Genomic DNA, 115,343 nt, shown 5'->3' with positions numbered 1-115,343 from the left:
AGCGCGGCGCGGGAAAAAAAAGTGCGATGCCCGCATCAATAAAAGCGCCGGTATCATCACAAAAGGTCGCAACGTGCGCAGTGCGCGGCGTTAATTGCCGTTGTGTGATTGCTTGCGCAATGATCGGAACTAAAGCACCACTCACCCGCACAATACCAACGCCACCCCTACCGGGCGGCGTTGCAATTGCAGCAATCGTATCAAGAGACATGAGTGAGATGACGCTGCAATTAACGTTTATGTTTTGCAGCCGCTTGTTCAATGTTGCGGGTGATATGCCATTGTTGGGCAATGGAGAGCAAGTTATTCACTGTCCAATACAACACCAAACCGGAAGGGAAAAACGCAAAGAAAACCGTGAATACAAAAGGCAAACTCATCATCACCTTGGCTTGAATAGGATCAGGCGGCGCGGGATTGAGTTTTTGCTGTACAAACATCGACACACCCATAATCAATGGCAGCACAAAGTATTGATCTGGTGCCGATAGATTATTGAGCCACAACATAAAGGGCGCTTGCCGCATTTCTACACTTTCTAAAAGCACCCAATAAAGCGCAATAAACACTGGAATTTGAATCAGAATGGGCAAGCAGCCACCGAGCGGATTGATTTTCTCGGTTTTGTACATTTCCATCATGGCTTGATTCAAGCGTTGTTTATCATCGCCATAGCGATCTTTCAATGCCTGCAAACGCGGCGTCAATTGGCGCATATTGGCCATTGATTTATAACTGGTTTCCGAGAGTTTATAAAACGCCAGTTTAATCAAAATGGTTAGAAAAATAATTGCCCAGCCCCAATTGCCAACTAACGCATGAATGGCATTGAGCACCCAATGAATGGGTTGTGCAATGATCGTTAGCCAACCGTAATCCACAACCAAATCTAAGCCGGGCGCAACATCAGCGAGTGTGTCCGGGAGTTTGGGGCCAATGAATAATTGGTTTTCAAAGGTGTAACTCATTTGCGGCGCAATTGAGACTACCGGCGAGTATTTGCCAATGATATAGCGGGAGTTATTCAAGACGTTGGTATAAAACGTTTCCTGCGTAGCGCGAGGCGGAATCCATGCTGCCATGAAATAATGCTGAATCATGGCAAGCCAGCCATCAGTCACAGCACGATCCAATTTAGCAGTCGTCATTTCTTCAAATGCGATTTTCTTATACTTATCTTCGGGGCTGTAATACACGCCGCCGGTATAGCTATTGACAAAGCGCGATTGATAGGGATCGTTAAATTCGGTGCGCTGTAATTGATTATATTCTCGCGCCGTTAATGCGCTTGCCCCAGAATTAGTCACCACCTGCTGTACGCGAATAAGATAACTGCCGCGAGTAAACAGATAATGTTTTTGTACTTCAATTCCAGAGTCGTGACGCCAAGTAAAGACGACATCTAATTGCTCTTGATTGGATTCAAGACGATAGGAAGGTGCCGCACTTTGAAACACGGCTTCGTGAGTTGGCAACAGTCCCGCATCATTTCCAATCAAGCCGGATTGTGTAATAAACATATTTGGCGGCACTGATTTTAACAGTTGCAAATGTTCATCGGGATGCTCTGGCGTAATCGCATAACCCAATAACCACGCATTCCGAATGGTGCCACCGCGAGGAGAAATTTCTAATTTCAATACGTCAGTTTCTACCGTAATCAGCGTTTCATTCGCTGTTTCCGACATAGCCGCATCAGCAACCAATGCGGTCGTGGCAGTGGTGGGAATTTCCGTTGCTGATGTTTGTGAAATAGCGGATTGCGGTTGCGCTAAAGTAGTGGGCGTTATAACCGGTTGTCCGTAGTCTTGTATCCATGACTCATAAATCAGGAATAGCACTGCGGCTAGTGAAAAAAACAGAATTAAACGCTGATTATCCATGAGTCGGGGTCTGCCTATCGTGGGGAACAGGATCAATACCGCCTTCATGCCAAGGATGACAGCGTGATAAGCGGCGAATTGCTAAATAACTGCCATAGCCAATGCCATGACGCTCAATTGCTTCTATAGCGTATTGGGAACACGAAGGATAAAAGCGACAATGCGGGCCAAGGAGTGGGCTAATCAGATATTGATAGAGTTTAATGGGAACAATCAGGAATTGACGCATGATTGAGTTCCAATAGTTATCCAAGCGCGTGCCAATAACAAAAAAAGCTGTTGATTCGACATTGTCAGCGCCCCTTGCGCACACAAAATCACAATATCAACGCCAGAAATCGAATGCGCATGAAGCCGAAAACTTTCGCGGGCAATACGCTTGAGGCGATTGCGATCAACCGCTCGCCGCGCACACTTTTTTGAAATGGCCAAACCCAAACGTGGGCTGCCAATGTCATTCGCACGAGAAAGAATCACAAAACCGGTTTTTCCGGTGCGCAGCGGTTGTGCAAATACGCGCTTGAATTGCGCTGTATGACGCAAACGCTGCGCCGGCGCAAAAGGCTGGCGGAGTGGAAAACCGGTTAGGTTAATGAGATTCAGGCCGGAGATAAACGAATGCGACCTTTAGCGCGGCGGGCACTTAATACTTTAAGTCCGTTGCGCGTGGCGCTGCGAGCGCGAAAGCCGTGTGTCCGTGCGCGTTTTATGCGGCTGGGTTGAAAAGTACGTTTCATCGAAAGTGACTCCTAACAAAATGAAGGGTTGACGGGTTAAACAATGATGACCAGAAAAAGGTGCGGAAAGATAATCAACTTTTCTCCTAAAGTCAATAAAAAGATTAGACAGTCTTTCGTGCTTGGCGTAAAATGTCACCGTTGGTGCGGCATCATTCACTTTCACATTGTGAATCTGATTGCTGCATGTTGTATTTCATCTCTGCTGTGGAGCAAACAATGGAATTTACCGTTAATCGGGAAATCCTATTACCCGCGTTAGGAAAAGTAACCGGTATTATTGAACGGCGTCAAACCTTGCCTATTCTGAGTAATTTACATCTGGTTGCAAGTGACAATCAGGTGACATTAACCGGAAGTGATCTTGAAATTGAAGTGAAAACTGCGCTTCCGGTGGCATTAGAAACCGCAGGTGAAATTACACTTCCGGCGCGGAAGTTAGTTGATATTTGCCGCAGCCTCACTGAAGGTTCTGAAATTCGTTTGCGCATGAAAGAAGATCGCTGTTTGGTGACTTCGGGGCGCAGTCGTTTCACGCTTGGAGTATTACCTGCAACGGAATTCCCATTAATGGCGGCGGTGCAGGATGGCTTTGAATTTGCGATTACTGAATCCGTATTCAAGCGCCTGTTAGATAAAACTGCTTTTTCTATGGCGCAGCAGGATGTGCGCTATTATCTCAACGGCATTTTACTCGATTTTAATCCGGCAACGTTAACGGTTGTGGCCACTGATGGGCATCGTTTAGCTAAGTTTACCAGCGATGTGGTGGTGAATATGACTGATGCGCGGCAGGTGATTATTCCCAGCAAGACGGTTTTAGAATTGCGGCGGCAATTGAGCAATAGTGATGGCGATGTCACCATTATTTTAGGCGAGAAATCTTGCCACATGGTGATTGGCAACCTGACAATGACGACGAAATTGATTGATGGGCGTTATCCTGAATATGAACGAGTGATTCCTCATAACTTAACTGAGGTTGCTTTTTTGAAGAAGGATGAATTGAAACGGGCTTTGGCGCGTACTGCAATTTTATCCAATGAGAAGTACAAAGGTGTGCGCTTAAATTTTGATCCGGGTACGCTCAAGTTGCAGGCGCAGAATCCAGAGCAAGAGGAAGCGGAAGAAGATATTGAATTGGAATACAACAGCGATTCCATTGCCATTGGCTTTAATGTGTCTTATCTCGTTGATGTGATGAATGTGATTGATGGCAATGAGGTTCAGGTGCAATTTCAAGATGCCAACAGCAGCTCGATTTGGCGCGGTCGCAATGCCGACGATGAGGCTTATGTGGTCATGCCAATGCGCATTTAGTGCGCATCTGTATGAAATAAGCTGATGCAGTAACAATCAGTCACGGCGACGCTTTTTTATACTGGCTGCGTTGGGGCTGATTGCTCTTCTAATAATGAGTGAATTTCGTTAAGTAATTCCAATTCTTGATACGGTTTGCCGAGATAACGATTGACTCCTAGCGCCGTTGCGTATTCACGATGTTTGGCGCTGGTGCGGGAGGTAATCATAATGATCGGTAAATTCACCAAGGCTTCCGAGCGCCGAATGTGTCGCGCCAGTTCATAGCCATCCATACGCGGCATTTCTACATCTAGCAATAATAAATCGGGGCGATTTTCATCTAATAAGGTGAGTGCCTCAACTCCATCTTTTGCCGTCAACACTTCCATATTTTGCCGCCGCAATAAGCGGCTGGTCACGCGCCGCACCGTCAGCGAATCGTCGACAACCATCACGCAAATTTGCGGTTTCGTGGGTGCCGCCAGCGTTGCGTTCGGGCGATAAGTGGCGACTGCGCCCGACCGCAGCAGCGCCAGCGCGTCGAGAATCAGCGCCACGCGCCCATCCGACAAAATGGTGCCGCCGCTCAACCAGCGCACCCGCGCCAATTGCGGGCCGAGCGGTTTGACCAAAATGCGTTGGCTTTCAATCAGGGTGTCAACGTGCAGCGCGACGCGCTGTTCGCCGAGCCGAATCAGTAACACCGGCAGCCAGCGCCGGTCGCCAATGTCGGGCTGTTGCTCAGGATCAAGCACGCCGCCGAGATAGACGACGCGATAGTGCTGCTCGCGCACCGTGAAGCGGTCATTTTCGCCGCGATAAATGGCCAGCAATTCTTCGCGGCTGATGCGGGTCGCGGCCTCCACCGTGCCATGCGGAATGGCGTAAATGTTGTCGCCGGCGGAAACCAAAAACGCTTCGATGATCGCCAGCGTCAGCGGCAGGCGGATGGTGAAGCGAGCGCCTTGGCCGGCGACGGAGCCGAGGGTGATGGAACCGTTGGCGGCTTTGATTTCTGAGGCGACCACGTCTAAACCGACGCCGCGCCCGGAAATCTGCGTGACTTTTTCAGAAGTGGTGAAGCCGGGTTCGAGGATGAATTGGAGCAGGGCATCGTCGGGCAAGACGGTGTCCGCTGCCAGCAAGCCGAGGCTGATCGCTTTGCGGCGAATAGCTTGTAAATTCATGCCTTTACCATCATCGCTGAGGCTGATCACGGCGTCGTTGCCTTCACGATGCAGCGCCAGCGTCACCCGCCCGGTTGCGGATTTGCCAGATTCCAGCCGGGCTTCGGGGTCTTCTAAACCGTGATCGACGGCGTTGCGCAGCAAATGTTCCAGCGGCGCGACGAGGCGATCAAGCACGGTGCGATCTAATTCCACTTCGGGGCCGATGACTTCCAATTGCGCGGATTTGCCGAGACTGTCGGCGGTTTGGCGCACCAGCCGCTGCAAGCGCGGCACGACCTGCACAAATGGCACCAGTCGCGTGCGCAGCAAGCCATCTTGTAAATCGTCGGCGAGCCGCGCTTGTTGGGTCAGCAAATCGGTGAATTCACGTTGATAGCCAGCCAGCATGTCGCGGATGCTGACCAGATCGTTCACGGTTTCCACCAAGCTGCCGGAAAGCTGCTGAATTTTAGAAAAGCGATCCAATTCAAGCGGATCGAAGGCGCTGTCGTAGCCGGACAGCTCGCCGTCACCTTGGCGCTCGAAGCGGTGCATGATCTGGGTTTGGGTTTCGATGTCGAGCTGGCGCAACTGCTCGCTGAGGCGGAAAACGGTCTGATCAAGTTCCCCTAAACTGAAGTTAAACAAGCCGTTGCGTTGGGTCAGGCGACCGCGATAGATGCTGATTTCGCCGGCGGCGTTGACCAGTTGATTGAGCAAATCCGAGCGCACCCGAATTTGGGTGCTGGCGGGCACGGCGCTGGCAGCGGTTTCCAGCGCGTGTTGCACCGCTTGCGGAGTCACGGTGACGGGCGATGCCGCTGCGCTCGGTGCTGGCGCAGTGAGCGGGGCGACTTCCAGACCGGACAGCGCAGCAACTAACTGAGTTAGACACGGAATCGGCTGATGTTGTTCGAGGGCATCGACCTGCACCGACAGCGCATCCACCGCCCGCTGCGCCAGCTCCAACGTCGTGTCATCAATGATGGCGTGATCTTCGGTCGCTGCTTTCAAGCGTGTTTCCAGCGCGTGGCTGAGATCGCCAATTGCCGCCAATCCGGTCAGACGCGCACTGCCTTTGAGCGTGTGGAGCAGGCGATTGATGCCATCAAGGGCGCTGATGTCCTGCGGCGCGAGCTGCCAAGCGCGAAACTGGGTGTCGAGATGATCAAGCAAATCTCGCGCATCTTCGAGAAAAATCCCCGCCATTTCGGGATCGGGGGCGGGCATGAAAAAGTTGTCAGGCGCGGGAGAGTTGTCAGTTGGCAGTTGCCAGTTGTCAATTGTGTGATCGTTTGGCGGTGGTGCGTCGTCAACTACTGCGGACGGCAGCGCAGCGGCAGCGTCGGTTGCCGAATCACTGACAACTGGCAACTGACAACTGCTAACTTCTTCGACAACTTCTTCCGCCAGCCGCCGCTCCAACTCAGCGCCCAATTCCACCAGCAACGCCGCGCCCGTTCCCAACGCTGGCAACTCATCGACCCGCAGCGCGATTGCCTCCACCGCCCGCGCCAGCAGCGCCAACAATGCCGCATCAACGCTGCCGCTTGCCGCCAGCACCGGCTTCAAACACAGCTCCAAACCCTTGCTCACGACCGCAATCGAATCAATCCCCGCCATCCGCGCACTGCCCGTCAAGGTGTGCAACGCCCGCTGCGTCGTTTGATCTGGTTGCGCCGTCCCCGTCGCCGCTTTCTGTAAAAAGTCTGTTAATTCAGCAAGATGGTCGTGCGTCTCGGTCTGGAAAATCCGCAATAACTCTTCATCAGCCAGAAATAAACTGTCGTGATCGGTGACTTGATCGGCGAGTTCCAACGGAGCGGGCAAGCTGTCAGAGACACAGTTGTCAGCGGCGGGATCGGTGAGCAGTGGCGCATCATCAGCCACTGCGGACGGCAGCGCAGCGGCAGCATCGGTTGCCAAATCACTGACAACTTCTTCACTGCCAATGTCTTCACTGACCACTGCGTTCTCTCGCAGCCACGTCGCCCGTTCCACCAACGGCTGAATCTCACACTCCCGCCGCTCCAACTGCGCCGTCAACAACGTCGGCAACAGCGCCACCGCCTCCGCCACCGCCTCCAAAATCGCCGGTGCTGGCGGAATCCGCTCTTCAGTCAAACGGTTGAGCAGCAACTCAAACGCCTGCGCAAAATCCGCAATTTGCAGCGCCCCCACCAATCGCCCGCTGCCTTTGAGCGTGTGGAAACTGCGCCGCAATGACGCCTGCGCTGCCGTATCAGTCGGATCAGCAACCCAACGCGCACATTGCAACTGCGCTGAAGTCGTTTCCTCCTGCGCCTCCTCCATGAAAATCTCAAGAAATTCAGGATCATCAACACCATCGCCCGCTTCAGCCGCCGCACTTGCAACCGGCAGCGTCGGCACATCATCCAGCTCCAGCGCCACTGCTGGCGCGGGAATCTCCGCCGGCGCGATGTCCACTGGCGCAGCTTCCAGCTCCCACGCGAACGCCAACTCACTCTCAGCCGCATCAACCGGTGCTGGCGCGACCTCGTCCGCCGGTTCTGCGAGCGGCAGCTTGACCAGCAACGTGCGCAACGCCGCACTGCCGCGCCCAATCAAACTGTCGCCAAACGGCACCGCGTCCTGCAAATGACCGATGAACAATTCCAACGCCGCCAGCGCATCCGCCAACTGCTCAAATTCATTGCCATCCGGCGCTTGCCCGCGCTGCACATACAGCCGCTCCACCACCTCCGCGAGCGCATCTGCCAACTGCGCTGCCGCCAGCTCGCCCAAAATCATCAACGCGCCCGCCACATTCAGCAAATGCGGCTTGACCGTCGCCAACTCCGCGCCCGCACCCGCGTCATCGTGGCAATTGAGCATCGCCTCCTTGACCCGCAGCAGCTCGTAACCGGCCTCTCGCAGCGTCGCCGCCGTCAATTCCGATAAATCCAGCGCCGGCGTCGCCACTTGCCGCTCGGAGCGCGGATGCAATGCCGCCTCAATTTCCAGCAGCTCCATCGCCACCGTTTCCCAACGCGCCGACTCCGCCCCCGTCACCGGCAATTGCTCCACCTGCGTCGCACACTCGCGCAGACGCGGTGCCACTGCCGCACCTTCCAGCGTGTCCGCCAGCTCACGCAGTTGTCCCGCCATCGCCGCGAGCGCCGCCGGGTCTGGAGCCGTCGCAATCTGATTAAACTCTTGTTTTAGTGCAGAAAAATGACTCAGCGCCGTCAACAGCACTTCCGCCGTTATCTCCTCAACCCCAGCGGCTGCCGTCGTCGCTGGCGCACCGTAGCGAAAATTGAACGGTGCCAACTGCGCACCAGAGACATCCATCCCGTTGAGCAGATTCAAAAATTGTTCAATCAGCGCCAGCGCATCCAGCCCCGCCACCTGCGGCGGCGTTTGCGCCAGCGGTTTCAACACCCGATCCAAATGACCGAGCAGCGACCGCAGCGGCGCATCAATCACCCGCTGCGTCTGCCGCACCGCCTGCGTGAACAGTTGCGCCAGTTGAAACAGATCGCCCACCACGCCCGCATCCGGCACCGCCGCCACTTGTCCAAACAGCTCGCCCAACGTCGTCAACACCCGATGCTCAGGATCACCGCGCAGCCATTCGACCAGATGGCGGTGATAGTGCGGACGCACCTTGCGCACCGCCGTCACCAATCGCGCCAGCGGTTCTGCTGCTAATTCATGGGCTTGTAACGTGATATTGAGCAATTCTGCCGTCGGCAACGGCGCTTCAGATCGCGCCGTGCGCAGCGCGTTGATGATTACCGCCAAGCGCAACGGCGGTTCCGCTGCGCCCGCATCCAACCGATCAAGATGCGTGGTCAACTGCGTCAGCGCCTGTTGCAGCACTTCTAGCGGCAACTCCGCCGGGGACGCAGCCAACAGCGACCGCAGCTCCAACACCAATCGCGCCGCGCTGGGCAATTGCAGCGCCAGCAACACGCCCTGCACTTGGTCAAGCGCCTGCAACACGCTCGGCGTCACCGCGCTGCCGCTGCCGTGCTCAACCAGATCACGCACCGGACGCAGCGTGGCGGCGATCTCGCCCTTGACCCACTTCAGCCCTTCAACCACCTGTTTTTCAGCCATGATTCCGGCGCTCACTGACAACTGACCACTGACAACTCAACCACCTACGGCAGCCGGAATCCCGCCACCGAGCGTTGCAACTCGTTCGACAACTTCGCCAACTCCTCCACCGAATCCGCAGCGCGGCGCGTGCCTTCCGTGTTCTCTTCGGTAATGGCGCGAATCGCCTGCACCGTGTCGTTAATTTCTGCCGACTGCCGCGACTGCCGCTGCGCAGAATCGGCAATCCGCTTGGTCAAATCAGCGATATACGCCGACACATTTTCAATCTCACGCAGCGCCTCGCCCGCGTTTTCGGCCAAATTCGCCCCTTCGACCACGCCGGCGATGCTCACTTCCATCGAACTGACCGCCTCGCTGGTGTCCGCCTGAATCGTGCGCACCAACACCTCAATTTTTTTCGTGGCATCGCGTGAGTTTTCCGCCAGCCGCTGCACCTCATCCGCCACCACCGCAAAACCGCGTCCCGCTTCACCCGCCATCGCCGCCTGCATCGCCGCATTGAGCGCCAAAATGTTGGTCTGATCGGCGATGTCGTCGATCAACTCCACGCTCTTGCCGATCTCCAGCGAGCTATCGCCCAAACGTTTGATCCGTTTCGCAGTTTCCTGAATTTGCTCCCGAATTGCATCCATGCCGGTGATCGTATCGCGCACCGTCTGCGCTCCCCGCCCCGCCACTTCCACCGACCGCGACGCCACCTCCGCCGACTCGCCCGCGTTCCGCGCCACCTCATCAATCTGAATCGTCAGCGACTGCACCGCCGCCGATGCCTGCGTGATCTGCTGCGCCTGCAAACCGCTGGCTTCCGCCAACCGCAGCGCGATGGCGCGACTGTCTTGGGTTGATTTAGACACGCGGCTGGCGGTGACATTGATGGTCGTCACCAAGCTGCGCAGCGCCTCAATCGCATAATTGATCGCGTCCGCAATCGCGCCGGTTTTCTCCTCCGTCACCGTCGCCTCAACGGTCAAATCGCCATTCGCCAAATCGCCCATCTCATCCAGCAGCCGCAAAATCGCGCCTTCATCGCGCACCGTCTGCGCCCGTGATTGCTCCTCGCGCTGCCGCGCTGCTCGCAGCGTCAACAAAATCAGCAATGCAAAACACAGCAGCGCAAAAGCCGAAAACAACAGCACCGCATTCGCACCGAGCGTCATCCCCAACAGCAGCACGAATTGTCCGGCGCTGCGGTAATCGACCACCAACGCCTCCAACGCTGTATCCAACTGGCTGCTGGTCGTGTTCACTTCGGGCGCTTGGTTGATAATTGCTTGTAACGCCTGAGTTTTTTCCAGCACGTCATCGCTGCTGCTGCGCAACATCGTCAGCAAGCGTGCCGTCTCATCCAACGCCGACCGCGCCCGTGATTGATCCGCCAATGTGCCCAACGTCGCCGCAAATTCATCGCGGCTGGTCGTGAAATCAGCAATCGCTTGCTGAGACGCCGCGCCGCCGTCCAGCCAGCGCGTCAGCGCCGCGCTCATCCGTTCCAAACGCGCAGCTTGCAGCCCGGCTTGCAGCGCCAAACTCGCACTCACGCCATCCGCAACGCTGCGCGTGCCCGCCTGTTTCATCGTTTTGTACAGCTCAGACAACAAACCATCGAGCGTGGTCAGGCGCTGGCGCAGCGTGACCAATTCCACGCTGGCGCTGAGAACGCGCTCCACCTTGGCATTGAGCGCCAGCCACGCGGTCTGCGCTTGCGCGGCATGTTCCACCAAGTCCCGCCCGGCGGTCGCATCTGGCGTGATCAAGTCCGCAAAATCCTTATCGAAACGGTCGCGCTGCGTCCGCAGCCGTTCCAATTCTTCCCGCTCACCTTGACCCGCAGCGCGGAGCGCCTGCACCAGCGGTGGAATGTGCGCCCGGCGCGCAGCAGCATCGAGCGCGTGACGGGTGTTGACGGCATCGCGCTCGTTTAATTGCAAATAACTCCACAGCGCCAGCGCCGCTAACAGCAAGCCACCCACCAACAGCGTCATCGCCGTCCACTGCGAGCCTTCCAAAAAGCTACCGGTCGTTTTTCCCGCCATCATCTTGAGTTTTGCCATCTCACGTTCTCTCGCGTTTACACCGTTGCCGCATTGAACAACGGGTCAGTGATTAACTGCCCCAGTTGCAGCACCGGCACCGGCGCATTGTCCACTAAAAAAGAGGCCTCGACGTATGGCTGACTGGCACCCAAACCTTCTGGCACCAGCGGCAGTCGGGTATTGAAGGGCACTGCCCGCATTCCAATCGCTTCCGACACGATCAAGCCACAGGGCAATTCGTCCTGCCTGACGATCAGCACCCGCTCCCGATTGCGTTTCTCGCGGCGGCGGTCAAATTTGGACGCAGGAGCAACTGGCTGCGGCGTGGTTTGCGTCCCTTCGATAAAAGCGGCGAGATGAAAAATCGGCAATAACACCCCGCGATTGTTGGCAATGCCAATCAGCCACGGTTTGGTGCCGGGCACTCGCGTGAGATCACGCGGCAGTTCCAGCACTTCCGAGACCTGCGCCAGCGGCGTCAAAAAGGGTTGGGTTCGCACCAGAAACAACACCGCCATCCAATGATCCAGCGGCGTATTGGGATCAGGCGCGACTGCCAGCCGCGCCCGACAACGCGCATCGAGATCGCGGATCAGTGCCTGAAGTTCGGCGAGTGAGCGGTGACTGCGTGCCATCGCCGTCAGGCACCGAGCAGGAGCCGAATCCGCTCCAGCAGCATCTGACGATCCACTGGTTTGACGAGATAATCATTCGCTCCCTGCCGCAGCCCCCAAGTGCGATCCGTCTGCATATCTTTGGTCGTCACCATGATGATTGGAATCTCGGCGGTGGCGGCATCGCTGCGCAGCATCCGCGTTGCCTGAAATCCATTCAAAATCGGCATGATGACATCCATCAAAATCATATCTGGATGCAAGCGCCGCGCTGCTGCGACGCCTTCTTCGCCGTTGGTAGCGACCTCAACTTGATACCCAGCTTTGGTCAGCAAGGTCGCCAAGATGCGTGTTTCCGTGGGTGAATCGTCAACCACCAACACCGTTTTTGAGGGCGCAGCACCAGCAGGTTGTTCGGATGCTTGCGCATTGGGATGTAACAATTTCATCTTCTGAGTGCCTGCAAACTGATTCAATGAAGAATGGCGCGATGTGGGGAATGATGATGGCGCGTGGAGTATAAAAAAATGGGAATGATGCCAATCACAATCCGGGCGGATAACATCAGCGGTTGGCAATTCAAAGCGACTGCGTGACTGCTCATCATTTTGACTTTTAATGTGCTATTTAAGGCAATATGGGCGCATCCGTTCCCGCGCCGAGTCGATTGCCTTGCACTGCTTGCAGCAATTCTTCACCCGTGAACGGTTTGGATAAATAATGCTGCGCACCGACTAAACGTCCTTTCGCCCGATCAAATAAACCATCTTTACTGGATAACATAATCACTGGCGTATGACGCAGCGCCGGATTACTTTTAATTAAGGCGCACGTTTGATACCCATCCAGACGCGGCATCATAATATCCACGAACACCAATTCCGGCTTAAAGGTCACGATTTTACCCAACGCTTCAAAACCGTCTTCGGCCACGCAGACCTCGCAGCCGGCTTTGAGCAACAGATTTTCTGCCGTGCGCCGGATCGTTTTGCTGTCGTCAATGACCAAAATGCGCACCCCATGCAAGTCAAGCGTCCCCATGATCTCGCGTCACCCTAAGCTGTGTCGTTTTGCCACGACGGTTAGCTAACTGTAGCTGTTTTATTCACATTTGCTGCCAAGTCAGTGTTGTTTGTTCACCGGCATGAATCACTCCAGCGCGTTTAGACGCGCTGGAGTGAGACGCGAGCTGTTTAATACTGACAATCAATTGGTGTTCATTTCTGAACGATCTCCCATTGCTGGGGTCATGTTTGCCTCGGCAACGTTGAAAAGGCTTGTCATGTCAGGAGCACGCGCAGCAGATAACTCATCACTGCGTTCCTTAAATCCTGACGAAAGTGGCAACCGCTGGCGTTCACAGTTGCATTTCTTGACCTTTCCAACGGAGTCCGCGAAGGACTGAGCCTGCACCTGTCGTGAACCATCAACCGCGATGGTTAGGGTTTACGAAAAGGGTTTAAAAACAATCATCTACAACGGCGGTTCAATTGATGAAGATTTGTACCATGCACGTTCGAGAGCGTCGATGTTAATCCGCTACTAAATATCTAACAAAATCTATACAAAAGCGTACAAATCTCGCTTTGATATATTCACACCGTCAACACAAAAGCCATGATGAAACGATGGTCTAACTTTGCTCTGGTGTGCATTTAAGGTCTCGGCTGTAACGTGTCCAGACCATGTCTTTCGATACGAAAATGAAGTTTTACAATCTTGAGCTTGGTTTTCGCTCGACGGTTTGATCCCCTTCACTTTCTTGGTTAAAGCGTAACACGCTTTCACCTAATTTTTTCCATAAGTAGGAGTTACGCAGTTGAAAGTTAAGTTGTTGATTTTTATGGAAGTGCTATTGTGCAGCGCACAAACTTACTTCAATAAAATCAAACATTTAGAAATCCAACTGCGTAACTCCTAATAAGTACAGATTTATGTAGATATGTATAGATTATTGCAAGCTGTTACTTACCCATCCACTATTCCATTCATGGCTGCCCACACTGCGCCGGACTATCAGGGCGGCAGCATCGTCAACCTGATGAGCAGCATTTTGCACGCGCACGGCGGGCAAGCGACCGCGCCGCCCTTGACCGGGCTGGCACCAGAACTGTTGGCGAGCGCGACGAATGTGGTGCTGCTGGTGATTGATGGTCTCGGCGCGGACTGGCTGGCGCAACACGCGCCGACGGGCATCTTGCAGCAGCACTGCGCCCAAGTGATGACTTCCGTCTTTCCGTCGACGACGGCGGCAGCGATCACCACCTATCTCACCGGCGTCGCCCCGCTGCAACATGGCATCACCGGCTGGTTCACTTATTTGCGCGAGCTGGGCTGCGTGATGACGGTGTTGACCGGCAGGCCGCGTTATGGCGGACAGTCGTATCAGGCCGCTGGCGTCGAACCGGCGCTGCTGTTCACAACGCCGCCGGTATTTGACCACTTGACCACGCCGAGCGTGATCGTGACGCCGCAATTCATCGCCACCTCCGATTTCAATCTCGCCCATCGTGGTCGCGCTGACCTCGTTGGTTATGAGGGGCTGGCGGATTTATTTCGCCACTTGCGGCAGGTGCTGCGCCGTCCGCGAGGAAAAAAGCGCCAGTTGGTGTACGCCTATTGGCCATCGCTTGACAGCATCGGGCATAAACACGGCATCAACAGCACTCCGGCAATCGCCCATTTGCACACGCTGGAGCGCGAAATTGCCGACTTGATGACGGCGGCAGCGGGAACCAATACCGTGCTGCTGGTGAGCGCCGATCATGGTCAAATCGACACCACTGCCGCCGATCAGATCATGCTGGCTGATCATCCTGAGCTTGCTGACAGTTTGTTGCTGCCGTTGTGCGGCGAACCCCGCGCTGCGTTTTGTTATGTGCGAGCGGGGCGTGTGCGCCAGTTTGAGGAGTATTGTCAGCAAGTGTTGGGTGAGCAGGTGACGATGGTGGCGAGCCAAACATTGATTGAAGCGGGATATTTCGGTTTGGGCGCGGCGCATCCGCATTTTGATGATCGCGTGGGTGATTATTGCCTGCTGCCACGCGGCACCCGCGTCATCCGCGATCACTTGCTCAGTGAAAAATCCTACACGCAGATTGGCGTTCACGGCGGCCTCAGCGCGGCGGAAATGAAGGTGCCGCTGTGCGTGTTGTCTAGCCGATAATCCTCTCAACGTGCTGGCGCGGGTGCAGCGGTAGGAGCGGCGGCTGGCGGTGGCGTTTTAATAGGCGGGCAAGTGCGCAAACATTCTTGGTGTTGGGTCTTGCAAAGGCTCAAATCCGCACCCAAACAAGCAACCGCTTGTAAACATCCCGGTTGTTGGTTGGCAATACAATCGTTGTGCTGCGTTTGCGTGGGACTAAACTGTTGTTGACATTCGGTTTCACGGAGCTGCTGGCGCTTTTCGCACTGGGTTTGCGCCCGCGCACAACGACTGACGCAGGCAGCATCCAGCGCCGCAATTGGCAGCAGCGCTGGCGGACGTGGCGATAGCTTGGCGAGCAATGGCTCAATCCGTTGTTTCACGGCAGACATTTGACAGCCACTGAGAAAAATGAGCAGGATCATTGCGCTGGGAAAGAGCAAACGCTGCGGGTGTAACATAGTAAAATTCTCCGCTATAAAAAAAGTAGGTTTGAACTGTAGCATAAATGACTGTCATCCTCGCACTTTGAATGACAGTGGCGCTGGTTGTTCACTGCCAATTGAAGTGTTATATCACGCTAAGTCAACTCTGAAAGAAGGAGGAAATTATCGGAATACACAATCGTTTTTTGCTTGAGAGCGTTGGAATTACTGTCAATAGCAACTTGAGGATATGCACATGAGCAAAGGCGAAGATAAAAAGAAAGAAACCAAGAAGCCAGCCGCGAAAACGATGAAGGAAAAAAAGGCAGAGAAGAAGGCAAAAAAATCTGGTTCTTGAACTGCGATTGCGTTCCGGCTTGATGTGATAAGCATTTACCGTCGCTTCTATATTACAGGGCGGCGGTATTTTTTGGCGCGATGTTTGCAAACCACGACTAATTGCAGCAGTTTGTCAGAAAGCGCACGCGATAGTTGTATGACCTGACCATCACTCAGCATATCATCTCGCCCGGTGATTCAGCGCGGCATTGCAATAACAGCGCGGTTTTAGCGCCGCAACGCCAGTACGCAATCACCTTGATTCAAGCGCCAACGGGCGTATATTAAAAACCAAGCAATCAACTCAAGTACAGCGGAGCCACACAGCGCGATGACCTCCACCACAGCCGTCAATGACCTCGTTAAATCTGAATATGAACATGGATTTACGACTGAAATAGCCTCCGATACCTTTCCGCCCGGTTTGGATGAAACAGTGGTGCGGGCGATTTCGCAGCGCAAGGGTGAACCGGAATTTATGACGGCATGGCGTCTAAAAGCCTATCGGCATTGGTTGACTATGACCGAACCGAATTGGGCCGCAGTTGATTATCCCAAAATTGATTTTCAAGCGATTTCTTATTTTTCCGCTCCCAAACGTCCAGAAGATGCGCCAAAAAGTCTCGATGAGATTGATCCCATATTATTAGAAACCTATCAAAAACTCGGTATTCCTTTGGAAGAACAAAAGGTATTGGCGGGAATTGCAGTTGATGCAGTGTTTGATAGCGTTTCCGTTGCCACCACCTTTCGTAAATCGCTGGCAGAAGTTGGCGTTATTTTCTGTTCAATTTCCGAAGCAGTGCATGATTATCCCGATCTCATTCAAAAATATCTCGGTTCTGTCGTCCCCTATACCGATAATTTTTATGCGGGATTGAATGCTGCCGTATTCAGTGATGGCACCTTTGTTTATGTGCCCAAAGGTGTGCGCTGTCCAATGGAATTGAGTACTTATTTTCGGATTAACGCCCGCAATACCGGACAATTTGAACGCACTTTAATTGTTGCCGAAGCGGGCGCTTATGTATCATATCTTGAAGGCTGCACTGCGCCGCAACGCGATGAAAATCAACTACATGCAGCGGTAGTTGAATTGATTGTGTTGGATGATGCGGAAGTGAAATACTCCACCGTGCAGAATTGGTATCCCGGCGATGCACAAGGAAAAGGTGGCATTTATAATTTCGTGACCAAGCGCGGTGATTGTCGGGGCGCTCGCGCTAAAATTTCATGGACGCAAGTGGAAACAGGTTCGGCAATTACTTGGAAATATCCCAGTTGTTTATTGCGCGGTGAGGGTTCGGTGGGTGAATTCTATTCGGTTGCAGTGACAAAAGGACGCCAGCAAGCCGATACCGGCACCAAAATGATTCATATCGGTAAAAATACCCGTTCGACAATTGTCTCTAAAGGTATTTCAGCGGGTGAGGGACAGCAAACTTATCGCGGTTTGGTGCGCATTGGGCAACGCGCTGAAGGCGCACGCAATCATACGCAATGTGATTCGTTGTTAATTGGTGATCGCTGCACTGCGAATACCGTGCCCTATATTGAAGTGAGAACGCCAACGGCGAATATGGAGCACGAAGCGACCACCTCAAAAATCAGTGACGATCAATTGTTTTATTGCCGCTCGCGGGGCTTGACAGAAGAAGATGCGGTTTCCATGATCGTGAATGGATTTTGCAAGGAAGTGTTTAATGAACTGCCAATGGAGTTTGCGGTCGAAGCGCAGAAGCTCCTGAGCATTAGTTTAGAAGGTGCGGTGGGTTAATGCGCATTGCGTGATTCACTGTTGCACCCAGTCTTTTATTCGGAGCATATCAATGTTAGTTGTTAATGGCTTGCGCGCCACCGTTGGTGAAAAAGAGATTTTGCAAGGATTGAATTTGACGGTGAACCCCGGCGAGATTCACGCCATCATGGGGCCCAATGGTTCCGGTAAAAGTACTTTGGCGCATGTGCTTTCCGGGCGCGATGGCTATACGGTCACTGGCGGCAGTGCGACGTTTGCCGGGCAAGATTTATTGGCGCTGGAGCCAGAACAACGGGCGCACTTGGGTTTATTTCTCGCTTTTCAATATCCCGTTGAATTGCCCGGCGTGAACAACACTTATTTTCTTAAAGCCGCTCTCAATAGCATTCGCAAAGCGCGGGGCGAGACGGAGTTGGATGCGGTGTCATTTCTGCGTTTAATTAAAGAAAAGCTCAAGATTTTACATCTCGATGAGTCGTTATTAAAACGTGCGGTCAATGCTGGATTTTCGGGTGGCGAAAAGAAGCGCAATGAGATTTTTCAAATGGCGCTGTTGGAACCAAAATTGGCGATTTTAGATGAAACGGATTCGGGATTAGATATTGATGCGCTGCGCGTTGTGGCCGATGGCGTGAATGCGTTACGCAGCCCCGAACGGTCGATGATTGTGGTGACGCATTATCAACGCTTGCTTGATTATATTCAGCCCGATTTCGTGCATGTTTTAGCAAAAGGGCAAATCATTCGTTCCGGCGGTAAAGAACTCGCTTTGGAATTGGAAACGACGGGATATGGTTGGATTGACGCGGAAGGGCTGGCGGCATGACGGATCACGCATTGATGAGTTGGCTGCCGCAGCTCGCGCCCGCTGCGCCCGCGTGGTTGGCGACGTTGCAGGCTGCCGCCCGCGCTCAGGTGCAGACGCAAATCGCCGCGCCGGATGCGGAAGCTTGGCGCTACACCAGCTTAAATCATCTTTTAGAACAAGGCTTTGTGCCGATTGACGAGACGATCACGGCGCTCCAGCCCGATGATTTGGACGAGGTGTTGATTCCCGGTTTGGCGAGTCGGCGCGTGGTGTTTGTCAATGGGCGCTATGCGCCGGAATTGTCGGCGACTGAGGCGCTGCCGCCGGGCGTTCACCTTGACAGTTTGCGCGATGTGCTGGCGCACGATCCCGACGCGGTGCGGGTATTGCTGACGGCAGAGCCGGCAACGGTGCCGCTGTTTATGGCGCTCAACTTGGCGGGGCTGGATGATGGCTTGGTGCTGCGGCTGGATCGGGCGGCGATTTTGGCACAACCGCTTGAATTGATTCATCTTTCTATCGGTTTAGATCAGCCGAGCGTGGCGCAGCCGCATCATCTCATCGTGCTCGGCGACGGGGCGCAGGCGACGCTGGTTGAGCGGTATGTCAGCCTCGGCGCGGCGGTGTATTGCACCAACGCGGTGATCGAGATTCAGTTGGGACGCGACGCGGTGTTGACGCACGAGCGGCTCCAAACTGAAAGCCAGAATGCTTTTCATCTCAGTGGGTTATCGCTGCGACAAGACGCAAATAGTCGTTATCAGAGCGTCAATCTGGGGCTGGGGTCGCGGTGGTCGCGCACTGAGTTGCTGACCCAGTTTTGTGCCGCTCATGCCGAATGCGATTTGCGGGGGTTGTATCTCGCCGGTGATGACCAACGCATTGATTATCATCTGGATGTGAATCACGCCGTGCCGAATTGCACCAGCCGCGAAACCTTCAAGGGGATTATTTACGGCAAGGGGCGAGCAGTGTTTGATGGGCGGGTGGTGGTCGCCAAGGATGCGCAAAAATCCGATGCGGCGATGTCGAATCAAAATCTGCTGTTGTCGCCGCAGGCCGAGATCGACACCAAGCCGCAGTTGGAAATCAACGCCGACGATGTGCGGTGCAGTCACGGCACGACGGTGGGGCAAATTGAGCCAGAAAAACTGTTTTATCTGCGTTCACGCGGTATTTCGGCCGCGCTGGCGCGACGGATGCTGTGTTTGGGTTTTGCCGACGAGATTATCCACACGTTGCACTCGGAAACGCTCCGCGAGCACCTCTCGGAACAGGTTGGGCAGCGGCTTGAGTCCGCGCCTTGGGATTGAAGCGAGGTTGCAATGAACAGATTGGCGCGTTTTACCCGCTTTTTTGACAAATCCGCCGCTGATGCCGCCGCGTTAGCGACATTAGAACCGGATGATGCGGTGGATCAGGATGTGGCGGTCGCAGTCGAACAGATGACGGCGGAAGAGTTGCGCGAGCCGATTATTGCGGCGTTGCGCGAAGTCTATGATCCTGAAATTCCAGTGAATATCTACGATCTGGGCTTGATTTACACCATCGACATCGCCCCTGATGGCGACGTGGCGGTGCAGATGACCTTGACTGCGCCGGGGTGTCCGGTTGCGGGCATGATGCCGCTGATGGTGCGCGACGCGGTGGCGCGAGTGGACGGCGTGGGCGCGGTGCAGGTCGAATTGGTGTGGAGTCCGCCTTGGAATCAAGACAATATGAGTGACGAAGCGCGATTACAGCTTGGTTTGTTATAACGATTTGTAAAAATCAATTGCTACAAAACGCACGGGCAAAGTGAACTCACTTTGCCCTTTTTTATGCGCTCAAATTCCTAAATGATGCAGCCGCGCATAATAGCCACCCAGCGCCAGCAATTCTGCATGGCGTCCCTGCTCAACAATGCGTCCATCATGCAATACCAGAATGCGGTCGGCGTGTTCAATTGTCGATAACCGATGCGCAATCATTAAGGTCGTGCGCTGCGTCATCAATTCATTCAACGCCGCTTGAATATGGCGCTCGGCCTCAGTATCCAATGCTGAAGTCGCCTCATCCAGAATTAAAATTGGCGCATCTTTTAACATCGCTCGCGCAATCGCTAACCGCTGGCGCTGCCCACCCGATAACATCACCCCGCGATCACCAATCACGGTATCAAATCCTTGTGGCAATGCCTCAATGAATTCCAACGCATGAGCACTGGCAGCGACTTGTTTTAGTGCCGCCAGCGTCGGCGGAATGGCGCAGCCATAGCCGATGTTATTCGCAATGCTATCATTAAATAACACGACTTCTTGACTCACTAATGAAATTTGCGCCCGCAAACTCGCCAGCGTTAATTCTCGAATAGGAATGTTATCTAATAAAATTTCACCCGCACTAGCATCATAAAAGCGCGGCAATAAACTGGCAATCGTGCTTTTACCGCTGCCCGAACGCCCCACCAATGCCACCTTTTCACCGGGCGCAATGTGCAAATTTAAGTCTTGAATTGCTGGCAATTTATCCGTCGCGTAGGAATGACTGACGCCGCGATAGTCAATTTGCCCGGCGGCGCGAGTGAGCACCCGCGTACCGCGATCATCTTCTTCATCCGCATCCAGCAATTCAAATAAACTTTCGGCGGCAATAATACCGCGCTGCAATTGCGCATTGACTGAAGTCAAGCGTTTTACAGGCGGCAATAATAAACCCATCGCCACCACAAATGACATGAAAGTGCCAACGGAGATATTTTCTTTTAAGCCCTGCATCGTTGATAAATACACCACCACCGCAATTGCGGCTGCCGAAATCAATTGCACCAGCGGCACACTCGCGGCTTCGGTGGCGATCATTTTCATTTGCAACACGCGGGTTTTTTCATTGATGGCATTAAAGCGCGTGGCTTCGCGCAATTGCCCACCAAAGGCTTTAACAAGGCGTTGTGCATCAATTGCTTCTTGCGCGACTTGCGTTAAATCACCAATGCGATCTTGAATGCGGCGACTGTGGCGGCGAAACCGTTTGGTGGCGTATTTCACTGCGCCCGCCATCACTGGCCCAATAATTAAAAAGATCACCGATAACCCGGCATTGAGATACAACATAAATGCCATTAAACCGAGTACGGTAAATCCATCGCGCACCAAAGTTGTTACGGCAGATGTCGCAGCATTCGCAACGTTTTCAACGTTATAGGTCAATTTAGCGAGTAAATGTCCCGCACCGTGTTGATCGAAATAACGGGTCGGAGCGCGTAATAAATGCGCAAACATTTGGGCGCGTAAATCGGCAACCACGCGCCGTCCCACCCAACTTAAAAAATAGGTGTTAATAAAACCGGCAATGCCGCGCACTAAAAATAATCCAATGAGCAGCAGCGGCATCATGCGCACCATATCAATATCGCGCTCAACAAAGCTGCCATCAATCAGCGGTTTCATTAGCGCCGCAAATAACGGTTCAGTCGCCGCAAAAATCACCATGCCGCTAATTGAAAACGCAAACATGCGCCAATACGGTTTGATGTGATGCAATAAACGGCGATATACCGCGTGCGCGGCGGCGGGAGTTAAAACGAATTCTGGCGTCATGGTGCCGGATGATCTGGGGCAGTGGCGGCAAAGGCGATGCGGCTCAAACCCGCGTGGCGAGCGGCTTCCAGCGCGGTGATTACCGCTTGATGCGGCGTGCGGGCGTCGGCTTGAATCACCACCGGCGGCGGTGCGGTTGCCGCATTGACGAGTGTCAGCAACGTCTGCGGCAACGCTTGTTGAGAGGTAACGCTTTGATCATTCACAAAAAATTGTCCGTTGTGGTCAATGCTGATCCGAATCACGGTCGGCGGCGTGGTCACGGGATCGCCCGCCGCCGTCGGTAATTGCAATTGCAAGCGCGTTTCTTCTTTGAAAGTTGTGGAAACCATGAAAAAAATCAGCAATAAAAACACCACATCAAGCAATGGCGCAATGTTGATTTCTACTGGCGGACGGCGGCGCTGGCGCAGCGTCATGTCAATTCGTCCTCTAATTCACGCTCGCCATATAGCATTTCAATGAATTGTAATGCCTGCGCTTCCAATTCAATCGCTAATTGTTCCACACGTCCATCAAAATAGCGTTGAAACATCAATGCGGGAATCGCAACGCATAATCCGGCAGCGGTGGTCAATAATGCGACTGAGATGCCGCCGGCTAATAATTCAACATTGCCATTTCCAGCACTTTGAATGACGCGGAAAATTTCAATCATGCCAAACACGGTGCCGAGTAAACCGAGCAGCGGAGTAATCGCAGCAATGGTGCCGAGCGGATTCAAAAAGCGTTCTAAATCAGCGACCACATGACGTCCACTATCAATGATCGCTTCTTTCATAATTGCCCGCGAATGCTGCCGATTCGCTAATGCCGCCGCGAGCATATAACCCAGCGGGGAATTCAAACGAATGGCGTGAATCCGTTCAGCAGTGAGTTGACGGGCGCTGTGCAATTGCCACACTTCCGCCAGCAATTTTGGCGGTACAATCCGCCGGCGCCGTAAACTCCAACTGCGTTCTAATACAATTGCCATCGCAATAATTGAACAGGCGGCAATCGGCCACATCAGCCAGCCGCCAGCAAACATCAATTCAAGCACGCGCATATTCCTGAATACTGTTGATGAGTCATCGCTTGCTTCATTCAATCAACCAACTTTGCAACGCATCAATAATTCCCTGCGCCTGCGCTCGACTGGAAATGTTGAATTTAGACTGCGCCCGATATTCACCGTTGCGCTTTTGATAACGGCGAATGGTGTATTTTTCCGCGCCGTATTCTTCTTTAACGCGATCCCAATCTTGATAGCGAAAAATGATGGTCGTCCAACTCCCTTTTGATAATATGACTTTGCCCAGTTCTTTGGTGGTTTCAATACCGTCTTCAGTATAAGTCACCGTGAGTTCTTCAATCGTTTCAGCCATCTTTGTTCATTCCGTAAAAGTTATTAAAATATCGCAACGTCGGTGCTGGTTATATGCACTTTAACTCGCCGCTGCAAGTGCTTCGGACAAGGTGCGCACCATGACGATCTCCAATCCTTCGACGCCATCTTTGGGCGCATTGCCTTGCGGCACGATGGCACGGCGGATGCCATGTTTGACCGCTTCGCGCAGCCGCTCGGCGCCGTTGGGCACCGGTCGCACCTCGCCAGATAAGCCGAGTTCGCCAAACACGGCCAACTCAAGCGGCAGCGGACGGTCGCGGTAACTCGACAGCACCGCCATGATCAGCGGCAGATCGGCGGCCGTTTCGGTGATACGCACCCCGCCGACGACGTTGACGTACACATCTTGGTTAAATAGCCCGATGCCGCCGTGTCGATGCAGCACCGCCAGCAGCATCGACAGCCGAGTTTGATCCAACCCGAGCGCGACGCGGCGCGGATTTGCCAACGGACTCTCGTCAACCAGCGCCTGCACTTCCACCAACAGCGGGCGCGTCCCTTCTCGCGTCACCATCACCACACTGCCGGCCACTGCGTGCTCATGGCGCGATAAAAAGATCGCCGAGGGATTTTTCACCTCGCGCAGCCCGTGCTCACCCATCGCAAACACGCCCAGCTCGTTGACCGCGCCAAAGCGATTTTTCATCGAGCGCACGATCCGAAACGGGCCGCCGTGCTCGCCTTCAAAATACAACACGGTATCCACCATGTGCTCCAGCACTCGCGGCCCCGCCAGCGAGCCATCTTTGGTGACGTGCCCAACCAGAAATACCACCGTATCCTGTTGTTTTGCAAAGCGAACGAGCTGCGCTGCCGCATCACGCACCTGCGACACCGAGCCGGGCGCAGACTGCAACACTTCGGTAAACAGCGTTTGAATCGAATCGACCACCATGATCTGCGGGCGCTCGGCGGCGGCGTGTTCCAAAATGCGCTCCACGCAGGTTTCCGCCAACAGCCGAATGCCATCGCCCGCCAAGCCGCCGGTCAAACCGAGGCGACGCGCACGGAGACCGATTTGTTGCGGCGATTCCTCACCGCTGACGTACAGCACCGGCAAGGTGGTGGCGAGCGCAGCGCAGGCTTGCAGCAACAACGTCGATTTGCCGATGCCCGGATCGCCGCCCAGCAAGACCACCGAACCGGCGACCAAGCCGCCGCCGAGCACCCGATCTAATTCACCGATGCCGCTGTGAATGCGTGCCCGTTCTTCGGGGCTGACCTCGGCGAGCGTTTCGATGCGCGTGGCGGAAGTGCCGGTGTAGCCGCCCCGCAACACTGGTCGCCGCGCTTCGGCAACCTCCGCCAAACTATTCCACGCGCCACAATCGGCGCATTGCCCCGCCCATTTCGGCTGGCGTGAGCCGCAAGCATTGCACACATAAACTGCGCGAGATTTGACTGCCATTGCGGTGTTTATTCTTTTAACAAGTGACGTTTAGCGGCGTTAATTTGCGCAGCAAGATAATCAGAACCACCGCGATCAGGATGAATGCGCTGCATTAAACGGCGATGCGCAGCGCGAATGGTTGCAACATCCGCATCAATAGCAACGCCGAGAATTGAACGTGCTTCCATATCCGTCATCTGTGACTGCGCTGGCGCGACGCTAGAATGAGAGCGCGTTGACTGCCAAACTTGTTGCAATAACGGCAATAAATGCAACGCTTTTTCTAATCGCGCCAGTGCTAATGCCAGAGCGGGAAGTGCCGCAAATAACGGATTGAGATGTCCGCTCATAATTGCCAACACCAAAAGACCACCGCCGCCCCACAGTGCGGAGCTGCGCCATAATTGCTGCCGTTGCGCGGGAGTTAATTGCCGCAGCCAGTAACGAATACCCAAAACAACGCCAATCAACGCAATCAAAAGCAATAATCGCATCATAACAACCTCAATACTATCGGTGCAGTCGTGGTGTTCCTGTCGCAACTTTTGCACTCATGGCGTGGCTACTCAACAGTTGCTGCGCTCTCAAAAATTAGCGATTGGTTCGGCGCTACCGTCTTGATTATCCTTCAAAATTTTGACGATCTGCGATGAGATTTCTTCAATAGATTGCGTGGTGGTATTTAACACGGGAACCTGCAACCGTTTATAAATGTTCTGCGCTTGCCGAATATCATCCTGACAACGCGCCAATGATGAATATGGGCTATTGGGTCGGCGTTCTTCCCGAATCAATTGCAGCCGTTGCGGATCAATAATCAGCGCGAACAGTTTATGCCGACAATCCCACACCAATTGCGGCACATCGCCGCGCTCGAAATCTTCTTCCGTAATGGGATAATTTGCAGATCGCAAGCCATAGTGCATGGCTAAATATAAACAGGTGGGCGTTTTACCGGAGCGGGATACGCCAGTTAATACCACATCAGCGCGATGAAAATTATCAGGACGAATGCCATCATCATTTGCCATCGCAAAATTGATTGCTTCAATCCGTTTGGTGTAAAAATTAGGTTTTGTAATCGCGTGACTTTGCCCTGCTTTCCGACTCGGTGGCACGCCTAACTCAGCAGAAAGTGGGTCAATGAAACTCTCAAATAACTCCATATAATAGCAATTGCCGCTTTTCAGAATATCGCGGATTTCATTATTCAACATTGTGGCAAATACAATGGGACGTGCGCCATCGCGGTCGGCGGCTTCCTGCATCCGCTGGGTGAGCGCCGTCGCCCGCAAATCGGTGTTGATGTAGGGCATATACACCTGCTCAAAGTCGATGGTGTCAAATTGCGACAACAGGCTGTGGCCAAGGGTTTCGGCGGTGATGCCGGTGCTTTCGGAAACAAAGAAGACGGTGCGAATCATAGGGTGATATGCCAGATAGTGGTGAATAGCGAGATGGTTTATCTTTTATTTCAAATAGTTAAGTTGTTTTTACGCCGCGAGGCGGTGAGCAATTTGGTATTTTGCAGACGCCAGCTCCCTATCAACGCGCTGCTGCTGTAAAAATGAGACAGGCGGTTTTTATGTGTCTTTTTTCCGCCTAACTTGTTGCAAAACGCCATGTGCTTCTCTATAGTTGGATACGCAAAGCATGATTGCGTCCAATTTTTTGCAGTCTAACTGACAAATTCACAACAGCGGAGAACAGCATGAACAAGAAACTTCTTACCCTCGCGGTTGCCGCCGCCCTGACCGCCCCTACGGCTGCAATGGCCGAGGCTGTTTTGTACGGCGACCTTCAAGTCTCTATTGATTACGCCAGTTTTGATAACAACAGCTATGAAGGCTGGGGCGTTAATGGTGGTGGTCCGATGCCCGGCAAAGGCAACCGCGACAACCAGATTGGTCTGAAAGGTTCTGAAGACCTCGGCAACGGCTTAAAAGCAATTTACCACGTTCAGATCAATGTGGAATTGACGGCTGAGAACAGCAATAGCATTCTGACTAATGATAATGCTGCGCGAGGCGGTGATAACCTCGTAACGATGCAAAAAAGCTATGTTGGTTTAACGAGTGATTGGGGTACGTTTGTTGTTGGTCGGAATGATACTCCGTTTTACACTTCAACTGAAAAGCTCGACCTGTTTTCCAATACGATGGCTGACTACAACGACACCGTCGGTTTTAATGACGTGCGTGCGGATAATGCCATTGCTTACGTCAGCCCCAGCATCGCTGGTTTCCAATTAGCCGCAGCAGTTGTGCCGGGCGGCGGCATGAGCGCCGGCTTTGGTGCGAATAACAACGCTGATAGTATTTCTGATGCGTATTCGGTCGCTGGTGTTTATAAGAATGGCCCGCTCTTTGCGTCCTTGGCGTATGAGACCTTGGGCAACGAACTGTATATGAACACCGCTACAAGCAATAATTCACTCAGCGCATCTCATGTTAAAGATGATTACACCAAGTGGCGTGCAGGTTTAGGTTTGATGGATTGGAACGGCTTTACCGTCACGGGTATTTTTGAAGATCAATCCGACAATCCAGTGAATGTTGATCAGCAATTGTGGCAGGTGCAGGCAGCGTATGCTTTTGGCAACAGTGCTGTGAAAGCGATGTATGGTCTTGGTGACAGGGATGAAGTTGCAGGTCAAGACCTTGATTATTCGACTTGGGCAGTTGCGTTTGACCACAACCTCAGCAAGCGTACCAAGGCATATGTGTTGTACAATCAATACACTGATGATGTTGCCGACAGCGATTGGGATGGTTTCTCTGTAGGCATGATGCACCACTTCTAAGTCACAATTTTAGTCATTGTGGTATTAAAAAACGGAACCAGTTGGTTCCGTTTTTTATTGTCCCAATGATTTAGCTAATTAGGCTTTGGTCACTGTTTTTGCGCCAGCAGGAGTGCCTAGAATTAACACATCAGCCGGACGTAACGCAAAAATGCCTACCGTCACGACGCCAGCTAAATTATTGATCTGCTGTTCCATGTGAATAGGATCAGTGATTTCTAAATGCCGCACATCAAGAATGACGTTGCCATTGTCGGTCATAAAGCCTTCGCGCCAAATCGGTGTGCCGCCTAATTTGACCAATTCGCGTGCGACATAACTCCGCGCCATCGGAATGACTTCGACCGGCAACGGAAATGCGCCGAGTACGGATACCAATTTACTTTCATCACCGATGCAGACGAATTGTTGACTCGCTGCCGCCACAATTTTCTCGCGGGTTAATGCGCCACCACCACCTTTAATCAATTGGAATTGCGCGTTGGTTTCATCCGCGCCATCAACATATAACGACAGCTCGCCGACTGCATTCAAATCAAATACCGGAATGCCGTGTTGAATTAAACGCGCAGTTGACGCTTCTGAACTGGATACTGCGCCTTCAATTTGGTGTTTTATCGTCGCCAACGCATCAATAAAATGATTGACGGTTGAGCCGGTACCAACGCCAATAATACCGCCTTTAACATACGCCAGCGCTGCTGCTGCCGCTTGTTTTTTCATTGCATCCTGACTCATTCAAGCGTCCTCGTTTGGTGTGTGAAATGAGCGTTTATCATAGCAGAGGCGATTGAGAGTGAATGGACGATGATAAATCCGCCGTTCGGTGATGACCGCATCCAATGGCACATCCCAAGCGCGGGCGGTGAGATGCGCGACGCGCTGGCACTCGTGCGCGATGCCCAACAAACGTGGGCGGCGTCCGTAGTGGCGTTGGCGCAACGGTGCGAGACTGCGATCATAAAAACCACCACCCATGCCAAGGCGCTGACAGTTCGCATCAAATCCCACCAGCGGCAACACGATGACATCCAATTGCCACACCGGGCACAGCGTGCGATTGACCGGTTCGGGAATGCCGAAGCAATTGGGTTGTAAACGGTCGCCGGGCTGATAGCGCCCAAACCAGAGTTGGCCGCGTCCCCAAGTGGTGTGTTGCGGCTGCACAAACGGGAGATAACAGGTTTTGCCATGACGCTGCGCGTAATGCAGCAGCGGGCGGACATCGACCTCGCCATCTGCCGACCAATACAAAGCAATACGCCGGGCGCGACGTAACCACCGCAGTGACACAAGCCGCCGGATGACCTGAGCTGCATGATGATGGTGTTGAGCGGGAGTGAGCTGGTGGCGCAAGGTGCGCAAGGTACGGCGGAGAGCGTGCGGATTTTCGTGATGGATGGGACACCCCCCATTGGCGTCGTTGCAGACCGTCGTTCCTGAACCAAGCGGTTCAAGTGGGGACAGTCAATCCGGCTTCAGGCGTTCCGCTCGGAGGCGGACATGCACAACAGCGTTCTTATCGTGTCCCGTGGGCAGCAATTAGGCTCAAGAAAATACCCAGGCTGCTATCGAATACTACAGGGGGCGTCTTGGAATAAAAGACTATACCCTTTCATCACCAGCGTCCAGCATTGCCAACGCCGTTGGCACCTCGGGTTCAGGCGGCGGTTCTGAAACCGGTTCTGGCACTGCTGCCGCACGCGCCAGCGCCGTTGTCACCTGCAATTGCAACCGTTCCAAACGTTGCGCCGAAGCGTCATCCAACGTCGGACGCGCCCGCTGCAACTGAATCAGCTCGTGCGCGATGTTGAGCGCCGCCATCACCGCAATACGATCCGTGCCAATTACCCGCCCGTGTTTATGAATCTCCCGCATCCGCTGATCCAATAACCGCGCTGAGGTTTGCAGGTCATCCTGTTGCTGCGGCTGGCAGGCGATGCGGTACTCTTTTTCCAGAATTTTAATGCTGACTTGCAGCAAATCATCATTCACAGCTGCGTCTCCAGCGTCCGCAATCGCACCAGCATCGCTTCAATGCGGCTGCGCGTCAGCGTCGTTTTATCGAGCAGGTCATCGCGCTCCACCGCCAGCGCATCGTGTCGTGTGCGCAAGGTGTTATTTTCGTCCCGGAGCCGTTGATTTAATTCAATCAAAGCGTTCACCTGCTGCTCCAGTTCGTCGAGGTCAAAGTTAGCCAAAGTCCGCGACTCCGTTAAGATTTTACGCACTATAGAAGCGGCATTGCAGGCGGTCAATCGCACTCGGACGCATGTTATGATTCGCCGCAAATTGCCCATTTTAAGCCCTTATGGCGCATGACGGAGGCGGTCACGAACACCGACCACGACGTATTTTCTGAGGTGCTCACCCTCAGCCCGCTGGACCCAACGCCGAGTGAAGCGCAGGGAATGTTATGCGGATTTATCTGCACCGGCACTCCAGAACCGCTGACGCAGTGGCTCGCGCAACTGCTCCCACACAGCGACACCGGCGAAGCATTGCCAGCAGAGCTGCTGGCAGCGTTACATCCGCAGCTCCAGCAGTTGCAAGACGGTCTGCGCGATCCTGAAATGCAATTTGAACTGCACCTGCCGCCAGACGAGCGCCCGCTGGTGGAACGCGCCACGGCGGTGTATGACTGGGTGCGCGGCTTTCTGTTTGCGATTGGCGTCAGCGGCGTTACCACGCGGCATCATTCCCCGCAAATTGATGAAATCATTCAAGATTTCACGCTGTTGACCCGACTTGATCTCGACGCGCTCGAAGATCAAGAGGAAAACGAGCTGGCGCTGGCAGAAATCGTCGAATTCATCCGCGTCGCCGCGATGTTGATTTATGACGATTGCGTCCCCGTATTGGACGACGCGCAGCCATGATTCCCGCTGCCGATTATCAACGGCGACGCCGCGCCTTGCTGCACCGCATCGGAGCCACCGGCTTGGCAATTCTGCCGGCCGCCCACGCCACCACCCGCAACCGCGACGTGCAGCACCCCTTTCGGCAACACAGCGATTTCAGTTATCTCACTGGATTTCCAGAGCCAGATGCGCTCGCAGTATTGATACCAAAACGCAAAGAGGGTGAATTCGTTTTATTTTGTCAGCCCCGCGATCCTGAGCGGGAACAATGGGATGGTAGCCGCTGCGGTATTGAAGGCGCAATGACACATTTTGGTGCCGATCAAGCGCATCCGCTCAGTGAAATAGACACGATTTTACCGACGCTTATTGACGGAAAAACGCAATTATATTTTCCAATTGGCAATGATTCATTATTTGATCAGCGCGTCTTTTTTTGGGTCAATCAAGTGCGGGACAAAGTGCGCACTGGCGCGGTGGCTCCCAACACCTTTATTCATCTTGATTCAATTCTGCATGAACAGCGGTTGCATAAAACAAAAGCAGAAATTGCGTTAATGCGCCGCGCTGCGCAGATTTCAGCACAAGCGCATTGCCACGTCATGCGCTGCTGTAAACCGGGCATGACCGAATTGGCATTGGAAACGGAATTTCATCACACTTGCGCCAATGCAGGCGCTCGCTTCAATGCGTATCCAACCATTGTTGGCGGCGGTAAAAATGCCTGCATTTTGCATTACACCGCAAATTCAGCACTGCTGCATGATGGCGATTTAGTGTTAATTGATGCTGGCTGTGAATTACAGGATTACGCCTCCGACATTACCCGCACCTTTCCCGTTAATGGACGCTTTACTCCCGCGCAGCGTGAGCTGTATTTATTGGTATTGCGGGCGCAACTCGCAGCGATTGATTGTGCGCAACCGGGCAAGCGTTGGAATGAACCGCATGATGCAGCGGTGCGGGTATTAACCAAAGGGTTAATCCGACTCGGCATTTTAAGCGGCAAAGTGAATACGTTAATTAAAGAAGAAGCCTATAAACCCTATTATATGCACCGCACGGGACATTGGTTAGGCATGGATGTACACGATGTTGGCGCGTATAAACAAGACGGCGAATGGCGGATATTAGAACCGGGAATGGTATTAACGATTGAGCCGGGATTATATTTGCCCAACACCGATGCCGTGCCAGAACCGTATCGCCAGCTTGGAATTCGGATTGAAGACGATATTTTAATCACGAAACATGGCAATGAAATGTTATCGGCTGCGGTTCCCAAACATCCCGATGCCATTGAAGCCTTGATGACAAATCACTCTTTGAGAACTGCGCCGTGAAAGCAATTCCTGATTTCACTGAAACTGAACACTGGCTATTGAAAACGACCTTGCGCGAGCGATACGGGCGCGAAATAAACGTTGAATTGGCTGATGCCGAAATTCGTTTAGCACCAACGGATCGGTCATTAACAACTTGTCCGATATTTTATTGGCAAGCTGAAGATGGCTGCAATTTTGTGATCTTCAAAACTGGCGCTGATACCTATCGCTGCCAATTCTTTTATCAACCCTATAAACAAATGGGTACCGGAGTGCGGCAATACACCGAGCTTGCAGAATGTGCAGTAGCGTTATTGCAAGCGCAAGCAAATTTTATCGTCGATCAACGCAATACATAATGGCAGCAACTGGTTGTCAGCGATTGACTGACAACTGAAAACCGACAACTGAAACTCACTTATTTCAACCAAAGGAAATCGCGTGTTATGTCTGTAAAAAATGCGTTTTATGCTCAATCCGGTGGCGTCACTTCTGTGATTAACGCTTCTGCTTGTGGAGTAATTGAAGCTGCGCGGCGTCATCCCGATCAAATCGCCAACGTATATGCCGGACGCAATGGCATTATTGGCGCGTTGACTGAAGATTTAATTGATACCAGTCAAGAATCTGATGCGGATATTGCGGCGCTGCGTTATACGCCGTCTGGTGCATTCGGTTCATGCCGCTATAAACTCAAGAGTTTGGAAGCAAATCGCCGTGAATATGAGCGCCTGATTGAAGTATTCAAAGCGCACAACATCGGTTATTTCTTTTATAACGGTGGCGGTGATTCGGCGGATACCTGCTATAAGGTGTCGCAATTGTCGGAAGCATTGGGTTATCCGGTGCAGGCAATTCATGTTCCCAAAACTGTCGATAATGATTTGCCAATTACCGATAATTGCCCCGGCTTTGGTTCTGTTGCGAAATATATTGCAACCTCGGCATTGGAAGCGTCATTTGATGTGCGTTCAATGGCGCGGACTTCGACGAAAATTTTCGTTTTAGAAGTGATGGGACGCCATGCGGGTTGGATTGCGGCGGCGGGTGGTTTAATTGAAGATCACAATTTGCCCGTATTGATTTTATTCCCAGAAATTGAATTCAATCAGGAGCAATTTATCGCCGCTGCAAAAGCGAAAGTGGCGCAGCATGATTTTTGCACCATCATTGTTTCCGAAGGGGCGAAATATCCTGATGGGCGTTTTCTCGCTGAACAGGGCACCCGCGATGCGTTCGGTCATGCCCAGCTCGGCGGTGCCGCGCCGGTGGTTGCCAACATGGTGAAAGAGGCGACGGGCTACAAATTTCACTGGGCGGTTGCCGATTATCTCCAGCGGGCGGCGCGGCATCTGGCGTCAAAAACGGATGTGGAACAGGCGTATGCGATGGGACGCGCTGGCGTGGAATTTGCGCTCGCCGGTCACAACGCGGTGATGCCAACGGTGAAGCGGTTGAATCATGCGCCGTATGCGTGGGAAGTGGGCATGGCGGCGCTGGCGGATGTGGCGAATGTGGAGAAATTTATGCCGCGTGAGTTCATCACTGCCGACGGGTTTGGGATCACGGCGAGCTGCAAGGAATATCTCATCCCGTTGATTCAGGGCGAAGATTACCCGCCGTTTGCTGCCGGTTTGCCAAAATACGTCACGTTAAAAAATGCGCCAGTGGCGAAAAAACTGGCGGCGTTTGAGATTTGAGTCGGAGTCGCTGCGATGATCCTGCGCCAGCATTTTGTTGTCACCGTCACTGTCGGGCTGTTGACCAGCCTTGTGACGCTGCCGGTGCTGGCGCAGCGGGCACCAGATACTGGTACGTTATTGCGTGAAATTGAACGTTCCACCGGCAAAACGCAGGTCGCGCCCGCGCCGTTGTTGCCCGTCAAGCCCGACCCCGCGGGAGTGCCGTTGCCAGAAAAAGCTGGTGAAGCGGTGCTGGTGCAGGGATTCCGCATTGAAGCTGAGCGGTTTCCCGCTGCTGAATTGCAAGCGTTGCTGAAAGACGACATCCAGCGCGAGCTGACGCTGGTGCAGTTGCAAGCCGCTGCTCGCAAAATCAGCGAGTACTACCGCCAACACGATTATCTCGCGTATGCCTATCTGCCGCCGCAAACGGTGCGCGACGGCATCGTCACTATCAAAGTCGTCGAAGCCAAACTCGGTCAGGTCAAGCGCGATGCCAGCGTTCCCAGTCGGATGCGCGATGCCATCGTGCTCGGCACGGTCACGCATCGCGCCGTGCCGGGGCAGCCGCTGCGTCCGGGACAATTAGATCAAGCCATCGCCGCGCTCAATGAATTGCCCGGCGTCGGACGCGCTGACAGCGTGCTCCAGCCCGGTGCCAATCTGGGGGAATCTGACGCGGTGGTGCGGCTGACGGATGCGCCGCTGGCGCAGGGCAATTTGACGCTCAATAACGCCGGTTCAGAAGCCACCGGGCTGTGGCAAGGCTCGCTGGCGGGTTCACTCGATAGTCCGCTGGGGCGCGGTGAGCAGTTCCAGCTCAGTTTGTTGAAATCTGAAGGCAGCCGTTATGTGCGGCTGGGCGCGTCCTATCCGCTGGGCGTCAGCGGGCGGCGCGTGGCGATCAGCGCCTCAGCGTTGGAATACGAGATCAAACCGACCATCAGCCCGCTCGAACTCAACGGCACGTCCACTACTGCGGGCATTGAACTGACGCAACCGCTGCGGCGCAGTGCCAAGCTGTCAGTCACGGCGACGGCGGGATTGGATGCCAAGCGGATGGTGGATCGCATGGACAGCGTGACGCTGGGAGATAAACAGGTGCGCGTTGCTTATGTCGGTCTCAGCGCGACACGGCGCGATGACTGGCTGGGTGGCGGCGTGAACACTGTTGATCTCACCGTCAATCTCGGCGATCTCGATTTGACGCGGCGACCGGAACAATTTGAGGGCGATCAACACACGGCGCAGACGCACGGCAATTACGGCAAGCTCCATGTCACGTTGTCTCGCGAGCAGCCGGTGACGACGCGGGTGACGCTGGTGCCGACGCTGGCAGCGCAGTGGGCTGCGTCGAATCTGGACAGTTCGGAAAAGTTCTCGCTCGGCGGTGTATATGGCATTCGCGCCTATCCGACCGGCGAGGCGAGCGGCGATCACGGTTGGTTATTCAATCTGGAAGCGCGGTGGCAAGTGCGGGAGAGTTGGCGGGTGAGCGGGTTTTACGACTGCGGCTGGATTCAGCAACATGCTGATCCTTGGTTGAATTGGCAAACTGTCGCCGGTCAACCCAACAGCTATTATTTACAAGGTGTGGCAGTTGGGCTGCTGTGGACGCCAGCACCGCTGTTTCAAGCGCAGGCGCTCGTGGCGTCAGTGCTCGGCGACAATCCCGGACAAGATGCGGCAGGTCATAACAGTGACGGCGGCGATGACCAATTCCGCGCTTGGGTGCAGATCAATTTCCGGTTTTAAGCCCGCCATTCCGTTTGGCACCTCAATTCGCCTCCCCAAACCGTTCCGCAATCAACGCCGCCAGCGCCGCCACCGCCTCCACCTCATCTGCGCCGACCGCCTCCACCGTGATCCAGGTGCCCTGACTGGCCGCCAACATCATCACGCCCATGATGCTTTTTCCGTTCACCCGCTGATCTTGGCGTTCGACTTCAATGTGACTTTGAAAGCGCCCCGCGCACTGCACCAGCTTGGCAGAAGCGCGTCCGTGTAATCCCAACCGATTGATAATCTGGCACTCTTGGCGAACCATCAGCACTTATCCTCGACAAGATACGGGAGACGGCGTTGCTGCCGCACAGAGCCGCACGCCCTCGCGTCCACCGGCGCACGCCTTTTCCGTCACTGCATCCAGCTCCAAATGCGCGTAATTCAGCGCCCGCAGCAACATCGGCAGATTTAATCCCGTCAGCACTCGCGCTTGCGGATGCTGCGCTAACAACTCTTTGGCGACATTCGCCGGCGTGGCACCAAATAAATCAGTCAAAATCAACACTCCCTCGCCTTGATCGACCTCGGCAAGGCAGCGCAATCCTTCCGTGATCAAGATGTCGCACGGCGTATCGTTGACGACCTCTAAAATTTCCACGCCGTCGGGATAGCTGCCGAGCAAATCAGCCGCCACCCGCAGCAGCCCGCCCGCTAACGGACAATGCGTCAGCAATACAATCCCAACTGTCATGGCAATTCCCGGTGACGGACGATGACGCGATGTCCGTCTGCTTCAAAGCTGCGGCGCAGCGTTTCCGTCATATACACCGAACGATGTTGACCGCCGGTGCAGCCGATGGCGATGGTGAGATAACTGCGCCCATCGGTTTCAAACGATGGAATCCATTGACGAAAAAACGTTTGTAAATCAAGACTCATCTGCCGCACTGCCGCGCTGGCCTCCAAAAATGCAATCACCGGCGCATCGCGTCCGGTCAAGGGTTTGAGTTCCGCTTGCCAGTGCGGATTGGGTAAACAACGGACATCAAACACAAAATCAACCTCTTGCGGCACTCCGTGCTTAAACCCAAACGATTGCAGCACAATCGAGGCTTTCGGCGAGGCGCTGCCCACCAGCCACCCGCGCACCTGATCCCGCAGCTCATGCACGTTGGTGAGCGTGGTATCAAGGCATAAATCCGCACAGGCACGAATCGGTGCCAACAGCTCCCGCTCCAACGCGACCGCTTCACTCAGCGCCCGATCACCCCGCGTCAACGGATGGCGACGGCGCGTCTCGCTAAAACGCCGCATCAGCGTATCCGGGTGCGTCTCAAGAAAAATCACCCGACATTCCACGCCGTGCTCCTGCGCGGTGCGGATCAATTCCGGCAACAGGCGCAATTGATCCGCGCTGGTGCGGGCGTCAATGCCGACTGCGGTATGCGTCAACAGCTCAGTCAGCGCCGCCTTGCCCAGCCCGTGTACCAAATCATGCAATAAAAACAACGGCAAATTGTCGATGCAGTAATAGCCCAAATCTTCCAGCGTGTGCAGCGCCACGCTTTTACCGGAACCGGACAAACCGCTGAGAATGACTAATTTCATGGCGTTTTAACTCTCACTCCGAAAGTCAGCGCCGCACCAACTGCGGCGGTGGGCGATCAAGGCTGATTGCCCGCGCTTGGCGATTGGTGAAATCGTCACTCGCGTCATAACCGCGAATCCGCAAAATCTGATGGCGCACTGCCGCTTCCACCAAAATCGCTAAATTGCGCCCCGGCGCGACCGGCATCAAAATTTTCGGGATCGTGACATCAAGAATCGTCAGCGCCGTCAAGCTCCCCGTGAGGCGATCAATGGATTCCAATTGTTGTAAATCCAGCGGCTGTAAGTCGATGATGAGATTGAGTGTTTTGTTGCGCAGCACCGCACTTTCTCCAAACATGGCGCGGATGTTGAGAATCCCCAGCCCGCGCACTTCGAGAAAATCGCGCAACAATTCCGGGCAGGTGCCTTCGAGCACATCCGGCGCAATCCGCGCAAAACGGGGCGCGTCATCTGCGATCAAGCGATGTCCGCGAGTAATCAGCTCCAGCGCCAGCTCACTTTTGCCGACCGCCGGATTGCCGATTAACAACACGCCCATGCCCAACACTTCAATAAAAACGCCGTGCAGCGTTTTGCGCTCCGCCAGCGCGTGGGTCAGAAAATAGCGCAGATGGTTAATCAAATCTTGATCGCCGAGCGTGGACGCTAACAACGGCGTCTGCGTCGCTTCGGCGGCTTCACATAACGCCTTATCGGGCACCACGCTATCGGTAAAAATCACCGCCGCTGGTGCGCCAGCAAAGAGCGCATCCACCGTTTCGGCAAAGGCGCTGGCGCTCAAAGTCGCTAAATAGGTTTGCTCCTGCTGCCCAATCACCTGCAAGCGATTGGGATGAATGCAGTTGAGCGAGCCAATCAAGGATTGGCGCAGTTGGCTGGGATCGGTCGTGCGCAAGGGACGGGCGGTGCGTGGTTTAGGCGTCAACCAATGCAGCTTGAGCTGGGGGCCGGTTTGCGCAATCAATGCTTGCAAGCTGTCGATCATCGCGGCGACAAAGAATCAGCGGGTATTGAGGACTTGCAACAGCGCAGCAGCAGACTCTGCACCGCGCAATTGCTCGCGGATGGTGGGATCGCTGAACAGACCAGCGAGTTGGGCGAGCAGACGTAAATGTTCGTCATTGGCTTCATCCGGCACCAGCAAGGCAAACGCCAAATCAACCACTTGCCCGTCGGTCGCATCATAATCAACACCTTGATTTAACTGCACAAAAGCGCCAATCACGCTGCTGACATCCTTGGTGCGGGCGTGCGGCAGCCCGATGCCGTGCCCCAAGCCCGTGCTGCCCAAGCGTTCGCGTTCAACCAACCGCTCAAACACGGTGGCGACCTCAAGGCGCGGCTGGGCGCTGGCCAACAACTGCGCCAAAGTTTCCAACAGCCGCTTCTTGCTGGTGAGTTCCAGCCCGCATTGAATTCGGGTTTCGTTAATTAAATCTGTACTGAACATGATGCAAAATCCGAGTCTTGCCACGCACCACAGCGGCGCAAATGAATCATGCGCCCATTCCAAATTTCAATAAAAAACACCTCGAACGGAGTGAAAATCCGTTCAAGGTGTATTGCGCTAAAAGTCAAGATGCGCTGCATTGAATCAGTGCGCGAACGCCACCATCACTATTCATCCATCTCATTGAGTTTGACCGCGTTACCGCGATGGTTGCCCTTCTTTTCTTTGAGGCGCAACACCTGCCGGTCGAGCTTATCAACCAGCGCATCAATTGCGGCATACATATCTTCGTGTACCGCATCAGCAAAGACCGGGCCGCCGTTCACATGCAGCGTGGCCTCGGCTTTCTGATCAAGTTTTTCCACACTGAGCACAACGTGCGCAGTGATGACGTGGTCGAAATGACGCGCCATGCGCTCGAATTTGTCCTCGACATAACTTCTCAGCGCGTCAGTAATATCGATGTGATGACCCGTCAGATTAATCTGCATTTTTTATAGCTCCAGTAGTATTCAAACAGCCTGTTAATTCAGACGTTTGCGCTCATTCGAGGGAGGGATACCCATCGCCTCGCGGTATTTGGCAACGGTTCGCCGCGCAACTTGAATCCCCTGATCTGCCAAATCCTTGGCAATTTTATCGTCACTCAAGGGTTTCTTGGTGGATTCTGCCGCAATTAATTTGCGAATCAGCGCCCGAATTGCGGTAGACGAACATTCGCCGCCAGAAGCAGTGGTGACATGCGATGAAAAAAAGTATTTGAATTCAAATGTGCCACGCGGCGTATTCATATATTTCTGCGTCGTCACCCGCGACACGGTGGATTCATGTAAATCCAACGCTTCAGCGATGTCACGCAAAATCAATGGCCGCATTCCTTCATCACCGCGCTCAAAAAAATCCTGCTGCAATTCAACAATTTTTGCACCAACGCGCAGCACTGTTTCATTGCGACTGGCGAGGCTTTTAATCAACCACCGCGCTTCTTGCAAATGGTTTTTTAACAGCGCCCCGCTCGGACTTTGATCGGAACGACGAATGAGATTGAGATATTCCGCATTCACGCGCAGCTTGGGCGCGATCTCGCTATTCAACTCCACGCGCCAGCGTCCTTCAATTTTATGGACAAAAATATCCGGCACGATGTATTCCGGCGCCGGACTCGCAATCACCGCACCCGGACGCGGCTGGAGCGAGCGAATCAGCGCCAGCGCCGCGTGAATCTCGCTTTCCGCCACCCCGCCGCACAATTTCAATAACGCCGGAATATCTTTGCGCGGCAGCGCCTCAAAACCCGTGCGGCAAATGGTCAGCGCCAACTGACAGTGCGGCGTCTCCGGCGGCAATTGGCGCAACTGAATCAGCAAACATTCCTGCAAATGCCGCGCTCCCACGCCCGCCGGATCAAGCGCCTGCACCCGATACAACAGCGTTTGCACCTCGTCTGCGCCAATGCTCGGATCACCCAGCGTCGCCACCAATTCCTCTATCTCGCAGCGCAGATAACCATCGGCATCAATCGCATCAATGATGACCTGCGCAATCATCAGATCGCGCTCGCTCAAATGACTCAATTGCAACTGCCACAGCAAATGATCGTACAGCGTCAGCGGGCGACTTTGCTGGGTGAGCGGATCAAACTCATCATCACCAGACCCGCTGCCGCTGCTGGACGCATAGCTGTCAAACACATCATCCCACTGCGTATCAACCGGCAACTCATCTGGCATCTCGCTGGATTCTGCCGGCACTTCCCGCTCCGCCAGCGCCTCTTGCTGCGCATACGACGGCTCTGGATCGGGCTGCGGCGCGAGCCGCATATCATCGGCCTCTGCCGCGAGAAAGCGTTCTGCCTCGTCGCCTTCCTCCAGCATCAGATTGGTATCCAGCGCCTCTTGAATCTCTTTTTGCAGCTCGAGCGTTGACAATTGCAGCAGCTTGATCGCCTGTTGCAACTGCGGCGTCATCGTGAGGTGTTGACCGAGGCGGAGCTGGATTGAAACCTTCATAAAATCGCGTGGGCGCCTTAGTCCTAGTTCGCGTGCCAAAGTAGGCAATTGAGAATTGTGGCAACAGCGCAACTGTCACCGGCAATGTGGGTTGAATCGTAACATCAAACACCGCGTCGGGTTGACCGCTGCTGGATCGCTTCACATCGCAAAATCCGCGCCGAGATACACCTCACGGACGTGCTGATCGGCCAGCAACACGCTCGGCACCCCGGCAGCAATCACCTTCCCATCGCTGATGATGTAACCCCGGTCGCAAATCGCCAGCGTTTCGCGGACGTTATGATCGGTAATCAGCACGCCGATGTTGCGCTCGCGCAGATGCGTCACGATTGCCTTGATGTCGCCCACCGCAATCGGATCGACGCCCGCAAATGGCTCATCAAGCAGCAACACCTCCGGCGCTGTCACCAGAGCGCGGGCAATTTCCAACCGCCGCCGCTCGCCACCAGACAAACTCAGCGCCAGCGATGCGCCAACGTGCGCAATGCCCAATTCATCCAACAATTCATCGCAGCGGTGCTCGCGTTCGGCCGGCGTCAGATCGCGGCGCAGTTCGAGAATGGCCAAGATATTGGCGCGAGCAGTGAGCTTGCGGAATACCGACGGCTCCTGCGCCAAATAGCTCAATCCCGCCCGCGCCCGGCGGTGCATCGGCTGATGGGTGATGTCCTGACCGTTGAGCAAAATCCGCCCCTGATCGGCAGCCAGCAGCCCGACGATGAGATAAAAGCAGGTTGTTTTGCCCGCACCGTTGGGGCCGAGCAGCCCGACCACTTCACCCGCATTCACCGCCACGCTGACGCCGCGCAACACCTCGCGCCCGCGATAACTTTTATGCAACTGCTCCACTTGCAACACGCTCATCGCTGACTGCCGCTCCGTCCGGCAGGTGCAGCGGTTTCTGGCGTGATCGTGATCTTCACCCGCCCGCTGCCGCCAGCGCGAAACTGCGCGTGGGCGCGGTCATAAATAATCCGCTCGCTCGCCAACCGATCTGTGCCCTGCACCAGCAGCCCATCGCCGATCAAAATCAATTCCTCTTTCACCGCGTCATATTCCATCCGCAGCGCCGACGCCTGCACCATGCTGGCCTTGGCGTCCAATTGCTGCTGATAGCGCACCGGCTTACCCAGCGCGATGATGAAGCGCGGCTGGCGATTTTCTTGATGATAAACAGTGACATGATCGGCAGTGAGCCGCAAACTACCCTGCGTCACAACCACCTGTCCGACATACACGCTGGTGCCGTCCGCCTCGCGCACTTCCACATCATTGGCTTCAATCAACAGCGGTTGCTGCGCATCCGCTTGCAGCGCCCACGCCGCTGGCTGCCCCAGCAGCGCCAGCACAACACCCAGCACCAGTTGACGATTCATCACAACAGCGATTCTCCAGACGGCGGCGCTGGCGCGGCAGCAGGCGTGATTTGAAGCTGGGTGCGCCCGTGAAACGTCAGACGCGCTGGGTGCGCGTACCACAGTTGCATCGTCGGAGCCGTCAGCGTGTCAGCGCCGCTGATGATGCGCACCGGCTGCTCGGTCGCCGCCAGCGCCTGCTCGCGCCACAAATCAAGCTGCGTGGTGAACAGTTGCAGCGGACGCTGGTGCGCAACGGCGGCGCGATTGATTTCGACATTACCCAGCAAGCGTATCTGCGCCCCGCTTTGAAAAATCAGCCCTTGATCCGCTCGCGCCGTCCAATTGCCGTCGGTCGCGTGTAGCAGCGCAACGCGGGGCTGCGTCAATTCGGAGAGATTTTCGGCAACAAAATGCTGCACCTGACTGGCAGAGAGCTGGCGCAGCGGCTGCCCGTTGGCGTCGGTTTCCACTGCCGTGAGTTGCCAGACTTGATGATCGGGCAGACGCGGGCGCGGCGGCGCAGTGATGGTTGATGGTGCGGTGTGCAGATGCCACCACGCCCAGCCGCCAGTAATGGCAAAACTCATTGCCAACAGGAGCTGGCGCGAGTTGACGCTCGGCAGATGAAAGTGGGAAAAATGCAACATGCGCTGCTGGCGCTGATTCAACCAAATCGCCCCATCACTCGCTCTAAATTGCCCTGCGCCGACAAAATCAACTCGCACACCTCCCGCGCTGCGCCGCGCCCACCGGCGGCTTTGGTACGCAGATGCGCCTGTTCCTGCACTCGCGGATGGGCATCGCTCACCGCAATTGCCAGCCCGACCAGCCGCATGATCGGCAAATCCACCACGTCATCGCCAACGTAGGCAATCGCCGCATCGGTCAGCGCCAGCTTCTGCTTCAATTCCGCATACGCCGGCAATTTGTCTTGATAGCCCTGATACACCTCAGCAATGCCAAGGCTCGCCATCCGCCGCTGCACCACCTGCGAGGTGCGCCCGGTAATCACCGCCAGCCGCACGCCGGTACTTTGCAACAGCGTCATGCCCAGCCCGTCGCGGGAATTGAAGGCCTTGTATTCCTGACCATCGTCACCGAGAAACAGGCTGCCGTCAGTCAGCACCCCGTCAACATCAAAGATCACCAAACGAATGTGGGCAGCGCGTTCGAGCAAAGTAGCCATACCGTGATAACCTAAAATTTGATGATGAAAGTGTGGTTAAACTGTTGATTGCGTTATCTGTTTTCAGAAGACGCCCGCCCGCAGCAGATCGTGCATATTCAGCGCCCCCACCAGCCGCCGCTCCGCATCGACGACCAATAACCCGTTGATTGCTTTCGCTTCCATGAGTTGCAGCGCCTCCACCGCCAGCGCCTCCGCAGCGATGGTGGCACCGGGGCGCGTCATCACCGCATCAATCACCGTCTCCTGCACCGGCAGCCCGCGATCCAGCGTCCGCCGTAAATCGCCATCCGTGAACACGCCAATCACTACGCCACTGCCATCAATCACCGCGCTCATGCCCAGCCCTTGGCGCGACATTTCCAGCAACGTCGGCAACAGCGCCGTGCCGCTCGTCACCACCGGCACCCGCTCATCGCGGTGCATCACGTCGCTGACGTGCAGCAATAAACGGCGACCGAGGCTGCCGGCCGGATGCGAACGGGCGAAATCATCAGCGGTGAAGCCGCGCCGTTCCAGCACCGCAATCGCCAACGCATCGCCCATCGCCAGCGCCGCCGTCGTGCTCGCAGTTGGCGCGAGTCCCAGCGGGCAGGCTTCGCTGGTGACGCTGATGTCGAGCGTGGCGGCAGCTTCGCGGGCGAGCGTGGAGTCCGGGCGACCGGTCAGCGTGATCAGCGGGACGCCGAGCCGTTTTAAGCGCGGTAACAGCATGAGCAGTTCAGCGGTTTCGCCAGAATTGGAAATGGCAAGCACCACGTCGCGGGGCGTGATCATGCCGAGATCGCCGTGACTGGCTTCGCCGGGGTGAACGAAAAAAGCGGGAGTGCCGGTGCTCGCCAAGGTCGCCGCGATCTTGCCGCCGATGTGCCCGGATTTGCCCATGCCTAACACGACGATCCGCCCGTCACATGCCAGCAAATAGCAGCAGGCAGCGACAAAGGCGGCATCAATCCGGTCAGCGAGCGCGGCGACGGCGGCAGCTTCAGTTGTAATCACCGCTCGCCCCAGCGTTTGCAATTGCGCGGCGTCGTCCGGGGTGAGCGTGGCGGGTGGAATGCCGAGCTGGCGCGGGGTGGCGGAGGTCAGCACGGTTTTTTGTACCCGCACAGCAACGCCCATTCCTCCCGCTCTCGCACCGGCGCGAGTGCAATTTGTGCGGCATACGCGGCACTCACCTGCGCCACCTGCGTGGTGAGAATGCCGGACAACGCGAGCTGACCGGCGGGGCGCAATAAACCGCTGAGACGCGGGGCGAGCGTGACCAATGGCTCGGCGAGAATGTTGGCGCACACAAAATCCACCGGCGGCGTGGTCAGCTCTTCGGGTGTACAGACCGTCAACTGCGCCGCCACGCCGTTGGCCTGCGCGTTATCTCGCGTGGCCGTCAACGCCTGCGGATCGTGATCGACTGCGATAGCCCGCGCCGCGCCGAGTTTTAAGGCAGCAATCGCCAAAATGCCCGAGCCGCAGCCGTAATCCAGCACCGTCGCGCCCGCCAATGCCGCCCCGTCCAGCCACTCCAAACACAGCGCCGTCGTCGCGTGATGACCGGTGCCAAACGCCAAGCCGGGGTCTAACGCCACGATGATCGCATCCGGCTCCGCTGGCGCTTGCCCGTGCGGACATACCCACAGCCGCTGCCCAAAGCGCGTCGGCTTAAACGTATCGAGCCACACCCGCTCCCACACCTGATCTTCAATCCGCGCAATGTTCGGCGCAGCACCGGGCTGCGCCGCCAACGCCAGCGCCAACCGCTCCACCACCGCTTGCGACTCTGGATCGCAATCAAACAACGCCAACAGCGTCACTTGTGACCACAGCGGCGTTGCGCCCGGCGCAGGTTCGAGCTGCGGCTCATCGCCCGCATCGCTCAAAGTGACGGACAATGCGCCCGCCAATTCCAAATTGAGCGCATTCGCTTCCGCTTGTTCACGCGGCACCGTAAATGACAGTTGTAACCAAGGCATGAGCGACAATTACATCCCTAATTTCTTTTCGAGATAGTGAATGTTAGCACCGCCAGCGAGAAATGCTCCATCGCGTAAAATAGCGCGTTGCAATTTAATGTTGGTATTGATGCCTTCAATCACCGTTTCCCGCAGAGCATTATTCATTCGCGCAATTGCGGATTGACGATCTTCACCGTGTGTAATTAACTTTCCAATCATCGAATCATAATAACGCGGCACGGTATAACCAGAATAAATGTGCGTTTCTAACCGCACACCGGGCCCGCCGGGCGCATGAAAATCGGTGATCTTACCCGGACACGGCATAAAGGTTTCCGAATCCTCCGCGTTAATACGGCATTCAATTGCATGACCCCGCCACACAATATCTTTTTGTGCATAACGCAATGGCTCACCGGCAGCAATTAAAATCTGCTCTTTCACAATATCAACTCCAGTCACCATTTCCGTCACCGGATGCTCAACCTGCACCCGCGTATTCATCTCAATGAAATAAAACTGGCCGTTTTCATACAAAAACTCAAAGGTACCCGCGCCGCGATAACCGATGCTGCGACACGCCTCCGCGCAACGTTCACCAATTGTGGCACGTTGCTCCGCCGTGAGACCGGGTGCTGGCGCTTCTTCAACTACCTTTTGATGACGGCGCTGCATAGAACAATCGCGTTCACCGAGATGAATTGCGTTTCCCATTTGATCGGCAAGAATTTGAAACTCAATATGGCGTGGATTCTCCAAATACTTTTCCATATACACCATATCATTATTAAATGCCGCTGCTGCTTCCGCTTTGGTTAAGGAAATCGCATTGAGCAACGTCGCTTCTGAATGCACCACGCGCATTCCCCGTCCGCCACCGCCACCGGACGATTTAATAATAATGGGATACCCAATATCCCGCGCTAATTCCAGCGTGCGTTTCTTATTCTCATCAATCGGGCCATCTGAGCCGGGAACGCACGGCACTCCTGCTGCTTTCATCGCCGCAATCGCGGAAACTTTATCGCCCATTAAGCGAATGGTCTCCGGACGCGGGCCAATGAAAATAAAGCCAGAGCGTTCCACGCGCTCCGCAAAATCTGCGTTTTCCGATAAAAACCCATAGCCGGGATGAATGGCAACCGTATCAGTGACCTCGGCGGCACTAATCAATGCCGGCACATTGAGATAACTGTGCAGCGAAGATGCCGGACCAATACACACTGATTCATCCGCTAATAAAACGTGCTTCAAATCACGATCCGCTTCGGAATGAACCGCGACCGTTTTGATGCCAAGTTCGCGGCAGGCGCGTAAAATGCGCAGCGCAATTTCACCGCGATTGGCAATTAGAATCTTCTCAATCATTGCAGCCATGAGGAGGACATCTTTAGTAAAAGGAAGGAGCGTTTGCAGCAAGTGCAAACGCCAAGAAAGTGTGCTTTTTTATTCAATCACAAACAGCGGTTGATTGTATTCAACTGGCTGTCCGTTTTCGACCAAAATGCGTTTTACAGTGCCGGCTTGCTCGCATTCGATTTGATTGAGAATTTTCATTGCCTCAATAATGCACAGCGTGTCGCCAGCCTTGACTGTTAAACCTTCCTCAATAAAAGGTTTTGCGCCCGGTGATGGAGCGCGATAAAAGGTGCCAACCATTGGCGAACGCACAATTTCCCGATCTAATCCGGCTAATGGATCGTCATCAGTGGGTATTGGCACGGCTGGAGTCGCGGCGCCAGATGGCGCTTGCGGCGGCATAGACGCGCCTTGTGGCATGTAATACGCTGGCGGCGTCGCGGAATAGCGACTAATACGCACTGATTCTTCACCTTCGTGAATTTCGATCTCTGCTACATCGGATTGCTCCAAGAGTTCAATCAGTTTTTTGACCTTGCGGATGTCCATAATCATGGGTTCTCGTTCGTATCAATATGCGCTAAACGCGAGAGCGCAGCGCGTAACGCCAGCGCGTAACCTTCAGCACCGAGTCCGCTAATAACACCCACTGCAATATCTGAAAAATAAGAGTGAGTGCGAAATGACTCGCGAGCGTACACATTCGATAAATGTACTTCAATGAAGGGTAACGCGACGGCAAGCAAAGCATCGCGGAGAGCGATGCTGGTGTGGGTGAAAGCGGCGGGATTAAACAGAATGAACTGCACTCCATCAGCGCGAGCGCGATGAATAGTCTCAATGAGAACATATTCAGCATTACTTTGAATAAACGCGAGTGAAAAACCGGCGGCTTGTGCCATCTGCGTCAATTCGTGGTGAATATCGGCCAGCGTGGTGTGCCCATAGTGTCCCGGTTCGCGGGTGCCGAGCAGATTTAAATTCGGCCCATTCAAAACCAAGATTGTGGCCATCACGGTTTGCCTATCCAAAGGGGTTGCGGGTGGGAGGTGGGCGCTGGTTCACAAGGAACAGCGGCAAATCGCGGCGAATTGTGCGGATATTGCACAATCTTGTCTAGTGATTGGCGTCCCAGAATGTCCCGAACGGGGCTGGATGGCGTGGGATCAATGCGGAGCGGCGGCGATGGTGCGGCGAATTATGCTAAATTGACTCTATTGAGCGGGAAATGTCCACAAAAATAAAATTAGGAATAAAAACAATGCGCAAACGACTGTTAGCTATTTTATTCGGCGGATGTGTGTGTTGCAATTTATATGGCTGCACTTCCCGCAATTGGTTTGAGGGTATCAAGGGAATGCAAAAACAGGATTGTTATAAACTTGAAAGCTCCAGCGCAAGACAAAGCTGTTTAGGTTCGGTTGAGGAACAAAATTATGATCGTTATCAAGCAGACCGAGAAACGATTATTAGAGACCGCTGAATCAATCATTGGCGCAAGCGGTTATTGCACTGTGGCATAACTTTTAACGCTTGCATACGTTTCACCCGGTTGTATAGTTCGGATTCTTTGCAGCATTCAGCGCAATAAAACACATAAAAAACCCGCTCACCAAGTGAATTGGAAGCGGGTTTTTCATTGCGCCGGTGCGTTATTGCGGGTTGGTAGTCAGCAGCGCGTGGTCAGCAATAAATGCCTCCAGCCGCTGCAATAATTCTGGAAAACGATCCACAAAAAACAACGGTTGCGTCTCGCGGGGATTATTCGGGCTGGTTTCATTGCGCCCGTATTGCAAACCCTCAGCAGTGAGATTCCAAAATCGCTTAATCTCATTGCCGCGCCCTTTGCGTGAAAGATGCTCCAGAATACCCAATTTCTCAAGTGTTGGATTCACAACTCTGGCGACATGATGACCGAGTGGATGATCCATTTCTTTCAATAGCGTAGTAATGGCTTTCACCAATGGTTCATCAACATAAGCAGGCAGGAAATTCGGATTGATGCCTTTAGCATCACACAAAGAACTGAGCATCCGAATCTTGCTGGTATCTGACATGCGCAGAATTCTTGCGGCAGATTCTGCAATTTGAATCTCAAATGCCGGTGCATACGGCAATGCGGAAGTGATGTATTGAGAAGGAGCTTGCGATGGAGTTGATAATGCGGCTTCGAGTTCCTGCCAGCGTTGTATTACTTTGAATCGCGCCTTGGCGTCGTAACCAGTCAATAAAGTCAGGGTGTGATCTTTGTCAAGACTGATTGATGCGATGCGCTTTGTCTGGGCGTCTAATTCAAGCGTAACACCTTGAATTCCTTGATAACTCAAAACTGAGTTATCTTGTAAATCATAGACTTGCGTGATCATGGCACGGATATCCCGCAACACATTGTCGTGACGCTTGCCTGTCAATTCCGCAATCTCGCGGGATGTCATCGTGACAGATGACGGAAGGGAATTATTTTGCGAGACCATAAAAGGCTCTCCTAGTCGATTTTCTCAAGCCTAAAAGTTAGGCATCCCGTAGGGGCTTGAGACCGCGACTAGACGGCGGGTTTATTCGTGGGATTGACCCCTTATTTCACCGCACCCCCACGATATGCTTTGAATCGTGGCGTTGTATTGCGCAATCAAAATTAGTATAAAACCGCTATACTTTCGTGTACGGGTAACGCTAGTCGGTGTGTCTCAAGCACCTGAGACATAGAAGACCACAATCATTAAAAACTGTCAACTGCAATCAACAAAAATCTGATTAAACCCGTTTCCGGCGTTGTCGCTTTTACGGAGCAACGGATGCGGTGAGTTGTTGATACCGCTCGAATAGAAAAGCCACGCGCTCGGTGTCGCCATTAAACTTCTGTTTAGAATAGACCGCATCAACGGCTGCATCTAATTGACGATGCGCGGTGACTAATTCCGGCGACATGATATTTGGATCGTAAAGAGTAGCAAGTGACGTGTTTGGGAATTGCTTGCGAATGTCCAGCACTGTTTGCGCTGCGGTTTCAATGCGCTGTTGCTGTTGCTGAGTGATTGATGCTGGCCACGGAAAGTTATTGTAAACGATATTGATTGAATAATTGTAACTGCTACCAAGGCGACCGCAAACAGTGCGCACCCAAGCCATGTGCATCATTGACGTTAAAATGCCAAAGTGATAATTCGACGCATTGGGAATCATCTCAAGTTTATTCCCCGCGATATGATGTGCTGGAAGAAATTGAATTGGAATATACACGCGGCGCTCGGATGACACACAAGGAATCGCAAGATAGCGCGTTGTAGGCTGGCGTATTTCGCCAAATAAATGTGAAGAATTCGCCAACGCATTGGTCGTTACCCGCTGACTATTGCAACGATGCTGGCGTACTTTTTCAATCCGCGCCATCACCGCAGACATTTGTTTGATTTCGCTTAACGGACAATCAACTAACCATAAACAATAACGCGGAATTGCGTTAATCAAATCATCGCCCATTGAAAAAGGACGTATCCATGCTGCCGCTTGTGGTTCCAGCGTTAAAAACTGCTCCTTTTCATCTTCAGAAAACAGCAGATGCCCACCATCGTTTGGCATTGATCCAAACACGATGCGCGGCGCAGCAGATAATGGAGTGCGCCGATGAGTTAAAACAACATCTGGCGCATCAACTAAATAAGGATTGATACGATTGACAGCAACTTTGTATGGCGCAGATCGCACTGTTTTATAATCAAAGAGTTGTTTTTCTTTTATATCACACAATGCAAAACCAACGATCACGCATTCCACCGTTGCATTGCTTTTTGCTTCATTTGACCAGTGAAACGTGCGATGGGCAAAATGAATTTTAACGCCGCGCTTTAATAAATCAGACCACAACAGCCCAACTTGTTCACCTTGACTTATTGAATTTGTTGCAACAAATGCGGTTTTTACGGCGCTGTTGTCCGCCATATAATCAACGGCTTTGCGAAACCACGCGGCAACAAAATCTAAAACGCCCGCGCCTTTAATATCATGGAAAACCTGCGCTAAATCCTGTTTTTGCGCAGGTGTTTGATAGGCTTTACCAATAAACGGCGGATTCCCTAAAATGTAATTTAATTCCGTTAGCGGCACCACCTCACGCCAATCAATTTGTAGCGCATTGCCGTGACGAATTGTCGCGGAATGCGTGAGCGGAATGCGTAAATAGTATTGCCCGAATTCCTGAGAAGCCACTTGATTCATTTGATGATCGGTGAGCCACAGCGCCGTTTGGGCAATTTGCGCTGGAAATTCCTCAATTTCAATGCCATAAAACTGATTGACGTTGCACAGAATGTTAAACTCGCCCACGCCAATTGACAAATTTTTAGACGCCCAAAATAGCGCCCGCAACACCTCCAATTCAAGCAAGCGCAATTCCCGATAGACAATGACCAGAAAATTGCCGCAACCGCAAGCTGGATCAAGGAATTTTAAGCTGGCGAGCTGTTCTTGAAACGCAAATAAATTGCTTTTGCTCTGCCGTTTGACGCGCTCAAATTCGGCTCGCAGTTCATCTAAAAATAACGGTTTAATCAGTTTTAAGATATTCGTTTCTGAGGTGTAATGTGCGCCCAGATGACGGCGATTTTTAGCGTCCATCACCGCTTGTAATAAAGCGCCAAAGATCGCAGGTGAAATCCGCTCCCAATCCAAAGCGCAACCTTCCAATAAAAGCTCGCGCATTTCCCGATCAAAGGCAGCAGTGGGCAATTGTTCGGCAAACAATTGACCGTTAATATAACGAAACGCGGCAAGCTGCGGATCAAGACGGGTTAAACGGTTTTCGTGCGGAGTATTCAATACTTCAAAACAATTTGCCAGCCATTGCGCTAAATCTTGTCCATCTTCAGCAGTGCGTTGTTCAATTAAATCTTGAAATTGATTCACTGCAAAAATGCCGGTATGTTCGGCAAATAAACAAAACACCAGCCGCACTAAATACACTTCCAACGCATGACCGTCATAACCGATTGTTTTTAATTTGTCATGCAATAAACCCATGCACTCGGCAGCTTTCAGATTGATTGGCTCTTGCTCCGCTAATTCCCACGATATGCAAATTTTTGAACGCATAGATTTAACCGATATTCAAGCGAATGTCAGCGCGGCATTGCCGCTTCAATACTAAAACAATCCTCATTATTTCCATTTTTACCGAATGCTTCAATACAGCGATAGATGAAGCGATGCCATTCAATAATAAACGTTAAATTAACTGGAAGATGTGAGCTTTTTCCGGCGTTTCGGTGGTTGCGGATCAAACGGTGCAGTGAGTTGTTGATACCGCTCGAATAGAAAAGCGACGCGATCCGTATCACCACTGAACTTCTGTTTGGAATACGCTGCATCGACCGCACGATCTAATTGACGATGCGCTTTAACCAATTCGGCAGGCATCGTTATAGTTGTCCGCAAAACTAACCATACAGCACCCAAGGCACGAACTGTTCTATCCAGCCCTTGGCATAGCTTGATGATTTGCTGAATACAGCCCAAGAATCAGAGATGACTGACTTTAAGTACTCATTAGAATAGATAAATTCTACAGAAACTTCCCGCTTAATAGATTTCCATATTTGTTCAATTGGGTTGAGATCAGGACAATAAGGAGGAAGAAATAAGAGTGATATACCAAGTGTGTCTGCTGTATTTTTAACTTCGTATGAAGTGTGACTACTGTAATTGTCCAAAACAACAATAATAGCGTCATAGTCCATGTTAGCTTGCTTAATTTTTGTTAAAAAATTAGCAATTGACTCTTTCTTTGAGTTTTGGAGAAAATCTATTGTGTTTATTCCAACTGCTGCATAAAATCCAATGGTATTAGATTGGTATTTTGAGGTATTTTTTACTATATAGTCGATCCAACATAAAATGATTACAAATGACAGGCAAACAAAGCATCAACTGAGCAATGGTTCCTTTTACGAATCGCTTTTGCTTTTGCCCAATAGTTTTCAATCGGATTTAAGTCAGGTGAATATGGTGGCAAGTATTCTAAAATATGCCCGCTTTCTTTAATCTTTTGCTGAATATCTTGTCTTTTATGAAAAGCGGCATTATCCATAACAAGNACTATATCACCACAACCAACGTGCCAAAACCTAACGGTGTTAGCTGTTGTTTGTGGACTCGCTTCATCTAAGTAGCCAATTGCTATTCTTTCACGAGAAAATCCCTTTTCTTCCAAAGTGTTATATGTATCTTCTACTCTTGACATCAGCGTCTCTTCTGCATCTACTGGACGCCTATAATCATGCGGATAAGGTTTTGAAAAGTGCAGATTCAGTTTTTTTTTAGAATCCTTGCCACCTGTGACAGAGAGAGTTTAACATGCCACACTTGTTCAATTAGATTAGAGACTTCTTCTGTTAACCAGTTAGGCTTTTTTGAAAGCATGGTTTTTAGTTTTTCTAAGTCATCATCACTTAGTTTAGGAGGACGTCCAGAAGGTTTATCAGATTTGTGGAAGGGAGATACAATTCCTTCATAACCATGTTCGTTCCACATCCGAATCCAGACGTAAGCGGTCGATTTTGCAACTGCAAAAAGAACGCACGCTTTATCTAAATCATAAGATAAGTTTTTTAAGTTATTCAGAAAAGCAAGTCTATACTGAACTGTCTTCTTCACGTCTTAAGAAATTCAAAAGTTGGTCTTCGTTGCACAGTTTCACTGTCGTAAGCTCCTACATTTTCTCTTAAGTATAGTATGTTTTGCGGATAACTATAATTGCCTGACTGACCATTCATACCATTACGGAGTTTGTTTTGATGACCAACAGTTTTAACGCTAAAACCACGCTCACCGTCGCCGGTTTGCATTATGAGTTTTTCAACCTTGATGCCGTACCGAATAGCGCCCGGCTGCCGTATTCATTAAAAATTCTGCTCGAAAACTTATTGCGTCATGAAGACGGAATCACCGTCACTGCGGATGACATTGCGTATTTCAGCACTTGGAATGCGCAGGCCGAACCGGATAAAGAAATCCAATACCGCCCGGCGCGAGTGTTAATGCAAGATTTTACTGGTGTTCCCGCAGTCGTTGATTTAGCTGCGATGCGCGATGCCATGCGTGAACTCGGCGGCGATCCGTCACAAATCAATCCGTTGCAACCCGCAGAATTGGTGATTGATCATTCGGTGCAGGTGGATTATTTCGGCAGTGATGATGCCTTTGCATTGAATGCAGAACGCGAATTCGAGCGCAATCAAGAACGCTATAACTTTTTGAAATGGGGTCAGAATGCGTTTGCCGGTTTTAAGGTCGTTCCACCCGATACCGGTATCGTGCATCAAATCAATGTTGAATACCTCGCACGGGTGATTTTTACGAATACGTTGAATAATACTACGCAGGTTTATTTTGATACCTGCGTTGGTACTGATTCGCATACGACAATGGTCAATGGAATTGGCGTATTAGGTTGGGGCGTCGGCGGTATTGAAGCCGAGGCGTCGATGTTGGGGCAACCGGTGTCGATGCTGGTGCCCAAGGTCGTCGGCTGCAAACTCACCGGCACGTTGCGCGACGGCGTGACCGCGACCGATTTGGTGTTGACCATCGTCGAACGGCTGCGCAAACACGGCGTGGTCGGCAAGTTTGTTGAATTTTATGGTAGTGCAATCAGCAGCTTACCGATGGGAGAGCGCACCACGATTGCCAACATGGGGCCGGAATATGGCGCGACCTGCGGCCTGTTTCCGATTGACCAGATCACGCTCGATTATCTGCGCCAAACCGGACGCGATGCCGCGCAGCTCGCGCTCATTGAGGCGTATTGCAAGGCGCAGGGCGTCTGGTACACGGCGGACGCGGCGGACGCGGCGGAAGCCGATTATTCGGAAACGCTGGAAATCGACCTCGGCGCGGTGGTGCCGTCGCTGGCGGGGCCGAAACGGCCGCAGGATCGCGTTGCGTTGAGCGATATGGCAACGCATTTTCCTAACGCATTGGCGGCGTTGAAAAAAGAGCGCAATTTGCCTGACAAAGGCGCGGCGACCGCCGTCATCAACGGGCAGCCGGTGGAATTGCGCGACGGCTCAATTGTGATCGCCGCGATCACTTCCTGCACCAACACCTCCAATCCGAGCGTGATGTTAGCGGCCGGTTTGGTGGCACAAAAAGCGGCAGCAATCGGTTTGAAATCAGCGCCTTGGGTGAAAACTGCGTTTGGCCCCGGCTCGCTAGCGGTGACGCGCTATCTTGACCGCGCTGGCTTGACTGAACCGTTAAAAGCGTTGGGATTTCATAACGTTGGCTACGGCTGCACGGTCTGCATCGGCAATTCCGGCCCGCTGCCTGCGCCGGTTTCGCAAGCCATCGCTGACCACGAGCTGTGCGCGGTGTCGATTTTGTCGGGCAATCGCAATTTTGAGGGGCGCGTTCACGCGGAAGTGCGGATGAATTACCTCGCCAGCCCGCCGCTGGTGGTCGCGTATGCCATCGCCGGGCGGATTGATTTTGATCCTGAGCGCGAACCGCTGACGCAGGATGCCAACGGGCAGCCGGTCTATTTGCGCGACATTTGGCCGACACAAACTGAAGTGAATCAAGCAGTTGCGGCACATGTCACCGCCGCTGAATTCACCGCTGCGTATGCCAACATTTACGCCGGCGATGCGCGTTGGCAATCGCTCGCTGCGCCGACCAGCCAGACCTATGAATGGCCAGCGGCGTCAACTTATATCCGCAAACCGCCGTATTTTGACGGCATGACGCGGGAAATTGCGCCGATTGCCGACCTCAGTGGAGCGCGATGTTTAGCGGTGCTCGGCGATTCAATTACTACCGATCACATTTCGCCAGCCGGATCAATTAAAGCGAATTCACCGGCGGGACAATATCTGCTGGCGCAAGGGGTGGAAGTCAAGGATTTCAACAGCTTAGGGGCACGACGCGGCAATCACGAGGTAATGATGCGCGGCACCTTTGCCAATTTACGACTGCGCAATTTAATGGCACCCGGTACAGAAGGCGGCGTCACAGTGCATCATCCGAGTGGTGAACAATTGTCGATTTATGATGCCGCAATGCGTTATCAATCCGAATTAACGCCGGTGATTCTTTTAGCGGGTAAAGAATACGGTTCTGGCTCGTCACGCGATTGGGCAGCAAAAGGCCCACGTTTATTGGGAGTGCGGGCAGTAATTGCGGAAAGTTATGAACGGATTCATCGTTCTAATTTAGTTGGCATGGGCATTTTACCATTAGAATTTATGAATGGCGAGAATGCACAATCATTGGGTTTAACTGGCGCAGAAACCTTTGCGATTATCGGCTTAAATAATGGCGAGGCAAAACAGGTGACGGTGCAGGCAATTGCTGCAACGGGCGCGATGATTGAATTCAACGCCAAGGTGCGGATTGATACGCCGAACGAAGTAGATTATTACCGCCACGGCGGTATTTTGCCGTATGTGCTGCGGCGGTTGGTGGGTTAATTGCGTCATGGCATCGCAGCATTTAATCATTGCTGCGATGCTGTTATTTTTCAGTGCGATGTGAATATAGGAGAAATAATGCCGCTTTCTTGGAATGAAATAAAAACGCGGGCGGTGGCTTTTGCGCAACGTTGGCACGATGCCGCGAGTGAAAACAGCGAAGCCAAGCCATTTTTAATTGATTTTTTTGAAGTGTTCGGGATTACTAATAAGCGGCTGGCAACGTTTGAATATGCCGTGAAAAAATATGGCGGTAAAGCGGGCTTTATTGATTTATTCTGGCCGGGCGTGTTAATCGTAGAAATGAAAAGTCGCGGCAAAAACTTGGCGCTGGCTTATCAGCAAGCAATGGAGTACTGCGCCGGAATTAAAGAACACGATTTACCGCGTTATGTGTTGGTATCGGATTTTGCAACGCTGCAACTCACCGATTTAGAAACGAATCATACGCTGACTTTTCCTTTAGCCGATTTCGTCACGCATATCAGCGCCTTTGGTTTTATTGCGGGTTATACGACGCAGGTGATTCAACCGCAAGACCCGATTAACATGAAAGCCGCTGAACGGATGGGAAAGCTGCACGATCAATTAAAAGCGATTGGTTATTTAGGGCATCCGCTGGAAGTATATTTAGTGCGGCTATTGTTTTGTTTATTTGCAGAAGATACCGGCATTTTTGAAAAGCGCCAATTTCAGGAGTTTATCGAAAACAAAACGCGTAGCGACGGTAGCGATTTAGCGGCACAAATCAGTCAGTTATTTTATGTGCTCAATACACCGTTGGCGCAGCGATTAACCAATTTAGACGAAGAACTCGCCGCATTTCCATATATCAACGGCAAATTATTTGCTGAACTATTACCGCCTGCGAGTTTTGATCGCACGATGCGCGAGACGTTATTGAGCGTCTGCGCGTTGGATTGGAGTCGGATTAGTCCGGCGATCTTTGGCAGTATTTTTCAAAGCATTATGAGTGAAACAGAACGACGCAATCTGGGAGCGCATTACACCAGTGAGGAGAATATCTTAAAGTTAATTAAGCCACTTTTTTTAGATGCGTTATGGACAGAATTTCATAAATTAGGCAACAATAAAGCCAAGCTCAACGCTTTTCATCATCGCTTGGCGCAATTGACTTTTTTTGATCCCGCCTGCGGCTGCGGTAATTTTCTGGTGATTGCTTATCGAGAACTGCGGCAATTAGAGTTAGCAATTCTCGAAAAGGTGCATAAAAAGGCGCAGTTATTAGAAATCGACACGTTGATAAAGTTAGATGTCAATCAATGTTATGGGATTGAGTTAGAAGAGTTTCCAGCACAAATCGCTCAGGTTGCGTTATGGTTGACTGACCATCAAATGAATCAACAAGTGAGCGCCATGTTTGGCGTTTATTTTGTGCGCATTCCGTTGAAAACATCGGCAACTATCGTTCACGCGAATGCCTTACAAACCGATTGGCGCAACGTGTGTCCGAATGCCAGTTTTATTATCGGCAATCCGCCTTTTATTGGTCATCAATGGCGCTCTCCGGCGCAACAAGCCGATGTAGAGTTAGTCTTTCCGAAAGATAAAAAGTTTGGCAAAGTTGATTTTGTGGGTGCGTGGTTTGTGAAAGCAGCGCAATATCTGCTCAATCAACGACAAACCGCCTGCGCGTTTGTGGCAACCAATAGCATTACGCAAGGTGAACAAGTTGGCATTTTATGGAGTTGGATGTTAGCGCAAGGAGTGCAAATTCACTTTGCGCATCGCACGTTTAGCTGGACAAATGAAGCGAAAGGTAATGCAGCCGTGCATGTCGTCATTATTGGTTTTGCGCTATTTGCGGCACCAGTGAAAACGCTGTTTATTTATGCAGATGTGAAAGGAAAACCGCAAGCACTCCCCGCGACTCAGATCAATCCTTATTTGTTAGATGCGCCTAACGTGTTATTGCCGTCGCGTTCGCAACCACCGCAAGGAATGCCGGCGATGACTAAAGGAAGTCAACCCACAGACGGCGGACATTTAATTTTAGATGCTGCACAAAAATTTGAACTCTTGGCAAAATATCCTGACTTAACCGCGTTTATTAAACCGTTTATTGGTGGTTATGAATTGATCAACGGCGTGGAACGCTATTGTTTGTGGTTTGCAGAAGCTACACCTGCGCAATTAAAAATCATTGGACAGTATCCTGAAATTAAAGCGCGGATTGAAGGCGTAAAAAAAGCAAGATTAGATAGCAAAACTGAAAGTGTGCGGCTAATGGCTACTCAACCTTATTTATTTACGCAAATAAGACAACCTAAAAAAACATGTTTAGCGGTGCCAGAAGTTTCTTCGGAACGTAGATACTATATTCCTATTGGGTTTTTAACCGCAGATAATATAATAAGCAACAAAGTTTACATCATTCCTGATGTTGGTTTATACGAATTTGGCATATTGACCAGTGCATTGCATAATGCGTGGATGCGTACCGTTGCTGGTCGTTTGGGAGGCAGTTATAGCTATGCACCAAATGTTTATCAGCTATTTCCTTGGATGACTGTGAATGCAGCACATCAATTGATGATTGAACAAGCTGCCAAAGCGGTACTTAACGCACGAGATCAAGCTGTTGCGCTGGATGCTAATAATACGTTAGCGACGCTTTATGATCCAGATTTAATGCCCAAGTGTTTACGCATAGCGCATACCAAACTCGATAAAGCAGTAGATACTGCTTATTGCTATCAAGGCAGCAATGAAGACAGTGAACGGGTTAGTTTTTTATTCAAACTCTATGAAAGTAGGCGTTAAGAGACGCCGATGATGCAGCCACAAGACTTAATCAACATTAAAGCTGTTGAATGTATGGGAAAGCTGCATGATCAATTAAAAGCGATTGGTTATTTAGGGCATCCTCTGGAAGTGTATTTAGTGCGGCTATTGTTTTGTTTATTTGCAGAAGATACCGGTGTTTTTGCAAAGCGCCAATTTCAAGAATTTATTGAAAATAAAACGCGCAGCGACGGTAGCGATTTAGCGGCACAAACCAGTCAGTTATTTTATGTGCTCAATACGCCGTTGGCGCAGCGATTAACAAATTTAGACGAAGAACTTGCCGCATTTCCATATATCAACGGCAAATTATTTGCTGAATTATTACCAACTGCGCGTTTTGATCGCACGATGCGCGAGACGTTATTGAGCGTCTGCGCGTTGGATTGGAGTCGGATTAGTCCGGCGATCTTTGGCAGTATTTTTCAAAGCATTATGAGTGAAACAGAACGGCGTAATCTGGGAGCGCATTACACCAGTGAGGAGAATATCTTAAAGTTAATTAAGCCGCTGTTTTTAGATGCGTTATGGACAGAATTTCATAAACTCGGCAACAACAAAGCCAAGCTCAACACTTTTCATCATCGTTTGGCGCAATTGACTTTTTTTGATCCAGCCTGTGGCTGCGGTAATTTTCTGGTGATTGCTTATCGAGAATTGCGGCAATTAGAGTTAGCAATTCTCGAAAAGGTGCATAAAAAGGCGCAGTTATTAGAAATCGACACGCTGATAAAGTTAGATGTCAATCAATGTTATGGGATTGAGTTAGAAGAGTTCCCAGCACAAATCGCTCAGGTTGCGTTATGGTTAACTGACCATCAAATGAATCAACAAGTGAGCGCCATGTTTGGCGTTTATTTTGTGCGCATTCCGTTGAAAACATCGGCAACTATCGTTCACGCGAATGCCTTACAAACCGATTGGCGCAACGTGTGTCCTCATGCCAGTTTTATTATCGGCAATCCGCCTTTTATTGGCAAAAATTTTCGCAATTTACAACAAAATGCAGATTTAGCAAAAGTGTTTACACATACACCACAATTGCCAGCCGTTAAATTATACAAAAGTCTTGATTTCGTGTGTGCATGGCATTACACCGCAACTGCATATATGAAAACCCACCCAGCAACGCAAACAGCGTTCGTGAGTACTAATAGCATCGTGCAAGGTGAACAAGTTGCTATTTTATGGCAGCCGTTATTAGATGCTGGAGTGTACATTAACTTTGCACATCGCACGTTTAGCTGGTCAAATGAGGCTAAAAACAATGCTGCTGTGCATGTAGTGATTATTGGTTTTTCCCTATTTTCTGTGCCATCCAAAACGCTGTTTATTTACGCAGATATTAAAGAAAAGCCCCAAGCATTATCAGCAACCAATATCAATCCTTATTTATTCGATGCGCCTAATGTGATAGTAAATGCACGAAAAAACCCGCTGTGTTTAGCGGCACCTATAATGACAAGAGGCAGTCAAGCGACAGACGGCGGTTATTTATTACTTAACCAACAAGAAAAAGATGATTTAGTCAAGAGCGAACCACAAGCAGAACAGTATATTCAACCATTTTTAATGGGTGATGAGTTTATCAACAACATTCCACGTTACTGTTTATGGCTTGTTGATTGTTTACCTAGTGAACTGAAGAAAATGCCAGAAGTGTTGAAGCGTATTGAAGCTGTTAAATCTGTGCGACTAGCAAGTAGTAAAGCTGCAACAAGAGAATGGGCTAATAAGCCAATGCTTTTTACAGAAACACGTCAACCAACTCAAGGGCATTATTTAGCTTTACCGCGTGTTTCTTCTGAACATCGTCAATATGTACCTGTTGGGTTTTTGCCTTATACGCATATTGTCGGTGATAAGTTGCAAATTATTCCAGATGCTACAGTTTATCATTTTGGCGTGATGACCAGTATTATGCACAATGCTTGGATGCGTGTTACTTGTCGAAGATTAGGTGGTAGCTATAGTTATTCTGCAAAAATTGTTTACAACAACTTTCCTTGGCCAACACCAACACCCAAACAAACTGCCATTATTGAAACTGCTGCTCAATCGGTGTTGAATGCTCGCGCCCAGTTTCCCAATGCGTCATTAGCAGATTTATACGATCCACGCACGATGCCGCTTATTTTAACAAAAGGGCATATTAAATTAGATAAAGCGGTTGATGCCGCTTACTGCTATCAAGGCGGCAATGAAGACAGCGAACGGGTTACTTTTTTATTCAAGTGCTATGACAGTTGGCGTTAAGAGACGCTGATGTATCAAAACCAGTGCGGGTGTCAAAGCGGTTATTTGAATTATTTTTGCACACTACAAATTGCTGGCAACGTTGTAGCAGCAAATGTTCGATTCAATTGCGTAAATGCTTGATATAAAAAACTGGGCTGTCCAGTAACATCATATAGCCCGCCAATTTGCACATGATCGAATAGCCACACGCCACGCAATGTTAATGCAGTGGCATCATTCGCAGTGATACTGAGCGTTAATTGTTCGGCGCTTGGTAATGCCACAATTGCATCGCATTCTAATGAATCACGATCATTGGCAAAATATAATTGCGTCGCGGGTGCTGCATTCCCTGCCGTCACCGTCACGCTGCCGTGACGATTACCGCTGACTTCAATACAAATGTGATCGGGATAAGAATCGGCTTTCGTGGGTAAGCGCCCGGCGCTGGCAGAGATCGTTTGTGTTAATACCGCGCCGGTGGTGAATGTTAATTCAAAATCACCACTTGGCAATTGTTGTAATGCGGTATTTGCATTTGAAGAATGTAATTGCCAACCGTCTAATCCCAAACTAAATGCGGGGTTATACAATAGGCTTTCACGGTAATCTTGCGTCGTCCAATATCCATAACCGATCACGCCATGCTGTTTCAAACTACATGCCGCTTGTGTTAAAAAGTTGTTAAGCTCTGCCGGATTAATCACTGCATTGTGTTCGTAACCGGGAGTATTATCAATGACATTTAATTGATCAATAAAAATATCGCGTTGACCAGATAATTCCCGCGTTTCTTGCAATAGCGCCGTTAATAATTTATGTGCTCGCGTCGCCGTTAATTGTTCACCCCTATTTTCTGCCCCCCAAAATGGTGCCCAATAAATCGTCACAGGTGCCGTGCCCGCTTGACGGTACATGGCTTGATGTGTCAACCAATTGATAGATAAAGAATTTGCTGCAATAGGGTCTTTATCAACGCGAATTTCATAACTCAATTGTGGTAAAAATTCCCGCGCTGGCTCATATAATTGCGTCATCACCAGCCAATCCCAATAACCATGAAATAATGCGGCATCTTGCCCTGTTGGTGTCGGTAATGGCGCTGCTGTCGTTATTTGGCGCTCACTGGGCAAAGTGCGATTAAATTTCGCAAAAGTCGCTCGCGCACTGGGATCAATTTTATGCAACCATTGATCTTCCCAGCTCATTAACGTCATGGTGACATGCGGCGCAGTTTTTAATAATTGCCCCAATCGTTGTATAAAGGTAAAAAACGCAAGTTTGGTTACATCTGTATTTAATAACTGATGAATGCGTTGCAATGCTGATCCAGCGCGAGGATGTAAACTCCAGCCGTATCCAACGCGCAAAATAACCTGCAAATTGGCTTTTTTAGCTTCATCTAATAAAAATTGTAACCGTGTCAAAGCGCGTTCATCCCATTCACAGCACGGATCAATGACCGGCTGAAAATCGCCCCAACTCACTAAAAAAATGACGGTATTAAAGCCGTCGTTACGGAGTCGCATAAAGTCATTCGCAACGACATCACGGCGAAATGCTGACAGGAAATTTTTAGGCCAATGCTGACCAAAATAGTGCGCAGCAATGATTGGTTGCTTGATTGCTGCGGGTAGAGCAGCACATAAAAGACTGGGAATCAACAAGCAGCATCCGGCAATGAGATGGCGCATAGATTAACCGTGATCTGTGACAAGTGAGGATAGCGCAGACGGGTTGATCAGCGGCTGTATATTACGCCGCTGACCAATCACTGAGAGTTAAGCAACCGATTGATAATACAGATTTTGTGGATGTTTGGCTTCAGCAAAAAATGACCAGCGTTCTGCCATTAAACCCACATATTGAATCACAAAAGCGAGAATCGGCAGCGTCGGTGAAGAGGTAATATAAGCCGCGCCAATCAGCAGAATAGGAATGGGGAATACCAACACCATAAAGAGCAAGCGCACGGTTTCAATGGTCGTTTGTTTTTGCCCGTGAAAGAATTCGCGGGTATTAAAACTGCCACCGGTTGCGCCCTGTGCTTTTTGTGCAATAACGGTATGGCGCACGCCAATTGCTGTTTGCACCGTGCTTTTATATTTCAGTTGCGCATTGCGTACTAAATGCGCACTGCGTGAAGCTAATCCGGTTAAAGTCAGAATCACTGCCCAGGTGCCAAAAAAAGTGACAAGCGGATTGCTAATATAAGCAGAATAGGCTGCTGCTAACATGAACCCGGATGCAGCACCTAAAAAGAGAAAGTTGGTGACAGTTAATGGCGTGTGCCATTCTTGAATAAACCGCACGCCTCCATAAATCATCGCCGTGCAAACGAATAACGCAAAACTGGCCATTGTGCCGAATAATCCCAATAATAGCGTTGCGTCAACTTGTAATGATTCACCCACGCGAAACAGCGGCATCGTTAATCCCAACCAATGCGCAGCGCCATACGCAAACACTAAAAACATCACAATGGGTAATACAATCACTTCGCGGGATAACCATGACGTGCGCCATTTTGCTGCTGCTCGCCAAGCGCGTTCGGGGTGCCCAAGATGAAAGAAAGATGCCAATAAGCCGGTAATGAGTAATACCAACGCGACCAGACTGCCAATTGCATAAAATTGATCGGTTTGTGCGGGCAAAAACCGCGCAATTGCATACAGTTGACCAGTGACCATTGCTAAAAATAAGCCCTGACCGGCACCAATGAGCGTTGTTAAGAAGATAACGGAAAAAGCAGGGTGCATAAATTCAATTCCGCGAATGAGTTGTCAGTGAAAAGTTGCCAGTTGTCAGTGTGCGTTCAATTTGAAAACGCGCAACTAACAACTGATCACTTGCTCTACCACGCCACGTCGTCTAACGTTTCCTCACCGGTATATGTTGTGAGGTCTTCTTTACGCAGCGGATTATCAACCCGCGTCAATTCATCTTGACCAATGTGCATCACCGTTTTCCGGCGCGGTAAATAATGATTGGAGGGTTTGGTGCTCCATTCTGGCATCAATTGATAACCGCCGCGTTCACGAATGGCAATCGACACTTCAGAATCAGGATCATGCACATCGCCAAACAATCGCGCACTCGCCGGACACGCTAATACGCACGACGGTTTGCGATCCCGATCTGACAATTTAGCATCGGTAATGCGATCAATACACAGCGTGCATTTTTTCATTACCTGCTGCAATTCATCCAATTCACGCGCACCATACGGACACGCCCAAGAACAGTATTTGCAGCCAATACATTTGTCATAATCAACCAATACGATGCCATTATCCGGGCGCTTATACGAAGCCCCCGTCGGGCACACCGGCACACAGGGCGGCTCTTCGCAATGCAGGCAGCTTTTCGGAAAATGCACCGTTTCCGTACGCGGAAATTTGCCCACTTCAAAGGTCTGCACCCGATTAAAAAAGGTGCCAGTCGGCGAGCCGTCGTAGGGATTTTGATCCGCTAACGGTCCCGCCCAACCAGAAGTATTCCATTCTTTACAAGAGGTTACGCAGGCATGGCAGCCAACGCAGACGTTCAGATCGATGACGAGTGCCAGTTGAGTCATGATTTTTTCCCGAAAATGCCAGCGACAAAAGCCTGCCATTGACCACGTTGTTTTTCCTGTCCCGGCAAGCGCGGCATCGGCGCAAATTGCGGCGACGTCACCGCTTCCTCACCATCCGCCGCTTTATAAACGCGCACCCGCACGTCAAACCACGCCGCCTGCCCCGTCACCGGATCGGAATTGGACAGGTGAGCGCCCGCCGCACTCGGCGGCAATTCTTCCGTAATTGCATGATTTAACAAGAAACCTTTGCGCGATTCATCCGCATTTGGCCCCAGTCCCCACGCGCCCGCCGCCTTGCCAATCGCGTTCCACGTCCACACCGTGCCCGGCTCGACCGCCTCCGAAAACCGGCACATGCAGCGCACCCGCCCGTGCGGCGACTCAACCCAAATCCAATCGCCATCGCCAAAACCGTTCGCCAGCCCCACGCCGGGGTTTACAAACAAATAGTTATGGCTGTGAATCTGGCGCAACCACGCGTTTTGACTATCCCAACTGTGATACATCGCCATCGGGCGCTGCGTCAGCGCATTGAGCGGATAACGCCGTAAATCAGTGACTTGCGCTTCCAGCGGATCGTAAAAAAACGGCAGCGGATCAAAATACGTCGCCACGCGCTCCCGCAAACGTTCCGGCGGTTGGCGACCGGGGCGCTTGCCTTCCGCCGCTAAACGGAATTTTTGCAATACTTCCGAATACAAATGCAGCGTAATGGGTTCCGCATAACGCACCATGCCATGTGCGCGTGCCCAATGTAAATAACCCTTATTCCAATTGCGCATATACTGATAACTATGCGGCAATTCATAATGAAATACGCAGTTATTCTGAACGTACATCTCCCATTGACGCGGATTGGGTTCACCTTTCAAAAACTGATCGCCACTCTTACCGCGCCAACCTGCTAGAAAACCAATTCCCGAACCGGGTGAAGTTTCATAATTCACGATTAAATCAGGATAATCGCGGTATTTACGACTGCCATCAGCATTGGTAAACGCAGGCAATTGTAAGCGTGATCCCAATTCCACTAACACATCTTGAAATGGCTTGCACTCACCCTTGGGTTTTAAGACCGGAACCCGCACTGCATCCACTGGGCCATCGTATTCAGAAATCGGGCGATCGAGCATTGATAACGCATCATGCCGTTCTAAATATGTCGTATCCGGCAAGACCAAATCTGCAAAAGCAACCGTTTCCGATGAAAAAGCATCGCACACCACAATAAACGGGATTTTATATTCACCATCTGGATGTTTATCCACCAACATCTTGCGGATTTCACCGGTATTCATTGACGAATTCCACGCCATATTCGCCATGAATAACAACAGCGTATCAATTGGATAGGGATCGCCGCGCCACGCATTCGTAATGACATTGTGCATCAAACCATGCACTGAGAGTGGATATTCCCATGAAAACGCTTTATCAATCCGAATTGCTTCGCCCTCACCATCGACAAATAAATCTTCTGGTTTGGATGGCCAACCTAATGGCATTCCATCCAGCGGTGTATTAGGTTGCACCGCTTCTGGTCCATTCGGTGGCTTTGGACACGGTGGAATTGGACGCGGATACGGCGCTTTATGACGAAAGCCGCCGGGACGATCAATGGTGCCGAGAACCGTCATTAACACGCCGAGCGCCCGAATGGTTTGAAAGCCATTAGAATGCGCCGCCATACCGCGCATGGCATGGAAAGCAACCGGATTACCAGTGACGGAATTGTGTTCATTGTCCCAACAATCCGTCCATGGAATAGGAAGTTCAATTTTTTGATCGCGGGCAGTCACACCCATTTCATGCGCTAAACGGCGAATGGTCTCTGCAGGAATACCGGTAATTGGTGACGCCCATTCTGGCGTATATTGCTCAACCCGTTCTTTTAATAACTGAAATGAAGGTTTCACTGGCGTGCCATCTTCCAGCACATAATTGCCCATTAAACGCGGATCAACGCCCGGCGTATGCGTACTAATGGCAATGTTTAATTCTCGATCCCACCATAACTTATTCTGCGGATCAAAACAGCCTTCTTCAACGTGCATTTCTGCCCGATAAAATAACCCGTGATCGGCGCGTTCGGGATCATCAATGACCAATTCAGCCGCATTGGTGTATTGCGTTAAAAACTCACGGTCGTACAATCCTAACTTAATAATTTCATGCGTGATCGCTAATAATAAAGCGCCATCAGTACCCGGTTTAATTGGCACCCACTCATCCGCAATCGCAGAATAGCCGGTGCGAATGGGATTCACCGAAATAAAGCGCCCGCCGCGCCGTTTGAATGCCGCCAGATCAATTTTAAGCGGATTAGAATGATGATCTTCTGCCGTGCCAATCATCACAAATAACTTGGCGCGTTCTAAATCGGGGCCGCCGAATTCCCAAAACGAGCCGCCAATGGTATAAATCAAACCGGCTGCCATATTCACAGAACAAAAACCGCCGTGTGCTGCATAATTCGGAGTGCCGAATTGTTTCGCAAACATGCCAGTCAATGCCTGCATTTGATCCCGACCAGTAAATAATGCAAACTTTTTAGGGTCTTCGGCACGGAGTTTTGCTAAACGCTCAGTTAATAATGCAAACGCTTCTTCCCATGAAATCACTTCAAATTCACTGGTGCCGCGTTCCGCATTCTTTTTACGTCGCAATGGTTGTGTGATTCGCGCTGGCGAGTATTGCTTCATAATGCCCGAACTACCCTTGGCGCAAATGACTCCTTTATTCAATGGATGTTTCGGATTACCGTCGATATAACGCACTTCACCATCACGCAAATGCACACGAATACCACAGCGGCAAGCGCACATATAACAAGTGGTTTCCTTCACCTCGACACGACCGACCAGACCGTCCGAGTAAGCAACTGGGTCTTGCATGGGAATACCACCTTTAGCAGAAGTTTGACGAAAAAGTTGACCTATTCTAAACGTGAAGCAACGCAAGTTTCAAATGCTGCGACGCATAATAATGCGCTTCTGAGTACAAAATACACCACCCCGCTGCGGGTTGATCGTCTTTTTGTAGCGTGATTTAGTTTTGGTGCTGGTGATTGTTGTGCGGTTCAAATGACAAAGGAGAGCGACATTTTGCAATGAAAAACACCATCATTGGTTATACAACAACCATGATGCAATCAATCCCCGCACTTGTCAGCATATTGGCAAATGCACAATAACAAGGTATCTTGTCTAACCTTATGGAAACACTCTTACGCATCACCAATCTTGGACGTTCATTCGGTAGCTATTCGGCGCTATCGGAAGTTAATTTGTCGTTAGGACGCGGTGAAGTATTAGGGTTGCTTGGACCGAATGGAGCCGGTAAAACGACCTGTCTTCGCCTTCTCAGCGGCGTATTAGCACCAACTACCGGGCGCATTGAATTACACGGAATTGATCTCGCTAAACACCCATTAAAAGCGAAACGTCAACTCGGTTATTTACCCGAACAACCGCCACTGTATCCCGAATTGTGCGTTGATGAATATCTCAAATTTTGCGCCCAATTACATCAATTGTCACGCCGCCAGCTTGCGTCCGCGATTGCTGAAGTGAAACAACGCTGCGGCTTAGAAGACAGCGGGCAACGTTTAATTGGTACTTTGTCCAAAGGCTTTCGCCAACGCCTCGGTATTGCGCAAGCAATCATCCATCGTCCGCAATTGCTCATTCTGGATGAACCCACTGAAGGGCTTGATCCTTTACAAATGCGCACTTTGCGCAAACTCATTCGTGAATTAGCGCGAGAATGCAGCATTATTTTAGCCAGCCATTTATTGCCAGAAGTCCAAGCTGTGTGTGATCGCGTTGCTATTTTATATCAAGGGCGCATCTGTTTTAATGATTATTTAACCACCGATCAACCGATTTATGGTTGGCGAGTGCGCTTGGGCGATGGTTCCACGCTCATGCAATTGACCGCGCTCTCTGGAATTACGGGCGCAGTCGCTATTGGCGAAGATCGTTATCGCGTGTTATTAGATGATGATGTGGATTCGGCGCAATTCGCCCAGCGCGTGATGCGTGCTGGCTTGCAATTGCGGGAATTGGTGCCAGAACGCACCGATTTAGAACGCGCCTTTTTTGATTTAATTGGGGTGGAGAGTGAGCGATGATCGGCATCATGGTTGGACGCGAAGTCCGCAGTGCATTTGTCACTTCATTACCTTGGATTTTACTCACTGGCGGGCAGATAATTTTAGCGTGGATATTCTTACAAGTGATTGAACGCTTTAGTGGTTTAGAGGCTGCCGGGCGCACCGTCACGCTGACCCAAGAATTGACGCTCAATGTATTCGGATTTGCCGCTATTCTCATCATGTTTGCTGCGCCTTTATTGGCGATGCGCTTATTAAGCAGTGAATTCCAAGATGGACGCTTTGATCTCATCAGTGCGGCACCCGTGCGAATGGTCACGGTGGTGCTGGGTAAATTTATCGGTTTACTCATTTTAATCACGCCGTTATGTCTGTTGCCGCTGGTGAATGTGTTGTTATTGGCATATAGCGCCGAATTAGATTATGAGCAACTCGCGGCGGCGACCTTGGGATTGTGGTTAGCGGCTGCATTATTTGCGGCGGTTGGTTTATATGCGTCGAGTTTAACGGCGCAGCCGGGCACGGCAGTCTTTATTGCGTTGAGCATGTTGTTATTATTATCTATTATTGGACGCGCTGAACAATTCACGGCGACGACGCTGTCTTTATTCGAGTGGCTGACGTGGAATGAACATCTGTTTTGGTGTTTAATCGGCACCATTCGCCTCAGTGATCTGGCTTATTTTGGCTTTTTTATTCTGTTTTTTTTACTGCTAACGCAGCGCCGACTCACCAATCGTTATCTACAATAAGTTATGAGCAACTTGGCATCTCGTTTGCGCTCGCAATTGCGCCGTGTTCATCGTCCCAGCGTTGATGCGGTATTCGTGATTTTATTATTCACGACGGTGATTTGTGGCGGCTGGTTGGTGGCTCGCCATGATCGCGCTTGGGATGTGACGCTGGCTGCGCACAATAGCCTGAGCCGCGAAAGTGTGGCGATTTTACAGCGCCTTGATGCGCCGCTGCGGTTGACGGTTTTTGCGGCAACTGATAGCGCAATTGCCAATCAAATCAAACGCTTCTTGGCGCGTTATGTCCAAGCAGTGCCGACTTTGGAGATTTATTATCTTGATCCGCAGCGCTTCCCCGAACAGGCGCGGGATGCCGAGGTCGCGTTGGTGGGGCAATTGTTGCTCGAATATCGCGGGCGGCGCGAAACGCTCAAAGAGCTCAGTGAGCGGGCGCTGAGTGGCGCGATTGCGCGGCTGACGGAAAGCCGCTCGCCGTGGCTGGCGGTCATCGAAGGGCATGGCGAGCGGGCGCTGACGGGCACTGCGCCGACTGATTTCGGACGGCTGGGGCGCGAGCTTAAAGCGCAGGGTTATCTGGCGCGGCCGCTCGATTTCACGCTCATCAAAGAGGTGCCAGACAACACGCGGCTGGTGCTGTTATCTACGCCGCAAGTTGCCTTTTTTCCCAATGAAATCGAGAGTTTAAGTCGTTATTTAGATCGCGGCGGTAACTTGCTGTGGCTGCTGGATCCGGGCGATCTCAACGGTTTAGAACCGCTGGCAGCGCAGCTCGGGTTGACGCTGTTGCCGGGCGTGGTGGTCGATCCCGCTGCCGCGCAGCTCCATCTCGATACGCCGACGGTGGCGGTGATTGCTGATTATCCGCCCGACGCGCTCGGCAGCGAGCTGACCGCGCCAGCACTGTTGCCCGGCTGCGTGGCATTTGAGGCGACGGTTGCGCCGAGCTGGACCTTGACCAGCTTTTTGGCGACGGGGAACCAGAGTTGGAACGAAACCGGGCGCATCGTCGCGCAGATTGACCGCGATGAGTTGATTGGCGAGATGCGCGGGCCGTTGCCGGTGGTGCTGGCGCTGACGCGCACTTTGCCGAGCGTGGGCACGACGGCGGCGCGAGAACAGCGGGTGGTGATCGTCGGTGACGGCGATTTTCTCGGCAATGCGTCTCTCAACCAACACGGCAATCGGGCGCTGGGGCTGCGGCTGCTGCGCTGGCTCAGTCAAGAAGACGCTTTGCTGGAGCTGCCAGCGCCAGCAGCGGCGGTCGCGCCGTTGGCGTTGTCGGACATTGAGCGGACGCTGCTGGGCGCGGGAACGTTGGTGATTTTGCCGGTGCTATTTCTCAGCATCGGCGTGATGGTGCGCTGGCGACGGGGGCGGAGACGCTAAATGATCATACGCTGGATAATCAATCTGTTACTGCTGGCGCTGGTGGTCGTGCTGATCGCGGCGATTCAGCGCGATCTCACCGCTGCCCGCACGCCGCCGACGTTGTCGGATTTGGTCGCAGCGGATTTGCTGTTGATTGAGATCGAGCGCGAGGGCGAGCCGACGATCACGCTGGGACGGACGCCGAGCGGGTGGCAAATGGAAGCGCCATATCAACTCGCAGCGGAGGCGCAACAGGTCAAGCGTCTGCTGGCTATTTTAGACACGCCGGTGCTGCGCACCTTGCCGGAACCGGCGACCTCCCGCGATCAGCTTGGTTTGACTGCGCCCAAAATTCGCTTGCGACTCAATACGTTAGAATTCGCTTTCGGTGGCATTGATCCCATCGCGCATCATCGCTACGTCGCCAGCGAGGGTTTGGTGCATCTCATTGATGATCGGGTGTATCCGGCGTTGATTGCGCCGCCGCTGGCGTATTTGTCGCGCCAATTGTTGCCGCCGGAGTTCGCGCCGGTCTTCGGGCGTCTCAACGATGTGCCGCTGGCGACTGAGGCGCTGACGGCATTGACGGGCATGACTGCGGAACGTTTGGAGTTGGCGACGGAGGCACCACCGGAATTGACGCCGGTGATGGTGCGCGGTGCCGACGGAACGCAGTTGCAATTTGCCGTGTCCGCAGATCGACGGCGCTGGTGGCTGGCGCTGCCGCTAAATCCGGCAGTGCAGCTTGCGGCTGCGCCGGGGACATCCACGCCAATGTTGCTGTATGTGCTCACGACTGCGCCGATGTTGACGGTCGATCCGACGGCGCTTGATCCCAATCCTGCGCCAGCAGCAGATGCGCCAGACCCAACTGCGGTGCCAGATGCAGCAGATGCGCCAGACCCAACTGCGGTGCCAGATGATGAGGCACCTCCGGCGGTGCGGGTGACGGCAGACGGGGTGGAACATCCGCTGCAGCCAGCGCCGCGCAGCTTGCCCGGTGAACCGGATAAAGAAGTGCCGGCTGGTTTTGGCGCTGATCCGTTTGCGCCAGCGCCCGAATGAGCACCCGCAGCTCCCGCTGCGCCTTTTCGTTAATTACCCGGTCACGCCGATGCCTGAATTACCCGAAGTTGAAACGACGCTGCGCGGAGTGCGCCCGCATTTAGAGGGGCAGCGCATCGTGCAGGTGACGGTGCGCAATCCGCAGTTGCGCCAGCCGATTCCGCCAGAGTTTGCGGCGCAGGTCAGCGGTCAAACCATCGGCGCGTTAAGTCGTCGCGCCAAATACCTGTTGCTGGCGCTGGAACGCGGGTGCCTGTTGGTGCATTTGGGCATGACCGGCAGTTTGCGCATTACCACCGCCGCCACGCCGCTGCGTCCGCACGATCATCTGGAGCTGGCGCTCGGCAGCGGGCAACGGCTGCGTTTTCACGATCCGCGCCGCTTCGGGCTGGTGCTGTGGCTGGCGCTGACGCCGGAGGAGGCGCTGATCAGCCATCCGTTGCTGTGTCATCTCGGCGTGGAGCCATTTGCTGCCGAGTTCAGCGGCGAGCATCTGCACGCGCTGAGTCAGCGGCGACGGGTGCCGATCAAAACATTTCTCATGGATGGTGCGGCGGTGGTCGGCGTCGGCAACATTTACGCCAGCGAGTCGCTGTTTTTAGCGGGCATTCATCCAGCGCGTCCGTGTAACCGTTTGAATGCAGAAGAGTATCAGCGGCTGGCAGCGGTGATTCCGCCGTTGTTGCAGGCGTCGATTGCGCAGGGCGGGACGACGGTGAAGGATTTTGTGCGGGAAGACGGTCAGCCCGGCTATTTCGCCCAAACGTTGCGGGTTTATGGGCGCTGCGGGCAGCCGTGTCGGGTGTGCGGGACGCTGGTGCAGGAGCTGCCAATTGGGCAGCGGGCGAGCTTTTTTTGTCCGCAGTGTCAGCCGGTTTGAGACGGCGCTGCCGGTGCCAGCGGCAGCAACGGCAGCAGATTGGACATCGCCGCTAACCGCGCCAGCGGTGCGGGCAAATGGTGATAAGTCAAACGGATGCTGCGCTCGCGGGCGAGTTCCGCGCATTCCAACAGCAGCGCCAGCACCGCACTGGTGGTCGCCGTCAGCCCTGACAAATCCACCTCCGCCACGCCCGCGCCGCGCTGTGCCTGCGCACGAAAGAGGACGGCAGCGTCAGTTGCCAAGCGCGTGATGGCGTTGAGACCAATCGCGCCAGTCAACTGATAACAGCCGGGGCTGACGACGGTGAACGCAGCTTGCGGTGCTGTCATGGCTCAATCCCGCCCTTGCCGGTTCATATCGCCCAACTTCGCAATCAACCCATCAATCCCGCTTTTACGAATTTCATCCGCAAAGCTGGTGCGGTAATTGCCGACCAAGCTGGCATCGCTAATCACCACGTCATAAACCTGCCACGCGCCGCTGGTGTTGTGCATCCGATAATTGACCGGAATGGGTGCCGCGCCCGGCTGCTGCACTTCAGTTGCAACGGTGACGGTGGAGGATTTGCTGCCGGGTTTGGCGGGCAAATAGCGGATTTCCTCACCGGAATAACTCAACAGTGAGCGGGCGTAGGTGCGGATGAGCACTTGCTTAAAACCGTTCACCAGTTGGCGCTGCTGCTCCGCCGATGCCTGCCGCCACGCTTGTCCCAATGCGCCCTGCGTGATGCGCTCAAAATCAAAATGCGGGGCGACGATGTCATCAATCATCGCGTAAATCAGCGCCGGCTGGCGCTGCACTTCGGCACGGCGGGCTTCGAGCGTTTTGATGATTTTTTCCGCAGTGCGCTGCACCAACACAGTGGCATCACTGGCAGCATCACCCGCCCAACCCGCGCTGCTCCACAGCAGCGGCAGCAGTAAACATCCCATTAAAAACCCACGTCGTTGTTGCAACATTCAACTACCTGCTTCGGCTTTTTTGAAAAGAAATTGACCAATCATTTGTTCTAACACCAGTGCTGACTGCGTATTGGCGATGGTGTCGCCGTCGCGCAGATATTCAGGACTGCCGCCCGGCGCGAGTGCCAGATATTGCTCGCCCAACAAGCCGGAGGTGAAGATGTTGGCGAAGGTGTCATCAGGAATGGTATCGACCCCGGCGTCAATGCGCAGCGTGACGATGGCCTCATAACTGGCTTTGTCAAACCGCACCGCTTCCACTCGTCCCACCCGCACTCCCGCCATTGTCACCGGCGAACGGACTTTGATGCTGCCGACGTTGCTAAAGCGGGCGGTGAGGCGATAACCCTCGGCGGTGGCGTTGAGATTGAGATTGCTCACGCGCATCGCCAAGAAAAACAGCGCCAGCACGCCAATCACCATAAACAGGCCAACCATGACCTCAATTCCATAACGTTTATTCATAAGCGTTTCATTTGATGTGGTTTAGGAGTGATTTTGATTGAATTGTCAGTTTGATTGCGTTGTCAGTTTTCAGTTATCAGTAACAACCGTGCTTTTTACTGACAACCGCTAACTGACAACTGAAAACTTCTTTTTAAGCCCGAAAGCGTCCGACGCTGTTTTGCAATTCCACCGCCAATCGCGCCAGCGCCTCGCTCGCCTGCACGACATGCAGCGAGCTGGAAGCCGTTTGCGTGGTGGAGCTGGAGATGATGTGGATATTGCGATTGATTTCCTCAGCAACGGCGGTTTGTTGTTCAGCGGCGCTGGCGATTTGTGTATTGAGATCATTCACTTCCATGATGGCGGTGCTGATCGTTTTGAATGACACGCTGGCTTGCCGCGCTTGATCGACGCTGACACCGGCTTGCGTTTGACTGCGGGCAATCGTTGCCACCGCGCCATTTGCGCCAGCTTGCACCCGCTCAATTTTATCGCGGATGTCTTCAATGGAAGCGCGGGTGCGACTCGCCAAGGTGCGTACTTCCGCCGCCACCACCGCAAACCCGCGTCCCTGCTCACCAGCGCGAGCGGCTTCAATCGCGGCATTGAGCGCCAGCAAGTTGGTTTGTTCGGCGATGCCACGAATCACATCTAACACCGCACCGATTTGGTGACTGTTGCCGGCTAATTGGGTGATGACCGCGCCTGCTTGTTCAATTTCAGCGGCGAGCGCCTCAATCGCCACCACCGTTTGCTGGGCGAGCTGGTCGCCAGCGTCCGCTTCCTGCGCAGTATTTCTGACTTTTTGCGCGGCAGCGGCGGTGTAACGCGCCACTTCCTCAACGGTCGCAGTCATCTGGTTGATGGCGGTCGCCACCTGATCGGTTTCGTTTTGCTCTTGAATGATTTGGCGATTGGTTTCAACGCTGTTGAGGGCGAGTTCCTCAGCAGCCGCGCCGACTTGCGTCGCAGCGCCGGTGGTTTGGCGCACGAGGTCTTGGATGCGATCCACAAATTGATTGAATGCCAAAGCAAAATCGCTCAGTTCGTTGCGCCCGTCGAGCGGAAGGCGGCGGGTTAAATCGCCGTCACCGTGCGCGATGGCTTGCAGATTGAGCAGGCTGGCGTGGAGTGGATGGGTAATGCTGCGAGCGGTGATGCCGGCGAAGATCAAGCCAAGTAGCAGCAAGCCGCTGCCGATGCCCAAAATCGCCAACAAGGTGTCGTGATAGACCTCGGCGGCGGCGCTGCGATCAATCAACAGTTCCAAGATGCCGACGGGTTGCCCGGAAAAATCGTTGATAACGCGCCCGTAAGCAACCGCTGGATGCCCTTGATACTCGAACTGGCGCAGCAAGATGTCGCCGTTCATGCCGCGCTGTAACTGTTCCGGGGTGAAGGCGCTGCCGCCGGCGATGGTGCCAGCAAAGGTTTTGAAACCATTTTGATCAGGCAGTTGCAGGGCGACATCAGCGTTAAAACTGCGCTGAAAAGCGGTGAAAAAGGCTTGATCGAATGACAGCCCAAACTCCACCACGCCGAGATGACGCCCTTGATAAAACACGGGTTCCACGCCGCGCACGCCCAGCCCGGCGACGCCGTTTTCCAGCCCGTGTACCGGTTTTTGCGTGCGATTCGCTTCAATGATGGTGCGGCGGATGGCGGTCAGATCGTCGCCGAATTTGTTGAGCAGGTGAACGCGCAGAAATGAGGTTGCTGGCGCAGTGAGGAATTGAAATTGCCGCACATCGTGTTTCTCACGCAGGTGGGTGAAGATGGGCACAGTGAGTTCAGTCAGTGCGGCGCGATCTCCGGCAGCGAAGGCTTGCTGCACTGCCGGCATACTTGCAATTGCGGCGCTCAATCCTAAAGCACGTTCGCCTTGTTCGGTAATTGCATGACTTAAAGAAAAGTATAAATCGTCAAGATGATTCCGTTCCGCACTGTTGGTTAAAGTAGTGAGTTGCGATAAAACCAACGGTAAATTCACGCCGATAGTAAACAGCAAAACAAGGGTAAAGCCAATTAAAATCCGTGAGCGAATTTTTAAGTTATTCATCAATCGAGAGTCCTCTATTTATTTTGTCAATTGTCAGTACAGTGGAAAAATTTGGTAAACAACGTTTTTCTGTATTCGTTGTCACCACTTCAAGTGTCCGCATCAATTGCTGAATGCTGAAGGGTTTGCGCAATACAAATGGGCAATACGCATGATGATGTTCACAATCAATGTGGCAATCCGGGCGCAAATCCTGTCCGCTCATTAAAATCACCGGCAAATCTGGATGTTCTCGCGCTAACGTTTCAAATAAACTAAAGCCGTCCATAATTGGCATCGCAATATCTGACAATACCCAATCAACATCAGGATGAGACGCCAAAACCGCTAACGCCTCATTGCCGTGCGTGGCTAAGGTGCAAGAAAAACCATGCGTTGTTAATAATCGCGCCAGCGCCTCGCGGACTAAAGAATCATCCTCCACCAGCAACACGCGCTCCATTTTAGGCAGTGGCTCCAGCAGCGCACAGTCCAGCGCCTCCGCTGCACCGATTTCCACCGCGCCATCTGCCTCCAGCTCCGACTCCGCTGCCATGCTCGGCAGCAGCACACAAAACGTGGTGCCCTCGCCGACTTCGGAATCCACCGTCAACCCAGCTCCGCTGCGCAGCACAAATTCCTGCACCATAAACAGCCCTAACCCGTGCCCGCGCTGTTTGGCTTTGGTGGAAAACAGCGGCTCAAAAATTCGCGCCAACGTGTCCGGGCGAATGCCGTGCCCGGTGTCGGTCACGCGAATCGCAACGTGCGCTCCCGCCGGTGCCGTGCCCAAGCGCGGCGGTGGCGGCGCATCTGCGACCGGCACTGCCACCACAGACAACTGCCCACCGTCCGGCATCGCATCACGGGCATTGAGCACCAGATTGAGCAGCGCCGCCTGCAAAAAAGCGGCGTTGCTAAATGCCGTCACCGTCTCAGCAACGTCAAAGTGCGCCTCAACGCTGCGCGGCAGCAGGTGCCGCAAAATGGCGATCAATTCGTCAAAGACTTGCTTTAATTCAATGATTTCGCACGGCATCCCGCCAGCGCGACTCAGTGACAGCATTCCCGCCGTGATGACCTTGGCGTGACCCAAGGCGCTTTGGGTTTCATCCAACACTTCCGCCACTTCTGGATCATTGTTTTCCCGCAGAGATTCGCCGAGATAACTGAGATTGGCATCCATCACGCCCAGCAAGTTGTTGAAATCGTGCGCAATGCCGCTGGCAAGATGACCGATGGTGGCGCGTTCGCGGGTCGCCTCCAGCTCCCGCTGAAGCTGTTGATTGTGTTCCTGCGCGGCGAGGCGCTCGGTGATGTCCTCCACCATCGCCACCGGCAACGGCGCGTTGTCGGCTAAATTCGGAATCAACGTCACCCGCACATCGCCCCACACCACGTCACCATTCGGGCGCAAATAGCGGCGATTGAGCTGATAACTGTCGCGGACGCCGCTGGTGAGTTCAGCAAAATGCTGCGCGATGGCGGGACGGTCGTCGGGGTGAATCATGTCGTCAACGCACCGACCAATCAGCGTCTCGCGCTCCCGTCCGAGCAGGCGAGCGTAGGCGTGATTGACGTAGATAAAACGCCGCTGCGGATCAGGAATCCCAATCCCCAGCGGCGCGTGGTCAAACACGACGCGGAACCGCGCTTCACTCTCTTCCAATCGCGCCAGCGCCGTTTGGCGAATTGTGATGTCTTGATCCGCGCCGCGATAACCCAGCAAGGTGCCGGCAGCGTCAAAGAATGGTTGCCCGTGCGTCAGCAGCCACACGCGGCGACCGTCGCGGTGCCGGGCGGGATTGACCAAATCATGAAACAGACCGTGCCGCGCAAAAATCTCCAGCGCCTGCGCTTTTAACGCCTCGCGCTCCGGTTCTGGTGTCAGATCGTAAAAATGATGGCTGCCAACCAATTCTTCGGGGCGATACCCCAGCACCGACTCAATCAGCGGGCTGAGATAAGTAAAGATGCCGTTGGCGTCCACTTCCCACGCCACCGAGCGCGTTTGCTGCGCCAGCAAGTCATAGCGCGCCAAGCTGTCATTGAGCGAGCGAAAGGCTTGTCCGCGTTGCATGGCGCTGGCCAACAGGTTGGCATACACCCGCAGAAACTCGGTTTTGTTAGTGCTCCAGCGCTGCGGCACCCGCACGGCTTCTAAACCAATCACGCCCAACAGCCGCGTCGCCAACACCGGCACCACCAGCAGCGATTGCGCGTTGGGCAACGCGATCTGCGCACATTCCAGCGCCAGCGGCGGTGGGAGTTGGTCGCACTGAGGAACAATCAACGGCGCATTGCGATACAACAATTTGCGCAGCTCGTGCAACTGCCGGAGATCAAGCTGATGACCCAAGGTGCTGGGGAGCTGCGCTGCCGGTGCCAGCCATTCCTGTGTTTTGGTCAACAGGTTGCCGTCAGCATCCGCCTGATAAAAATAGACGCGATCCAGATGCCGCCCCAACCGCCGCAACGCTTGTGCAATCACCGCGTCAAGATTGACAGCATTTGCTGGCGCGTTGACCAGCTCCGTCGCCAGCTCCACCAACAGACGATCCAAAGCCTCGCGCCGCCGCAAATCAAGTTCACCGCGTTTGCGTTCGCTGATGTCCGTGTGGGTACCCGCCATCACCAACGGTTTACCCTCCGCATCGCGCACCACCACGCTGCCTTCTGCCAACACCCACACCCAATGCCCGTGCTTGTGGCGCATCCGCAATTCACAGGTGTAGCGAGCGCCCTCCACGAAATGCTCCTGCAACCGCTGTTCACATTTCGCCAGATCATCGGGATGCGACAACCGCTGCCAAGTAGCAAAACTGATCGGCACCAATTCCGCCAGCGTATAGCCGCAAATGTCCGCCCAATACTGGTTAATGCTCAACTGTCCCGTCTCAATGTTCCATTCCCATGTTCCCAACCGGGTGCCGTCAATCACATTGAGCAAGCGTTGGCGTTCACGGGTTAATGCCAACTGCGTTTCTTTCAAATGGCTTTGATCTAATAAATACCCACGAATTTCTTTGACCGCACCGTGCTCGTTGCGCACAACTTTAGTGAAATCATAAAACCAGCGATATTCACCTGAGAACAAGCGCAGCCGATAGGATTGTTCAAACGTATCGCGGCGATATTTCAAATACCACTGTATTTCATCAAATACACCCTGCATATCGTCGGGATGAATTAAATCAGCATAACGAAAATCCGCGTGCATCATTTCGGCGGGCGTATAGCCAAGCAAATTGGTGACATTAGCGGAGATATTTTGAATGGGCCAGCCGTCAGTCATCGCCCAAGTGATGGTTAAAATTGGGCCAGAAGCAAACAGTTCGCGCTCTTGGCGCATCGCTTCTCGTGCCGCAAACTCAGCACTTAAATCTTTGCTGATACTAAAAAAACACTCTTTCCCATTCCATTGCCCGCGCCACACTCGCGCCAGCGCCGGAATCTGTACCCCGGCTTTGGTGACCAACGGCAACGTGCAGCCTTCAGAAGTGCCGTTGCACAATTGCACGACGTTTTGTTCTGCTTCTTGCCGAAAAATAGCGGGATGTAATTCTAAAATCGAAGTGCCCAATAATTCATACGACGCATAACCTAATTTGCGCGTGACCTCTGGATTGAAATCGAGAATATATCCCTCTAAAGTGGTGATAAACACCATATCATTGAGCGAATCAAAAAAAGCGCGGAAATTGGTGCGTTGCGTTTCTACCAGTTGAAAATTCGTTTTTAATGCCGCGCCAATTAATTCCAACGTGCTGGCTAATTGATCCATTTCCGTAAAGGGACTTGGCGGCGGCGCAATCCACACTACTTGATCCCGAATCGCCACCGGCAGCGCCCGGGCGCTGGTTGTGAGCTGGCGCAATAACAAGCCCAAATGACGGCTGCCGAGATGCGCAATCAGCAGCGCCAGCCCGGTCAACACGCCCAACAGCTTCAGCGATGCCAGCGCATCCTCTTGTGCTTTTTTCACGAGCGGGGCGGCGCTGACTGAAATGTGTACTGCGCGCTCGTCGGAATAGGGCACGGCGAGTTCATAGCGGGCGCCGAAATAGCGTTTCATCTGTGCCGTGCGAAAGAGGGATTCATCCGGCACGCGCAGCCGCAACTTGCCATCCGCTGGCTCGTCAAGCGCCATCTGCAACACCGAACGGATTTGCAGCGCCTCGTCACCCAACAGCAGCTCGCTGAAGCGGGCGATGTCAGCGGGAGTTGCCAACGGTGCGGGGCGGTTGGCAGCGGCACTCGCTGCGACCCAATCCTGCACCGTGAAACGGGCGACGAGTTGCAGGCGCTGCGCCAGCCGCATTTCCATGTATTGCGTGTGCTGACGATTGTCCCAAGCGGTCAGCAACAGCCCGGGTAATAAGGTCGCCATCAACAGCGTGGCAAAATGCAGCTCGTCGATCCGAATGCTGCCGCGAGGACGGTGCAGCAACGCCATCGCTAACAACACGATGCTGGCAAGTGTGCTGTTGAGCACGCCGTTGAGCGTTTGTTTAAGCGCCACAAGCGCGACTTGTGACCAGTCCATGCCCAGCCCGAAGTGATAAATGACGATCACCAACGGAATGCCGAGACCGAGCCAATAGAGCACGTCGAGCAGTGCGAGTGGCGGGAAAGGACGCCCGCGCCGGCGGGCGAATTCACGTCCGGCGCTGACGGCGAGGAGTTCGGCGATGAAGATCAGTATTGCGTAGGGATGATTCCACAAGATGAAGGTATAGGCACTTCCCGCTGCTGCCACAAATAATCCAGATAATGGGCCGAGCCAGACGAGCGCCAAAAAGCTGGCAATGGAACCAAAAATGAGATCAAAGCCGAAGAATAGTGGCAGATGAAACGCATTGCCGGCGAGTGCCAATCCCGCCAGCAAAAGTGTGAATAGAAAATGCTGTACGGGATTAAAATGCACGATGATGTCCGCATGAATAAAGTGGCATAAAAAGTCAGTTGCCGAGAGTAGCCAGTTGGTGTGCAGATCATTTGATCTTCATTTCAATAGACTGACCTGTTGCTTAAAATGCGAACAGGTTTTCAGCAAGAACTATAACGTGTGATGCGACATCGTGTTGAATTCTTCACAGTTTTGTGACCGTTTGCACACTTTCTCGAAGGTGTCGAAATCGCAGGGTATTCCAAATAGATGTCCCTGCGCTAAATCTAACCCGGCGCGAAATAAGAGATCGCGTTGTGCCTCGGTTTCCACGCCTTCCGCAATCAGTTTTAGACCGAGCCGTTGCCCAAAACCAATCACCGCCATCAATACGGTCATCGCTTTCATCGAATCAAACATCTCGGATACAAAACTCAAATCAATCTTCAAAAAGTTGAAGGGTAATTCTGCCAAATTGCGCAGTGAAGCGTAGCCAGTACCAAAATCATCAATCGCTAAAAATGCGCCCATCAATTGCACACGGGCGGCAAAATCGCGCAAGACGTGGCGATCATGGCGCATCCATGTTTCTGTGATTTCAATCTGTACCCGACAATAGCCGTGCAATCCCGTGACCAATAATTGCACCAATTCAATTGCGCTGGGTTGTTCAATCGTGAATTGCGATAAATTCACCGATAAAAAACTGAGTTCAAGCGGGGCTAACTGCTCGCGCTGGGCGATGATTTTTTGAAATAAATCAAGCGTTAGCGTATCAATCAGATTTGCCGTTTCTGCCAAGGGAATGAATTCCCGCGCTTCCAAAATATGGTCATCTGTCAAGTGCAGCCGCGCCAGCACTTCCACGCCACAGGGACGCCCGTCAACCAATGAAATAATCGGTTGATAATACGGTTCCAACGCGCCAGCTCGCAGCCGTTCCGCCAACAGTGCGGCATCTAACGCCGGCGTGGGCGCAGATACGGGCGGGAGCGGGAGCGCGGGCGGCGTGAGTTCAGGGCTGGGCGCGGTCAATTGCGGGTTGAGAAGTGGTTGCAGATCGCTGGTGAGTAACGCTTTCGAGACCAGCCCGCGCACCGTAATCCCGCGAGCTTTGGCGATGCGCTGGGCGGTGTCTAACATGTCGTCGCCGTAACCAGATAAGAAGGCGACCGGCACCTGCGGCGCGGCAGCAGCGAGCCATTCGATCAAATCGAGTCCGTTGTCTTGCCCCAATCCGAGGTCGAGTAACAGCAAATCTGGCGGCGCGACCGTGACTGCTGTTTTGCAGGTTTGGAGCGAGGTGCAAAAGGTGAACGCATGACCATAACGACGCACGATGCGTCGTAAAGTCGATTCCATACGCGGATCATCATCGAGATAAAGGATGTGCATCAAAAGCAACTCCTGAACGTGGCAGAATAAAGTATGTGATTCAGTTTAAGCGTATCGCCGCAGATTTAGGATTTCTCAATGTCGTTTACTTCCCTATCCATATTTAGTGACCATGAATTGCATCAATTGTTGGCTGAAGATGTGCCGTTTGGCGATCTCACCACTGATTCACTTGGCATCACTGCTGTGCCCGCGCAGATGCGCTTTTATGCCCGCGATCCAATGGTGGTTTGCGGCGCAGAAGAAGCGGCGCGGTTATTACAACTGTGCGGCGCGACAGTGCAGTACTGGCTGCCCTCCGGGACGCCCGCGCCGGCGGAAACATTGATGCTGGAGGTGAGCGGTTCCACCGGGGCGCTGCATCGCGGCTGGAAAACCGCGCAGACCTTGCTGGAATGGTGCGGCGGCATGGCGAGCAGCGCGGCCGGAATTGTGGCAGCAGCGCGGCGGGGACATCCGGCAGCGCTGGTGGCCGGCACCCGCAAAAATGTCCCCGGGCAGCGGCGTTTGGCGAGCAAAGCCTTTCGCGCTGGCGGGGCGATCATGCACCGTAACGGCTTGTCGGAAACGCTCTTGATCTTTGCCGAACATCGGCAATTTTTAGCTGGTGAAGCGCCCGCAGCGACCTTGGCACGGCTGCGCCAGCAGTGCCCGGAAAAACGGGTGGTGGTTGAAGTCGCCACTCCGGACGAGGCGCTGCGCTGGGCGGCGGCTGATGTGTTGCAACTGGAGAAATTTTCCGTCGCCGCCGTTGCCGAGACCGTGACGGCGTTGGCGAGCTGCGGATCAGCAGCGGTGGTGGCGGCAGCGGGCGGTATCACGGTACACAACGCGGAGGAATATGCCCGCGCTGGCGCGAAGTTATTGGTGACGACTGCGCCGCATCTGGCTCCACCGCGTGATGTGCAGGTGCGGTTTGCGGTCGCTGCGGCGGTTTGACGGCAACGACAATTTTGTCGAAGCCGCTCGCCAGTTGTCGAAGCAACGGGGGCATAAATACAGTTAAGCATTTGATTGTACAGCAAGAAAAACTTGGCACCGTCTGTGCAATATGGAAAGCGAGACCGAAATTTTTCCTACTTTATTAAAGGATTGTGCCATGACCACTTCTCGCGGATTGACCCTTGCATTGACGGCGCTGTTGACAGCAACCCCAGCATTTGCCGCTGGACAACGCGGCGCACCACCGACGCAACCAGTGGCGGCAGTGCAGCCGGTGACGGTGGCGCTGACTGCGACAGAAACTGCCACACTGTTGTTTATGCGTGAAGAGGAGCGCGTGGCGCGGGATGTCTATTTACAAGCAGCGGAATTGTGGGCTGATGCGCCGCCATTTGCAGGGATTGCGCGTTCAGAACAGCAACACATGGACGCCATCGCGCAGTTAATGACGCGCTATGCGCTGACAGAACCGTCGGATCCGACCGTCAACGGCGTCTTTGCAGATGCGACTTTACAACAGTTGTACGATAGCCTCATGTTGAAGGTTGAGGTCTCGCTGGTGGAGGCGCTGAAGGTTGGCGCGTTGATTGAAGAGGTCGATATTGACGATTTAGAAAAGGCGCTGGCAGCGACTGAAAATGCTGATTTAATCAGAACTTATGAGAATTTGTTGCGCGGATCACGCAATCATCTGCGGGCATTTGTGGCAGAAATTGAACGGCAAGGCGGCGATGCTTACTTGGCGCAACATCTGACGCAGGAAGCGGTGGACGCGATTGTCTCCGAACCGATGGAGCGCGGTGGTCCTGGAATGGGTGGCGCAGGAACGGGTGCGGGTGGTGCAGAAAAAGGTGGCGCTGGTGCGGGCGGTCGCGGCGCAGGTGGTGGTCGTCAGAGCCAAGTTGATGTGCCCTCGTCGTCACGGTTGGCAGCGGTAATGCTGGCGCGGGGCGGCAAAGGCGGTGGCCAAGGTGGCGGCACGGGTACCGGTACCGGAACAGGAACGGGCACTCGCGGCGGCACCGGAACCGGCACGGGCACCCGCAGCGGTACGGGCGGCGCACAACACGTTTAATTGATGCAATAAAAAACGCCGTCAGTCATTGCGACTGGCGGCGTTTTTTTATTGCCTGCTCGTATTAAGAAGTTGCTTGCATTGTCATCTTTAATAACTGATTGACGGCGACACTTAATCCAAAAATGATCCAAAAAATGGGTGCGACGGAAACGACGCTATCATAAAACACTGCCGCAATGAGATAAGCAACCCAACTTGCATATAATCCCAGCGATAGTGGATACAAATCGGTATTGTGTGGCGCAGTCGTTAGCAATAAAAACGTGCGTTTCGCATGGGTAAACAACAACACAAATAACGCCAACGTCGCCCCGCCCCCCAGATTTAACCACGTCTGCAAATAGCTATTGTGCGGCTTATCAATAAAGGCTTCTGGTTGATTAAAGAAGCGTTTATATTCATCTTGATTCGGAAAATATAGCGCAAAGGTATCGGGCCCGCGTCCAATTAACAGCGTGTCATCCATTTGTTCGAGTGAACGCAACCAAATATACATCCGTCCAGAACCTAACGTGCCATAGTGACGGATGAGCGTTTCTAAAAAAGTCTCGTGAAAAGATATGCTAGTTTGATTCAATTGTGGATTGTGCGCAGTAAATACTTGATGGTGATTGAGGTTCCAAGCCAACCAGAAAACGCCCATCACCACGAATACCAGCGCGAATTGTTTAATCTGTCGCCAATAGCGCCGAATGGCGGGTTGAAATACAATCATCAGAACTAACAACGCTGCGCTTAAAATGGCAACCCAACCGCCACGCGCATGAGTTCCCGCCAATACAATTAACAATAGCCCGGTTAATAGCGCAAAGCTAAAACGACTTCGTTTTGTGGGTGCGCACAATATGGCGGTGGTCGTGATTGGTAATGCTAACGCCATCATGTGCGCAACGTTATTGGGATTGTACAGCGTTGCATACACCCAATGCGGCGGGAAATGAAACTCTAAATATGCGGCGAGCGATTCATAGCGTTGCGGAATAATCAATAAGCGTCCGCTCTCAGTTTGAAATGGATCAAACCCAATAAATTGCGATACGCCAATCCCCGCCATGATTGCCAGCGCAATTGCCCACACCTGCACCACTAACCACACTTGGCGCACCGTTGTAATCAATACGGCACTGGCAAGCAACAATATCAAATAAGATAATAATACCCACATGCCTTCATAGCGTTCAAAAAATCCATGCAAGGCAATACTAGAATGCGCAGATAACAGGGCGCTACAGATCAGCAATAACGCATAACTCAATAGCGGAATAACGTAGGGAATTGGTTGAGGCGGTAGTTGTTTTCGCACATACAGGAACAAGATATTTAATAGTAGCACTGCCGCACAAACAATAATAAGCTGCGCTTTGTAATACGAAAAGAAATCAAAGACTTGCTCAGTAATCCAAAAGGGTTGATATGCTGTTGGAATAGGAGTGATATGAAGCAATACCAGCAGCGGCACAATACCAACCGTTATTAACAGCGGTAACAATTGCCAATGATTGCGCCACAGGTGAAGAACTAATGCGCGGTGCGACCGCTCATTGTGGCGTGATTGCGGTATGTGATGACGCATCACTGACCTGCATCAGGAGCTGCTGTTTCGTTGAATAACTCACTGAAATCATCGTTATTTAACAGCGACGACGGCGTTGCTTCTGGTACCGTGATGTTAGTCGGGGTGGTGATGATTGCGTTGGTGTCTAAATTCCAATTGACCAACTGTGGAAAGCTAATAATCAATCCTACCATCAACACTTGCACCAATAAAAAAGGCACCGCTCCCCAATAAATATCAGCAGTGCGAATTTGTGGTGGTGCCACTGAGCGCAGATAAAATAACGCAAATCCAAATGGCGGGTGCATAAAGCTGGTTTGCATATTGACGCCAATTAACACGCCAAACCACACTAAATCAATGCCCAATTTAGCAGCGACCGGTGCTAACAACGGCAATACAATGAACGCAATTTCAAAGAAATCGAGAAAGAATGCCAACAAAAAAATAAGCAGATTAACGATAATTAAAAATCCAATCACGCCACCGGGCAAACCCACTAACAATTGCTCAACCCATAAATCGCCGTTAATACCGCGAAACGTTAAACTAAACACGCTAGAACCAATTAAAATAAACACCACAAAACTGGTGATTTTTGCTGTAGTTGTCATCGCTTGTATTAGCAAGGCTTGCGAAAAACGGCGTTTACTCAATGCTAATAATAATGCGCCGACCGCTCCCATTGCGCCCCCTTCAGTGGGAGTTGCCCAGCCAATAAAAATTGTGCCGAGCACTAAAAAAATCAGCGCCAACGGCGGTAATAATGCCACCATAGCGCGAGCGAATAACGCTCGTCCGTGTATAGTACGCGCTGCAAGTGGTAATGGCGGGGCGTATTCCGGTCGCCATTGCGTAATGAAAAATACCAATAATAGATAAAGCGCCGTTAAAAGCAGTCCCGGTAATAAAGCACCGCGATACATTTCTCCAACTGAACGCCCTAATACGTCCGCCATGACAATTAATACCAGCGATGGCGGAATGATTTGCGCGAGGGTGCCGCTGGCTGCGATTACGCCGGCAGCGAGGGGGCGGTGGTAGCCATAGCGCAGCATAATTGGCAATGAAATCAATCCCATCGCAATCACAGAGGCGGCAACAACGCCGGTGGTGGCCGCCAATAATGCGCCCACCAAGATCACTGCATACGCCAAACCACCGCGAATACCGCCAAAAATTTGCCCGACAGTGTCGAGTAATTCTTCAGCCATGCCGCTGCGTTCAAGGATTAAACCCATGAAGGTAAAAAATGGAATTGCTAACAGAATTTCATTGCGCATGATGCCGAATACGCGATCTGGCAATGCTTGTAATAATGAGGGAGTCAACAAACCGAGTTCAATGCCAATAAACCCGAATAGCATTCCAACTGCGGCGAGTGAAAAAGCGACGGGATAACCGATCAATAAAATCAGTACCAATGCCGCAAACATGAGTGGTGCGAGATGAGCGATTAACCACGTTTCCATCTGATTCAATCTCGTTGGTCAATATGCAGACATGAACCGCAGAAGTCACGCAGTTGGAAGTCAAACCGTTGCTTTATTGATTGAACATTTAATTAAAGCAACGATTACCAATAACCGCGTGCGGTGAATACGCTAGACATCTTCCGCAATGATCCCTGATGATTTTGGCGCATTCAGCTCTTCAGTACTGAGTGCTACTGGAGGTGTTGTCAAAGCCAATTTCAATACTTCATCAATCCAGCGCACCGGATAAATCTTCAAATGCTGTTTGATGTTTTTGGGAATCTCAGTTAAATCGCGTTCATTCTCACGCGGAATAATCACAGTTTCAATTCCACCACGATGCGCCGCCAATAGCTTTTCTTTCAAGCCCCCAATCGGTAAAACTTCACCGCGCAAAGTGATTTCACCGGTCATTGCGACACTGGAACGCACTGGAATTTTTGTCAGCGCCGATACCAACGCGGTACACATCGCCACCCCAGCACTAGGGCCATCTTTTGGCGTCGCGCCTTCTGGAACGTGAATATGTACATCGAAATTGCTATGAAAATCAGGAGGAACGCCCAAACTTTCTGCGCGTGCTCGCACCACCGTCATTGCCGCTTGAATAGATTCCTGCATTACCTCGCCGAGTTGACCGGTATAAGTAAACTTACCTTTACCCGGAATAAGCGCCGATTCAATCCGCAATAATTCGCCACCCACTTCTGTCCACGCTAATCCAGTCACCTGACCAACTTGATCGTGTTCATCCGCACGCCCATAACGAAACCGTTGTACGCCAAGGTATTTTTCCAATGCTTTCGCATTAACAACCGTCGGAGTATCACGTTTTTTCAATAGCACCTCTTTCACAACCTTGCGGCAAATTTTAGAAATCTCACGTTCTAAATTGCGCACGCCAGCTTCACGGGTGTAATGACGAATAATATCACGCAGAGCGCCTTCTCGAATCACTAATTCATCATCTTTCAAACCATTATTTTTAGTTTGTTTTGGAATCAAATAGCGTTCAGCAATCGCAACCTTTTCGTCTTCGGTATAACCAGACAGCCGGATGACTTCCATACGATCTAATAGCGCCGGCGGGATGTTCAATGTATTCGCAGTGGCAACAAACATCACTTCGGAGAGATCAAAGTCAACTTCTAAATAATGATCGACGAAGGTGTGATTTTGTTCTGGATCAAGCACTTCCAATAGCGCCGACGCCGGATCACCGCGAAAATCCATTGCCATCTTGTCAATTTCATCAAGCAAGAAAAAGGCATTGCGTGAACCGGCTTTGGAAAGGTTCTGAATAATTTTGCCGGGCAAAGCGCCAATATAGGTGCGGCGATGACCACGAATTTCTGCTTCATCGCGCACTCCACCCAACGACATCCGCACGAATTTGCGATTCGTTGCCCGCGCAATAGATTGTCCCAATGAAGTTTTCCCGACTCCCGGCGGCCCAACTAAACAAAGAATCGGTCCCTTGAGTTTCCGTACGCGCTGCTGTACTGCGAGATATTCCAAAATGCGCTCTTTGACGCGCTCCAATCCATAATGATCTTTATCTAAAACGGTCTCAGCAACTTGGAGATCATTGTGAATACGGGTGCGCTTTTTCCAAGGCACTCCTACCAGCGTATCAATATAATTGCGTACCACCGTCGCTTCCGCAGACATAGGCGACATCAATTTGAGTTTATTTAACTCATTCTGCGCCTTCGTTTTCACTTCTGCTGGCATTCCAGCGGCCTGAATCCGCTTGGCAAGGTCTTCAATTTCATTGGGAGCATCTTCTAATTCACCCAATTCTTTTTGAATCGCCTTCATTTGCTCATTCAAATAATACTCGCGCTGGTTCTTCTCCATTTGGCGCTTGACGCGCCCGCGAATGCGCTTCTCCATTTGCAGGATGTCACTTTCCGCTTCCATCAATCCCATTAAATGTTCAAGCCGCGCTTGCACTTCAATAATTTCCAATACCCGCTGCTTTTCATCCAATTTGAGTGACATGTGGGCAGCAATGGTATCGGCTAATCGTCCGGCATCGTCGATATTTGCTAAAGAAGTGAGTACCTCTGGCGGCACTTTTTTATTGAGTTTGACGTATTGATCAAAAAGATTCATCGCTGAACGCATCAGCACTTCTTGCTCGCGTTCATCGCTATTGGAAATTTCATCCAATGGTGTCACTAAGGCGGAAAAGCTGTTGTCTGTAGTAATAAAGCGTTGAATTGCTGCCCGTTGATGACCTTCTACCAAAACCTTTACCGTGCCATCTGGCAATTTTAATAATTGCAAGATATTCGCCAAGGTGCCGATGTCATATAAATCCTTGACGCCAGGTTCATCAATATCAGCACTTTTTTGCGCAACTAAAAGAATTTGTTTATCAGTCGTCATTGCGCCATCAAGCGCATGAATTGACTTTTGCCGCCCCACAAATAAGGGAATGACCATGTGGGGATAGACCACGACATCGCGCAATGGCAATACGGGAACATCTTGGGCGGTAGGAGTAACAGTAACGGGAGTATGTAGCGCCATGAAAACTCAAATCTCGCTTAAACGACGATGCGTCACGATGGCGCTGCGAGTGGCGCAATGACTACCGCCGTATTCGGTGGGTGAATTAAAAAAGGTGGGAAAAGCTGTGAACACAAGTGAAAAGATACGGGGCAGCGTTTGAATTCATCTGCCCCGTGTGGCGGTGAATTACTCCCCGCCCGCTGCGACCTGTTTATCCATAGTGAGGCCGTCGTAAATTAAAAACGGCTTGTTATCGCCAGCAATGACTGAGGCATCAATCACTACTTTGCTCACATGATCCATTGAGGGCAAATCATACATGGTATCGAGCAATACTTGCTCCATAATGGTACGCAAACCGCGTGCGCCAGTTTTGCGTTCCATTGCCTTTCGTGCAATACCACCGAGCGCATCTTCGCGCAATTCCATTTGCACACCTTCCATTTCAAACAAGCGGGCGTATTGCTTCACCAGCGCGTGTTTTGGCTCCGTTAAAATGCGCACCAATGCCGCTTCATCTAATTCCTCCAACGTCGCCATGACCGGCAAACGTCCCACAAATTCAGGAATTAAACCATAGCGAATTAAATCCTCCGGCTCTACCGCATTCAATAACTCAGTAATCTGGCGGCTGTCATCTTTGCTATGCACTTCTGCCGAAAACCCAATACCCGTTTTGCGCGAACGGTTCTGAATAACTTTGTCGAGACCAGCAAATGCACCGCCGACAATGAATAGAATGTTGGAGGTATCCACTTGGAGAAATTCTTGCTGCGGATGCTTGCGCCCACCTTGTGGCGGTACGGAAGCAATGGTGCCCTCAATCAGTTTTAATAGCGCCTGTTGCACACCTTCGCCAGAGACATCGCGGGTAATCGATGGGTTATCTGATTTGCGAGAGATTTTATCAATCTCATCAATGTAGACGATGCCCGTTTGGGCTTTTTCTACATCATAATCGCATTTCTGCAATAACTTTTGAATGATGTTTTCAACATCCTCACCGACATAACCTGCTTCTGTTAAGGTCGTTGCATCCGCAATGGTAAATGGCACATTGAGCAACCGTGCCAAGGTCTCCGCCAATAGCGTTTTACCCGAGCCAGTAGGACCAATTAACATGATATTGCTTTTCGCAATTTCAATGTCTTCTTTCGCTTCAGCAACTTCCAAACGCTTGTAATGATTGTATACCGCAACCGAAAGCACTTTTTTCGCTTTCTCTTGCCCAATCACGAATTCATCCAACCGCGCTTTAATCTCGCGGGGTTTCGGTAAATGACTGGTGTTTTCTGTCACACTGTCCTGCATTTCCTCACGGATAATGTCATTACAGAGTTCAACGCACTCATCGCAAATAAACACTGAAGGGCCGGCAATTAACTTGCGCACTTCGTGTTGACTTTTACCGCAAAACGAACAGTACAACAGTTTACCGTCGTCGCCTCTATGATTATTTCCACTCATCGATGAAGGGTCTCCCGTGAGTCGTTAAAGGACGCAATATCAGCAGTCCCGGTCGATGCTAAAGTGAAACGCTCGGCGCATTACGTTTTACCCGGCGCGGGGCCGCGTTCACTAATGACTTGATCAATTAAACCATACGTTTGCGCGGCGTCACCATTCATAAAGCGGTCACGTTCGGTATCTTCAGCAATTTTTTCAATTGGCTGTCCCGTATGTTCCGACAGAATACGATTTAACGTATCACGAATCGTGAGGATTTCGCGGGCATGAATATCAATATCAGTTGCTTGCCCTTGAAAACCACCCAAAGGTTGATGAATCATCATCCGTGAATGGGGCAAACAATAGCGTTTTCCTTTTGCGCCACCCGCTAACAGCAACGCCCCCATACTGGCAGCTTGTCCAATGCACATCGTACTGACATCGGGGCGCACAAAACGCATGGTGTCATAGATGGCCATTCCCGCCGTTACTGAACCGCCGGGCGAATTGATATACAAATGAATATCTTTATCCGGGTTTTCAGATTCTAAAAACAGCAATTGCGCGACGACTAAATTTGACATGTGATCTTCAACGGGTCCAACTAAAAAGATCACCCGTTCTTTCAATAGCCGCGAATAAATGTCAAATGAACGTTCACCGCGAGCCGTTTGCTCAACAACGATGGGCACCAGCATTCCCTGTGGCTGCCAGTCAATGCGGCTCTGAGGAGTGGTCATCATGGAAATATCACCTGTCTCATTAAAGAGAAAATTCTGTGCCTATCCAATACCGATACACACAGAATGATTAACAATCAGCGACTTGCAGCAGTTAAGTCGGCAAAACAAATTGCCTCATCTTCAACCTGAGCCTGTTCAAGCACCAATGCCACAATAGCATCTTCTAATAGGACTGATTCAACTGTCCGCAAATACTTGCGATCACCATAATAATGATCAATCACTGCTTGTGGGTGTTCATAGGTCGATGCAATCTGCTCAACCTTTTCTCGAATCTGTGCAGGACTGATTTTGAGTTCGTATTGCGTCACAAACTTGCTAAAAATCAATCCCAACGCGACGCGCCGCTGCGCTTCGTCTTCAAATAAACTCGTGGGAAATTTCACGGCAAAACCGAGGTCTTTCGACAACTTTTCGCGGATTTCTTCGATTTCCTCATTCACCAGTGCGCGAGGGAGCGCAATTGGATTCGCGTCAAATAATAACGTCATCACGGCAGTTTTCAATCGACTGGCAAGCCGCTGCGTTAATTCCCGTTCCATATTGGTACGCACATCAGCACGGAAGCGTTCAATATCACCATCATCAATACCAAAAGCAGCGACGAATTCAGCATCAATTTCAGGAGTAAATAGTTCTTCAATTGCCTTGACAGTCACTGTATAGGTCACAGCGCGTCCAGCAATTTCAACGTCATCATCGTCGGAATAATTCAAATCAAGTTGACGTTGTTCACCGACGCTGGCACCAATCAAACCATCATCAAATCCAGCCATGATGGTATTCGCACCCAACTCAAGTTTAAAGTCGGTTTCCGTTTCATCTTTCTCTTCATTACTAACGCGGCTAATGAAATCAATCGTCAGCCGATCACCCATTTGGCAAGGACGCTCAACTGCATTCCAAGTGCCGCGCTGTTTGCGCAATTGCGCCAGCATCGTTTCTAAATCAGCATCAGTGAGTTCACAGACCGGACGCTTGAGCGTTTTATCAGCAAGTGATACCAATTCAAATTCCGGCATGATTTCTAAAGTTGCCGTATAGCCAATACGCTCGGCAGCGAAATCAATGTCTGGTTCAATACTTGGTAAACCGGCTGGAATCAGTGCTTCTTGTTTTAATGCTTCCCCATAACTGGATTGCACTAAATCACCAAACGCATCCATGCGCGCCCGCTCTAAAAACCGCTTTCGCAGCAGTTTCATCGGTACCCGCCCAGCGCGGAAACCGGGCAGCGTTGCTGTACGCGCAAGCTGTTGTAATTGCTTGTCAACCTCGGCTGTGAGCTGCGCAAATGGCAGTTCAACTTTCAGCCGTCGTTCCAGTCCTTCACCTACTTCCACCGACACTTGCATTCATCTTCTCCCGTCAATACCAAACGATATTTTGGCTGACGCTTCATGACATTGGTTAGCGCAAATATCGCTATTCGCGCCATCAGAAAGTTGTTGAGTATAGCTTGCGGGCACCAATTGCTCTACAGTTAAATCACTTTGGAAAAACCAATTGGGCCGGTTTTATTCTCTAAATAGGCATCAAATGCCATGCAGATATTGCGCACCAATAAGCGCCCTCGCGCCAAAATGCGAATATGCGTGGGCGTGATTTCGACTAAACCATCGTCCGCCATACCCTGCAATTTCTTTAGCGCCGTTGCAAAATAATCAGCAAATTCAATTCCCCAAGTGACTTCAGCAGTGCGCATATCCAATTGGAAATGACAAATCAGTTTGGTAATCATATCGCGGCGAATCAAATCATCACGATTCAATTCAATCCCACGAAAGACTGCCAAGCGCCCAGCATCAATGTCGGCATAGTATTCGTCGAGTTCGCGGCGATTTTGCCCATAGGTATTGTCTACCTTGCCAATAGATGTGACGCCAATTCCTAGCAAATCACAATCCGCATGAGTGGAATAGCCTTGGAAATTGCGATAGAGCGTTCCGGCTTGTTGCGCTAACGCTAATTCATCATCCGGGCGGGCAAAATGATCCATGCCAATATACACATAACCAACTTCGGTTAAACGTGCAATGGTCGCTTGCAAAATATCTAACTTCACTTCTGGCGCGGGTAAATCCGCGTCATTGATGCGGCGCTGCGGTTTGAAGCGTTCGGGTAAATGCGCGTAATTGAAAATCGACAAGCGTTGCGGATTGACTTCAATAATGCGCTCTAATGTCTGGCTAAAGCTGGCTACCGTTTGGAAGGGCAAGCCGTAAATCAAATCAATGCTGGTGGAGCGAAATCCTTCGGCAATTGCTGCTTCTAAAACCGCCATCGTTTCGGCTTCAGTTTGAATGCGATTGACCGCAGTTTGCACTTTAAGATCAAAATCTTGCACGCCCAAACTCATGCGGTTAAAACCGAGTTGGCGCAGCAATTTAATCGTGGCGGCGTTGGCTTCTCGCGGATCAATTTCAATCGAAAATTCGCCAACCGTATCATCTGCCAAGGTGAAATGACGGCGCGTGACGTCCATCAATTCGGTCATCTGCGCATGACTGAGAAAAGTGGGGGTGCCGCCGCCCCAATGCAATTGCTCTACGCGCCGCGAGCGATCAAAAAGTGCCGCTTGCATCTCCAGTTCTTTATACACGCGCTCTAAATAAGGCGGCGCTAAAGAGCGATCCTTGGTGGCAATTTTATTGCAAGCGCAATAAAAGCACACGGTGTCACAAAAAGGAATATGAAAATACAATGATAACGGGCGTCCGCTGTCATTACTACGCAAACAGGCTGCTTGATAAGCGGCAGCATCAAAGGCTTCAGAGAATTCAACTGCGGTTGGATATGAGGTGTAGCGCGGCCCGCTTTGGTCATAGCGCCGAATTAATTCAAGATCAAAGGAAACGCCTTGTTCCACTATTTTTCTCCCGCCAACGGTTGCGCAATTATGCTGCCGTTCGGCATTGCTCGTAAAAATTGAATTTAAGCTGAATCCCCGCTGCCAGCAATATCAAGCCCCAATTGATGGGTGGCGTTGATTTGGTTGAGCAGGGTATGAAAAGGGATGGCGTCGGCATATTGCGCGGCAAGTTCAATAAAGGGTAAATCATCGCGCCCGAAGCAATAACGCCCTTCTTGCATCGCCGTGTACAGTGCTTTAATACCGGCGTCGAGGGGATCAAGAAATACGGGGAATTGCGCTAACTCCTCGCTGTCGTATTCTAAACAAGCGCGTAAGTCGTCTATTTCAAACACTGCTTGTTTTACCCATTCAATGTATTCTTCAACGCTGCGCGCCCGTTGCAGGCTCATTGCTTTAACGCCTCATCAATGTGCATCTGCTGTTCTAATAACTGTTGCTGCGTTAATAAAAATACACCTTCGCCGCCGCGCTCAAATTCAAGCCAAGTAAAGGGCACGGTGGGTAAACGTATTTCTAAAGTGGGGGCGGCATTGCCAACTTCGACAATTAAAATACCACCGTCAGTTAAATAGTTGGCGGCGGTGGCGAGAATACGCAAGACCACGTCTAAACCATCTTCACCGCCCAACAATCCCAGCGCCGGTTCATTGCGATATTCGGCCGGCAAGGTGTCCATTTCCGCCCGCGAGACATACGGCGGATTGGAAACGATCACGTCGTAGTGGCGGCCGCTGAGTGCTGCAAAGAGGTCGGATTCCACCGTTTGCACGCGGTCGGCAAGGTCGTGGCGAACAATGTTGCGGTGCGCAACTTCCAACGCTGTGGGTGAAATGTCAACCAAATCAACGTCAACTTCTGGCAAATACACCGCCGCTGCAATGCCGATGCAGCCGCTGCCGGTACATAAATCGAGAACGTGGGTGATATTTTCGCTGTCGATCCAAGGATCAAATCCCGCTTCAACCAGCTCGGCAATCGGTGAACGCGGCACCAGCACCTGCGCATTGACGGCAAATTCCAAGCCGGCAAACCATGCCCGTCCAGATAAATAAGACGCGGGAATGCGCTCAACGATGCGGCGCTCAATCAGATCGCACACTGCTACCCGTTCGGCGGGCGTGAGGCGGCAGTCACGAAATCCGCTCGGCAAGCCGGGTTCCAAATGCAAGGCACTGAGCACTAAATGCACCGCCTCATCAATGGCGTTATCGGTGCCGTGCCCAAAAAATAATCCGGCAGCGTTGAAGCGGCTTGCACCCCAGCGCACAAAATCTTGAATGGTGATTAACCCGTCCGGCTGTTCTGCCATAGTGAAAAGGTGGTCGCTTGGTCCTGGGCCGTCAAAGAAAATCGCGGGTTGACCGCGACAAAGAACGTGTAAGCATACCACCGCCCGGCGGATGTTTTCAGCCCAAACGGTGTTAAAACGCCATTTTTTCCGCATTAACGCGGGTACAGCGCCCATTTTTCCGCGCCAACGCGCTCATTTTGAGCAGTGACCATGTCTTATTACTCTTCACATCGCTTGCGTCTTGCCATCCGCACCCTGCGTCAGGGCGGCGTCATCGCCTATCCCACCGAAGCCGTCTACGGCTTGGGCTGCGATCCTTGGAATGCTGCCGCAGTGCAACGGCTGCTGGCGCTCAAAAATCGCTCGGTGCGCAAAGGATTGATCGTGATTGCGGCCGAGATCGCGCAATTAACGCCTTTCCTGCGCCAGCTCGCGGACGCACAAGATGCCGAGATGCTCGCCAGTTGGCCCGGACCGCACACTTGGTTACTGCCGGTGCGAGCGACGACGCCGCGCTGGTTGACCGGCGACTTTGAGACGCTGGCGGTGCGCGTGACCGCTCATCCGCTGGCAGCCGCACTCTGTCGTCACTACGGCGGCGCGATTGTCTCCACCAGCGCCAATCGCGCCCAGCGCCGTCCCGCCCGCACCGCGCTGCAATTACGGCGGGCGCTGGGTCAACAACCGGATTACTGTTTGATTGGTCAGTGCGGCTCCTCGCGCCAGCCGTCCACCATCCGCGACGGGCGCAGCGGGCAGCTCGTGCGCGGCGCGTGAGTGACGGATTCACTGCGCCAACGGCTATACTGCGTCACACCAAATAACCGTTTTCAGACGTGCTTAATAAGACGAGGAACACATGCACAACGGAACCAGCATCACCCAGTTCATTATCGAAGAACAGCGCCACATGACCGGCGCGACCGGCGATTTCACCTCCTTGCTCAATGACGTGGTCACGGCGTGTAAAGTCATCAGCAATCTGGTGAATCACGGCGCACTCGTCGGCGTGCTCGGCAGCGCGGGCAGCGAAAATGTGCAGGGCGAAACCCAGAAAAAAATGGACATCTTGTCCAATGACGTGTTTCTGAAATCGAACGAATGGGCAGGACATCTCGCGGCGATGGCGTCAGAAGAAATGGATGATATTTATCCAATTCCTGAGAAATACCCACGCGGCAAGTATTTATTGACCTTTGATCCGCTCGACGGCTCCTCCAACATGGATGTCAACGTCTCCGTCGGCACCATTTTCTCGATTCTGCGCTGCCCGGGCGGTGGTCAAGCGCCGACCGAGCGCGATTTCCTCCAAGCGGGCACCCAGCAAGTTGCCGCCGGTTATGCGCTCTATGGCCCGTCCACGATGATGGTTTTAACCACCGGCAACGGTGTCAACGGCTTCACGCTTGACCAGAACATCGGCGAATTCATCCTCACCCATCCCAACATGACGATCCCCGCTGACACCCGCGAATTCGCCATCAACGCCTCCAACATGCGCTTTTGGGAGCCGCCAGTGCAGCGGTATGTGCAGGAATGTTTGGATGGCACAGACGGCGCTCGCGGCAGTGATTTCAATATGCGCTGGATCGCGTCGATGGTCGCAGAGGTGCATCGCATCCTCACTCGCGGCGGGATTTTCATGTATCCCGTTGATTCTAAAATGAAAGAGAAGGGCGCGACAGGCAAACTGCGGCTGCTGTACGAAGCCAACCCGATGTCATTCATCGTCGAACAAGCCGGCGGCAGTTCCATCACCGGCACGCAGCGGATTTTGGATTTGCAACCGGAATCGCTGCATCAGCGCGTCCCGGTCATTCTCGGCTCGAAAAACGAAGTTGAGCGCGTGTTGAGTTATCACACTCAGGATTAACCGGCGCTGCTGGCGCTCGAAAAAAAGCCCCAAGCTGAACCGTTCAGCTTGGGGCTTTTTTCATTCCGCTGGATACCAGCGCGGCGTGTACACCCAAGTCGCGCCATCCCAGCGCGGAAATTGGCGCGTTTGTGATGAGCCGATAATCACGATGGTGCGCATATCCACCTGTTCCGGCTCGATTTCCGCCAACGTCGTCACCGTCACCCGCTCGGCAGTGCGCCCCACGTCATGCCCCAAAATCACCGGCGTGGTCGGCGCTCGCTGCTGGCGCAGCACCTCCAGCGCCTGCGCCAACTGCCAAGGTCGCGCTTTCGAGCTGGGGTTATACAGCGCAATCACGAAATCAGCCTGCGCTGCCAGTTCCAACCGCCGCACAATCAACGCCCAAGGTTTGAGATTATCCGACAGCGAGATCACGCAGAAATCGTGACCGAGCGGCGCACCGACTCGCGCTGCCGTCGCATGAGCTGCCGAAATCCCCGGCTCAATCGTTAATTCCACCTCATGCCACGTCGGATCAGCGGCTTGCTCCAACGCCTCCAGCACGGCGGCTGCCATCGCAAACACGCCCGGATCACCGGAAGACACCACCACCACGCGCCGTCCCTGCGCTGCGAGTTCCAGCGCCAGCCGCGCCCGCTCCAACTCGCAGCGATTGTCGGAATCCAACAGCCGCTGCTCGGGACGAAACGGCCCGGCGAGCGTGACGTAGGTCGTATAGCCGACGATGTCCTGCGCCAGCTCCAGCGCCAGCTTCACCGCCGGCGTCATCCAATCAGTCGCACCCGGGCCGAGACCAATCACCGTCAACTGTCCCACTTGCGGCGCGGCACTGCTCATGGCTGCCACCGTTCGCCGGGAATCAAAATCATCGAAAAATACGGCACCTGCTCAGGATCAACTTCCGCCAGCGGCACCGTCCGCTCGCCACTCATCGTCGCCCGCTCCACATAACGCGCCCGATCTTCCAAACCGAGCTTGACAATCACGCGCCGGACTTTCTCGAAATTGCTGCCCAATTTCATAATCGCCGCCGCTTCCACCTCCACCAGCCGCTCCGTCAAAGTCGGTTCTGGCAAGGTGCCAGCGAGCACTTGCAGCCGTTGATCGCGGTACACCAGCGGAGTGCGCAACACTGCCGCGCTGGCGACCACTGAACACACGCCCGGCACGACTTCGGTGGCAAATCGTGCGCCCAGCCGGTCATATAAGTACATGAATGAACCGTAAAAAAACGGATCGCCCTCGCACAGCACCGCCACATCCTGTCCAGCATCGAGATGGGCTGCGACTTGCGCTGCGGCGTCGTCATAAAACGCCTGCATCACGCCCTCGTAATCAAACGGCGGTGGCGGTTTTTTGCCCGTCACCGGATACAGCAGCGGCAAACGGAGCTGCGCGGGACTGAGATGGGCTTCGACGCTCGCCAGCGCGTTGCCGGTTTTGCCGACGCCGACGTAATACGCCACCACCGGCGCTGCCCGCAGATACCGCAGCGCCTTCACCGTGATGAGTTCGGGATCGCCCGGACCGACGCCTAAACCGTATAAACATCCTGTGGTCATGGCGCTCAAGCGTGTTCCCGTCCCAGCGCATTCACCGCTGCTGCTGCCATCGCGCTGCCGCCGCGCCGACCGCGCACGGTGAGAAAAGGAATGCCGCGTGAATCCGCCGCTAATGCCGCTTTGGATTCCGCTGCGCCGACAAATCCCACCGGTAAACCGAGAATCAGCGCCGGACGCGGTGCGCCTGCGTCGAGCAGTTCGAGTAAGCGAAACAGCGCCGTCGGCGCGTTGCCAATCACGACCACTGCGCCAGCGAGATGTTGTTGCCATAATTCCAACGCGGCAGCACTGCGGGTGGTGCCGAGTTGTTTTGCCAGCTCCGGCACGCTCGGATCGCTCAAGGTACAAATCACGGCGTTATTGGCGGGCAGCCGTGAGCGGGTGATGCCTTCTGCGACCATCTGGCTATCACATAAAATCGCCGCTCCAGCCGCTAATGCCGTGCGTCCGACGGCGCCAGCGTCGGGAGAAAATTGCAGATCGTCCACGATGTCGGGCATTCCGCAGGAGTGAACAATCCGCACGGCGAGCGGTTCGACATCAGCGGGTAAATGGTCAAGGCGGGTTTCAGCACGAATGATGGCGAAAGAGTGGCGATAAATGTCGTGCGCATCGCGGTTGTAATCGATCATGGACGGGTCTCAATCAAGTGAAGGCAGCCAAGGATGAGGACAATGGCTGAGATTTGAATCAATGCGAGCCAGCGGCGCTGGATACCGTTGAAAGTATACGGTAGAAAACTATCGGAATTAACGCACCCAGATTGAGCCAGATAACGATGAATTCCTCCGCAATTGATACTCCAGCGTGGTTGACGGTCGTCGGCATGGGCGCTGACGGCTGGCGCGGCTTGACTGATGACGCTCGCCACGCGCTGACGACAGCGGCGCTCATTTTCGGCGGCGAGCGGCATTTGACGCTGCTGGCAGAGCACTTGCCAGCCCGTCCCGGACAACAGCGCCGCGCTTGGCTGTGCCCGTTTCAATTGGCAGTTGAGAAGCTGTTGACGTATCGCGGGCAGCCAGTGTGCGTGTTGGCGAGCGGCGATCCGCTGTGGTTTGGCGTCGCCGGCACGTTGCTGAATCATCTGCCGCTGCACGAGCTGCGCATTGTGCCTGCGCCTTCCGCACTGACGCTGGCCGCAGCGCGAATGGGTTGGGCACTGCAAACGGTGACGGTGATTGCGGCGCACGGGCGACCGCTGACGAAGGTCAATCTCCATCTCGCTGCCGGAGCGCGGCTGCTGGTGTTGGCAGCCGATGCGCAGACTGCCGCGCAGCTCGCCGCGCAGGTGACGGAGCGCGAGTTTGGCGCGAGTCGGCTAACGGTGTTGGAAGAATTGGGCGGGAGTGCCGAGTGCCGTGTGGACGGAATCGCCGCGACTTGGGCGCAGCCGCCGGGTGCGGCGTTAAACGTGATCGCGCTGGACTGCGTGGCGGATGCGACGGCGCTGCGCTTATCCCGTCGCGCCGGGCTGCCGGATGCGGCTTTTCAACACGACGGGCAATTGACCAAACGCGATGTTCGCGCCGTGACGCTGGCGCGATTGGCACCGCAGCCGGGGCAATTGCTGTGGGATGTTGGCGCTGGCTGCGGGTCGATTGGCATTGAATGGCTGCGAGCTGCCGACAATTGCCGCGCCATTGCGATTGAAGCCGACGCAGCGCGGCTGGCGCTAATTGCGGCGAATGCGCAGGCGCTTGGCGTGCCGGAATTGCAGATCGTCGCTGGACGCGCACCAGAAGCGTTAATTGATTTAACTGCGCCTGATGCGATTTTTATTGGCGGCGGATTAACAACGGCGGGCGTTTTTGATTCCTGTTGGGCGGCATTAAAAGTGGGCGGATGTTTGATTGCAAATGCAGTAACATTACAAACGGAAGCGGAATTGGTACGCTTGCATGGCGAATACGGCGGCGAATTAACGCGCTTGTCAATTGCTCACGCTGCGCCGTTGGGAAAATTCACCGGCTGGCGCTCGGCAATGCCAATTACGCTGTATGAAGTTTGGAAATCGGCGTGATTATTTTTTTAATTACTGCTAACATTGCGCCATGCTGCATGAGTCGTTGACCGCCGTAATGATTCGGTATTTTCAATATCTCACAGTTCTAGTTTTTTAATCGCTGGTCGGGAGTGTGGCAAATGCAATACCGATGCAAATCGGAAATAGCCACGCGGTCTCACATAGCCGTTCGACCCTCCCGACCGGCATCTTCATTACAGCTTTTATAACGCAGATCATTGTCCTCTCAATTCACTGTCTCGTCGCCATCAGCAATCACACTTGACACCGCAGCATCATTCGTGTTTTTATTCGCTTTAAGAGGAGTGATAACCTCATCAAGGCGGAAACGCCCACGATAGATAGGCGGTTTTTTAGTACCCACCAGTTTTGAGTTTTTTGATTGCTGGTCGGGAGTGTGGCAAATACAATACTGGTGCAAACTGGAAATAGCCACGCGGTACCTTGAGCCGTTATCACCCTCCCGACCGGCGCAGTTTTGCGTCAAGTGATAAGAAATTAAGGTGAATAAAATGGAATCCCGCAACACCCTTACCCTCACGCCCGTCAACGGCGAACTCCGCATTCGTGACATTGATTTAGCTGAAAGACTGGGGTTCGCTGATCCCCGCATGATTCGCAAGCTCATCAAGAGCAACAGCGAAAAACTCAATGAATTCAGTATTCTGTACGCTGTGGAAAAAAAGCACGGCGGCGTTGGTCGCCCTGCAACCGAATACTACCTTGACCGCAAGCAGTCGATTTTCATCTGCATGAAATCCGAGACAGCTAACGCTTTTGAGGTTCAGTTTGAGATTGTCGAAGTTTATGACGCGCATTTAACCAACAGAGCAGCTCAACCCGCCGTTGCCGATCCAGTTCTTGCAGCATTGGTGCATGGTTTGGTTGAAATTGACCGATTGAAACAACAGCAGGTTTTGATCACGCGCAAAACCGAACAACTTGAATCCCGCGTTGAACACGTTGAATTGCAACATCGCAATGGCGTTCCGAAGGGTTATTTATCTCGCTCGCAGGCGCATGTTTTATACGGGATAGGCTTATCAGCAGAAGTGTTTCATCTCGCTTTACATCGCCTTGAAGTGCCAACCACGCCCTACATTCATCATGCTGAAGATGGCAATGAAGTCGCTACCTATGGTTATCTTGAGAGCGACATTGCCGCCGCAGTACAGACATTTCTGGATGATGCTATTCAAGCCACGCGCTATATGTGTGAATCACCGTTATTGGAAGGCAAACGCTTTCGTTATAACAAATCTACAGTAACGCGCCCGAACCCACCGCAGCAGTAATTCAATCCGCCGTAATACTTGCGCTGTTATAAACTAGCAGCGCAATTTTTCTGTCAGATCAAGTGAATAAATGCCAATGACGCTGTATGAAGTTTGGAAATCGGCGTGATTATTTTTTAATCACGCATTGCATCAAATCACACCAGAGCATCACATCATGCCATTACTCGATTGGATTAACAAAGAACACGCTAAAACCTCGGTGCGCGAAGTGCCGTTTCATTTACTTAATGAAGTGGCGACTTATGGCGCAGCCGCTGACAATTTGTTAATTCAAGGCGACAATTTGCTGGCGCTCAAAGCGTTGATTCCTTTTTATGCCGGGCGCGTAAAGTGCATTTTTATTGATCCGCCTTACAACACGCAAAGCGCCTTTGAACATTATGATGACAAGCTCGAACATAGCGCGTGGCTGTCAATGATTTACCCGCGTTTGGTTTTATTGCGCGATTTGCTGAGTGAAGACGGCTCAATCTGGGTGTCGATTGATGACAATGAAGCGCACTATTTGAAAGTGCTGATGGATGAAATTTTTGGACGGCGGAATTTTGTAACCAGCTTTATATGGAAAAAAAGCTATGGCGGCGGCGCTAAGTCAAAGCATTTTGTGGGATTGCATGAATATCTCATTTGTTACACCAAACAGATTGATTTATTTCCTGAAATGTGGCTGCCGCCCGATCCAGATGCAGTTAAAAAATACTACAAATACTCAGATGAAAATTATTTAGTGCGCGGGCCATATCGGTTACAACCACTTGCCACTACGAGCATGGATGATCGTCCCAACCTTAAATATCCAGTTATTCATCCAGATGGGAGAGAAATCTGGCCAGAAAAACAGTGGCAGTGGTCACGCGAGAGAGTGATTCAAGCGCAGTTGAATAACGAAATTTTAATTACCGAAAAAGCAGGAAAGTTTACTGTTTCTTATAAACAGTATTTGCGAGATCAAGAAGGAAAAGAACGCCACAGAAAACCACAATCAATAATAGAAGGGCATTACACTCAGCACGGCACTTTTGAGAGTACAGAGTTGTTTGGTTTAGCAAACAAGTTTTCTTTTCCAAAACCAGAAGGTTTGGTTAATACAATTCTTGAGGCGTGTACAAATGTACAAGATATTGTATTAGATTCTTTTCTAGGTTCTGGCACGACTGCTGCGGTGGCGCATAAAATGAATCGGCGCTGGATTGGCATTGAATTAGGCGATCATGCTCGCAGCCATTGTATTCCGCGTTTAGAAAAAGTCATTGCTGGAGAAGCGGGTGGAATTAGCGGCGCTGTGAATTGGACGGGCGGCGGCGGATTTCGCTTTTGTACTTTAGGCGCAGCCGTATTTCATTCCCAAGGCGAATTAAATCCAGCGGTCGATTTCGCCACGCTCGCCGCCTACATCTGGCATCTCGAAACCGGCACACCTGCACCTGCGTCCTTCACAAATCCGCTGCTGGGCATTCACAACGGCGTTGCTTACTACTTGCTTTATAAAGACATTCTCGGCGCGTTGCGCTCGGCAGAAGGCAATTTATTGACTGCCGCCGTGCTTGACTGGCTCAAATCGCTGGCAACGCACGATGGCGCTTGCGTCATTTATGGCGACCTGACGCGCTTGGGCGCAACGCGGCTGGCGGCAGAACGGATTGTTTTCAAACAACTTCCCTACGATGTCACGGGACGATAAACGCAATGCTGCAACTCAAAACCTATCAACAACAAGCACTTGACGTATTGGAGCAGTTTTTACTTGCCAGCCGCGAGCAACCGCTGCCCGTCGCCTTTCGCGCCAGTTTGAACGCCCAACAGCGCGACGAAATCGACTATCAACCGCTGTTTGGCGCGACGCCGTGCGTGTGTTTGCGGATTCCGACCGGCGGCGGCAAAACGCTGTTGGCGGCGCATCTCATCGCGCTGGCGAGCGCCGCCCGCAGTGACAATCCCGCGCCGGTTGCGCTGTGGCTGACGCCATCGGACACGATCCGCCGCCAAACGCTCGAAGCGTTGAGCGATGTGCGCCATCCGTATCGACAAGCCTTAGCGCAGCATTTTGGCGCGGAATTGCGCATTTGTGATTTAGATGAATTGGCAACAATCAATACGCACGATGTTGGAAAAAGTGCAATTATCATTGTCGCCACCATTCAAGCATTTAATATCACCGACACCAAACAGCGCAACGTATATGCGTTTGATGAAAACCTCGCCGCACACTTCGCGCAATTACCGACGCACGGCGCGACTGCTTTAGAATGCGTCACTGCTGCCGATTTAACCGCGCAGCCATTTTTAACTGCCAATGATATAGGGCGCATCAAGTATTCAATTGCCAACTGGCTCCATTTGCAACAGCCGTTAATTATTGTAGACGAAGCGCATATAGTCGATCCACCACAAAATGATTGTTAAAATCGGCGCAGCACCTTCAATCCTACTGTTGTGCCGCAATCAATTTATTCTGGCTTGGCTATAACAATCGCACAGCGCGATTTTTTAATTCGCTGCAACGCCTCAATCCCAGCGCCGTGATTGAACTCACCGCAACGCCAGTCGCTGGTAATAACGTGCTGTATTCGGTCTCCGCGCAAGAATTAAAAGCCGAACAGATGATTAAATTGCCCATCGTATTATTAGAACATCCCGACGGCTGGCAGGCATGTTTAAGCGATGCGGTCTTAAATCGCAACCAATTAGAATTAACGGCGCAAAAAGAAACGGATCACATCCGCCCGATTTTATTAGTGCAAGCTGCGTCCAAAGGCGGAGAGGCGACGGTAGACGTGGTGCGGCAATATCTCATTGAGCATGAACAGATTCCAGAGCAGCACATTGCTATTGCCACCGGCACCCAAAAAGAACTTGACGGCATCAATTTATTCGAGCGCAGTTGCCAGATTCGCGTTGTCATTACGATTGAAGCCTTAAAAGAAGGTTGGGATTGTTCATTTGCTTATGTATTGGCGTCATTGCAAAACATAAAATCTGCCAAAGATATTGAGCAATTATTAGGGCGCGTATTGCGGATGCCCTACGCAAAAATGCGCGAACAAGCGGCATTGAATTGCGCTTATGCACATGTGATCGCAGAGAGTTTTGCCAGCGCCGCTGCGACTTTAACGGATCGGCTGGTGCAAAATATGGGATTTGAACGGTTAGAATTGGCGGCAGTACTGATTCCGCAAACGGTATCACCTTTGACTGGTGGCGCAAATAACGCCGTTACCATTCCCGCTTATTCTATTGAAGTGCCGCAATTACCAGACACGCGCCATTGGCCGGCAAGTATTAAAGCAGCGATTGATATTCGCCCCACCACGCAAGGTGCAACGTTATTGATTAGCAGCGCCCTTGATGCTGGAACTTTAGCGCAAGTTGAAAGTTTAATTAGTGCAGCGCAGCCTGCAAAAGCGCGTGCTGCAATTCAAGAACAATTCGCCGCACATCGCGCTTTACAACAGGCGCTGCGTGCTCCGGCGCATTTAGGTATTCAATTTGCACCAGTGCCGCATTTATGTTTACGTTTAGACGATCATTTAGAAGTTGTCGAACCAGAAACGTTGGCAGCAGTTGGGCAATGGAATTTACTCGATCATCCCGTGCAATTGGCGGGTTTTGCCCCGACTGAAAGCGTGAATACTTTTGAAATTGATCTGAATGAACAGCAGGTGAATTATCGTTATTTAGACGGGCTGGCTTTGCAACTCAACGAAGCGCCCAGTCAAGTCACAGAAGACGGTTTATTGCGGGAATTAGATCGACATCTGCGGCGTCCTTCATTATCGCAACTGCATTTACAACGCTATCTCATCAAATTAATAGCGCATTTAATCCATGATCGCGGATTTACGCTAACCGCATTAGTGCGCTGGCGGGTGCAATTAGTGCGAGCGATTAACAAAGAAATTGAACGCTTACAGCACCTCGCCATGCAAAAAGGCTTTCAACAACATTTACCCAAAATGGTGCCGCCTTCATTTCAGGAACTTGCCCAATATAGTTTTCAATTTGACCCCGGCAAATATCCAGCGCGGAATTGCTATCAAGGGCGTTATCAATTTAGCAAACATTTTTATCCCACGATTCACGATTTACGCGAAACCACCGCCAGCGGTTTAATCAGCGAAGAATTTCGCTGTGCGCAAATGATTGATATGCAGGCTAAAGTAAAACACTGGGTGCGCAATATCGAACGCCAAGCGCAGTGTTCATTTTGGCTACCAACTGCCAGTGATCGTTTTTATCCTGATTTTGTTGCGGAATTGAATGATGGCAGGGTGTTTACGGTTGAATACAAGGGCGAGTTTTATAAAAGCAATGATGATTCGCGTGAAAAAAAGCAAGTTGGGCAACAGTGGGAAACCAGCAGCAATGGACGTTGCCTTTTTTTGTTTGCGGTATCTGAAGATGAAGCGGGACGTTCTATTGGTCAGCAAATTAAAGAAAAGCTGGTGTAATGACGCCAACCGCTCGGAATTGCCAATCACGTTATACGACATGTGGCACAGCGCGATGCTGTGTTAATGGATATTGCGCAAATGACGAATAGCAGCTTTGGCATTTTCTTGAATTGGATATTTCTAGGAACAGCGATGAATAGCAACTTCACTCCCGATCAAGCCACGCTCGCTTCCTTTTGTAAACACCATCACATTTGCCGTTTATCGTTGTTTGGTTCGCATCTAAAAGGAACCGCTCGGGCAGATAGCGATGTGGATTTGTTAGTTGAATTTGAGCTGGAACATATTCCGGGTTTGCTAAAAATTGCCAGCATGGAAATCGAGTTATCGGAAATGCTGGGAAAGCAAGTTGATCTGCGTACAGCAAACGATCTCTCGCACTATTTTCGAGATGAAGTATTGCGCACGGCTGAGGTGCAATATGCACAATAACGATGAAATTCGTCTGCGTCATATGATCGAAGCAGCGGAAGATGTGCAACAGTTTATTGCCGGGCGTCACCGCACGGAACTGAATAGCGATCGGATGCTGCTGTTTGCGCTGGTTCGGGCGATTGAAATTATTGGTGAAGCAGCTAATAAAGTGTCAGATGAAACCCAAAGTGTTACAAGGGATATTCCTTGGAAAGCTATCGTTGGAATGCGCAATCGTTTGATACACGCCTATTTTGATATTAACGCGGATACAGTGTGGATGACGGCAACGGTAGAAATCCCAGCAGTGCTGGTACAATTGAAAGCATTCATGTCTAAAATGTCATCCGCATAATGTTGCAGATAATAAATGTGTTTTCGCACTCCGCGCCCGCTCACTCGCAATAAACAAATAAATGTGCTGGATGCAGCGTTTTGTGCTGACCAGCAACGGGAATAAAGTAAACGTATTGTTTTAGATAAAACAGCGGGACGCTGAATGATTCAGCGCCCCGCTGTTTGATTGCATTGCAACCATTATTTGCGTATTACATCCGCAGCGGTTCGGTTAAAAATGGCGTGATAAGTTCCAACATGGCGCGATGCACACGCGCATTGCCTGCAATCATGTTGCCGGTGTCGAGATAACGATTGCCGCCTGCAAAATCAGTAATCATACCGCCAGCTTCTAAAATCAAAATCGCGCCAGCCGCGCAATCCCAAGGCGATAAGCCAATTTCCCAAAATCCATCAGTGCGACCAGCAGCGACATAAGCTAAATCTAATGCCGCTGAACCGGGGCGGCGAATTCCCGCAGTGGCTAATGTCATTGCTTTGAACATGCCCAAATAGGCGTCGATATGGCGCTGATCGCGGAATGGAAAGCCGGTGCCAATCAATGCGCCTTCTAATGACAGACGATTGGCAACCCGCAATTTACGATCATTTAATTTTGCGCCTTGCCCGCGTGCGGCAGTAAATAATTCTTCGCGCAGCGGATCATAAACAACGCCACATTCCAAAACGCCTTTATAACGCAGCGCAATGGATACGGAGAATTGCGGGAAGCCGTGTAAATAATTGGTGGTGCCGTCAAGCGGATCAATAATCCATTGAAAGTCGCTGTTGCCACCTTGTTCGCCGCTTTCTTCTGCCATGATGGCGTGATCGGGAAAGCGGCTGCGCAATTCTTGAATAATGGTGGCTTCCGCAGCGCGATCCATTTCGCTGACAAAATCATTGCGGCTTTTGGTTTCTACTTGAATTTGATCGAGCCGATCTGAATAGCGCAGCAATAATTTACCGGCGCTGCGAGCGGCGCGAATGGCGATGTTCAAACTTGGGTGCATGTGACGGAGATTCCGAGGCAATCGCGGTATTATGGGCAGATACCGCATAGTTTTTGATGATGTGACGACGCATGATAGACGAAATGACCTCGGCGCTGACGCGCATCCGCATCGTGTTGGTGGAAACCACCCATCCCGGCAATATCGGTGCGGTGGCGCGGGCGATGAAAACGATGGGGTTGTCGCGGCTGGATTTGGTGGCACCAAAACCGCCGATTGATGCGGAAACGCTGGCGCGAGCATCGGGCGCAGATGATGTGCTCGAGCACGCCGGTCGTCATGCGACGCTGCCGGAGGCGTTGGTGAATTGTCGGCTGGTGATCGGTGCCAGCGCCCGCTTGCGGACGATTGACTGGCCGTTATTGGAGCCGCCGGAAGCTGCGCAACGCTTGTTGGCGGAAGCTGCGCATGGCGAGGTGGCGCTGGTGTTTGGGCGCGAAAGTTCGGGCTTGTCGAATGTGGAGCTGGCGCGATGTCAGGCGCTGGTTCACATCCCGACCAATCCTGAGTTTAGTTCGTTGAATTTAGCCGCTGCGGTGCAGGTGTTGGCGTATGAACTCCGCCGGGCGGCTCGCGCTGCGCACGGTGAGCAATTGCTTGATCCGCCGCGAGATGTGGCGACGGCGGATGAGATGGAAAGTTTTCACGCGCATCTCGCGCAGGCGCTGCGCGTGATTCAGTTTGGCGATCCGGCGCAGTCGCACAAATTGATGCGGCGGCTGCGGCGGTTGTTTCATCGCGCCAGCCCAGATCGCACTGAAATCAATATCTTGCGCGGGATTTTGACGGCTGCACAACGGCACCATCTGCCCAGCGCCAGCGCGTCCGATACGACGGTGCTGCCATGACTGCGCCATTGCTCGCCGTCAAGGAGTTGACTGTTGACTTGGGTAGCGCCACTGCGCCGTTGCGGGTCATTGACGGGGTGACGTTGGAATTGGCGGCTGGCGCGACGCTGGCGCTGGTGGGTGAATCTGGCTGCGGTAAGTCGTTGACAGCATTGGCGTTAATGCGGCTGTTGCCACCGGCAGCGCGGATTGTCAGCGGTGCGGTGCGGCTGGGTGACAGCGAATTGCTGCGACTGACCGAGGCGGAGATGCGGCAGGTGCGCGGGCGGCGCATGGCGATGATTTTTCAGGAGCCGCAGACGGCGCTCAATCCGGTGTTGACGGTGGGAGTGCAGATTGCCGAGGCGCTGCGAGCGTCCGATCTCACAGACTTCGACCGCGTGATTGCGCTGTTGGAGGCGGTTGGGATTCCTGATCCGGCGCTGCGTTGCTCCGATTATCCGCATCAACTCTCCGGTGGCATGAAACAGCGGGTGATGATCGCGCTGGCGCTGGCGGGCAAGCCGCAACTGCTCATTGCGGACGAGCCAACGACGGCGTTGGATGTGACGATTCAGGCGCAGGTGTTGCAATTGTTGAAAGATTTGCAGCGCGAGACGGGCATGGCGCTGCTGTTGATTACCCACGATTTGGGCGTGGTGGCGGAAACGGCGGAGCGACTGGCGGTGATGTATGCCGGCCAGATCGTGGAGACCGCCAGCGTGGCGGAGTTTTTCGCCGCTCCCGCGCATCCTTACAGCCGTCAATTGTTGGCGAGCCTGCCGAGTGCGGCGCAACGCGGCGGACGGTTGGCGACGATTCCCGGACGGGTGCCGCCGCTGGAGACGCAATTTCGCGGCTGCCGTTTTGCCGACCGCTGCGCGGAAGTGCTGGACATCTGCCGCTCTGAACCACCGCGCTGGCAAGTGAGCGCGGATGGGCGCGGAGTGCGGTGTTGGCGGGTTGAGGGGGAAGTTGGCAGTTGTCAGTTGGCAGTTGTCAGTGCGGGTGCAGATTCACCGCCAACTGACAACCGCCAACCGCCAACGCTGCTGCAACTCGTTGACTTACAAGTTCATTTCCCAATTCAGCGCGGGTTATTTCGCCGCACCGTCGGTCACATCAAAGCAGTGGACGGCGTGACGCTCGATCTGCTCGCTGGACAAACGCTGGCGCTGGTCGGCGAATCTGGCTGCGGCAAAACCACCGTCGGCAAAGCCATCGTCAAATTGCTGCCCGCCACCGGCGGTGCGATGCGTTACCGCCTCCACACCGCCACTGCGTCAGCGCCCACCATGCTTGATCTGCGCCGCGCTACCTCGCGCCAGCGCCACCTGCTGCACCAACAAGTGCAGATCATTTTTCAAGACCCCTTTGCGGCGATGAATCCGCGCCTGCTGGTCGGCGACATCATCGGCGAAGGCTTGCACGCGCTCGGACTCGCCCCGCGTCGCGCCGAGCGAATGCGCCGCGTGGCGGAATTATTGGAATTAGTCGGACTTGATCCCAGCGCCAGCACCCGCTATCCGCACGAATTCTCTGGCGGGCAACGGCAGCGGATTTGCATCGCTCGGGCGCTGGCAGTGGAGCCGCGCTTGCTGATTTGCGATGAACCCACCAGTGCGCTGGATGTGTCGGTGCAAGCGCAAATCCTCAATCTTTTGAAAGAATTACAAGAGCGGCTGGGGCTGACGTATCTGTTTATCACCCACAATTTAGCGGTGGTCGAATATCTCGCGCACCAAGTGGCGGTGATGTATCTGGGGCGGATCGTCGAACAGGGCGCAGTCGCCGCTCTCCTCGCTGATCCGCGTCATCCCTACACGCAGGCGCTGTTGTCTGCTGCGCCGGTGATTGATCCGGCAGCGCGGCGTCCGCTCATCCGTTTAGAAGGCGAGCTGCCTTCGCCGCGCCAGCCGCCGTCGGGCTGTCATTTTCATCCGCGTTGCCCCGTCGCCAGCGCGATCTGCGCCAGCAGTTATCCCGCCGTCAGCCAGTTTGGAGACGGGCGACTGGTGCGCTGCCACCACGCCAACTTATCGCCATAATCAGCCAGCCCATCGCGCTACCTGACAACTGCCAACTGCTTTCACCAACAGGAACTTCCCGCTTTGTTGACACATCAAGCCAATCCACCCGTCGCCAGTCTCGTGCTGTATAAAAATCGTCCGGCGCGAGTGGTAAGCATCGGCGAAAAAATCGAAATCGAATTGAGCGGCGGCTGCAAGCGCGTCCGTCCCAAAGATGTTGAATTGCTCCATCCCGGCCCCGTCGCCAGCCTCGCCGATCTCACCGCCCCTGACGGCGAATTGATGGCGGCATGGGAGTTGCTGGAAGGGAGCGAGACCACTTTGCAGGATTTGGCGGAATTGGCATTTGACATCTTCACCCCAGCGACGGCGTGGGCGACATGGCAACAGGTCGCCGCCGGGCTGCATTTCAGCGGTCGCCCGCAGGTGATTGCTGTACGCACCAGCGCCGCCGTTGCGCAGGAAATCGCCGAGCGTGAGGCGAAAGCTGCTGCCGAGCGCGAGTGGCAAGCCTTTTTGCTGCGGATGAAAGCCGCGCAACCAGCGGCTGAAGATGCCGCTCGTCTCGCCGAAGTGGAGCGGCTGGCGCTCGGTCAAGCCGAGCACAGCAAGGTGCTCACTGCGCTGGGTCATCCGCAAACGCCCAGCAGTGCGCAGCGCCTGTTGACGCAGGTCGGTTATTGGCAGCCGCAGCACAATCCGCATCCGCAGCGCTGCGGTGCGCCGTTGACCGATCCCGCGCTGACGCTGCCGCCGTTGCCCGACGAGGAGCGCGTTGATCTCACGCATCTTGCCGCTTACGCCATTGATGACGAAGGCAATCAAGACCCGGATGATGCGGTGAGTCTCGACGGTGAGCGGTTGTGGGTTCACGTCGCCGACGTTGCTGCGCTGGTCGCGCCAGACAGCGAGTTGGATCAAGAAGCGCGGTCGCGGGGCGCAAATCTGTATCTGCCCGACCGCATCATCAACATGCTGCCGCTGGCGCTCACCGCACAGTTGGGCTTGGGTTTGCAGCCGATTTCACCGGCGCTGTCATTTGGATTTCACTGCGCGGCAGACGGCACTCTCAGCAACATTGACATCTGCCGCAGTTGGGTGCGGGTTGAGCGCCTGAGTTATGAGGCAGTTGAGCTGCGGCTGCACGAAGCGCCGTTTGCCGAGATCGCCGCGATCACCACTCGGTTTCGTGCTCGCCGCGTCGCCGCAGGTGCCACGCATTTAGAACTGCCAGATGTCAGCATTCGCGTGGCAGACGGCGTGATCAGCATCCGCCCGCTGCTCAAGCTCGCCAGTCGCGGGCTGGTGATGGACGCGATGGTGATGGCGGGTGAAGCGGTGGCGACGACCTGTTTGGCGCACGGCATACCCATTCCGTTTGCGACGCAGATGCCGCCGGACGGGGGCGAGGAACCGACTGATTTAGCGGGCATGTTTGCGCGGCGGCGCTGCTTCAAACCGACGCGCCTGTCAGTGACGGCGGAGCCGCACGCGGGGCTGGGGTTGGCGCTGTACACCCGCGCCACCAGTCCGCTGCGGCGCTATTCCGATTTGCTGGTGCATCAACAACTCCGCGCTTGGCTCGCCGGGCGGGAGCCGTTGACCGCGCAGCAAATTATGGAACGCTGCGGCGAGGCCGACACGGCAACCATCGCCATTCGGCGCGGTGAACGTTTCTCTAATTTGCACTGGAAGATATTGTTTTTACAGGCGCATTCCGACTGGCGCGGTGAGGGCATCGTGGTCGGACGTGAGGAACGCAAGGCGGTGGTGTTGGTGCCGGAGCTGGCGCTGGAAACGCGAGTCCGGCTGCGGGAAGAGGTGGAACTCAATCAGGTGCTGCGGTTGGCGGTCGCCGAGCTGGACGTGCCAGATTTGACGGTGACGCTGCGGGTGCTGAGTTGAATCGCAAAAGCGTTGCGATTCAACGCTTTATTCCCGAATTACGCCCCCCAATGCCGCACGGTGCCGGTGTCGAGATGAACGAAATCGGAACGCGGGTAATACCCGACGCCGCCGCGTCCGAGTTCGAGAGCGGCATCGCGCAGGTGTCGCAGGGATAAATCTGGGAAGCGCACATCCATCGCTTGCCCGCGCAGATGCAGGCTGTTGCGAGCGACGCCGTTGGAGGTTTTGCGCAGCAGCGCGTTGGTTTGCGGCGAGCGATAGGCGCTCACCACCTCAAAACGGGCATCAGGATCGCCGAGCGAATCTTTCACGTCGTAGAGCAGGTCATATAACTGCGGGTCCATCGGCGCGGCGTCGCCGGTGCGGACATCCCGAAAAAACTGATTGAGCTGTCCCAATGCTGCCCGCTGATAACGGTCGCCGATGCGATACACCACGCTCAACCGCTCGTCGGTGCGCAAGTTGTGAAAGGACAGTTGGCGAGGACGTTCACGAGTAGAACTTGCCAGCACCGGCGTTGCCGCTGCCGCCAACAATGCGCCTAAAAAATAACGTCGATTCATTAAATTCTCCGCACCAAACCCCGTCAGCGCGGGATCGTTGCTTATTGACATTGCCTCAAATTTAAGGGCGCGATTATAAGTGAGGAAGCGGAGAAAGCAATCACAGCAGCGCGGCTGTTGATTCAACAAGGTTGTTGAGACGTGACAAAAGCTGAGAATTGTAACTCTTTCATCTGCATATCTTTGTTTATGAATGCTTCATTGCCATTCGTATTGGCTTTTAATACCGATTAAGCCTAAACGAAGTGCAAGCAGTAATCGCATAGAATGATCACAAAACATCAAGCGTTGTATTGAGGGCGACAATGATGCGCAACATGATTTTGGCAGTGGTGGCGAGCGTGGGCGCGATGAGTTGGATGCCGGCGGCGGCCGATATTTTTAAGTACGTCGATAGCGCGGGCAACGTTTATTTCACCGATACGCCGTTGAAAAATCAGCGGTATCGTTTGGAATGGCAACGCTCGTCGGTGCAGGAAAAGAGTGCGTCGCTCCCGCAAATCAGCCGCAGCAGTGGTGAGCGGGTGCGCCCAGCGCGGGCAAAACCGTTGTCTGGCTCGCAAACCCAACGGCGGGCGACGGTGCATCAGCTCGTGCTGGCGAATGCGCGGCGTTATCGGTTGTCGCCGGGGCTGCTGCACGCGGTGATTCGCGCCGAATCCAGTTACAACCCGGCGGCGGTGTCGCCAGCGGGCGCACAAGGTTTGATGCAATTGATGCCCGGCACGGCAGCGCGGTATGGCGTGTCGGATAGCTTTGATCCAATGGAAAATGTGCGCGGCGGGGCGGCGTATTTGCGCGACTTATTGGATATGTTTAATCAAGATTTGCGCCTCGCGCTGGCGGGGTATAACGCTGGCGAAGGCGCAGTATTGAAACACGGACGGCAAATTCCGCCGTATGCCGAAACGCAGGATTATGTGCGCAAGGTGTTGGATTATTTCCGCGCTGAACAGCCGTTGCTAAACACCTATAAAAATCTATGATTTTTAGTATCTAGGAGTTACGCAGTTGCGAACAAGCCATACAATGGTGCTGATAAATAAAATCGCACGGCACTGCGCACGATCTTATTTTTTGCTTCCATAATGCTTATTCCAGTTCGATAGAAGTAGCGTTCCAAA

The 115,343-nt window shown here is 52.7% G+C and carries 105 protein-coding genes, 1 other RNA gene and 2 pseudogenes (1 of these 108 running past the window's edge); 38 read left to right on the top strand and 70 right to left on the bottom strand.

Features of this window, described 5'->3' with window-relative positions; genetic code table 11:
- The 5 genes in view from mnmE to rpmH are tightly spaced (at most 19 nt apart) and all read right to left on the bottom strand, a layout consistent with a single transcriptional unit that may run on beyond the window.
- Window positions 1-211, bottom strand: partial view of a tRNA uridine-5-carboxymethylaminomethyl(34) synthesis GTPase MnmE gene (gene mnmE / locus CKO12_RS05625; RefSeq protein ID WP_200153756.1) — the start only. It extends 1,127 nt beyond the left edge of the window; the window shows 211 of its 1,338 coding nt (coding positions 1-211); it begins with the start codon at window positions 209-211; its stop codon lies off the left edge, out of view.
- A 19-nt stretch (window positions 212-230) separates the two neighbouring features.
- Window positions 231-1,883, bottom strand: a complete 1,653-nt coding sequence (gene yidC, locus CKO12_RS05620) for a membrane protein insertase YidC (protein ID WP_200153755.1) — start codon at window positions 1,881-1,883, stop codon at window positions 231-233.
- Window positions 1,876-2,112: a membrane protein insertion efficiency factor YidD gene (gene yidD, locus CKO12_RS05615; protein ID WP_207146277.1), complete on the bottom strand. Its 237-nt coding sequence runs from the start codon at window positions 2,110-2,112 to the stop codon at window positions 1,876-1,878. Before yidD ends, yidC begins: the two co-directional genes overlap by 8 nt.
- Window positions 2,097-2,477 (bottom strand): ribonuclease P protein component, encoded by a 381-nt coding sequence (gene rnpA, locus CKO12_RS05610; RefSeq protein ID WP_338032703.1) that lies wholly within the window; start codon window positions 2,475-2,477, stop codon window positions 2,097-2,099. Before rnpA ends, yidD begins: the two co-directional genes overlap by 16 nt.
- Window positions 2,478-2,482: 5 nt before the next feature.
- Window positions 2,483-2,620 carry a 50S ribosomal protein L34 gene (gene rpmH / locus CKO12_RS05605; protein WP_200153754.1) on the bottom strand — a complete coding sequence of 46 codons (138 nt, stop codon included), beginning with the start codon at window positions 2,618-2,620 and terminating at the stop codon, window positions 2,483-2,485.
- Window positions 2,621-2,839: 219 nt separating this feature from the next.
- Here rpmH and dnaN point away from each other — a divergent pair, with 219 nt between their 5' ends.
- Window positions 2,840-3,940 carry a DNA polymerase III subunit beta gene (dnaN, locus tag CKO12_RS05600; protein ID WP_200153752.1) on the top strand — a complete coding sequence of 367 codons (1,101 nt, stop codon included), beginning with the start codon at window positions 2,840-2,842 and terminating at the stop codon, window positions 3,938-3,940.
- Between the two features lie 56 nt (window positions 3,941-3,996).
- On the opposite strand, the gene CKO12_RS05595 is transcribed toward dnaN, so the two are convergent.
- From CKO12_RS05595 to CKO12_RS05575, 5 genes are all read right to left on the bottom strand, one after another.
- Window positions 3,997-9,177 (bottom strand): Hpt domain-containing protein, encoded by a 5,181-nt coding sequence (locus CKO12_RS05595; protein WP_200153751.1) that lies wholly within the window; start codon window positions 9,175-9,177, stop codon window positions 3,997-3,999.
- Between the two features lie 44 nt (window positions 9,178-9,221).
- On the bottom strand, window positions 9,222-11,231 hold the full coding sequence (locus CKO12_RS05590) for a methyl-accepting chemotaxis protein (protein WP_200153749.1): 2,010 nt from the start codon (window positions 11,229-11,231) through the stop codon (window positions 9,222-9,224).
- 17 nt (window positions 11,232-11,248) lie between these two features.
- Window positions 11,249-11,848: a chemotaxis protein CheW gene (locus CKO12_RS05585; RefSeq protein WP_200153747.1), complete on the bottom strand. Its 600-nt coding sequence runs from the start codon at window positions 11,846-11,848 to the stop codon at window positions 11,249-11,251.
- A 5-nt stretch (window positions 11,849-11,853) separates the two neighbouring features.
- Window positions 11,854-12,276, bottom strand: a complete 423-nt coding sequence (locus tag CKO12_RS05580) for a response regulator (RefSeq protein ID WP_200153746.1) — start codon at window positions 12,274-12,276, stop codon at window positions 11,854-11,856.
- 178 nt (window positions 12,277-12,454) lie between these two features.
- A complete protein-coding gene (locus CKO12_RS05575) occupies window positions 12,455-12,868 on the bottom strand; it encodes a response regulator (protein ID WP_200153745.1) in 414 nt (137 codons plus the stop codon).
- 103 nt (window positions 12,869-12,971) lie between these two features.
- On the opposite strand from CKO12_RS05575, the gene CKO12_RS14650 reads away from it, so the two are divergent.
- On the top strand, window positions 12,972-13,232 hold the full coding sequence (locus tag CKO12_RS14650) for a hypothetical protein (RefSeq protein WP_207146276.1): 261 nt from the start codon (window positions 12,972-12,974) through the stop codon (window positions 13,230-13,232).
- 585 nt (window positions 13,233-13,817) lie between these two features.
- The gene (locus tag CKO12_RS05570; protein WP_200153805.1) at window positions 13,818-14,993 is read left to right on the top strand and encodes an alkaline phosphatase family protein; all 1,176 of its coding nucleotides are present in this window, start codon (window positions 13,818-13,820) and stop codon (window positions 14,991-14,993) included.
- 5 nt (window positions 14,994-14,998) lie between these two features.
- Here CKO12_RS05570 and CKO12_RS05565 read toward each other — a convergent pair whose 3' ends face one another.
- On the bottom strand, window positions 14,999-15,364 hold the full coding sequence (locus CKO12_RS05565) for a hypothetical protein (RefSeq protein WP_207146275.1): 366 nt from the start codon (window positions 15,362-15,364) through the stop codon (window positions 14,999-15,001).
- A 703-nt stretch (window positions 15,365-16,067) separates the two neighbouring features.
- Between CKO12_RS05565 and sufB the strand changes: the two genes are divergently transcribed.
- From sufB to CKO12_RS05545, 4 genes are read left to right on the top strand one after another with little or no spacing between them, the layout of a single operon-like run.
- On the top strand, window positions 16,068-17,513 hold the full coding sequence (gene sufB / locus CKO12_RS05560; RefSeq protein WP_200153742.1) for a Fe-S cluster assembly protein SufB: 1,446 nt from the start codon (window positions 16,068-16,070) through the stop codon (window positions 17,511-17,513).
- 52 nt (window positions 17,514-17,565) lie between these two features.
- Window positions 17,566-18,321, top strand: coding sequence for a Fe-S cluster assembly ATPase SufC (gene sufC / locus CKO12_RS05555; RefSeq protein WP_200153741.1), 756 nt, complete (start codon window positions 17,566-17,568; stop codon window positions 18,319-18,321).
- The gene (gene sufD / locus CKO12_RS05550; protein ID WP_200153740.1) at window positions 18,318-19,616 is read left to right on the top strand and encodes a Fe-S cluster assembly protein SufD; all 1,299 of its coding nucleotides are present in this window, start codon (window positions 18,318-18,320) and stop codon (window positions 19,614-19,616) included. The genes sufC and sufD overlap by 4 nt, the downstream gene beginning before the upstream one ends.
- Before the next feature lie 12 nt (window positions 19,617-19,628).
- On the top strand, window positions 19,629-20,060 hold the full coding sequence (locus CKO12_RS05545) for an SUF system Fe-S cluster assembly protein (RefSeq protein WP_200153738.1): 432 nt from the start codon (window positions 19,629-19,631) through the stop codon (window positions 20,058-20,060).
- 69 nt (window positions 20,061-20,129) lie between these two features.
- Here CKO12_RS05545 and msbA read toward each other — a convergent pair whose 3' ends face one another.
- The 7 genes from msbA to CKO12_RS05510 all read right to left on the bottom strand — a co-directional run bounded on the left by msbA (window position 20,130) and on the right by CKO12_RS05510 (window position 26,085).
- Window positions 20,130-21,881: a lipid A export permease/ATP-binding protein MsbA gene (msbA, locus tag CKO12_RS05540; RefSeq protein WP_200153736.1), complete on the bottom strand. Its 1,752-nt coding sequence runs from the start codon at window positions 21,879-21,881 to the stop codon at window positions 20,130-20,132.
- The gene (locus tag CKO12_RS05535) at window positions 21,878-22,300 is read right to left on the bottom strand and encodes an ExbD/TolR family protein (protein ID WP_200153734.1); all 423 of its coding nucleotides are present in this window, start codon (window positions 22,298-22,300) and stop codon (window positions 21,878-21,880) included. The genes msbA and CKO12_RS05535 overlap by 4 nt, the downstream gene beginning before the upstream one ends.
- Window positions 22,297-22,923, bottom strand: a complete 627-nt coding sequence (locus tag CKO12_RS05530) for a MotA/TolQ/ExbB proton channel family protein (protein ID WP_200153733.1) — start codon at window positions 22,921-22,923, stop codon at window positions 22,297-22,299. Before CKO12_RS05530 ends, CKO12_RS05535 begins: the two co-directional genes overlap by 4 nt.
- Before the next feature lie 40 nt (window positions 22,924-22,963).
- Window positions 22,964-23,248: a hypothetical protein gene (locus CKO12_RS05525; RefSeq protein WP_200153731.1), complete on the bottom strand. Its 285-nt coding sequence runs from the start codon at window positions 23,246-23,248 to the stop codon at window positions 22,964-22,966.
- A gap of 60 nt (window positions 23,249-23,308) precedes the next feature.
- Window positions 23,309-24,679 carry a DNA repair protein RadA gene (gene radA, locus CKO12_RS05520; protein WP_200153730.1) on the bottom strand — a complete coding sequence of 457 codons (1,371 nt, stop codon included), beginning with the start codon at window positions 24,677-24,679 and terminating at the stop codon, window positions 23,309-23,311.
- Between the two features lie 8 nt (window positions 24,680-24,687).
- Window positions 24,688-25,158: a J domain-containing protein gene (locus CKO12_RS05515; protein ID WP_200153729.1), complete on the bottom strand. Its 471-nt coding sequence runs from the start codon at window positions 25,156-25,158 to the stop codon at window positions 24,688-24,690.
- Between the two features lie 87 nt (window positions 25,159-25,245).
- Entirely contained in the window at window positions 25,246-26,085 is an 840-nt protein-coding gene (locus CKO12_RS05510) for a pyruvate, water dikinase regulatory protein (protein ID WP_200153728.1), read from the bottom strand.
- Between the two features lie 287 nt (window positions 26,086-26,372).
- Here CKO12_RS05510 and CKO12_RS05505 point away from each other — a divergent pair, with 287 nt between their 5' ends.
- Window positions 26,373-27,464, top strand: a complete 1,092-nt coding sequence (locus CKO12_RS05505; protein WP_200153804.1) for a porin — start codon at window positions 26,373-26,375, stop codon at window positions 27,462-27,464.
- Between the two features lie 78 nt (window positions 27,465-27,542).
- On the opposite strand, the gene rpiA is transcribed toward CKO12_RS05505, so the two are convergent.
- The 5 genes from rpiA to CKO12_RS05480 all read right to left on the bottom strand — a co-directional run bounded on the left by rpiA (window position 27,543) and on the right by CKO12_RS05480 (window position 29,665).
- Window positions 27,543-28,202, bottom strand: coding sequence for a ribose-5-phosphate isomerase RpiA (gene rpiA, locus CKO12_RS05500; protein ID WP_200153727.1), 660 nt, complete (start codon window positions 28,200-28,202; stop codon window positions 27,543-27,545).
- Entirely contained in the window at window positions 28,203-28,865 is a 663-nt protein-coding gene (locus CKO12_RS05495; RefSeq protein ID WP_338032702.1) for a 5-formyltetrahydrofolate cyclo-ligase, read from the bottom strand.
- Window positions 28,866-28,868: 3 nt separating this feature from the next.
- Window positions 28,869-29,054: non-coding RNA, 6S RNA (gene ssrS / locus CKO12_RS05490), on the bottom strand.
- A 15-nt stretch (window positions 29,055-29,069) separates the two neighbouring features.
- Entirely contained in the window at window positions 29,070-29,459 is a 390-nt protein-coding gene (locus tag CKO12_RS05485; RefSeq protein ID WP_200153725.1) for a cell division protein ZapA, read from the bottom strand.
- Entirely contained in the window at window positions 29,456-29,665 is a 210-nt protein-coding gene (locus CKO12_RS05480) for a TIGR02449 family protein (protein ID WP_242466220.1), read from the bottom strand. Before CKO12_RS05480 ends, CKO12_RS05485 begins: the two co-directional genes overlap by 4 nt.
- 117 nt (window positions 29,666-29,782) lie before the next feature.
- Here CKO12_RS05480 and CKO12_RS05475 point away from each other — a divergent pair, with 117 nt between their 5' ends.
- The 5 genes from CKO12_RS05475 (at window position 29,783) to CKO12_RS05455 (ending at window position 35,087) form a co-directional block, all read left to right on the top strand.
- Window positions 29,783-30,343 carry a UPF0149 family protein gene (locus tag CKO12_RS05475; RefSeq protein WP_207146274.1) on the top strand — a complete coding sequence of 187 codons (561 nt, stop codon included), beginning with the start codon at window positions 29,783-29,785 and terminating at the stop codon, window positions 30,341-30,343.
- A complete protein-coding gene (pepP, locus tag CKO12_RS05470) occupies window positions 30,340-31,668 on the top strand; it encodes a Xaa-Pro aminopeptidase (protein ID WP_200153802.1) in 1,329 nt (442 codons plus the stop codon). Before CKO12_RS05475 ends, pepP begins: the two co-directional genes overlap by 4 nt.
- Window positions 31,665-32,009 carry a hypothetical protein gene (locus CKO12_RS05465; protein WP_200153723.1) on the top strand — a complete coding sequence of 115 codons (345 nt, stop codon included), beginning with the start codon at window positions 31,665-31,667 and terminating at the stop codon, window positions 32,007-32,009. Before pepP ends, CKO12_RS05465 begins: the two co-directional genes overlap by 4 nt.
- An 87-nt stretch (window positions 32,010-32,096) precedes the next feature.
- Entirely contained in the window at window positions 32,097-33,350 is a 1,254-nt protein-coding gene (locus tag CKO12_RS05460) for a 6-phosphofructokinase (RefSeq protein ID WP_200153722.1), read from the top strand.
- A gap of 15 nt (window positions 33,351-33,365) precedes the next feature.
- On the top strand, window positions 33,366-35,087 hold the full coding sequence (locus CKO12_RS05455; RefSeq protein WP_200153721.1) for a ShlB/FhaC/HecB family hemolysin secretion/activation protein: 1,722 nt from the start codon (window positions 33,366-33,368) through the stop codon (window positions 35,085-35,087).
- Between the two features lie 22 nt (window positions 35,088-35,109).
- On the opposite strand, the gene CKO12_RS05450 is transcribed toward CKO12_RS05455, so the two are convergent.
- The 16 genes from CKO12_RS05450 to aroQ all read right to left on the bottom strand — a co-directional run bounded on the left by CKO12_RS05450 (window position 35,110) and on the right by aroQ (window position 46,998).
- A complete protein-coding gene (locus CKO12_RS05450) occupies window positions 35,110-35,379 on the bottom strand; it encodes an HPr family phosphocarrier protein (protein WP_200153720.1) in 270 nt (89 codons plus the stop codon).
- Window positions 35,380-35,385: 6 nt separating this feature from the next.
- The gene (locus CKO12_RS05445) at window positions 35,386-35,808 is read right to left on the bottom strand and encodes a PTS sugar transporter subunit IIA (protein WP_200153719.1); all 423 of its coding nucleotides are present in this window, start codon (window positions 35,806-35,808) and stop codon (window positions 35,386-35,388) included.
- Window positions 35,805-36,665, bottom strand: coding sequence for an RNase adapter RapZ (gene rapZ, locus CKO12_RS05440; protein WP_200153718.1), 861 nt, complete (start codon window positions 36,663-36,665; stop codon window positions 35,805-35,807). The genes CKO12_RS05445 and rapZ overlap by 4 nt, the downstream gene beginning before the upstream one ends.
- A 25-nt stretch (window positions 36,666-36,690) precedes the next feature.
- Window positions 36,691-37,653 (bottom strand): HPr(Ser) kinase/phosphatase, encoded by a 963-nt coding sequence (hprK, locus tag CKO12_RS05435; protein WP_200153717.1) that lies wholly within the window; start codon window positions 37,651-37,653, stop codon window positions 36,691-36,693.
- A gap of 15 nt (window positions 37,654-37,668) precedes the next feature.
- Window positions 37,669-38,118 (bottom strand): PTS sugar transporter subunit IIA, encoded by a 450-nt coding sequence (locus CKO12_RS05430; protein WP_200153716.1) that lies wholly within the window; start codon window positions 38,116-38,118, stop codon window positions 37,669-37,671.
- A 167-nt stretch (window positions 38,119-38,285) separates the two neighbouring features.
- Window positions 38,286-38,609 carry a ribosome hibernation-promoting factor, HPF/YfiA family gene (gene hpf, locus CKO12_RS05425; protein ID WP_200153715.1) on the bottom strand — a complete coding sequence of 108 codons (324 nt, stop codon included), beginning with the start codon at window positions 38,607-38,609 and terminating at the stop codon, window positions 38,286-38,288.
- 33 nt (window positions 38,610-38,642) lie between these two features.
- Window positions 38,643-40,127, bottom strand: coding sequence for an RNA polymerase factor sigma-54 (locus CKO12_RS05420; protein WP_200153714.1), 1,485 nt, complete (start codon window positions 40,125-40,127; stop codon window positions 38,643-38,645).
- Window positions 40,128-40,268: 141 nt separating this feature from the next.
- Window positions 40,269-40,994 (bottom strand): LPS export ABC transporter ATP-binding protein, encoded by a 726-nt coding sequence (gene lptB, locus CKO12_RS05415; protein ID WP_200153713.1) that lies wholly within the window; start codon window positions 40,992-40,994, stop codon window positions 40,269-40,271.
- Window positions 40,991-41,506 (bottom strand): lipopolysaccharide transport periplasmic protein LptA, encoded by a 516-nt coding sequence (lptA, locus tag CKO12_RS05410; RefSeq protein ID WP_200153801.1) that lies wholly within the window; start codon window positions 41,504-41,506, stop codon window positions 40,991-40,993. The genes lptB and lptA overlap by 4 nt, the downstream gene beginning before the upstream one ends.
- The gene (gene lptC / locus CKO12_RS05405) at window positions 41,506-42,135 is read right to left on the bottom strand and encodes an LPS export ABC transporter periplasmic protein LptC (protein WP_200153712.1); all 630 of its coding nucleotides are present in this window, start codon (window positions 42,133-42,135) and stop codon (window positions 41,506-41,508) included. Before lptC ends, lptA begins: the two co-directional genes overlap by 1 nt.
- A 17-nt stretch (window positions 42,136-42,152) precedes the next feature.
- Window positions 42,153-42,674 carry a 3-deoxy-manno-octulosonate-8-phosphatase KdsC gene (kdsC, locus tag CKO12_RS05400; protein WP_200153711.1) on the bottom strand — a complete coding sequence of 174 codons (522 nt, stop codon included), beginning with the start codon at window positions 42,672-42,674 and terminating at the stop codon, window positions 42,153-42,155.
- 63 nt (window positions 42,675-42,737) lie between these two features.
- Window positions 42,738-43,733 carry a KpsF/GutQ family sugar-phosphate isomerase gene (locus CKO12_RS05395; protein ID WP_338032701.1) on the bottom strand — a complete coding sequence of 332 codons (996 nt, stop codon included), beginning with the start codon at window positions 43,731-43,733 and terminating at the stop codon, window positions 42,738-42,740.
- 26 nt (window positions 43,734-43,759) lie between these two features.
- Window positions 43,760-44,644, bottom strand: a complete 885-nt coding sequence (prmA, locus tag CKO12_RS05390; protein WP_200153709.1) for a 50S ribosomal protein L11 methyltransferase — start codon at window positions 44,642-44,644, stop codon at window positions 43,760-43,762.
- A 9-nt stretch (window positions 44,645-44,653) separates the two neighbouring features.
- The gene (accC, locus tag CKO12_RS05385) at window positions 44,654-45,994 is read right to left on the bottom strand and encodes an acetyl-CoA carboxylase biotin carboxylase subunit (protein ID WP_200153800.1); all 1,341 of its coding nucleotides are present in this window, start codon (window positions 45,992-45,994) and stop codon (window positions 44,654-44,656) included.
- A gap of 78 nt (window positions 45,995-46,072) precedes the next feature.
- Window positions 46,073-46,534, bottom strand: a complete 462-nt coding sequence (accB, locus tag CKO12_RS05380) for an acetyl-CoA carboxylase biotin carboxyl carrier protein (protein WP_200153799.1) — start codon at window positions 46,532-46,534, stop codon at window positions 46,073-46,075.
- Between the two features lie 2 nt (window positions 46,535-46,536).
- Window positions 46,537-46,998, bottom strand: a complete 462-nt coding sequence (aroQ, locus tag CKO12_RS05375) for a type II 3-dehydroquinate dehydratase (RefSeq protein WP_200153708.1) — start codon at window positions 46,996-46,998, stop codon at window positions 46,537-46,539.
- Between the two features lie 215 nt (window positions 46,999-47,213).
- On the opposite strand from aroQ, the gene CKO12_RS05370 reads away from it, so the two are divergent.
- Entirely contained in the window at window positions 47,214-47,468 is a 255-nt protein-coding gene (locus CKO12_RS05370) for a hypothetical protein (protein ID WP_200153707.1), read from the top strand.
- A 169-nt stretch (window positions 47,469-47,637) separates the two neighbouring features.
- Here CKO12_RS05370 and CKO12_RS05365 read toward each other — a convergent pair whose 3' ends face one another.
- The 6 genes and pseudogenes from CKO12_RS05365 to CKO12_RS14875 form a co-directional block, all read right to left on the bottom strand.
- Complete coding sequence (locus CKO12_RS05365; RefSeq protein WP_242466219.1) at window positions 47,638-48,459, bottom strand: Rha family transcriptional regulator; 822 nt, start codon at window positions 48,457-48,459, stop codon at window positions 47,638-47,640.
- A gap of 307 nt (window positions 48,460-48,766) precedes the next feature.
- Complete coding sequence (locus tag CKO12_RS05360; protein WP_200153706.1) at window positions 48,767-51,073, bottom strand: class I SAM-dependent DNA methyltransferase; 2,307 nt, start codon at window positions 51,071-51,073, stop codon at window positions 48,767-48,769.
- Window positions 51,074-51,211: 138 nt separating this feature from the next.
- Window positions 51,212-51,397, bottom strand: a complete 186-nt coding sequence (locus CKO12_RS05355) for a type IIL restriction-modification enzyme MmeI (protein WP_200153705.1) — start codon at window positions 51,395-51,397, stop codon at window positions 51,212-51,214.
- Window positions 51,398-51,417: 20 nt separating this feature from the next.
- On the bottom strand, window positions 51,418-51,786 hold the full coding sequence (locus CKO12_RS05350; protein ID WP_338032700.1) for a transposase: 369 nt from the start codon (window positions 51,784-51,786) through the stop codon (window positions 51,418-51,420).
- Between the two features lie 92 nt (window positions 51,787-51,878).
- Window positions 51,879-52,073, bottom strand: a pseudogene (locus CKO12_RS15355) (transposase); the annotation flags it as partial.
- Between the two features lie 212 nt (window positions 52,074-52,285).
- The gene (locus CKO12_RS14875; protein WP_200153703.1) at window positions 52,286-52,633 is read right to left on the bottom strand and encodes a helix-turn-helix domain-containing protein; all 348 of its coding nucleotides are present in this window, start codon (window positions 52,631-52,633) and stop codon (window positions 52,286-52,288) included.
- A 140-nt stretch (window positions 52,634-52,773) separates the two neighbouring features.
- Between CKO12_RS14875 and acnA the strand changes: the two genes are divergently transcribed.
- The 4 genes and pseudogenes from acnA to CKO12_RS05325 all read left to right on the top strand — a co-directional run bounded on the left by acnA (window position 52,774) and on the right by CKO12_RS05325 (window position 60,507).
- The gene (acnA, locus tag CKO12_RS05335; protein WP_200153702.1) at window positions 52,774-55,446 is read left to right on the top strand and encodes an aconitate hydratase AcnA; all 2,673 of its coding nucleotides are present in this window, start codon (window positions 52,774-52,776) and stop codon (window positions 55,444-55,446) included.
- Window positions 55,447-55,524: 78 nt separating this feature from the next.
- On the top strand, window positions 55,525-58,230 hold the full coding sequence (locus tag CKO12_RS05330) for a DNA methyltransferase (RefSeq protein WP_200153701.1): 2,706 nt from the start codon (window positions 55,525-55,527) through the stop codon (window positions 58,228-58,230).
- Window positions 58,231-58,239: 9 nt separating this feature from the next.
- Window positions 58,240-58,554, top strand: a pseudogene (locus CKO12_RS15350) (type IIL restriction-modification enzyme MmeI); the annotation flags it as partial.
- Between the two features lie 132 nt (window positions 58,555-58,686).
- On the top strand, window positions 58,687-60,507 hold the full coding sequence (locus CKO12_RS05325) for a class I SAM-dependent DNA methyltransferase (RefSeq protein ID WP_207146273.1): 1,821 nt from the start codon (window positions 58,687-58,689) through the stop codon (window positions 60,505-60,507).
- Between the two features lie 50 nt (window positions 60,508-60,557).
- On the opposite strand, the gene CKO12_RS05320 is transcribed toward CKO12_RS05325, so the two are convergent.
- The 4 genes from CKO12_RS05320 to soeA all read right to left on the bottom strand — a co-directional run bounded on the left by CKO12_RS05320 (window position 60,558) and on the right by soeA (window position 66,963).
- Window positions 60,558-62,018, bottom strand: coding sequence for a hypothetical protein (locus CKO12_RS05320; protein WP_200153699.1), 1,461 nt, complete (start codon window positions 62,016-62,018; stop codon window positions 60,558-60,560).
- Window positions 62,019-62,270: 252 nt separating this feature from the next.
- Entirely contained in the window at window positions 62,271-63,248 is a 978-nt protein-coding gene (gene soeC, locus CKO12_RS05315; RefSeq protein ID WP_200153698.1) for a sulfite dehydrogenase subunit SoeC, read from the bottom strand.
- A gap of 95 nt (window positions 63,249-63,343) precedes the next feature.
- Window positions 63,344-64,066, bottom strand: a complete 723-nt coding sequence (gene soeB / locus CKO12_RS05310) for a sulfite dehydrogenase subunit SoeB (protein WP_200153697.1) — start codon at window positions 64,064-64,066, stop codon at window positions 63,344-63,346.
- Window positions 64,063-66,963 (bottom strand): sulfite dehydrogenase subunit SoeA, encoded by a 2,901-nt coding sequence (gene soeA / locus CKO12_RS05305; protein ID WP_200153696.1) that lies wholly within the window; start codon window positions 66,961-66,963, stop codon window positions 64,063-64,065. The genes soeB and soeA overlap by 4 nt, the downstream gene beginning before the upstream one ends.
- A 320-nt stretch (window positions 66,964-67,283) precedes the next feature.
- Here soeA and CKO12_RS05300 point away from each other — a divergent pair, with 320 nt between their 5' ends.
- Genes CKO12_RS05300 through mutM form a run of 5 tightly spaced genes read left to right on the top strand, consistent with a single transcriptional unit; the run spans window position 67,284 to window position 72,251 of the window.
- Complete coding sequence (locus CKO12_RS05300; RefSeq protein ID WP_200153695.1) at window positions 67,284-68,201, top strand: ABC transporter ATP-binding protein; 918 nt, start codon at window positions 67,284-67,286, stop codon at window positions 68,199-68,201.
- Window positions 68,198-68,935, top strand: a complete 738-nt coding sequence (locus CKO12_RS05295; RefSeq protein WP_200153694.1) for an ABC transporter permease subunit — start codon at window positions 68,198-68,200, stop codon at window positions 68,933-68,935. The genes CKO12_RS05300 and CKO12_RS05295 overlap by 4 nt, the downstream gene beginning before the upstream one ends.
- Before the next feature lie 3 nt (window positions 68,936-68,938).
- Window positions 68,939-70,324 (top strand): GldG family protein, encoded by a 1,386-nt coding sequence (locus CKO12_RS05290; protein WP_200153693.1) that lies wholly within the window; start codon window positions 68,939-68,941, stop codon window positions 70,322-70,324.
- Entirely contained in the window at window positions 70,325-71,371 is a 1,047-nt protein-coding gene (locus tag CKO12_RS05285) for a hypothetical protein (protein WP_200153692.1), read from the top strand.
- Window positions 71,372-71,420: 49 nt separating this feature from the next.
- On the top strand, window positions 71,421-72,251 hold the full coding sequence (gene mutM / locus CKO12_RS05280) for a bifunctional DNA-formamidopyrimidine glycosylase/DNA-(apurinic or apyrimidinic site) lyase (RefSeq protein ID WP_200153691.1): 831 nt from the start codon (window positions 71,421-71,423) through the stop codon (window positions 72,249-72,251).
- Here the strand turns inward: mutM and CKO12_RS05275 are convergent.
- From CKO12_RS05275 to CKO12_RS05250, 6 genes are all read right to left on the bottom strand, one after another.
- On the bottom strand, window positions 72,239-72,583 hold the full coding sequence (locus CKO12_RS05275) for an STAS domain-containing protein (RefSeq protein ID WP_200153690.1): 345 nt from the start codon (window positions 72,581-72,583) through the stop codon (window positions 72,239-72,241). The two genes, mutM and CKO12_RS05275, sit on opposite strands and share 13 nt — an antisense overlap.
- A gap of 3 nt (window positions 72,584-72,586) precedes the next feature.
- Window positions 72,587-73,213, bottom strand: coding sequence for an MlaC/ttg2D family ABC transporter substrate-binding protein (locus CKO12_RS05270; RefSeq protein ID WP_200153689.1), 627 nt, complete (start codon window positions 73,211-73,213; stop codon window positions 72,587-72,589).
- Window positions 73,214-73,681, bottom strand: a complete 468-nt coding sequence (gene mlaD / locus CKO12_RS05265; RefSeq protein WP_200153688.1) for an outer membrane lipid asymmetry maintenance protein MlaD — start codon at window positions 73,679-73,681, stop codon at window positions 73,214-73,216.
- A gap of 133 nt (window positions 73,682-73,814) precedes the next feature.
- Entirely contained in the window at window positions 73,815-75,722 is a 1,908-nt protein-coding gene (locus CKO12_RS05260; protein WP_200153687.1) for a methyl-accepting chemotaxis protein, read from the bottom strand.
- Complete coding sequence (locus CKO12_RS05255) at window positions 75,715-80,628, bottom strand: PAS domain S-box protein (protein WP_200153686.1); 4,914 nt, start codon at window positions 80,626-80,628, stop codon at window positions 75,715-75,717. The genes CKO12_RS05260 and CKO12_RS05255 overlap by 8 nt, the downstream gene beginning before the upstream one ends.
- 132 nt (window positions 80,629-80,760) lie before the next feature.
- A complete protein-coding gene (locus tag CKO12_RS05250; RefSeq protein ID WP_200153685.1) occupies window positions 80,761-81,984 on the bottom strand; it encodes an EAL domain-containing protein in 1,224 nt (407 codons plus the stop codon).
- 78 nt (window positions 81,985-82,062) lie between these two features.
- Here CKO12_RS05250 and modD point away from each other — a divergent pair, with 78 nt between their 5' ends.
- Window positions 82,063-82,923 (top strand): ModD protein, encoded by an 861-nt coding sequence (modD, locus tag CKO12_RS05245; RefSeq protein WP_200153684.1) that lies wholly within the window; start codon window positions 82,063-82,065, stop codon window positions 82,921-82,923.
- Between the two features lie 160 nt (window positions 82,924-83,083).
- Window positions 83,084-84,001, top strand: coding sequence for a DUF2202 domain-containing protein (locus CKO12_RS05240; protein ID WP_200153683.1), 918 nt, complete (start codon window positions 83,084-83,086; stop codon window positions 83,999-84,001).
- 64 nt (window positions 84,002-84,065) lie between these two features.
- Here CKO12_RS05240 and CKO12_RS05235 read toward each other — a convergent pair whose 3' ends face one another.
- The 9 genes from CKO12_RS05235 to prmB form a co-directional block, all read right to left on the bottom strand.
- A complete protein-coding gene (locus CKO12_RS05235) occupies window positions 84,066-85,577 on the bottom strand; it encodes an O-antigen ligase family protein (protein WP_200153682.1) in 1,512 nt (503 codons plus the stop codon).
- Window positions 85,577-87,031 carry a TRAP transporter large permease gene (locus CKO12_RS05230; protein WP_200153681.1) on the bottom strand — a complete coding sequence of 485 codons (1,455 nt, stop codon included), beginning with the start codon at window positions 87,029-87,031 and terminating at the stop codon, window positions 85,577-85,579. Before CKO12_RS05230 ends, CKO12_RS05235 begins: the two co-directional genes overlap by 1 nt.
- 132 nt (window positions 87,032-87,163) lie before the next feature.
- Window positions 87,164-89,572 (bottom strand): endopeptidase La, encoded by a 2,409-nt coding sequence (lon, locus tag CKO12_RS05225; protein WP_200153680.1) that lies wholly within the window; start codon window positions 89,570-89,572, stop codon window positions 87,164-87,166.
- A gap of 168 nt (window positions 89,573-89,740) precedes the next feature.
- Window positions 89,741-91,021: an ATP-dependent Clp protease ATP-binding subunit ClpX gene (gene clpX, locus CKO12_RS05220; RefSeq protein WP_200153679.1), complete on the bottom strand. Its 1,281-nt coding sequence runs from the start codon at window positions 91,019-91,021 to the stop codon at window positions 89,741-89,743.
- 80 nt (window positions 91,022-91,101) lie between these two features.
- The gene (gene clpP / locus CKO12_RS05215; protein WP_274599904.1) at window positions 91,102-91,743 is read right to left on the bottom strand and encodes an ATP-dependent Clp endopeptidase proteolytic subunit ClpP; all 642 of its coding nucleotides are present in this window, start codon (window positions 91,741-91,743) and stop codon (window positions 91,102-91,104) included.
- Between the two features lie 77 nt (window positions 91,744-91,820).
- On the bottom strand, window positions 91,821-93,101 hold the full coding sequence (gene tig / locus CKO12_RS05210) for a trigger factor (RefSeq protein ID WP_200153678.1): 1,281 nt from the start codon (window positions 93,099-93,101) through the stop codon (window positions 91,821-91,823).
- A 128-nt stretch (window positions 93,102-93,229) separates the two neighbouring features.
- Entirely contained in the window at window positions 93,230-94,615 is a 1,386-nt protein-coding gene (gene hemN, locus CKO12_RS05205) for an oxygen-independent coproporphyrinogen III oxidase (RefSeq protein WP_200153677.1), read from the bottom strand.
- Between the two features lie 65 nt (window positions 94,616-94,680).
- The gene (locus CKO12_RS05200; protein ID WP_200153676.1) at window positions 94,681-95,010 is read right to left on the bottom strand and encodes a general secretion pathway protein GspF; all 330 of its coding nucleotides are present in this window, start codon (window positions 95,008-95,010) and stop codon (window positions 94,681-94,683) included.
- Window positions 95,007-95,930, bottom strand: coding sequence for a 50S ribosomal protein L3 N(5)-glutamine methyltransferase (gene prmB, locus CKO12_RS05195; protein ID WP_200153675.1), 924 nt, complete (start codon window positions 95,928-95,930; stop codon window positions 95,007-95,009). Before prmB ends, CKO12_RS05200 begins: the two co-directional genes overlap by 4 nt.
- A gap of 192 nt (window positions 95,931-96,122) precedes the next feature.
- Here prmB and tsaC point away from each other — a divergent pair, with 192 nt between their 5' ends.
- On the top strand, window positions 96,123-96,689 hold the full coding sequence (gene tsaC / locus CKO12_RS05190) for an L-threonylcarbamoyladenylate synthase type 1 TsaC (RefSeq protein WP_200153674.1): 567 nt from the start codon (window positions 96,123-96,125) through the stop codon (window positions 96,687-96,689).
- 82 nt (window positions 96,690-96,771) lie between these two features.
- Window positions 96,772-97,785, top strand: a complete 1,014-nt coding sequence (locus CKO12_RS05185; RefSeq protein WP_200153673.1) for a class 1 fructose-bisphosphatase — start codon at window positions 96,772-96,774, stop codon at window positions 97,783-97,785.
- A gap of 60 nt (window positions 97,786-97,845) precedes the next feature.
- On the opposite strand, the gene cobJ is transcribed toward CKO12_RS05185, so the two are convergent.
- The 3 genes from cobJ to CKO12_RS05170 are packed head-to-tail and all read right to left on the bottom strand — an operon-like array spanning window position 97,846 to window position 99,985.
- Window positions 97,846-98,628 carry a precorrin-3B C(17)-methyltransferase gene (cobJ, locus tag CKO12_RS05180; protein WP_200153672.1) on the bottom strand — a complete coding sequence of 261 codons (783 nt, stop codon included), beginning with the start codon at window positions 98,626-98,628 and terminating at the stop codon, window positions 97,846-97,848.
- Window positions 98,625-99,353, bottom strand: a complete 729-nt coding sequence (locus tag CKO12_RS05175; RefSeq protein ID WP_200153671.1) for a precorrin-2 C(20)-methyltransferase — start codon at window positions 99,351-99,353, stop codon at window positions 98,625-98,627. Before CKO12_RS05175 ends, cobJ begins: the two co-directional genes overlap by 4 nt.
- A 5-nt stretch (window positions 99,354-99,358) precedes the next feature.
- Complete coding sequence (locus tag CKO12_RS05170; protein WP_200153670.1) at window positions 99,359-99,985, bottom strand: precorrin-8X methylmutase; 627 nt, start codon at window positions 99,983-99,985, stop codon at window positions 99,359-99,361.
- Between the two features lie 140 nt (window positions 99,986-100,125).
- On the opposite strand from CKO12_RS05170, the gene cbiE reads away from it, so the two are divergent.
- The gene (cbiE, locus tag CKO12_RS05165) at window positions 100,126-101,376 is read left to right on the top strand and encodes a precorrin-6y C5,15-methyltransferase (decarboxylating) subunit CbiE (protein WP_420826829.1); all 1,251 of its coding nucleotides are present in this window, start codon (window positions 100,126-100,128) and stop codon (window positions 101,374-101,376) included.
- 229 nt (window positions 101,377-101,605) lie between these two features.
- Here cbiE and CKO12_RS05160 read toward each other — a convergent pair whose 3' ends face one another.
- On the bottom strand, window positions 101,606-101,866 hold the full coding sequence (locus CKO12_RS05160; protein ID WP_207146272.1) for a hypothetical protein: 261 nt from the start codon (window positions 101,864-101,866) through the stop codon (window positions 101,606-101,608).
- 25 nt (window positions 101,867-101,891) lie between these two features.
- Between CKO12_RS05160 and CKO12_RS05155 the strand changes: the two genes are divergently transcribed.
- The 6 genes from CKO12_RS05155 (at window position 101,892) to CKO12_RS05130 (ending at window position 107,897) form a co-directional block, all read left to right on the top strand.
- Window positions 101,892-102,674 carry a hypothetical protein gene (locus CKO12_RS05155; RefSeq protein ID WP_200153667.1) on the top strand — a complete coding sequence of 261 codons (783 nt, stop codon included), beginning with the start codon at window positions 101,892-101,894 and terminating at the stop codon, window positions 102,672-102,674.
- Window positions 102,675-102,831: 157 nt separating this feature from the next.
- Complete coding sequence (locus CKO12_RS05150; protein ID WP_200153666.1) at window positions 102,832-104,358, top strand: site-specific DNA-methyltransferase; 1,527 nt, start codon at window positions 102,832-102,834, stop codon at window positions 104,356-104,358.
- 5 nt (window positions 104,359-104,363) lie between these two features.
- On the top strand, window positions 104,364-105,080 hold the full coding sequence (locus CKO12_RS05145; RefSeq protein ID WP_200153665.1) for a DEAD/DEAH box helicase family protein: 717 nt from the start codon (window positions 104,364-104,366) through the stop codon (window positions 105,078-105,080).
- A 116-nt stretch (window positions 105,081-105,196) separates the two neighbouring features.
- The gene (locus CKO12_RS05140) at window positions 105,197-107,125 is read left to right on the top strand and encodes a DEAD/DEAH box helicase (protein ID WP_200153664.1); all 1,929 of its coding nucleotides are present in this window, start codon (window positions 105,197-105,199) and stop codon (window positions 107,123-107,125) included.
- Between the two features lie 81 nt (window positions 107,126-107,206).
- A complete protein-coding gene (locus CKO12_RS05135; RefSeq protein WP_242466218.1) occupies window positions 107,207-107,560 on the top strand; it encodes a nucleotidyltransferase family protein in 354 nt (117 codons plus the stop codon).
- A complete protein-coding gene (locus CKO12_RS05130; protein ID WP_200153663.1) occupies window positions 107,550-107,897 on the top strand; it encodes a HepT-like ribonuclease domain-containing protein in 348 nt (115 codons plus the stop codon). The genes CKO12_RS05135 and CKO12_RS05130 overlap by 11 nt, the downstream gene beginning before the upstream one ends.
- 193 nt (window positions 107,898-108,090) lie before the next feature.
- On the opposite strand, the gene CKO12_RS05125 is transcribed toward CKO12_RS05130, so the two are convergent.
- Entirely contained in the window at window positions 108,091-108,891 is an 801-nt protein-coding gene (locus tag CKO12_RS05125; RefSeq protein ID WP_200153662.1) for an inositol monophosphatase family protein, read from the bottom strand.
- 71 nt (window positions 108,892-108,962) lie between these two features.
- Here CKO12_RS05125 and CKO12_RS05120 point away from each other — a divergent pair, with 71 nt between their 5' ends.
- The 3 genes from CKO12_RS05120 (at window position 108,963) to CKO12_RS05110 (ending at window position 113,653) form a co-directional block, all read left to right on the top strand.
- The gene (locus CKO12_RS05120; RefSeq protein WP_242466217.1) at window positions 108,963-109,739 is read left to right on the top strand and encodes an RNA methyltransferase; all 777 of its coding nucleotides are present in this window, start codon (window positions 108,963-108,965) and stop codon (window positions 109,737-109,739) included.
- On the top strand, window positions 109,736-111,766 hold the full coding sequence (locus CKO12_RS05115; RefSeq protein ID WP_200153661.1) for an ABC transporter ATP-binding protein: 2,031 nt from the start codon (window positions 109,736-109,738) through the stop codon (window positions 111,764-111,766). The genes CKO12_RS05120 and CKO12_RS05115 overlap by 4 nt, the downstream gene beginning before the upstream one ends.
- 63 nt (window positions 111,767-111,829) lie before the next feature.
- The gene (locus CKO12_RS05110; RefSeq protein WP_200153660.1) at window positions 111,830-113,653 is read left to right on the top strand and encodes a ribonuclease catalytic domain-containing protein; all 1,824 of its coding nucleotides are present in this window, start codon (window positions 111,830-111,832) and stop codon (window positions 113,651-113,653) included.
- A gap of 38 nt (window positions 113,654-113,691) precedes the next feature.
- Here the strand turns inward: CKO12_RS05110 and mepK are convergent, their stop codons facing one another.
- Window positions 113,692-114,219 (bottom strand): peptidoglycan L,D-endopeptidase MepK, encoded by a 528-nt coding sequence (mepK, locus tag CKO12_RS05105; RefSeq protein WP_200153793.1) that lies wholly within the window; start codon window positions 114,217-114,219, stop codon window positions 113,692-113,694.
- A 305-nt stretch (window positions 114,220-114,524) separates the two neighbouring features.
- Here mepK and CKO12_RS05100 point away from each other — a divergent pair, with 305 nt between their 5' ends.
- Window positions 114,525-115,205, top strand: a complete 681-nt coding sequence (locus CKO12_RS05100; RefSeq protein WP_420826828.1) for a lytic transglycosylase domain-containing protein — start codon at window positions 114,525-114,527, stop codon at window positions 115,203-115,205.
- Window positions 115,206-115,343: the final 138 nt, after the last annotated feature.

The sequence above is a fragment of the Chromatium okenii genome, from assembly GCF_016583745.1.
GTDB classification, from domain to species: Bacteria; Pseudomonadota; Gammaproteobacteria; order Chromatiales; family Chromatiaceae; genus Chromatium; species Chromatium okenii.
This window is presented reverse-complemented; position numbering and strand designations above follow the sequence as displayed.

What these genes read in the sequence shown, in the direction of transcription:
- yidC (WP_200153755.1), bottom strand. Translation starts at nt 1,883, where the DNA reads ATGGATAATCAGCGTTTAATTCTGTTTTTTTCACTAGCCGCAGTGCTA.
- yidD (WP_207146277.1), bottom strand. Translation starts at nt 2,112, where the DNA reads ATGCGTCAATTCCTGATTGTTCCCATTAAACTCTATCAATATCTGATT.
- rpmH (WP_200153754.1), bottom strand. Translation starts at nt 2,620, where the DNA reads ATGAAACGTACTTTTCAACCCAGCCGCATAAAACGCGCACGGACACAC.
- dnaN (WP_200153752.1), top strand. Translation starts at nt 2,840, where the DNA reads ATGGAATTTACCGTTAATCGGGAAATCCTATTACCCGCGTTAGGAAAA.
- CKO12_RS05595 (WP_200153751.1), bottom strand. Translation starts at nt 9,177, where the DNA reads ATGGCTGAAAAACAGGTGGTTGAAGGGCTGAAGTGGGTCAAGGGCGAG.
- CKO12_RS05590 (WP_200153749.1), bottom strand. Translation starts at nt 11,231, where the DNA reads ATGGCAAAACTCAAGATGATGGCGGGAAAAACGACCGGTAGCTTTTTG.
- CKO12_RS05585 (WP_200153747.1), bottom strand. Translation starts at nt 11,848, where the DNA reads ATGGCACGCAGTCACCGCTCACTCGCCGAACTTCAGGCACTGATCCGC.
- CKO12_RS05580 (WP_200153746.1), bottom strand. Translation starts at nt 12,276, where the DNA reads ATGAAATTGTTACATCCCAATGCGCAAGCATCCGAACAACCTGCTGGT.
- CKO12_RS05575 (WP_200153745.1), bottom strand. Translation starts at nt 12,868, where the DNA reads ATGGGGACGCTTGACTTGCATGGGGTGCGCATTTTGGTCATTGACGAC.
- CKO12_RS14650 (WP_207146276.1), top strand. Translation starts at nt 12,972, where the DNA reads ATGAATCACTCCAGCGCGTTTAGACGCGCTGGAGTGAGACGCGAGCTG.
- CKO12_RS05570 (WP_200153805.1), top strand. Translation starts at nt 13,818, where the DNA reads ATGGCTGCCCACACTGCGCCGGACTATCAGGGCGGCAGCATCGTCAAC.
- CKO12_RS05565 (WP_207146275.1), bottom strand. Translation starts at nt 15,364, where the DNA reads ATGTCTGCCGTGAAACAACGGATTGAGCCATTGCTCGCCAAGCTATCG.
- sufB (WP_200153742.1), top strand. Translation starts at nt 16,068, where the DNA reads ATGACCTCCACCACAGCCGTCAATGACCTCGTTAAATCTGAATATGAA.
- sufC (WP_200153741.1), top strand. Translation starts at nt 17,566, where the DNA reads ATGTTAGTTGTTAATGGCTTGCGCGCCACCGTTGGTGAAAAAGAGATT.
- sufD (WP_200153740.1), top strand. Translation starts at nt 18,318, where the DNA reads ATGACGGATCACGCATTGATGAGTTGGCTGCCGCAGCTCGCGCCCGCT.
- CKO12_RS05545 (WP_200153738.1), top strand. Translation starts at nt 19,629, where the DNA reads ATGAACAGATTGGCGCGTTTTACCCGCTTTTTTGACAAATCCGCCGCT.
- msbA (WP_200153736.1), bottom strand. Translation starts at nt 21,881, where the DNA reads ATGACGCCAGAATTCGTTTTAACTCCCGCCGCCGCGCACGCGGTATAT.
- CKO12_RS05535 (WP_200153734.1), bottom strand. Translation starts at nt 22,300, where the DNA reads ATGACGCTGCGCCAGCGCCGCCGTCCGCCAGTAGAAATCAACATTGCG.
- CKO12_RS05525 (WP_200153731.1), bottom strand. Translation starts at nt 23,248, where the DNA reads ATGGCTGAAACGATTGAAGAACTCACGGTGACTTATACTGAAGACGGT.
- radA (WP_200153730.1), bottom strand. Translation starts at nt 24,679, where the DNA reads ATGGCAGTCAAATCTCGCGCAGTTTATGTGTGCAATGCTTGCGGCTCA.
- CKO12_RS05515 (WP_200153729.1), bottom strand. Translation starts at nt 25,158, where the DNA reads ATGATGCGATTATTGCTTTTGATTGCGTTGATTGGCGTTGTTTTGGGT.
- CKO12_RS05510 (WP_200153728.1), bottom strand. Translation starts at nt 26,085, where the DNA reads ATGATTCGCACCGTCTTCTTTGTTTCCGAAAGCACCGGCATCACCGCC.
- CKO12_RS05505 (WP_200153804.1), top strand. Translation starts at nt 26,373, where the DNA reads ATGAACAAGAAACTTCTTACCCTCGCGGTTGCCGCCGCCCTGACCGCC.
- rpiA (WP_200153727.1), bottom strand. Translation starts at nt 28,202, where the DNA reads ATGAGTCAGGATGCAATGAAAAAACAAGCGGCAGCAGCAGCGCTGGCG.
- CKO12_RS05475 (WP_207146274.1), top strand. Translation starts at nt 29,783, where the DNA reads ATGACGGAGGCGGTCACGAACACCGACCACGACGTATTTTCTGAGGTG.
- pepP (WP_200153802.1), top strand. Translation starts at nt 30,340, where the DNA reads ATGATTCCCGCTGCCGATTATCAACGGCGACGCCGCGCCTTGCTGCAC.
- CKO12_RS05460 (WP_200153722.1), top strand. Translation starts at nt 32,097, where the DNA reads ATGTCTGTAAAAAATGCGTTTTATGCTCAATCCGGTGGCGTCACTTCT.
- CKO12_RS05455 (WP_200153721.1), top strand. Translation starts at nt 33,366, where the DNA reads ATGATCCTGCGCCAGCATTTTGTTGTCACCGTCACTGTCGGGCTGTTG.
- CKO12_RS05450 (WP_200153720.1), bottom strand. Translation starts at nt 35,379, where the DNA reads ATGGTTCGCCAAGAGTGCCAGATTATCAATCGGTTGGGATTACACGGA.
- CKO12_RS05445 (WP_200153719.1), bottom strand. Translation starts at nt 35,808, where the DNA reads ATGACAGTTGGGATTGTATTGCTGACGCATTGTCCGTTAGCGGGCGGG.
- rapZ (WP_200153718.1), bottom strand. Translation starts at nt 36,665, where the DNA reads ATGAAATTAGTCATTCTCAGCGGTTTGTCCGGTTCCGGTAAAAGCGTG.
- hprK (WP_200153717.1), bottom strand. Translation starts at nt 37,653, where the DNA reads ATGATCGACAGCTTGCAAGCATTGATTGCGCAAACCGGCCCCCAGCTC.
- CKO12_RS05430 (WP_200153716.1), bottom strand. Translation starts at nt 38,118, where the DNA reads ATGTTCAGTACAGATTTAATTAACGAAACCCGAATTCAATGCGGGCTG.
- hpf (WP_200153715.1), bottom strand. Translation starts at nt 38,609, where the DNA reads ATGCAGATTAATCTGACGGGTCATCACATCGATATTACTGACGCGCTG.
- CKO12_RS05420 (WP_200153714.1), bottom strand. Translation starts at nt 40,127, where the DNA reads ATGAAGGTTTCAATCCAGCTCCGCCTCGGTCAACACCTCACGATGACG.
- lptB (WP_200153713.1), bottom strand. Translation starts at nt 40,994, where the DNA reads ATGAGCGTGTTGCAAGTGGAGCAGTTGCATAAAAGTTATCGCGGGCGC.
- lptA (WP_200153801.1), bottom strand. Translation starts at nt 41,506, where the DNA reads ATGAATCGTCAACTGGTGCTGGGTGTTGTGCTGGCGCTGCTGGGGCAG.
- lptC (WP_200153712.1), bottom strand. Translation starts at nt 42,135, where the DNA reads ATGTTGCATTTTTCCCACTTTCATCTGCCGAGCGTCAACTCGCGCCAG.
- kdsC (WP_200153711.1), bottom strand. Translation starts at nt 42,674, where the DNA reads ATGGCTACTTTGCTCGAACGCGCTGCCCACATTCGTTTGGTGATCTTT.
- prmA (WP_200153709.1), bottom strand. Translation starts at nt 44,644, where the DNA reads ATGCCTTGGTTACAACTGTCATTTACGGTGCCGCGTGAACAAGCGGAA.
- accC (WP_200153800.1), bottom strand. Translation starts at nt 45,994, where the DNA reads ATGATTGAGAAGATTCTAATTGCCAATCGCGGTGAAATTGCGCTGCGC.
- accB (WP_200153799.1), bottom strand. Translation starts at nt 46,534, where the DNA reads ATGGACATCCGCAAGGTCAAAAAACTGATTGAACTCTTGGAGCAATCC.
- aroQ (WP_200153708.1), bottom strand. Translation starts at nt 46,998, where the DNA reads ATGGCCACAATCTTGGTTTTGAATGGGCCGAATTTAAATCTGCTCGGC.
- CKO12_RS05370 (WP_200153707.1), top strand. Translation starts at nt 47,214, where the DNA reads ATGTCCACAAAAATAAAATTAGGAATAAAAACAATGCGCAAACGACTG.
- CKO12_RS05365 (WP_242466219.1), bottom strand. Translation starts at nt 48,459, where the DNA reads ATGGTCTCGCAAAATAATTCCCTTCCGTCATCTGTCACGATGACATCC.
- CKO12_RS05360 (WP_200153706.1), bottom strand. Translation starts at nt 51,073, where the DNA reads ATGCGTTCAAAAATTTGCATATCGTGGGAATTAGCGGAGCAAGAGCCA.
- CKO12_RS05355 (WP_200153705.1), bottom strand. Translation starts at nt 51,397, where the DNA reads ATGCCTGCCGAATTGGTTAAAGCGCATCGTCAATTAGATCGTGCGGTC.
- acnA (WP_200153702.1), top strand. Translation starts at nt 52,774, where the DNA reads ATGACCAACAGTTTTAACGCTAAAACCACGCTCACCGTCGCCGGTTTG.
- CKO12_RS05330 (WP_200153701.1), top strand. Translation starts at nt 55,525, where the DNA reads ATGCCGCTTTCTTGGAATGAAATAAAAACGCGGGCGGTGGCTTTTGCG.
- CKO12_RS05325 (WP_207146273.1), top strand. Translation starts at nt 58,687, where the DNA reads ATGAGTGAAACAGAACGGCGTAATCTGGGAGCGCATTACACCAGTGAG.
- CKO12_RS05320 (WP_200153699.1), bottom strand. Translation starts at nt 62,018, where the DNA reads ATGCGACTCCGTAACGACGGCTTTAATACCGTCATTTTTTTAGTGAGT.
- soeC (WP_200153698.1), bottom strand. Translation starts at nt 63,248, where the DNA reads ATGCACCCTGCTTTTTCCGTTATCTTCTTAACAACGCTCATTGGTGCC.
- soeB (WP_200153697.1), bottom strand. Translation starts at nt 64,066, where the DNA reads ATGACTCAACTGGCACTCGTCATCGATCTGAACGTCTGCGTTGGCTGC.
- soeA (WP_200153696.1), bottom strand. Translation starts at nt 66,963, where the DNA reads ATGCAAGACCCAGTTGCTTACTCGGACGGTCTGGTCGGTCGTGTCGAG.
- CKO12_RS05300 (WP_200153695.1), top strand. Translation starts at nt 67,284, where the DNA reads ATGGAAACACTCTTACGCATCACCAATCTTGGACGTTCATTCGGTAGC.
- CKO12_RS05295 (WP_200153694.1), top strand. Translation starts at nt 68,198, where the DNA reads ATGATCGGCATCATGGTTGGACGCGAAGTCCGCAGTGCATTTGTCACT.
- CKO12_RS05290 (WP_200153693.1), top strand. Translation starts at nt 68,939, where the DNA reads ATGAGCAACTTGGCATCTCGTTTGCGCTCGCAATTGCGCCGTGTTCAT.
- CKO12_RS05285 (WP_200153692.1), top strand. Translation starts at nt 70,325, where the DNA reads ATGATCATACGCTGGATAATCAATCTGTTACTGCTGGCGCTGGTGGTC.
- mutM (WP_200153691.1), top strand. Translation starts at nt 71,421, where the DNA reads ATGCCTGAATTACCCGAAGTTGAAACGACGCTGCGCGGAGTGCGCCCG.
- CKO12_RS05275 (WP_200153690.1), bottom strand. Translation starts at nt 72,583, where the DNA reads ATGACAGCACCGCAAGCTGCGTTCACCGTCGTCAGCCCCGGCTGTTAT.
- CKO12_RS05270 (WP_200153689.1), bottom strand. Translation starts at nt 73,213, where the DNA reads ATGTTGCAACAACGACGTGGGTTTTTAATGGGATGTTTACTGCTGCCG.
- mlaD (WP_200153688.1), bottom strand. Translation starts at nt 73,681, where the DNA reads ATGAATAAACGTTATGGAATTGAGGTCATGGTTGGCCTGTTTATGGTG.
- CKO12_RS05260 (WP_200153687.1), bottom strand. Translation starts at nt 75,722, where the DNA reads ATGAATAACTTAAAAATTCGCTCACGGATTTTAATTGGCTTTACCCTT.
- CKO12_RS05250 (WP_200153685.1), bottom strand. Translation starts at nt 81,984, where the DNA reads ATGCACATCCTTTATCTCGATGATGATCCGCGTATGGAATCGACTTTA.
- modD (WP_200153684.1), top strand. Translation starts at nt 82,063, where the DNA reads ATGTCGTTTACTTCCCTATCCATATTTAGTGACCATGAATTGCATCAA.
- CKO12_RS05240 (WP_200153683.1), top strand. Translation starts at nt 83,084, where the DNA reads ATGACCACTTCTCGCGGATTGACCCTTGCATTGACGGCGCTGTTGACA.
- CKO12_RS05235 (WP_200153682.1), bottom strand. Translation starts at nt 85,577, where the DNA reads ATGCGTCATCACATACCGCAATCACGCCACAATGAGCGGTCGCACCGC.
- CKO12_RS05230 (WP_200153681.1), bottom strand. Translation starts at nt 87,031, where the DNA reads ATGGAAACGTGGTTAATCGCTCATCTCGCACCACTCATGTTTGCGGCA.
- lon (WP_200153680.1), bottom strand. Translation starts at nt 89,572, where the DNA reads ATGGCGCTACATACTCCCGTTACTGTTACTCCTACCGCCCAAGATGTT.
- clpX (WP_200153679.1), bottom strand. Translation starts at nt 91,021, where the DNA reads ATGAGTGGAAATAATCATAGAGGCGACGACGGTAAACTGTTGTACTGT.
- clpP (WP_274599904.1), bottom strand. Translation starts at nt 91,743, where the DNA reads ATGACCACTCCTCAGAGCCGCATTGACTGGCAGCCACAGGGAATGCTG.
- tig (WP_200153678.1), bottom strand. Translation starts at nt 93,101, where the DNA reads ATGCAAGTGTCGGTGGAAGTAGGTGAAGGACTGGAACGACGGCTGAAA.
- CKO12_RS05200 (WP_200153676.1), bottom strand. Translation starts at nt 95,010, where the DNA reads ATGAGCCTGCAACGGGCGCGCAGCGTTGAAGAATACATTGAATGGGTA.
- prmB (WP_200153675.1), bottom strand. Translation starts at nt 95,930, where the DNA reads ATGGCAGAACAGCCGGACGGGTTAATCACCATTCAAGATTTTGTGCGC.
- tsaC (WP_200153674.1), top strand. Translation starts at nt 96,123, where the DNA reads ATGTCTTATTACTCTTCACATCGCTTGCGTCTTGCCATCCGCACCCTG.
- CKO12_RS05185 (WP_200153673.1), top strand. Translation starts at nt 96,772, where the DNA reads ATGCACAACGGAACCAGCATCACCCAGTTCATTATCGAAGAACAGCGC.
- cobJ (WP_200153672.1), bottom strand. Translation starts at nt 98,628, where the DNA reads ATGAGCAGTGCCGCGCCGCAAGTGGGACAGTTGACGGTGATTGGTCTC.
- CKO12_RS05175 (WP_200153671.1), bottom strand. Translation starts at nt 99,353, where the DNA reads ATGACCACAGGATGTTTATACGGTTTAGGCGTCGGTCCGGGCGATCCC.
- CKO12_RS05170 (WP_200153670.1), bottom strand. Translation starts at nt 99,985, where the DNA reads ATGATCGATTACAACCGCGATGCGCACGACATTTATCGCCACTCTTTC.
- CKO12_RS05155 (WP_200153667.1), top strand. Translation starts at nt 101,892, where the DNA reads ATGGAATCCCGCAACACCCTTACCCTCACGCCCGTCAACGGCGAACTC.
- CKO12_RS05150 (WP_200153666.1), top strand. Translation starts at nt 102,832, where the DNA reads ATGCCATTACTCGATTGGATTAACAAAGAACACGCTAAAACCTCGGTG.
- CKO12_RS05145 (WP_200153665.1), top strand. Translation starts at nt 104,364, where the DNA reads ATGCTGCAACTCAAAACCTATCAACAACAAGCACTTGACGTATTGGAG.
- CKO12_RS05135 (WP_242466218.1), top strand. Translation starts at nt 107,207, where the DNA reads ATGACGAATAGCAGCTTTGGCATTTTCTTGAATTGGATATTTCTAGGA.
- CKO12_RS05130 (WP_200153663.1), top strand. Translation starts at nt 107,550, where the DNA reads ATGCACAATAACGATGAAATTCGTCTGCGTCATATGATCGAAGCAGCG.
- CKO12_RS05125 (WP_200153662.1), bottom strand. Translation starts at nt 108,891, where the DNA reads ATGCACCCAAGTTTGAACATCGCCATTCGCGCCGCTCGCAGCGCCGGT.
- CKO12_RS05120 (WP_242466217.1), top strand. Translation starts at nt 108,963, where the DNA reads ATGATAGACGAAATGACCTCGGCGCTGACGCGCATCCGCATCGTGTTG.
- CKO12_RS05115 (WP_200153661.1), top strand. Translation starts at nt 109,736, where the DNA reads ATGACTGCGCCATTGCTCGCCGTCAAGGAGTTGACTGTTGACTTGGGT.
- mepK (WP_200153793.1), bottom strand. Translation starts at nt 114,219, where the DNA reads ATGAATCGACGTTATTTTTTAGGCGCATTGTTGGCGGCAGCGGCAACG.
- CKO12_RS05100 (WP_420826828.1), top strand. Translation starts at nt 114,525, where the DNA reads ATGATGCGCAACATGATTTTGGCAGTGGTGGCGAGCGTGGGCGCGATG.